This window comes from Vibrio sp. Vb0937, assembly GCF_033338855.1.
Window position 1 is genome coordinate 61,494 of sequence record NZ_JAWOTK010000006.1, and the last position, 113,735, is coordinate 175,228.

Annotated in this window: 123 protein-coding genes, 2 tRNA genes and 1 pseudogene; 58 read left to right on the forward strand and 68 right to left on the reverse strand. The window is 43.0% G+C overall.

Annotated features, from left to right (window positions below):
* Positions 1 to 221 precede the first annotated feature (221 nt).
* The 22 genes and pseudogenes from R7P67_RS11040 to R7P67_RS11145 all read left to right on the forward strand — a co-directional run bounded on the left by R7P67_RS11040 (position 222) and on the right by R7P67_RS11145 (position 17,944).
* Positions 222 to 1,565 carry a glutamine synthetase family protein gene (locus R7P67_RS11040; RefSeq protein WP_005377815.1) on the forward strand — a complete coding sequence of 448 codons (1,344 nt, stop codon included), beginning with the start codon at positions 222 to 224 and terminating at the stop codon, positions 1,563 to 1,565.
* 18 nt (positions 1,566 to 1,583) lie between these two features.
* On the forward strand, positions 1,584 to 3,059 hold the full coding sequence (locus tag R7P67_RS11045; RefSeq protein ID WP_262652479.1) for a Na+/H+ antiporter NhaC family protein: 1,476 nt from the start codon (positions 1,584 to 1,586) through the stop codon (positions 3,057 to 3,059).
* A gap of 249 nt (positions 3,060 to 3,308) precedes the next feature.
* On the forward strand, positions 3,309 to 3,992 hold the full coding sequence (locus R7P67_RS11050) for a DUF4336 domain-containing protein (protein ID WP_262652480.1): 684 nt from the start codon (positions 3,309 to 3,311) through the stop codon (positions 3,990 to 3,992).
* A gap of 418 nt (positions 3,993 to 4,410) precedes the next feature.
* Positions 4,411 to 4,878, forward strand: a complete 468-nt coding sequence (locus R7P67_RS11055) for an Sbal_3080 family lipoprotein (protein ID WP_005385757.1) — start codon at positions 4,411 to 4,413, stop codon at positions 4,876 to 4,878.
* Between the two features lie 64 nt (positions 4,879 to 4,942).
* On the forward strand, positions 4,943 to 5,275 hold the full coding sequence (locus tag R7P67_RS11060) for a YnfA family protein (protein WP_005377819.1): 333 nt from the start codon (positions 4,943 to 4,945) through the stop codon (positions 5,273 to 5,275).
* 141 nt (positions 5,276 to 5,416) lie between these two features.
* A pseudogene (locus R7P67_RS11065) lies at positions 5,417 to 5,820 on the forward strand (DUF1801 domain-containing protein).
* A gap of 153 nt (positions 5,821 to 5,973) precedes the next feature.
* A complete protein-coding gene (locus tag R7P67_RS11070; RefSeq protein ID WP_031780990.1) occupies positions 5,974 to 6,354 on the forward strand; it encodes a hypothetical protein in 381 nt (126 codons plus the stop codon).
* A 150-nt stretch (positions 6,355 to 6,504) separates the two neighbouring features.
* Positions 6,505 to 7,005 carry a GNAT family N-acetyltransferase gene (locus tag R7P67_RS11075; RefSeq protein WP_053306918.1) on the forward strand — a complete coding sequence of 167 codons (501 nt, stop codon included), beginning with the start codon at positions 6,505 to 6,507 and terminating at the stop codon, positions 7,003 to 7,005.
* Positions 7,006 to 7,103: 98 nt separating this feature from the next.
* Positions 7,104 to 7,355 carry a TIGR03643 family protein gene (locus R7P67_RS11080; RefSeq protein WP_005377824.1) on the forward strand — a complete coding sequence of 84 codons (252 nt, stop codon included), beginning with the start codon at positions 7,104 to 7,106 and terminating at the stop codon, positions 7,353 to 7,355.
* A 403-nt stretch (positions 7,356 to 7,758) separates the two neighbouring features.
* The gene (locus R7P67_RS11085; RefSeq protein WP_065274430.1) at positions 7,759 to 8,148 is read left to right on the forward strand and encodes a lysozyme inhibitor LprI family protein; all 390 of its coding nucleotides are present in this window, start codon (positions 7,759 to 7,761) and stop codon (positions 8,146 to 8,148) included.
* A 163-nt stretch (positions 8,149 to 8,311) separates the two neighbouring features.
* Positions 8,312 to 8,761 (forward strand): nuclear transport factor 2 family protein, encoded by a 450-nt coding sequence (locus tag R7P67_RS11090; protein WP_005377826.1) that lies wholly within the window; start codon positions 8,312 to 8,314, stop codon positions 8,759 to 8,761.
* 126 nt (positions 8,762 to 8,887) lie between these two features.
* Entirely contained in the window at positions 8,888 to 9,526 is a 639-nt protein-coding gene (locus R7P67_RS11095) for a hypothetical protein (RefSeq protein ID WP_262656360.1), read from the forward strand.
* A 205-nt stretch (positions 9,527 to 9,731) separates the two neighbouring features.
* Positions 9,732 to 10,130, forward strand: a complete 399-nt coding sequence (locus R7P67_RS11100; RefSeq protein WP_017820909.1) for a VOC family protein — start codon at positions 9,732 to 9,734, stop codon at positions 10,128 to 10,130.
* A gap of 165 nt (positions 10,131 to 10,295) precedes the next feature.
* Positions 10,296 to 10,934, forward strand: coding sequence for a DJ-1/PfpI family protein (locus tag R7P67_RS11105; RefSeq protein WP_054729556.1), 639 nt, complete (start codon positions 10,296 to 10,298; stop codon positions 10,932 to 10,934).
* Positions 10,935 to 11,063: 129 nt separating this feature from the next.
* A complete protein-coding gene (locus R7P67_RS11110; RefSeq protein ID WP_005377829.1) occupies positions 11,064 to 11,294 on the forward strand; it encodes a hypothetical protein in 231 nt (76 codons plus the stop codon).
* Between the two features lie 1,060 nt (positions 11,295 to 12,354).
* Positions 12,355 to 13,638, forward strand: coding sequence for an antiviral reverse transcriptase Drt2 (gene drt2, locus R7P67_RS11115; RefSeq protein ID WP_080524867.1), 1,284 nt, complete (start codon positions 12,355 to 12,357; stop codon positions 13,636 to 13,638).
* Positions 13,639 to 13,798: 160 nt separating this feature from the next.
* Entirely contained in the window at positions 13,799 to 14,980 is a 1,182-nt protein-coding gene (locus R7P67_RS11120; protein WP_080524866.1) for a hypothetical protein, read from the forward strand.
* Positions 14,981 to 15,116: 136 nt separating this feature from the next.
* Positions 15,117 to 15,350 (forward strand): hypothetical protein, encoded by a 234-nt coding sequence (locus tag R7P67_RS11125; RefSeq protein ID WP_080524865.1) that lies wholly within the window; start codon positions 15,117 to 15,119, stop codon positions 15,348 to 15,350.
* Between the two features lie 517 nt (positions 15,351 to 15,867).
* Entirely contained in the window at positions 15,868 to 16,164 is a 297-nt protein-coding gene (locus R7P67_RS11130) for a YkgJ family cysteine cluster protein (RefSeq protein ID WP_080524864.1), read from the forward strand.
* Positions 16,165 to 16,336: 172 nt separating this feature from the next.
* Positions 16,337 to 16,615, forward strand: a complete 279-nt coding sequence (locus R7P67_RS11135) for a hypothetical protein (RefSeq protein ID WP_054702359.1) — start codon at positions 16,337 to 16,339, stop codon at positions 16,613 to 16,615.
* 26 nt (positions 16,616 to 16,641) lie between these two features.
* The gene (locus R7P67_RS11140; protein ID WP_054729525.1) at positions 16,642 to 17,052 is read left to right on the forward strand and encodes a GNAT family N-acetyltransferase; all 411 of its coding nucleotides are present in this window, start codon (positions 16,642 to 16,644) and stop codon (positions 17,050 to 17,052) included.
* A gap of 322 nt (positions 17,053 to 17,374) precedes the next feature.
* Positions 17,375 to 17,944 (forward strand): hypothetical protein, encoded by a 570-nt coding sequence (locus tag R7P67_RS11145; protein ID WP_318085963.1) that lies wholly within the window; start codon positions 17,375 to 17,377, stop codon positions 17,942 to 17,944.
* Positions 17,945 to 17,972: 28 nt separating this feature from the next.
* On the opposite strand, the gene R7P67_RS11150 is transcribed toward R7P67_RS11145, so the two are convergent.
* The 27 genes from R7P67_RS11150 to R7P67_RS11280 form a co-directional block, all read right to left on the reverse strand.
* Positions 17,973 to 19,046 carry a hypothetical protein gene (locus tag R7P67_RS11150; RefSeq protein WP_080524862.1) on the reverse strand — a complete coding sequence of 358 codons (1,074 nt, stop codon included), beginning with the start codon at positions 19,044 to 19,046 and terminating at the stop codon, positions 17,973 to 17,975.
* 3 nt (positions 19,047 to 19,049) lie between these two features.
* Positions 19,050 to 19,412, reverse strand: coding sequence for a hypothetical protein (locus R7P67_RS11155; RefSeq protein ID WP_213869122.1), 363 nt, complete (start codon positions 19,410 to 19,412; stop codon positions 19,050 to 19,052).
* 38 nt (positions 19,413 to 19,450) lie between these two features.
* Positions 19,451 to 20,929 (reverse strand): Ig domain-containing protein, encoded by a 1,479-nt coding sequence (locus R7P67_RS11160; RefSeq protein WP_213869121.1) that lies wholly within the window; start codon positions 20,927 to 20,929, stop codon positions 19,451 to 19,453.
* 11 nt (positions 20,930 to 20,940) lie between these two features.
* A complete protein-coding gene (locus tag R7P67_RS11165; protein ID WP_318085964.1) occupies positions 20,941 to 21,759 on the reverse strand; it encodes a hypothetical protein in 819 nt (272 codons plus the stop codon).
* Positions 21,756 to 22,058 carry a hypothetical protein gene (locus tag R7P67_RS11170; protein WP_021486499.1) on the reverse strand — a complete coding sequence of 101 codons (303 nt, stop codon included), beginning with the start codon at positions 22,056 to 22,058 and terminating at the stop codon, positions 21,756 to 21,758. Before R7P67_RS11170 ends, R7P67_RS11165 begins: the two co-directional genes overlap by 4 nt.
* Before the next feature lie 2 nt (positions 22,059 to 22,060).
* Positions 22,061 to 22,423 carry a hypothetical protein gene (locus R7P67_RS11175; protein ID WP_213869119.1) on the reverse strand — a complete coding sequence of 121 codons (363 nt, stop codon included), beginning with the start codon at positions 22,421 to 22,423 and terminating at the stop codon, positions 22,061 to 22,063.
* A gap of 154 nt (positions 22,424 to 22,577) precedes the next feature.
* Complete coding sequence (locus R7P67_RS11180; protein WP_054729496.1) at positions 22,578 to 23,021, reverse strand: hypothetical protein; 444 nt, start codon at positions 23,019 to 23,021, stop codon at positions 22,578 to 22,580.
* Positions 23,011 to 23,331 (reverse strand): hypothetical protein, encoded by a 321-nt coding sequence (locus R7P67_RS11185; RefSeq protein WP_054729492.1) that lies wholly within the window; start codon positions 23,329 to 23,331, stop codon positions 23,011 to 23,013. Before R7P67_RS11185 ends, R7P67_RS11180 begins: the two co-directional genes overlap by 11 nt.
* Positions 23,328 to 23,909: a hypothetical protein gene (locus R7P67_RS11190; RefSeq protein ID WP_085569527.1), complete on the reverse strand. Its 582-nt coding sequence runs from the start codon at positions 23,907 to 23,909 to the stop codon at positions 23,328 to 23,330. Before R7P67_RS11190 ends, R7P67_RS11185 begins: the two co-directional genes overlap by 4 nt.
* A complete protein-coding gene (locus tag R7P67_RS11195; RefSeq protein WP_213869118.1) occupies positions 23,906 to 25,177 on the reverse strand; it encodes a hypothetical protein in 1,272 nt (423 codons plus the stop codon). Before R7P67_RS11195 ends, R7P67_RS11190 begins: the two co-directional genes overlap by 4 nt.
* Before the next feature lie 159 nt (positions 25,178 to 25,336).
* On the reverse strand, positions 25,337 to 25,699 hold the full coding sequence (locus R7P67_RS11200) for a hypothetical protein (protein WP_085569529.1): 363 nt from the start codon (positions 25,697 to 25,699) through the stop codon (positions 25,337 to 25,339).
* Entirely contained in the window at positions 25,699 to 26,136 is a 438-nt protein-coding gene (locus tag R7P67_RS11205) for a hypothetical protein (RefSeq protein ID WP_005495347.1), read from the reverse strand. Before R7P67_RS11205 ends, R7P67_RS11200 begins: the two co-directional genes overlap by 1 nt.
* Positions 26,136 to 27,167 (reverse strand): hypothetical protein, encoded by a 1,032-nt coding sequence (locus tag R7P67_RS11210; protein ID WP_213869117.1) that lies wholly within the window; start codon positions 27,165 to 27,167, stop codon positions 26,136 to 26,138. The genes R7P67_RS11205 and R7P67_RS11210 overlap by 1 nt, the downstream gene beginning before the upstream one ends.
* Positions 27,160 to 27,570, reverse strand: a complete 411-nt coding sequence (locus R7P67_RS11215; protein WP_085569531.1) for a hypothetical protein — start codon at positions 27,568 to 27,570, stop codon at positions 27,160 to 27,162. Before R7P67_RS11215 ends, R7P67_RS11210 begins: the two co-directional genes overlap by 8 nt.
* Positions 27,563 to 28,099 (reverse strand): hypothetical protein, encoded by a 537-nt coding sequence (locus tag R7P67_RS11220; protein WP_021453462.1) that lies wholly within the window; start codon positions 28,097 to 28,099, stop codon positions 27,563 to 27,565. Before R7P67_RS11220 ends, R7P67_RS11215 begins: the two co-directional genes overlap by 8 nt.
* Positions 28,099 to 28,398 (reverse strand): hypothetical protein, encoded by a 300-nt coding sequence (locus tag R7P67_RS11225; RefSeq protein ID WP_139832014.1) that lies wholly within the window; start codon positions 28,396 to 28,398, stop codon positions 28,099 to 28,101. Before R7P67_RS11225 ends, R7P67_RS11220 begins: the two co-directional genes overlap by 1 nt.
* 48 nt (positions 28,399 to 28,446) lie before the next feature.
* Positions 28,447 to 29,373 carry a hypothetical protein gene (locus R7P67_RS11230; RefSeq protein WP_021454014.1) on the reverse strand — a complete coding sequence of 309 codons (927 nt, stop codon included), beginning with the start codon at positions 29,371 to 29,373 and terminating at the stop codon, positions 28,447 to 28,449.
* Positions 29,374 to 29,484: 111 nt separating this feature from the next.
* Positions 29,485 to 30,147 (reverse strand): hypothetical protein, encoded by a 663-nt coding sequence (locus R7P67_RS11235; protein WP_054702409.1) that lies wholly within the window; start codon positions 30,145 to 30,147, stop codon positions 29,485 to 29,487.
* Positions 30,148 to 30,208: 61 nt separating this feature from the next.
* Positions 30,209 to 31,111, reverse strand: coding sequence for a hypothetical protein (locus tag R7P67_RS11240; RefSeq protein WP_213869116.1), 903 nt, complete (start codon positions 31,109 to 31,111; stop codon positions 30,209 to 30,211).
* Positions 31,108 to 31,602, reverse strand: coding sequence for a hypothetical protein (locus tag R7P67_RS11245; protein WP_139832015.1), 495 nt, complete (start codon positions 31,600 to 31,602; stop codon positions 31,108 to 31,110). The genes R7P67_RS11240 and R7P67_RS11245 overlap by 4 nt, the downstream gene beginning before the upstream one ends.
* A gap of 12 nt (positions 31,603 to 31,614) precedes the next feature.
* On the reverse strand, positions 31,615 to 32,682 hold the full coding sequence (locus R7P67_RS11250; RefSeq protein WP_053321104.1) for a hypothetical protein: 1,068 nt from the start codon (positions 32,680 to 32,682) through the stop codon (positions 31,615 to 31,617).
* Positions 32,682 to 34,121, reverse strand: coding sequence for a phage terminase large subunit (locus R7P67_RS11255; RefSeq protein WP_079878697.1), 1,440 nt, complete (start codon positions 34,119 to 34,121; stop codon positions 32,682 to 32,684). The genes R7P67_RS11250 and R7P67_RS11255 overlap by 1 nt, the downstream gene beginning before the upstream one ends.
* Positions 34,099 to 34,587 (reverse strand): hypothetical protein, encoded by a 489-nt coding sequence (locus R7P67_RS11260; RefSeq protein ID WP_025525850.1) that lies wholly within the window; start codon positions 34,585 to 34,587, stop codon positions 34,099 to 34,101. The genes R7P67_RS11255 and R7P67_RS11260 overlap by 23 nt, the downstream gene beginning before the upstream one ends.
* Before the next feature lie 282 nt (positions 34,588 to 34,869).
* Positions 34,870 to 35,001, reverse strand: a complete 132-nt coding sequence (locus R7P67_RS11265; protein ID WP_318085965.1) for a hypothetical protein — start codon at positions 34,999 to 35,001, stop codon at positions 34,870 to 34,872.
* Positions 34,998 to 35,750 (reverse strand): peptidoglycan-binding protein, encoded by a 753-nt coding sequence (locus R7P67_RS11270; protein ID WP_258495021.1) that lies wholly within the window; start codon positions 35,748 to 35,750, stop codon positions 34,998 to 35,000. The genes R7P67_RS11265 and R7P67_RS11270 overlap by 4 nt, the downstream gene beginning before the upstream one ends.
* Before the next feature lie 583 nt (positions 35,751 to 36,333).
* Positions 36,334 to 36,807 carry a GNAT family N-acetyltransferase gene (locus R7P67_RS11275; RefSeq protein ID WP_054729469.1) on the reverse strand — a complete coding sequence of 158 codons (474 nt, stop codon included), beginning with the start codon at positions 36,805 to 36,807 and terminating at the stop codon, positions 36,334 to 36,336.
* Between the two features lie 31 nt (positions 36,808 to 36,838).
* Entirely contained in the window at positions 36,839 to 38,527 is a 1,689-nt protein-coding gene (locus R7P67_RS11280) for an SgrR family transcriptional regulator (RefSeq protein ID WP_149191845.1), read from the reverse strand.
* A gap of 836 nt (positions 38,528 to 39,363) precedes the next feature.
* On the opposite strand from R7P67_RS11280, the gene R7P67_RS11285 reads away from it, so the two are divergent.
* The gene (locus R7P67_RS11285) at positions 39,364 to 39,606 is read left to right on the forward strand and encodes a hypothetical protein (RefSeq protein WP_139832016.1); all 243 of its coding nucleotides are present in this window, start codon (positions 39,364 to 39,366) and stop codon (positions 39,604 to 39,606) included.
* A 95-nt stretch (positions 39,607 to 39,701) separates the two neighbouring features.
* Here the strand turns inward: R7P67_RS11285 and R7P67_RS11290 are convergent, their stop codons facing one another.
* Positions 39,702 to 40,034: a YegP family protein gene (locus R7P67_RS11290; RefSeq protein ID WP_054702441.1), complete on the reverse strand. Its 333-nt coding sequence runs from the start codon at positions 40,032 to 40,034 to the stop codon at positions 39,702 to 39,704.
* A gap of 294 nt (positions 40,035 to 40,328) precedes the next feature.
* Between R7P67_RS11290 and R7P67_RS11295 the strand changes: the two genes are divergently transcribed.
* The 3 genes from R7P67_RS11295 (at position 40,329) to R7P67_RS11305 (ending at position 41,996) form a co-directional block, all read left to right on the forward strand.
* Positions 40,329 to 41,024 carry an AHH domain-containing protein gene (locus R7P67_RS11295; RefSeq protein ID WP_171343258.1) on the forward strand — a complete coding sequence of 232 codons (696 nt, stop codon included), beginning with the start codon at positions 40,329 to 40,331 and terminating at the stop codon, positions 41,022 to 41,024.
* Entirely contained in the window at positions 41,024 to 41,593 is a 570-nt protein-coding gene (locus R7P67_RS11300) for a hypothetical protein (protein ID WP_213869113.1), read from the forward strand. The genes R7P67_RS11295 and R7P67_RS11300 overlap by 1 nt, the downstream gene beginning before the upstream one ends.
* A 193-nt stretch (positions 41,594 to 41,786) precedes the next feature.
* On the forward strand, positions 41,787 to 41,996 hold the full coding sequence (locus R7P67_RS11305) for a hypothetical protein (RefSeq protein WP_054702452.1): 210 nt from the start codon (positions 41,787 to 41,789) through the stop codon (positions 41,994 to 41,996).
* Positions 41,997 to 42,221: 225 nt separating this feature from the next.
* On the opposite strand, the gene R7P67_RS11310 is transcribed toward R7P67_RS11305, so the two are convergent.
* The 3 genes from R7P67_RS11310 to R7P67_RS11320 form a co-directional block, all read right to left on the reverse strand.
* Positions 42,222 to 42,386, reverse strand: a complete 165-nt coding sequence (locus R7P67_RS11310; protein WP_165439064.1) for a hypothetical protein — start codon at positions 42,384 to 42,386, stop codon at positions 42,222 to 42,224.
* Positions 42,387 to 42,779: 393 nt separating this feature from the next.
* Entirely contained in the window at positions 42,780 to 45,005 is a 2,226-nt protein-coding gene (rnr, locus tag R7P67_RS11315; protein ID WP_213869112.1) for a ribonuclease R, read from the reverse strand.
* Positions 45,006 to 45,299: 294 nt separating this feature from the next.
* Positions 45,300 to 45,512, reverse strand: a complete 213-nt coding sequence (locus tag R7P67_RS11320; protein ID WP_318085966.1) for a cold-shock protein — start codon at positions 45,510 to 45,512, stop codon at positions 45,300 to 45,302.
* Between the two features lie 905 nt (positions 45,513 to 46,417).
* On the opposite strand from R7P67_RS11320, the gene R7P67_RS11325 reads away from it, so the two are divergent.
* Positions 46,418 to 46,621 (forward strand): hypothetical protein, encoded by a 204-nt coding sequence (locus R7P67_RS11325; RefSeq protein ID WP_054729450.1) that lies wholly within the window; start codon positions 46,418 to 46,420, stop codon positions 46,619 to 46,621.
* 219 nt (positions 46,622 to 46,840) lie between these two features.
* Here the strand turns inward: R7P67_RS11325 and R7P67_RS11330 are convergent, their stop codons facing one another.
* The 9 genes from R7P67_RS11330 to R7P67_RS11370 all read right to left on the reverse strand — a co-directional run bounded on the left by R7P67_RS11330 (position 46,841) and on the right by R7P67_RS11370 (position 50,844).
* Positions 46,841 to 47,248, reverse strand: coding sequence for an antiterminator Q family protein (locus tag R7P67_RS11330; protein ID WP_213869111.1), 408 nt, complete (start codon positions 47,246 to 47,248; stop codon positions 46,841 to 46,843).
* Positions 47,249 to 47,284: 36 nt separating this feature from the next.
* The gene (locus R7P67_RS11335) at positions 47,285 to 47,686 is read right to left on the reverse strand and encodes a recombination protein NinG (RefSeq protein ID WP_052499855.1); all 402 of its coding nucleotides are present in this window, start codon (positions 47,684 to 47,686) and stop codon (positions 47,285 to 47,287) included.
* Entirely contained in the window at positions 47,676 to 47,858 is a 183-nt protein-coding gene (locus tag R7P67_RS11340) for a hypothetical protein (protein ID WP_054729445.1), read from the reverse strand. Before R7P67_RS11340 ends, R7P67_RS11335 begins: the two co-directional genes overlap by 11 nt.
* Positions 47,855 to 48,505 (reverse strand): DUF1367 family protein, encoded by a 651-nt coding sequence (locus R7P67_RS11345; RefSeq protein WP_149191848.1) that lies wholly within the window; start codon positions 48,503 to 48,505, stop codon positions 47,855 to 47,857. The genes R7P67_RS11340 and R7P67_RS11345 overlap by 4 nt, the downstream gene beginning before the upstream one ends.
* Positions 48,498 to 48,878, reverse strand: a complete 381-nt coding sequence (locus tag R7P67_RS11350; RefSeq protein ID WP_149191849.1) for a hypothetical protein — start codon at positions 48,876 to 48,878, stop codon at positions 48,498 to 48,500. The genes R7P67_RS11345 and R7P67_RS11350 overlap by 8 nt, the downstream gene beginning before the upstream one ends.
* Entirely contained in the window at positions 48,875 to 49,828 is a 954-nt protein-coding gene (locus R7P67_RS11355; protein WP_085569541.1) for a helix-turn-helix domain-containing protein, read from the reverse strand. The genes R7P67_RS11350 and R7P67_RS11355 overlap by 4 nt, the downstream gene beginning before the upstream one ends.
* A 65-nt stretch (positions 49,829 to 49,893) precedes the next feature.
* Positions 49,894 to 50,112, reverse strand: a complete 219-nt coding sequence (locus R7P67_RS11360) for a hypothetical protein (RefSeq protein ID WP_005495414.1) — start codon at positions 50,110 to 50,112, stop codon at positions 49,894 to 49,896.
* Positions 50,109 to 50,573: a YmfL family putative regulatory protein gene (locus R7P67_RS11365; protein WP_149191850.1), complete on the reverse strand. Its 465-nt coding sequence runs from the start codon at positions 50,571 to 50,573 to the stop codon at positions 50,109 to 50,111. The genes R7P67_RS11360 and R7P67_RS11365 overlap by 4 nt, the downstream gene beginning before the upstream one ends.
* 19 nt (positions 50,574 to 50,592) lie before the next feature.
* Entirely contained in the window at positions 50,593 to 50,844 is a 252-nt protein-coding gene (locus tag R7P67_RS11370) for a hypothetical protein (RefSeq protein WP_021453632.1), read from the reverse strand.
* A 51-nt stretch (positions 50,845 to 50,895) separates the two neighbouring features.
* Between R7P67_RS11370 and R7P67_RS11375 the strand changes: the two genes are divergently transcribed.
* From R7P67_RS11375 to R7P67_RS11400, 6 genes are all read left to right on the forward strand, one after another.
* Entirely contained in the window at positions 50,896 to 51,612 is a 717-nt protein-coding gene (locus tag R7P67_RS11375; RefSeq protein WP_049874960.1) for a S24 family peptidase, read from the forward strand.
* A 790-nt stretch (positions 51,613 to 52,402) separates the two neighbouring features.
* Positions 52,403 to 52,582 (forward strand): hypothetical protein, encoded by a 180-nt coding sequence (locus R7P67_RS11380; protein ID WP_258495019.1) that lies wholly within the window; start codon positions 52,403 to 52,405, stop codon positions 52,580 to 52,582.
* A 12-nt stretch (positions 52,583 to 52,594) separates the two neighbouring features.
* Positions 52,595 to 55,759: a hypothetical protein gene (locus tag R7P67_RS11385; RefSeq protein WP_213869110.1), complete on the forward strand. Its 3,165-nt coding sequence runs from the start codon at positions 52,595 to 52,597 to the stop codon at positions 55,757 to 55,759.
* The gene (locus R7P67_RS11390; RefSeq protein WP_054866068.1) at positions 55,752 to 56,279 is read left to right on the forward strand and encodes a siphovirus Gp157 family protein; all 528 of its coding nucleotides are present in this window, start codon (positions 55,752 to 55,754) and stop codon (positions 56,277 to 56,279) included. The genes R7P67_RS11385 and R7P67_RS11390 overlap by 8 nt, the downstream gene beginning before the upstream one ends.
* A 324-nt stretch (positions 56,280 to 56,603) precedes the next feature.
* Positions 56,604 to 56,792, forward strand: coding sequence for a hypothetical protein (locus R7P67_RS11395; RefSeq protein WP_054729558.1), 189 nt, complete (start codon positions 56,604 to 56,606; stop codon positions 56,790 to 56,792).
* Between the two features lie 238 nt (positions 56,793 to 57,030).
* Complete coding sequence (locus tag R7P67_RS11400; RefSeq protein WP_149191853.1) at positions 57,031 to 58,236, forward strand: tyrosine-type recombinase/integrase; 1,206 nt, start codon at positions 57,031 to 57,033, stop codon at positions 58,234 to 58,236.
* Positions 58,237 to 58,433: 197 nt separating this feature from the next.
* Here R7P67_RS11400 and R7P67_RS11405 read toward each other — a convergent pair.
* From R7P67_RS11405 to hppD, 8 genes are all read right to left on the reverse strand, one after another.
* Positions 58,434 to 58,510: transfer RNA gene (locus tag R7P67_RS11405), tRNA-Val, on the reverse strand.
* Between the two features lie 33 nt (positions 58,511 to 58,543).
* Positions 58,544 to 58,620, reverse strand: a tRNA-Val gene (locus R7P67_RS11410).
* A gap of 179 nt (positions 58,621 to 58,799) precedes the next feature.
* Entirely contained in the window at positions 58,800 to 59,138 is a 339-nt protein-coding gene (locus R7P67_RS11415) for a hypothetical protein (RefSeq protein WP_005377830.1), read from the reverse strand.
* 119 nt (positions 59,139 to 59,257) lie between these two features.
* On the reverse strand, positions 59,258 to 59,917 hold the full coding sequence (locus R7P67_RS11420) for a DUF2726 domain-containing protein (RefSeq protein WP_262652483.1): 660 nt from the start codon (positions 59,915 to 59,917) through the stop codon (positions 59,258 to 59,260).
* 195 nt (positions 59,918 to 60,112) lie between these two features.
* Entirely contained in the window at positions 60,113 to 60,781 is a 669-nt protein-coding gene (gene maiA, locus R7P67_RS11425; RefSeq protein WP_005377832.1) for a maleylacetoacetate isomerase, read from the reverse strand.
* A gap of 21 nt (positions 60,782 to 60,802) precedes the next feature.
* Positions 60,803 to 61,840, reverse strand: coding sequence for a fumarylacetoacetate hydrolase family protein (locus R7P67_RS11430; RefSeq protein WP_005388946.1), 1,038 nt, complete (start codon positions 61,838 to 61,840; stop codon positions 60,803 to 60,805).
* Between the two features lie 9 nt (positions 61,841 to 61,849).
* On the reverse strand, positions 61,850 to 62,980 hold the full coding sequence (locus R7P67_RS11435; RefSeq protein WP_262652484.1) for a homogentisate 1,2-dioxygenase: 1,131 nt from the start codon (positions 62,978 to 62,980) through the stop codon (positions 61,850 to 61,852).
* Positions 62,973 to 64,046 (reverse strand): 4-hydroxyphenylpyruvate dioxygenase, encoded by a 1,074-nt coding sequence (gene hppD, locus R7P67_RS11440; RefSeq protein ID WP_005377835.1) that lies wholly within the window; start codon positions 64,044 to 64,046, stop codon positions 62,973 to 62,975. The genes R7P67_RS11435 and hppD overlap by 8 nt, the downstream gene beginning before the upstream one ends.
* A gap of 538 nt (positions 64,047 to 64,584) precedes the next feature.
* Between hppD and R7P67_RS11445 the strand changes: the two genes are divergently transcribed.
* The 7 genes from R7P67_RS11445 to R7P67_RS11475 all read left to right on the forward strand — a co-directional run bounded on the left by R7P67_RS11445 (position 64,585) and on the right by R7P67_RS11475 (position 73,364).
* The gene (locus R7P67_RS11445) at positions 64,585 to 65,691 is read left to right on the forward strand and encodes a M20/M25/M40 family metallo-hydrolase (RefSeq protein WP_262652485.1); all 1,107 of its coding nucleotides are present in this window, start codon (positions 64,585 to 64,587) and stop codon (positions 65,689 to 65,691) included.
* Between the two features lie 264 nt (positions 65,692 to 65,955).
* Positions 65,956 to 67,566, forward strand: a complete 1,611-nt coding sequence (locus tag R7P67_RS11450) for a peptide ABC transporter substrate-binding protein (RefSeq protein ID WP_213915741.1) — start codon at positions 65,956 to 65,958, stop codon at positions 67,564 to 67,566.
* A 143-nt stretch (positions 67,567 to 67,709) separates the two neighbouring features.
* Positions 67,710 to 68,630 (forward strand): oligopeptide ABC transporter permease OppB, encoded by a 921-nt coding sequence (gene oppB, locus R7P67_RS11455; protein ID WP_262644977.1) that lies wholly within the window; start codon positions 67,710 to 67,712, stop codon positions 68,628 to 68,630.
* Positions 68,631 to 68,639: 9 nt separating this feature from the next.
* Positions 68,640 to 69,572, forward strand: coding sequence for an ABC transporter permease subunit (locus tag R7P67_RS11460; protein ID WP_005377839.1), 933 nt, complete (start codon positions 68,640 to 68,642; stop codon positions 69,570 to 69,572).
* 10 nt (positions 69,573 to 69,582) lie between these two features.
* A complete protein-coding gene (locus R7P67_RS11465) occupies positions 69,583 to 70,566 on the forward strand; it encodes an ABC transporter ATP-binding protein (protein WP_171344735.1) in 984 nt (327 codons plus the stop codon).
* A 9-nt stretch (positions 70,567 to 70,575) separates the two neighbouring features.
* Positions 70,576 to 71,568: an ABC transporter ATP-binding protein gene (locus R7P67_RS11470; RefSeq protein ID WP_262652486.1), complete on the forward strand. Its 993-nt coding sequence runs from the start codon at positions 70,576 to 70,578 to the stop codon at positions 71,566 to 71,568.
* The gene (locus R7P67_RS11475) at positions 71,568 to 73,364 is read left to right on the forward strand and encodes an aminopeptidase P family protein (protein WP_017633962.1); all 1,797 of its coding nucleotides are present in this window, start codon (positions 71,568 to 71,570) and stop codon (positions 73,362 to 73,364) included. The genes R7P67_RS11470 and R7P67_RS11475 overlap by 1 nt, the downstream gene beginning before the upstream one ends.
* Positions 73,365 to 73,524: 160 nt before the next feature.
* On the opposite strand, the gene R7P67_RS11480 is transcribed toward R7P67_RS11475, so the two are convergent.
* The gene (locus R7P67_RS11480) at positions 73,525 to 75,969 is read right to left on the reverse strand and encodes a collagenase (protein ID WP_017820899.1); all 2,445 of its coding nucleotides are present in this window, start codon (positions 75,967 to 75,969) and stop codon (positions 73,525 to 73,527) included.
* Between the two features lie 302 nt (positions 75,970 to 76,271).
* On the opposite strand from R7P67_RS11480, the gene R7P67_RS11485 reads away from it, so the two are divergent.
* The gene (locus tag R7P67_RS11485) at positions 76,272 to 76,706 is read left to right on the forward strand and encodes a hypothetical protein (protein WP_042521922.1); all 435 of its coding nucleotides are present in this window, start codon (positions 76,272 to 76,274) and stop codon (positions 76,704 to 76,706) included.
* Positions 76,707 to 76,826: 120 nt separating this feature from the next.
* On the opposite strand, the gene R7P67_RS11490 is transcribed toward R7P67_RS11485, so the two are convergent.
* From R7P67_RS11490 to R7P67_RS11520, 7 genes are all read right to left on the reverse strand, one after another.
* Positions 76,827 to 77,675: an ABC transporter permease gene (locus R7P67_RS11490; protein WP_006741629.1), complete on the reverse strand. Its 849-nt coding sequence runs from the start codon at positions 77,673 to 77,675 to the stop codon at positions 76,827 to 76,829.
* A 2-nt stretch (positions 77,676 to 77,677) separates the two neighbouring features.
* Positions 77,678 to 78,958 carry an ABC transporter permease gene (locus tag R7P67_RS11495; protein WP_318085967.1) on the reverse strand — a complete coding sequence of 427 codons (1,281 nt, stop codon included), beginning with the start codon at positions 78,956 to 78,958 and terminating at the stop codon, positions 77,678 to 77,680.
* The gene (locus tag R7P67_RS11500; RefSeq protein ID WP_005377849.1) at positions 78,955 to 80,076 is read right to left on the reverse strand and encodes an ABC transporter ATP-binding protein; all 1,122 of its coding nucleotides are present in this window, start codon (positions 80,074 to 80,076) and stop codon (positions 78,955 to 78,957) included. Before R7P67_RS11500 ends, R7P67_RS11495 begins: the two co-directional genes overlap by 4 nt.
* A gap of 73 nt (positions 80,077 to 80,149) precedes the next feature.
* Positions 80,150 to 81,064, reverse strand: coding sequence for a dihydrodipicolinate synthase family protein (locus R7P67_RS11505; RefSeq protein ID WP_005377851.1), 915 nt, complete (start codon positions 81,062 to 81,064; stop codon positions 80,150 to 80,152).
* Between the two features lie 56 nt (positions 81,065 to 81,120).
* Positions 81,121 to 82,095, reverse strand: a complete 975-nt coding sequence (locus R7P67_RS11510; protein WP_005377853.1) for an ornithine cyclodeaminase family protein — start codon at positions 82,093 to 82,095, stop codon at positions 81,121 to 81,123.
* Positions 82,096 to 82,181: 86 nt separating this feature from the next.
* On the reverse strand, positions 82,182 to 83,255 hold the full coding sequence (locus R7P67_RS11515; RefSeq protein WP_017820893.1) for a polyamine ABC transporter substrate-binding protein: 1,074 nt from the start codon (positions 83,253 to 83,255) through the stop codon (positions 82,182 to 82,184).
* Between the two features lie 123 nt (positions 83,256 to 83,378).
* Entirely contained in the window at positions 83,379 to 84,635 is a 1,257-nt protein-coding gene (locus tag R7P67_RS11520) for an NAD(P)/FAD-dependent oxidoreductase (RefSeq protein WP_213911014.1), read from the reverse strand.
* 109 nt (positions 84,636 to 84,744) lie between these two features.
* On the opposite strand from R7P67_RS11520, the gene R7P67_RS11525 reads away from it, so the two are divergent.
* From R7P67_RS11525 to R7P67_RS11550, 6 genes are all read left to right on the forward strand, one after another.
* Positions 84,745 to 85,746, forward strand: coding sequence for a 4-hydroxyproline epimerase (locus R7P67_RS11525; protein WP_017820891.1), 1,002 nt, complete (start codon positions 84,745 to 84,747; stop codon positions 85,744 to 85,746).
* 21 nt (positions 85,747 to 85,767) lie between these two features.
* Complete coding sequence (locus R7P67_RS11530) at positions 85,768 to 87,300, forward strand: aldehyde dehydrogenase (NADP(+)) (RefSeq protein ID WP_262652594.1); 1,533 nt, start codon at positions 85,768 to 85,770, stop codon at positions 87,298 to 87,300.
* A 152-nt stretch (positions 87,301 to 87,452) separates the two neighbouring features.
* The gene (locus R7P67_RS11535) at positions 87,453 to 88,127 is read left to right on the forward strand and encodes a GntR family transcriptional regulator (RefSeq protein ID WP_005377862.1); all 675 of its coding nucleotides are present in this window, start codon (positions 87,453 to 87,455) and stop codon (positions 88,125 to 88,127) included.
* A 30-nt stretch (positions 88,128 to 88,157) separates the two neighbouring features.
* A complete protein-coding gene (locus R7P67_RS11540) occupies positions 88,158 to 88,922 on the forward strand; it encodes a hypothetical protein (protein WP_005377865.1) in 765 nt (254 codons plus the stop codon).
* Between the two features lie 364 nt (positions 88,923 to 89,286).
* Positions 89,287 to 90,882: a S41 family peptidase gene (locus R7P67_RS11545; RefSeq protein ID WP_042521927.1), complete on the forward strand. Its 1,596-nt coding sequence runs from the start codon at positions 89,287 to 89,289 to the stop codon at positions 90,880 to 90,882.
* A gap of 70 nt (positions 90,883 to 90,952) precedes the next feature.
* Positions 90,953 to 91,273, forward strand: a complete 321-nt coding sequence (locus R7P67_RS11550) for a hypothetical protein (protein ID WP_137281910.1) — start codon at positions 90,953 to 90,955, stop codon at positions 91,271 to 91,273.
* Between the two features lie 71 nt (positions 91,274 to 91,344).
* Here the strand turns inward: R7P67_RS11550 and rlmF are convergent, their stop codons facing one another.
* Both rlmF and R7P67_RS11560 read right to left on the reverse strand, forming a co-directional pair.
* Entirely contained in the window at positions 91,345 to 92,472 is a 1,128-nt protein-coding gene (rlmF, locus tag R7P67_RS11555) for a 23S rRNA (adenine(1618)-N(6))-methyltransferase RlmF (protein WP_262652487.1), read from the reverse strand.
* On the reverse strand, positions 92,459 to 92,974 hold the full coding sequence (locus R7P67_RS11560; RefSeq protein ID WP_005377870.1) for a M48 family metallopeptidase: 516 nt from the start codon (positions 92,972 to 92,974) through the stop codon (positions 92,459 to 92,461). The genes rlmF and R7P67_RS11560 overlap by 14 nt, the downstream gene beginning before the upstream one ends.
* Before the next feature lie 138 nt (positions 92,975 to 93,112).
* On the opposite strand from R7P67_RS11560, the gene R7P67_RS11565 reads away from it, so the two are divergent.
* Positions 93,113 to 93,343: a glutaredoxin family protein gene (locus tag R7P67_RS11565; RefSeq protein ID WP_262643194.1), complete on the forward strand. Its 231-nt coding sequence runs from the start codon at positions 93,113 to 93,115 to the stop codon at positions 93,341 to 93,343.
* Between the two features lie 27 nt (positions 93,344 to 93,370).
* Here the strand turns inward: R7P67_RS11565 and R7P67_RS11570 are convergent, their stop codons facing one another.
* Positions 93,371 to 94,240 (reverse strand): LysR family transcriptional regulator, encoded by an 870-nt coding sequence (locus R7P67_RS11570; protein WP_005389786.1) that lies wholly within the window; start codon positions 94,238 to 94,240, stop codon positions 93,371 to 93,373.
* A gap of 106 nt (positions 94,241 to 94,346) precedes the next feature.
* Here R7P67_RS11570 and R7P67_RS11575 point away from each other — a divergent pair, with 106 nt between their 5' ends.
* From R7P67_RS11575 to R7P67_RS11585, 3 genes are all read left to right on the forward strand, one after another.
* Positions 94,347 to 95,570 carry an MFS transporter gene (locus R7P67_RS11575; protein ID WP_006741641.1) on the forward strand — a complete coding sequence of 408 codons (1,224 nt, stop codon included), beginning with the start codon at positions 94,347 to 94,349 and terminating at the stop codon, positions 95,568 to 95,570.
* 88 nt (positions 95,571 to 95,658) lie between these two features.
* On the forward strand, positions 95,659 to 96,231 hold the full coding sequence (locus R7P67_RS11580) for a DUF1415 domain-containing protein (protein WP_130546033.1): 573 nt from the start codon (positions 95,659 to 95,661) through the stop codon (positions 96,229 to 96,231).
* A 109-nt stretch (positions 96,232 to 96,340) separates the two neighbouring features.
* Positions 96,341 to 96,916: a nucleoside triphosphate pyrophosphohydrolase family protein gene (locus R7P67_RS11585; RefSeq protein ID WP_262652488.1), complete on the forward strand. Its 576-nt coding sequence runs from the start codon at positions 96,341 to 96,343 to the stop codon at positions 96,914 to 96,916.
* 68 nt (positions 96,917 to 96,984) lie between these two features.
* On the opposite strand, the gene btuD is transcribed toward R7P67_RS11585, so the two are convergent.
* From btuD to cobT, 8 genes are all read right to left on the reverse strand, one after another.
* Positions 96,985 to 97,752: a vitamin B12 ABC transporter ATP-binding protein BtuD gene (gene btuD, locus R7P67_RS11590; protein WP_262652489.1), complete on the reverse strand. Its 768-nt coding sequence runs from the start codon at positions 97,750 to 97,752 to the stop codon at positions 96,985 to 96,987.
* A complete protein-coding gene (btuC, locus tag R7P67_RS11595; protein ID WP_053306934.1) occupies positions 97,739 to 98,734 on the reverse strand; it encodes a vitamin B12 ABC transporter permease BtuC in 996 nt (331 codons plus the stop codon). The genes btuD and btuC overlap by 14 nt, the downstream gene beginning before the upstream one ends.
* 82 nt (positions 98,735 to 98,816) lie before the next feature.
* Positions 98,817 to 99,845: a succinylglutamate desuccinylase gene (locus tag R7P67_RS11600; RefSeq protein ID WP_017820882.1), complete on the reverse strand. Its 1,029-nt coding sequence runs from the start codon at positions 99,843 to 99,845 to the stop codon at positions 98,817 to 98,819.
* 274 nt (positions 99,846 to 100,119) lie between these two features.
* Entirely contained in the window at positions 100,120 to 101,916 is a 1,797-nt protein-coding gene (locus R7P67_RS11605; protein ID WP_130546029.1) for a M3 family oligoendopeptidase, read from the reverse strand.
* A gap of 128 nt (positions 101,917 to 102,044) precedes the next feature.
* Positions 102,045 to 102,659 carry an alpha-ribazole phosphatase family protein gene (gene cobC, locus R7P67_RS11610; protein ID WP_154204658.1) on the reverse strand — a complete coding sequence of 205 codons (615 nt, stop codon included), beginning with the start codon at positions 102,657 to 102,659 and terminating at the stop codon, positions 102,045 to 102,047.
* A gap of 11 nt (positions 102,660 to 102,670) precedes the next feature.
* A complete protein-coding gene (gene cobU, locus R7P67_RS11615; RefSeq protein WP_042521941.1) occupies positions 102,671 to 103,204 on the reverse strand; it encodes a bifunctional adenosylcobinamide kinase/adenosylcobinamide-phosphate guanylyltransferase in 534 nt (177 codons plus the stop codon).
* Complete coding sequence (locus R7P67_RS11620; RefSeq protein ID WP_054574173.1) at positions 103,201 to 103,977, reverse strand: adenosylcobinamide-GDP ribazoletransferase; 777 nt, start codon at positions 103,975 to 103,977, stop codon at positions 103,201 to 103,203. Before R7P67_RS11620 ends, cobU begins: the two co-directional genes overlap by 4 nt.
* 29 nt (positions 103,978 to 104,006) lie before the next feature.
* A complete protein-coding gene (cobT, locus tag R7P67_RS11625) occupies positions 104,007 to 105,050 on the reverse strand; it encodes a nicotinate-nucleotide--dimethylbenzimidazole phosphoribosyltransferase (protein ID WP_005377883.1) in 1,044 nt (347 codons plus the stop codon).
* Between the two features lie 248 nt (positions 105,051 to 105,298).
* Here cobT and R7P67_RS11630 point away from each other — a divergent pair, with 248 nt between their 5' ends.
* From R7P67_RS11630 to purT, 7 genes are all read left to right on the forward strand, one after another.
* The gene (locus R7P67_RS11630; protein ID WP_053350419.1) at positions 105,299 to 105,988 is read left to right on the forward strand and encodes an NAD(P)H-binding protein; all 690 of its coding nucleotides are present in this window, start codon (positions 105,299 to 105,301) and stop codon (positions 105,986 to 105,988) included.
* A 200-nt stretch (positions 105,989 to 106,188) separates the two neighbouring features.
* Entirely contained in the window at positions 106,189 to 107,562 is a 1,374-nt protein-coding gene (locus R7P67_RS11635; RefSeq protein ID WP_005377885.1) for an L-cystine transporter, read from the forward strand.
* A 157-nt stretch (positions 107,563 to 107,719) separates the two neighbouring features.
* Entirely contained in the window at positions 107,720 to 109,141 is a 1,422-nt protein-coding gene (gene sbcB, locus R7P67_RS11640) for an exodeoxyribonuclease I (protein WP_085569561.1), read from the forward strand.
* 55 nt (positions 109,142 to 109,196) lie between these two features.
* Positions 109,197 to 109,571, forward strand: coding sequence for a CidA/LrgA family protein (locus R7P67_RS11645; protein WP_005397786.1), 375 nt, complete (start codon positions 109,197 to 109,199; stop codon positions 109,569 to 109,571).
* Between the two features lies 1 nt (position 109,572).
* A complete protein-coding gene (locus tag R7P67_RS11650) occupies positions 109,573 to 110,250 on the forward strand; it encodes an LrgB family protein (protein WP_005377888.1) in 678 nt (225 codons plus the stop codon).
* A 431-nt stretch (positions 110,251 to 110,681) separates the two neighbouring features.
* Positions 110,682 to 111,569, forward strand: a complete 888-nt coding sequence (cdd, locus tag R7P67_RS11655; protein WP_206959126.1) for a cytidine deaminase — start codon at positions 110,682 to 110,684, stop codon at positions 111,567 to 111,569.
* 143 nt (positions 111,570 to 111,712) lie between these two features.
* Entirely contained in the window at positions 111,713 to 112,888 is a 1,176-nt protein-coding gene (gene purT / locus R7P67_RS11660) for a formate-dependent phosphoribosylglycinamide formyltransferase (RefSeq protein WP_017633939.1), read from the forward strand.
* Positions 112,889 to 112,960: 72 nt separating this feature from the next.
* Here purT and R7P67_RS11665 read toward each other — a convergent pair whose 3' ends face one another.
* Entirely contained in the window at positions 112,961 to 113,611 is a 651-nt protein-coding gene (locus tag R7P67_RS11665; protein ID WP_262652490.1) for a thiopurine S-methyltransferase, read from the reverse strand.
* Positions 113,612 to 113,735: the final 124 nt, after the last annotated feature.

Below are 113,735 nucleotides of genomic sequence, written 5' to 3' on the forward strand. Positions count from 1 at the left end.
TGAATATTTATGCTCATTATATTGAACAAAACAAAACCAACTGTTACAAAATAGTTAACAGAAAGACATAAAAACCAGCCGTTAAACATCAAAAGCACAGTGTAAGTGCATGTTTAAATTAAAAATAACCTGAAAAACAAACAACTCGTTCAGAGTGCTGTAATTTATTTGTTAATTTGGTTATTTCTAATTTCTACTCGTCAGGCTATTTGGAGAAGAAAATGGAATCGTATCTACAGGAAGTACAAAATTTTAAACAAAAATGGCCCGATATTGAATTTATCGATCTCATCTTTACCGATATAAATGCCACCCCAAGAGGAAAACGCATCCCGATAGATGCTCTAGAAAAACTGAATAAAGGTGTTGCCCTCCCCCTTTCGACCATCACCCTAGATACCAAAGGTAACGTCGTTGAAACGGCCGGGTTGGGAGAAGATCTCGGAGAACCAGATAATCTCTGCTATCCAATCAGCGGCACCTTAATGCCGACGGCAAAAGAACAAGTTGGTCAGCTACTGCTTAGTATGATGGATGAAACCGGGCAGCACCCTAACCCACTGTTCATCCGAAACATTCTCGCTTCTATATTGCAAACACTGCATGCTAAAGACCAATATCCTTGTGTCGCGCTCGAGCTGGAGTTCTATTTAATAGACAAAACCCGCGGCGAAAATGGCGAACCATTAACGGCAATTAACCCCACGAAAAAAACTCGAGAAAAAGATACCGAGGTTTACGACCTTGATGGACTAGATGACTACGCTGATTTCTTGGCCGACCTTAATCGAATTGCATTAGAACAAGGTTTAAACACTTCCGGAGCCCTATCTGAATCGGCACCAGGGCAGTTCGAAATCAACTTCAACCATTCTAAAGATGTACTTCGAGCATGTGATGAAATCATCATCGCAAAACGCTTGATTCGCCAGGTCGCTCATCAGCACGGATTTGACGCCACATTTATGGCGAAACCTTTTAGTGAGCAAGCGGGTAATGGCATGCACATTCATCTCAGCTTGGTTGATACAGATGGTAACAACCACTTTAGCCAATCAGACGGTCAAGCGAGCGCCTTCTTCTATCAAACCATGGCAGCGATGCTGTCACAAACATCCGATGCCATGGCCCTAATCTGCCCTAACGTTAACTCTTACCGTCGCTTTGTTCCTGGCGCTTACGTCCCAACCAAAGCCGATTGGGGAGAAAACCACCGCGGTGTTGCGTTGCGTGTGCCTATCAGCGATAGCAAAAATCGCCGTATAGAGCATCGTATAGCAGGCGCTGACGTTAACCCATACATTCTCGCTGCAGTAGTACTTTCCGCAGTATTAGCGAGTGAAAGCTACACCAAAGATCAATGTCCACCGACTCTCAGTGATGATGCAATTGAGTTACCTCTGCGTATGTCAGAAGCTCTAGAGCGACTGGAGCACAGTGAGCTGGCTCAATACATCTCAAGAGACTTTATCGATTTGTATCTAGCTTGCAAACAGAGTGAACTCGCAGAATTTGAGCGAGCGATTACTCCATTGGAAATCGACTGGATGTTGCACTCGGCATAAACAAAGGAAATGAACTTTATGACTACGCAGACCAAGGCGCTGGATGCGCCTCTTAAAATCAACTCTCAACACATTATTGTTTCTTTAATCTCGGTTGCGACGTTTATCTTTTTTACCACAATCGGTTTGAACCATGAGGAAGGCGAAGCCTACGGATGGATGAGTCTTTTACCAACGGCGTTGGTATTGGTCTTTGCGCTGACAACACACCGAACTGTGGAAGCTCTCTTTAGCGGCGCTATTGCCGGTGTTCTTCTGCTTAACCCAACTGAAGCGGTGGAACAGATTGTTGATATTTCCATGAGTGTAATGATGGATGAAACTATTGCCTGGATCATCCTCGTTTGTGGTTTGATGGGCGGCCTAATTGCTATTTTGGAGAAAGGCGGCAGTATCTTAAGCTTCTCCGACATGCTGGTCACGAAAGTAAAAAGCCGTAAGCAATCGATGCTGATGACCTTTGCTTTAGGTATTCTGATCTTTATCGACGATTATCTGAATGCGATTGCAATTTCTTCCTCAATGAAAAAAGTTACGGACGGCTACCAAATCTCGCGTGAAAAGCTCTCATATCTTGTGGATTCAACCGCCGCGCCTATCTGTATCCTCGTACCGATTTCCACTTGGGCAATTTTCTTCAGTTCGTTGCTAGAAGCAAACGGAGTAGCAGAAGCGGGAGATGGTATCAAAGCATACATTGAAGCTATTCCATACATGGCTTACGGCTGGGTAACGCTGGTGATTGTTTTGCTGGTTGCAATGGAAAAGATCCCAGATCTAGGTGCGATGAAAAAGGCAGAAAAGCGTGCGAAGAATGGTCAAGTTCGTCCAGACGGTGCAACAGATGTCGACTTTGGTCCCGATGTATCTGCACATACCAACCCAACCATGGGCCTTGTCAACTTCTTGTTACCAATGATCGTCCTTGTTGCCGCAAGTTGGTATTTTGGTATCGATCTACTTGCTGGTGTTTTCGTCGCGTTAATCTTTACTATTAGCTTTTACGGCGCACAAAAACTGATCTCGATGAACGACATGTTCGAAGCTGTTTATGATGGCATTAAAGTTATGCTACTGCCGCTTGCGACCGTTATTGGTGGTTTCATGTTGAAATCGGTCAACGACTCATTGGGCGTCACGCAGTATGTCATTGAGACCGTCAGCCCTTACCTGTCAGCGTCTTACTTCCCGGCGATTATCTTTATGATTACGGGCGCGTTGGTATTTGCAACGGCATCGTCTTGGGGAACGTTTGCAGTAGCGATGCCAATTGTTCTACCTTTGGGCGAACAGCTTGGTGTGCCTCTACACTTAACCGTTGCAGCGCTGCTTTCAGCATCAGCGGCAGGGAGCCACTCTTGTTTCTTTAGTGACTCAACCGTGTTATCTGCACAAGGTTCGGGCTGTACAGCAATGCAACACGCAACCACACAGTTTCCTTATGCGTTGATTGGTATTGTTGCAACCGCGATTTTCTTCTTCATCATCGGTTAGCCCCTTTATCTAATTGCAAAACCCTGCTCAAAAATAGCGGGGTTTTGTTCTATCAAGTCAAATGATCCTCTTAAAACTACTTTACGCCCGTTCAGTATAAAAATACTCAAAGATATACAGCTGCACTCAATAAGGGTTTGGTAAACCTAATATTTTTGGTTTACGCTTAGCGAAGCGTTTATTGTGCAACAAGGCAGCTTTTGAGTAACTTAAATGCCGCCTTAATACAGTGTTAACGGTTGGAGAGACATGAAAAAGTTAGCCCATGAGATATGGATATTTGACGGAGATCCCGTCCAATTCTTAGGACTCCCATACACCACTCGTATGACTATTGTTAGGCTTTCTGATGGTGGCCTTTGGGTTCATAGTCCAATTCAGTTATCAAATTCGATTAAAGAGCAAATCAACAATCTAGGCCAAGTGAAATACTTAATCGCTCCTAATCATTTACACCACTTGTTCTTATCTGAATGGGTATTTGCCTATCCTAGCGCAGAAATTTATGGCACAGATGAAGTCATTAAGAAGTGCCGTGATATACACTTTCACGCTTCACTTAACCAAGGCGGTAATGCTTGGAACTCTGAGATTGAACAAGAACTATTTTCTGGCTCTCCATTAATGGAAGAGTGTGTGTTTTATCATCGACTTTCAAAGACCTTAATTGTTACTGACCTCATCGAGAATTTTTCTGGCCAGGACTTTAACTACTGGCAGCGGTTTGTGGCTAAAGGGGCCGGTATTCTTGCTCCGAATGGAAAAATGCCTTTGGATTGGCGCCTAAGTTTTATGTTTAGCAAACAAGAGGCTCGAAAACACTTAAATAAATTGCTGTCTTGGAAACCTAATATATTGGTTATGGCTCACGGTGAAATCGTCCTTGATAATGCAGACGAGTTCTTACAGCGCTCTTTTAAGTGGCTAGTATGAGACAACATTGAAAACTCACACAACAGAATAGACAAGAAGCTATTTTAAAACATTAGGCCCTTTTAGCTTAGTCTTAGGGACGAATTTACAGCACTACACGTTATGTTTAACGATAAGCTCCCCTATTCCTCTTAATTGAGCATTATGCAGCAATTTAAAATTCCGTTAGAATTGCACTTCAACAACTTCAATGCGAAGAATTCTGGACATTGATACGGACATAAGTTCAAGAGTTAACATAACGCAATAGCAATCTCTTACTAATTATTTTGCATCGAGACATTGGCATACTCCCGAAACAAACCCTTCTACTCTAAAGGTTTTGTTAATAACAGTTGCCATGCTTGTTAGTTATTCTCGTTGAACTCAGTATCTTGAAGTTGTTTGAATATATAAATTTAAAAAAAAGAGACATAAGATGCACAAAAAACTCATCATTCTAAGCTTGCCTATTCTATTAGCTGCATGTGCGGCACCAAAGTATACGGTAGAAACAATCTCGAAAGAAAATCAGAGCAAGGAAATCACCATCGTAAAAGACAACGCCACGCGAGATGTTTTCTTAGATTCGATGCAAGACTGGTGTTTGGATACCGCCCATAAATGCACAGTCGTAAGCGACGGCACGCCTCCTGTTAGCTCTGAGCTAACACTTACTTACGTATCACGCTGGAGCTGGGATTTTAGAACATTTATCGCTGATGCTCAGATCAAAGCCTACAAAAACAACGAAAAAGTAGGACAAGTTGAATTTAAAGCACCAAACAGCGCGAATCCAGATAAATGGGGTAAAGACAACAAACGAATCATTTCGATGATGGATTTGTTATTCGGTAAACAAACCGTGAGTGAGGCTCAATCCAAGATTAAGCTGGGCGAAATGTAATGAGCCGAGCAATTGCCCATTTAACAAGCATCATATATTTGTAGATAAAGATAGGAATGTTTAAGTGACTGAAGTCAAAACCATTGGGCTTTTCTTTATAACCGCCATTGCAGAAATATTAGGCTGCTACTTACCTTATCTCTGGTTAAAGGAAGATAAGTCAGTTTGGCTTTTGGTACCGGCAGCGCTATGCCTTGCCATGTTTGCTTGGCTTCTATCTTTACATCCTACCGCTACTGGCAGAGTTTATGCTGCTTACGGTGGTGTCTATATTTTTGTCGCAATTCTATGGTTGTGGTGTATCGACGGCGTTCGACCAACGCTCTGGGACATAGTGGGGGTTTCTGTCGCTATGCTTGGCATGTCAATCATCATGTTTTCACCCAGAGCATCCTAAACGTAACCGAGGGAAACCCTTACGCTTAGTATTGTGGCTATGTGCTAGATTTATTGATTAATAACATTATGACGTAATTGCTACATAGCCAAAGTACGCTTGGGCTTCCTCCCAAAACAGCGCTATTTATAGGAGATACCAATGAACCATGCAGTGAAGGCAAGATTTGATGAGTATCCAAAACATGTGCGTATTCGGATAGAAGAGCTACGAAATACCGTCTTAACTATCGCTTCTGAATTAAAACTGGGGAAGTTGAAGAATCTCTAAAATGGGGAGAGCCAAGCTACAGTGTGAAAACAGGTAGCCCGGTAAGGATGGATTGGAAACAGAAAACGCCTAGTCGTTATTATCTGTTCTTTAATTGCCAAACTAAGCTCGTCGACACATTCCGCGAACTGTATAGTGACTCACTTGAGTTTCAGGGTAATCGAGCAATAATTCTATCTTTATCAGCTCCTTTGCCAGAAGCTTCAATCAAGAGCTGTTTAGAATTAGCATTAACCTATCAAAAGCGAAAGAACTTACCTCTTTTAGGTATGTAAGATCGCTTAATAAAACTATTTACGGCCGATTAACTATATTCAACTACTCTACCTTTGTATCCTTTTTAATGCTTACGCAGTAAAGTTTTAGATTAAGTGGTCGCGTTAATAGCGCCGTAACCAAACTAGTAATATCGAAATAAAGAAGAGTTTATGAAATCAAAAATCTTGTTCTTACTTATGCTTGGAGCTCATTTCAATGCTTTTTCAGCGACGAACTATCAAGTAAATGTGGTAGTAACAGAGCCTCAATCAACATTCATTTTTCCGACTTTTGAAATATCCTCTAAAGGAAAAAGCAAAACCAGTTTTGTCGACGGCTGCACGTACTTAGGAACCCTTTCAGAACCGAGCAAAAATAGCATACAGCTTGAAGCTACCATGTCATGCAACCGAGATGGCGCTACGTCAAGGATGGAAATGCCGGTATTTGTACTCAACTCCGAGGGTCAAAGCGCGAGTTATGATCTTGTAGAAAACGGGGTCGTGATGTGGAAATATTCTGTAGAAGTTAAGCCGTCACTTAAAAAGTGATATATCAGAAATACTAAAGTAACAATCAGCACTATTAACCGCCGTTTAAGTGTAATAGGTATATTCTTTACGACTTAATGACGTTACTTGTTGCCGCAAGTCTCCAACTCATGTACAAAACAGCCCTAATTTTAATAGGAGATAAGTGGCATGAATTTAATTGTACGTCAGGTAACTTTAGGTGATGCTGAAGGCATTACAAACGTCCTCAACCCCATCATTATTGAAGGTTTATACACTGTATTAGATACGCCTTTCACACCTGAAGAAGAAAAAGAGTTCATTACTCATTTCCCAGAACGGGGCGTGTTTACAGTCGCTTTATCCGAAAATAGCTCACAAGTCATAGGTTTCCAAAATATCGAGCCATTTGCACAATATACAAAAGCTTTTGACCATGTTGGCATAATTGGTACGTTTGTTAGTGACGGTGCTCGTGGCCAAGGTGTGTCTAAACAGCTTTTCAAATCGACATTCGAAGTAGCCAAACAAAAGGGTTACGAAAAACTATTTGCGTACGTTCGCGGCGATAATGAGCGAGCGTTATCAGCCTATCTCAAACAAGGCTTCGAAATCGTAGGGACCGCGAAGAAGCATGCAAAAGTTCGTGGGAAATACGTAGACGAAGTCCTCATTGAGAAGTTTTTGTAGGTGTTAAGTCGCTAAACACTAAGCACGCATATAAGAACATTTGAACCAAGACTCAATTTCCGTCGTAGAAATCTCTTTTCTAAAATAGGTTATTTGAAATGAAACTGACCTCGGAAACTGAGTCAAGAATAATAGAAATGGCATGGGAAGACCGCACCCCATTTGAGGCTATCGAATTTCAATTTGGTTTGAATGAATCCGACGTGATTCAGTTTATGCGTAGCCGGCTCAAATCAAGTAGCTTTAAATTGTGGCGTAAAAGGGTTTCGGGGCGCAATACAAAACACAACAAGCTACGAAACTCAGACATCATTAGAGGTTATTGCCCAACTCAATATAAGCCGCGATAGCGAACTGCACTGGCATAAATTTTTATTACGAATCGCAACATTTATCGCCCTACCTTTGAACCAACTTCATGATTGGAGGGGAATAGTCACCACTTAATTCAACCTAGGTGTTTCAGGGCGATAATAAATTCAATGGGAGTCATCTTAACGTCCTCAGTCGCCATCAAACTAATGATTCCACAGAAAAGATTGATACAAAACGCCCACTAAAAGTAACTCAGATTAAGGCGTCATTTAATCCGTGTATCAATCTCTTTTACCTTCTGTTTAGGCACTAGAATCACTAACCTTCTATTTTATCTTTGAAGGCACAGATAAAAAGCTGCATGATTAAAAAGGAAAAATAGCGGATAACGGTTTAACAAGCACTCGGAGCTTGGAGGCAATTTTGAACAAATTACTTATGATGTTTGCGTTGGTTTCTTTACCTTGCTTGGCTTCTGATGATGTTGAAGATCCCTGCAAAGTAAAAGGCGGGGGCGTTATGGCTGGTTATCAGTGTGTAGAAAAGAAGATGGAATCTGCAGATAAAGAGCTTAACGAAAGTTACAAGGAAGCAATCGCTAGAATAGGTGAGGAAGAAAAAGCACTAAGGAAAACATGGTCTCAGACCGAACTGGTAGAGCCATTTCGAAAGGCCCAAAGAGCTTGGCTAAAATACAGAGACGCCGAATGTGAATTTACGGGCCTGTCTTCCACACCCTCACCCTGGCAAGGTGTCCAGATTGAAGAGTGTAAGTTAAGAATGACGTTAGAACGCGTCGAGTACTTCAATGGAGTATACGTAGGCTAAACGGATTACATCTAACAAAGCACTTCAATAAGATTCGCAACTCTTGGCAATTTCAGTTTAAATGTACTCAGTGTTTAAGATGCAAACGTTCAGGTTGAGTGGTCGCTCCGCTTACTACTTAACCCTGCGTTGTGCGTAAAGCTAATATGGGTGTGAAATAATTATGGAAAAAGACGATTTAGTTGGGCTAGTAGTTAAGTATTTCGAGAAAATAGATGCCGGTGATCCTAGCTATCTGGATCTATTCTCAGAGGATGTTGATTTTTTCTTTCCTAAATTTGGGCAAGCGAAAGGAAAGAGTGCCTTAGTGGAGTTTGGCAATAGGATTGGTAGCTCGTTGATTAGTATCTGGCACGACATAGACGGCTTTCAAATAACGACTGCTGGAAACAAGGTCATTGTTGAAGGACAGGAAGGCGGCGTAATGAGTGATGGTACCTCTTGGCCGGACAACAAAGTTTCCACAGGGCGTTTTTGTAGTGTATTTGAGTTTGAAGGAAAAATGATAAGTCGTATGTTTGTGTACGTAGACCCTGACTTCCCGAGTCGAGATTTTGAGAGAATTTCCGTGCTGTCAGGCGAGAGCAACGTGCGACAAACTGTTCAAGCCTGAATACTACCGCTACCGCATAGCATCTTTGTTATGCGGTAGTATTCGTAGTTAAGGTGTGTTAAGGGCTTTGATATCGCTTTACTCACACCTTATCAGTGCGTTAGCTATATTCCCTTACTGATAGAAATGCTACTTTCTTCAATCGTCCTGTATTATGATAATGAAAAAGATTGCACTAATTTTAAAATTAAAATGAACCAAAAATTTTTTCTAAAACTACTCCCTGTCCCTTTTCTTCTAACCGGTTGCCAGTCTACGCAAAGCCAGCTTCAGCCTATACCTGAAAACGTATTATCAAACCTATCGACTCAATGGGCAGTGGTAGAGGCCTGTTTTCACTCCGATGCTTATAGCTTAGAGCAATCCGTAAACTATCGAGAGGCCATTAACTATTCTTTTTCTACTTGGCTAGTCGATCAGTCCGATATCGATCAGTCTGTAAATGAAGCTCGTGTAGCGTTATCAGAATATCAGTCTCAGAATGATGGTTTAGGAACAACATGTAAGGATTGGCACCTACCCTTAGAATCTGGGTTGCGAGAAGTTAACAATCACAAGAATCAAGTGGCGATAAACCAGCAGCGAGCACATGAAATACATAAAGCAAACGCTTCTAAACCTGTGACGTATTCAACACCAGCATCTATTTCGACTAGTAATGTTGTTCACTGTTACAAATTGGAAGACGTTAGCTTGAATAAGAACATTCAAACCTTTAATGGAATGATATGCCCTATAGGCTGGCTTAAATATGATGGCTATTAATGTATTTGATTAATACAGCACTTAAGAATGAACTCTAAGTTTAATTTTTAGTTCAAGATTGGGGTTCTTGTTTACAATGTTATGTTTCCAGTTGGATTACCGTATTCGAATAGATTGACGAAGTTAATCAATATATGTGTATTGATGCTTACTTTTTATCGAGTTATCTTTGTTCGATAGCCATTAAAACGAGTAAGGAAACAAAGTGACTGTGTTAACAAAAGGCATACACCACGTAGGTTTAACCGTATCTAACCTAGAAGCAAGCGCGAAGTTTTTCACTGAACAATTAGGTTGGAGTGAAGTAAAAAGAAATCCAGACTACCCGGCAATATTTGTGAGTGATGGGCATATCATGCTTACACTATGGGCGGCTAAGGCTGATGCCGCCACTCCATTTGACAGAAAAACGAATATTGGTTTGCATCACTTAGCTTTACTCGTAGAGACTGAGAAGCAACTCGATGAGTTGCGTGATCAATTTATGGCGTCGGGAATCGAAATTGAGTTTGGTCCCGAGCTTGTTAAAACAGGACCCGCAAAACATTTAATGTGTTACGACCCAAGTGGTATTAGGGTTGAGTTTTTCTGGGCAGGCTCATAAAACAAACATAACAAAGTTTTATAATAGGGATTTGGTACACATGGCATTGTTAGTTTGCACCGCCTTTGGTATTTAAGGTGCTTAGCAGAAGCTTGTGTATCGAATGCCCCTCCCCTCCTACTACACATTTTGCGACTTACGAGTAAGTCCAAAAGGATAAATGTTATGTATAAAATCGGCGTTGTTTTATTTGATGATTTCACGGATGTCGATTTCTTTCTTATGTATGACTTGCTGGGGCGCACAACCGACAGTTGGACAGTAAGTATACTTGGAACTAAATCTGAACATCATTCCCACCTCGGTATGAAAGTTAAAACAGACGGACACCTTTCTGAGGTGACGAATCAAGATGTCGTTCTTATTACAAGCGGCAAACGGGGTATTCCAGCCGCTTTAAAAGATGCTGAATTTATGTCAGCGTTGAATCTTGATCCAAATAGGCAGCTAATAGGTTCGATTTGTGCGGGATCATTCATCCTCCATGAACTCGGTTTACTAAAAGGCAAGCGATTAACAACAAACCCAGATGCAAAGGATGTTCTACAAAGTATGGGAGGAGATGTTCAGGATCTGCCTCTCGTGATAGACGGTAATGTAGCGACGGCCGGTGGCTGCCTTTCACTGATGTATCTAATTGGTTGGTTAACAGAGCGGCTATTTGACTCAAACAAACGAAAAGCTATACAAAATCAATTGATACCTGCTGGGCAATTAGAGCTGTTTGAAGAGCTTATTGCCACAACTATTCAATCAGCAGAGTTAGCAAGCTCGGATAACAAGGCGTTAAATAATCATTCATAACATGTGGTGTTTTACATTACGTTAGTTTTAGTGTTTAGGGTAAGTCACACATCAGTCTTGTGCGACTTACCCTTGAACATAACGCCACTTGGGGAAATTAACTTACAGGGAGTAAATCAATTGGTAAAAATGTACGGTTCTGAAGAGACAAGAGCGTTTTGCTGTAATTGTAAAGAAGTAACGCTACATCGGTACGAAAGCTTCTCTAAAGCGCAGGAAAAGACCGAGAAAAAAGCTAAAGGTTTCTTCTCTGGTCTATTTGCAGCAATAATTGGCTCATTAATGGAAGGCGAAGCGACTGGTGACTACAAATGTACAATATGCGGCACTAATCTTCACACGCCAGATAATTTAGATTAATAGTCATTGTCTCTAATGCCACGGCTAGTGGCACGCAACATGATTTATAGACGGCTCTAGTGGGTTTGAAGCGTATACACCTTATGCATTGCATTTAGGGTTTTGAGGTTGTGTTGCGGATCAAGTAGTGCGCTTTTATCTCTAACAAGGGGCTAAAGCAGAGCAAAAACAAGGGACAAGAAAAGAAGTAGTTTTACTTGAGTATCAATGAATTACAGACACAAAAAAGCCCACCAAAAGGTGGGCTTTTTTAAAATTTGGTGGGTCCGGGCGAACTCGAATCGCCGACCCCTACCATGTCAAGATAGGATAGAAATTATCTTTTATCATTTTATTTTCATAAGGTTACGCATAATTCTCTACGTATTTTATCACTCAAAAAAGCGCGAACTTGCAAAATGTGCACACTTAAAAATCAACCACTTGCAGAAATGAAACTACTGTATTTTACCACCCCTGCAAGCCCAAGTTTTAAAACTCAATCGATATCAAAAGAACACTCATTAGGAGAGAGCAAATCTACGGTCAAAGTTGACTGTATGATTAACCCTTTCCCCACCTTTATGACGAAATGGCTCAAACTCAACACCGATGTATCAAGGTGCTTTTTACAATCTAATTCGCCACCGCAATCACTAACTTTCTAATTTATCTTTGAAGCCACGGGGAAAAAGCTGCAAGATTAAGAAATAAAAAACGGCTTGCAGCTGTTTAACAAGCGTTATGTTTCTACGTGGCGCATTGCATTCTGTTTCCTATTTAAGTATGCTATACATGCTTTTGATAGAGGCAAATAAGTCGCTGATCAAAAGGAGCTTAACAGGCTGTCAAGTCCAATCGGAATGCAACCAAAGCAAACTGAGCAGATAGACAGCAGGAACTGGAACAAGGTCTTCATAGATACTTCCACGGTTATAGTTATAGTATAATCCATTTCTAACATTACGCGGCTAGAGTCCATGGATTCAACGGTTGTTTAAACAACTTGGTTAAGCCGAGGTAAGGCGTTCCGAATTGCCGCAGTTCTAAGTCTGCCTCGGTTTTGCTAGCAGAGATTCATATGTCAGCAAAGTCTCCCACATGGTACCGAAGTCGAGGGTACCTTCATTTCGACCTACCAATTAGTAGTGTAAAAGCGAAGCGATTAGTTACTAACCCAGAATTGGTTGCTAAACATGCATTCTTTCCACTTATTAACTATTCAGTTGAGTCTAAAAAAATAAGTAAAGATAAAGCTTCTAGTCGTATTGACGTCACTTACAAAGAAAGACCAATAGCATATTCATCTCATGTGGACAGTCATATTTATGCATATTATGCAGAACTCTTAAGTGTTAAATATGAAAGCAAGCTCAAAGAGCTTGAGCTATCTGAATGCGTATTAGCTTTTCGGGGGCTAGGAAAGAGTAACATTGATTTTGCTCATGAAGCCTTTGAGCAAATAAAAAATATGGGAGAGTGCAGTGCTGTCGCACTGGACTTCTCCAAGTTTTTTGACACATTAGACCATGAGTTGTTAAAGAAGAGTTGGGCTGCGATCCTTGATACTAACAAGTTACCTAATGACCACTTTAACGTATTTAAGTCGATAACTAAATTTTCAAAGGTTAATAAAGTAGACCTATATAACGAATTCTCTATTTCAAATAATAACCCTAAAAAGGGTAGAAATAGAGTTTGTTCAAGTAAAGAGTTCAGAGATGTCGTTAGAGCCAAAAAACTAATAAAAACAAATCAAGATAGCTTTGGCATACCTCAAGGGTCTCCTATTAGTGCATTACTTTCTAATATTTATATGCTTGAATTTGATGCGGAAATGAATCGTTATGTAAAAATGTACGGTGGTAAGTATTATCGTTACTGTGACGATATGCTCTTTATTGTGCCTACTGGACAAAAAAAGAAAGTTGCAGGTTATGCTCAGAAGAAAGTTAAGGGATTAAAAGTATCCATTAATCCGAAGAAAACAGAACTTCGTACTTTCACAAAGCAGGGCAACATCTTGGTTGCCGATCAAATGCTTCAGTATTTAGGTTTTATGTTTGATGGAGAAAACGCTTATATACGATCCTCGTCCTTAGCTCGCTATTCGGAAAAGATGAAGAGAGGAATTAGACTAGCCAAGAAAACAATGGTTAAGTACAACGCAATTAGGCAAAGCAAGGGATTGGACGAGCAACCCTTATATAAACGTAAACTGTATAGTCGATATACTCACTTAGGTGGTCGAAACTTTATAACATATGGGCTTAGAGCTGCTGATACTATGGGTAGCAAAACTATAAAACGCCAGTTAAAGCCTCTTTGGCGTAGGTTTAATGAGGAGCTGAAAAAAGAAACATAACAAAGCATTTAAGAGTGATTCCCAACGCTTGGCATTTTTTATTCCATCATTGGGTTTTGTGTTTACGGTGGTATGGTTAAGTTATGTGGTAGCGTTGCTCACACCTTAATGCGGCGTTATATTTTTTCGTGTGATTCGTTGCTTATAAATAGGAAGTAGCATGGCTAGAAGTGAAACAATCATTAGTGTTTTTGTTGCATCTCCAGGAGATGTGAGTGATGAACGCTCTGCTTTAGAGTCAATTATCTCAGAATTAAACCGAACTTGGAGTCGAAGTTTAAATTTGCGATTAGAACTAGTGAAGTGGGAAACTGATATACATCCTGGGTTTGGCAAATACCCTCAAGATGTCATCAATCAGCAGTTGAATGATGAATATGACATTTTTATCGCGTTGTTTTGGAGTAAGGTCGGTTCTCCGACAGATGTTGCTGAATCTGGCACTATCGAAGAATTTGAGCGGGCTTACCAAAAGTATAAAATCGATCCAAGCTCGTTAGACATTATGGTCTATTTCAAAGACCAAGCTATTCCTCCATCTAAAATGGACTTCGTTCAACTACAAAAGCTTCAATCGCTCAAAGAGCAAATGGGTGAAAAAGGCGGTTTGTATTGGACCTTTGATAGCACAGAAGATTTTGAGAATCTCCTAAGGGGGCATTTAAGCCGAATTGCACAATCATGGTCTAAGAAGTTATCAGTCAAAGAGCCACCTGAGCTAATTGACGGTCACCAAACGGTTGAAAGCCTTAACGATGACAGTGAAGACTATGGACTGTTTGATTACATAGATATCTATGAAGATCGAATGGCTGATATGACTTCAGCATTAGAATTAATGTCCGATGCAACGAATAAGATCGGAGTGCAATTTAATCGTCGTACAGCTGAAGTATCGAGATTAACTTCAGCAAATGCAGATGGTTCTTATGACCAAAGAGAAGCTCGAAAAATTATAAAGCTAACAAGTGATGACCTCACTCGATACTCTGAGATTCTTAATTCTCAAGTTGCTATTGCTACATCATCAAGAACAGAAGCATTTGACGCACTTAGTAAAGGTATATCAATTTCAATTGAGGTCTCAGGGAATGAAGAGGGACTTGACGAACTTAAGCAAAACTTGCGAGAAATGCTTGAATCTGCGGGCACAGCCAAAGATGGACTTTCAGGCTTTAGAGAAAGCGTAGCTAGTTTGCCGAAGTTAACTATTCAAATTAACAAAGCTAAACGCAATGTTATGGCTTCTTTGGATAGCGTTTTGGATGAGATAAGAAAAACTATACAGTCTGCTAGCGATGTGCTGGATACGATTCAAAACATCGAGAAAGAAAAAATATAACAAACTGTTCAAGAGTGATTCGCAACGCGTGGCATTTTTACTATGCGTTAGTTTAGTTGGTTAAGGTGGTATGCAGGAGCTTCTGTATAGCGTTGCTCACACCTTAGTTGGGCGTTAGCATTAATGGGGAAAAAGAATGTCTCACAAAAGAGAAGTTTGTTACTGTTCGGATTGCTGTACAGATACTCATCACGTAGTTGTCTTGGTCAGAAAACCCAGTGCTTTTAAAGGTGCCAAAAATCAGAAATTTAAGGAATTTTTAGCAGGCGCTATTAAAGGTTGGGCTCTTGGTGCATTTGTTGCCTCTATGGATGAGTTTGAGCGTCACCTAGTTTGTGTAAAGTGCGGCAAAAAGACAGTAGAAAGTTAGCTACCTAATAACGTAGAAAATTTATAGTGTGACTTGAGGTTAATGATTCTCAACGCTTACCGTTTTTCATTCGATCGTTGGGTTGAATGTTCACGGTAGTATGGTTGAAGTTCGTTGTGCGATAGTTCACGTATTAACTCAGCGGTATACGCCAATCCCAAAAGTGAATAAAAAATGGATAAACCAAAACAAGTTCAGTGGTTAAAAATCCGAAAGAAAGGCTTCTTGATACATTGTCTCACTCATGGCCTAGCATTTAGCTTTCCAGTTATTTTTGTGAGCTCATTTGTCCGAAACGGTTTTTATCTCAACTTATCGCCTATTGTATCATATCGAGTTTACTTAATGACTGTCTTCGGGGCGGTGTTTATGGCAGGTATGGACTGGTGTTTTAAACGTAGACAGTATCAAGAGCGCAAAGAAAAGGCTTCGCCTCATAAATGAGCGATTTCGAAAATAAACATAGTTCATGTTAAATTTACGGTATCATGCACAATTCACCAAATTGTAGTTATTCATGATTATACCAACTAGCACTTCCTCTTCCCTTCTCTCAAATGTATCTTGCTCCAACTGTAAGGCTTGTTGTTGCCGCCTCGAGGTTATGATTATCTCAGATACTGGCGTACCTGAAAAATTCATTGTGCGTGACCAATATGGCGGTGAAACAATGATGCGATTAGGTGATGGCTGGTGCGCAGCTTTAGATAGAGAAACCCTGATGTGCACAATTTATGCGCATCGACCATGGATATGCCGCGAGTTTGAAATGGGCTCTAACGAGTGCCTAGATGAACGTCTTAAGTCGACTTAAAGTAGACCGCCGCATGCATTGTTAACTATAACAATACGCTTAAGAATAACACGAGACATTTTACTATGAGTAATGTTAAGTTTTAGGGTAGCGTAACCTTCGGTACTGTGATACTCACACCTGAACAAATCACTGGGGGAAACTGACATTTCGATATGATTAAGGAACACTTATGAAATATAGATTAGGTTTACGAAAAATCACTGAGGGTGATATGAACAGAGATTGTCTGTTGCTGCCAGAACCAGAAGATTACGAAATGTATGTCACTGCTATGACTGAGGACATCAATCAACTTGAAATTGTAGAGTATGCTTTGATGGATAATAGCAGTATTGTCATAAAACTCGTTGTCGGCTTTAATATCGAGCATCTAAAACAAGCAACTACCTCAATACAACAGAAATATTGGGATGTGCTACGAACGACAAGGTTTGAAAATATCGCCTAACAAAGAATTCGAAGTACTTTTAAAATATGAACATACAAAAAATCACCGCACCTGAAGTTTTACCGATAAGGCATCAAGTGTTATGGCCCGACAAGCCTCTTTCATTCTGTGAAGTTGGGAGTGACGATTCCGCTATTCATTATGGTGCGTTTGTGGACGAAAAGCTGGTTTGTGTGGCCTCTGTTTACATTGATAAACACGAAGCAAGGCTCAGAAAGTTTGCAACTTTACCTAAATACCAAAAACAAGGAATTGGGTCAAAAGTCATTGCACGCATAATTAATGATCTAAAGCTTAAAAACGTCAGTTACCTTTGGTGCGACGCACGAACCTCAGCAGCTTCTTTCTATAAAAAACTGGGCCTAAACATTGAAGGTAAGGAGTTTCAGAAGTCTGGTACTTCATACTTCAAAATGTCTATCTCTCTAAATAATTAACCATGTAGCAGACTCATGTTAATCAATACAGCTACTACATGGTTCTGCTTAAATGTTACTGAGCTCGTATTGCTCCCTCAAGAGCCGAAAAGTATCTTCACGCCTGCATCCTGAGTTGAACAGTAAGAAACTTTTACGGCCACACCTCTCCTTCTTCTAGCAAATTTATTTCCCCCCCCCACTTTGCTTATGCGCTTAAAAATGTGACTGAGAAGCTCAAAAAGATAACTACTGACAGTGCTATAACTCTACATCTCGGTAATGACTTATTACGTTACTCGAACACAAAGTAAACCTTTAATCTATTGATAGCGGAAAAGTTATGAAAAGACTCTTATTCACTTTACTTATACCATTTTTTGCAAGTGCTGGCGTCAGTCAGAATGACAAATCTGTCGACGAATCAAATTTTGTTGTGTCATTGAGATATGCAGATACTACGATGATGGGAAAGAATAACGACCTGTTTGGTTTTATTTTCGCTACTGGGTTAAAAGAGGACGGTTTTGGATACGCGCTTTCTTTTGATAGTCAATCATTTGATATCAACGGAAGAAATACTGACATTGGAGTGGAGAATACTAAATACGACTATAAGAATGTAATGTTTGGTACCACGTATGGAGTGACTGATAACTTTTACTTGATCCCAAAGTTTGGCCTTACGTTCAACCGATATAAAAGCAAATACAAAGGCGTGACTCACATTCCTAATACTGGCATGGCCTACCCTGCAATGAAATACAAATCAGAACACGACTACAGTATGTCTTACGGTCTTGATATGATGTTTTTCAGTAAAAGAGTAGCCTATGGGTTTGGAATTACAGATTCTGATTATTTTGGCAATAGAGAAACGAAAGCAAATATAAGTATTGGGTACGCATTTTAAAAAAGGCCGCATTTAGCGGCCTTTTTTATCAACTCATTATTACCTTAACTGCCATTTCAGCATCAACCCCACCCCAAAGCTTGTCAAAGAGCTTTGTTGCTTCCGGATCGTCAGTTGTATGTCTCGAGAATTTGTATTGATAATTAGCAAATACGAATGTCGGTTCGCCAACGAAATCAAGATCCGCTGTAACTCCATCTAAAGTTATTGATACATGGGTATAAACATCTAAATCAGCAAGTAAAACGAAATTAATATAATCTTCTTTGAATGTTTGCGTTGAACTTGCATCAGCAGCATCAAGCCGAGCTAATGAACATGTGTCTCCATCTTGACCATCAACCGCATTCATTTTAAATGTTAAAGAACCGAAGTCGGAATTGTCATATCCTCTATGGGTTATGTCCCCTGCTAAAGTTCCCACTTCAATGTATTCTTCTGGGGTTAGGATAGATACCCCTTCATTAACTGTTAATGTTGCATTTGATGAAACATCAGTGCCTTTTGAGTTCGTTGCCTCAGCTCTAATTGTATGAATCCCGACACTAGGTAAAACAAAGGTAAAGCTAGTTGAGTTACTGCTTGCTTGAGCAGTATCATCCAAAAACCAAACTATCGTGCCAGTTTCCCCACCCCAATCGACAACAATTGATGCTGTGTAGTTTTCAAATTGAGTAATGGTTCCACTAACAGGATCGGTAGTAATAGTCGGAGCGACAATAGACGATTCAACAACAATCGTAACCGTGCTTGTATCCGTATATCCACCAAAGCCATATACACGACAAAAGAACGTATGGTTGCCAGTTGATGACGGAGTAAATACATAACTTGAGCCTGTAGCGCCGGAAATCGGATCGCTTCCGTTATACCATTGATAGGAAAGGGTTGAGCCTAATCCATCAGCTACTACAGATAGGGTGTACGTTTGAATATCTGTAATCGTTCCACCCACAGGTTGAGTGGTTATAAGAGGCTTTTTGGCGAAAACTGTTCCATCACCTAATGCCATTGATGTAAATTCTGTCACCGTATCTCTTTGAACGAAAAAGCGAAGAATTTCTTTTGTTGAGCCGTCTGGTAATTTTACAAAAAAAGCCATTTTCTACCCCACTATTAGAGTGAAATCACTACCGCTGATTGAATATCTAACTCCCCCCCAACCCGACCCACTGTCTTTCGCTGCACTTGCTGACGGGACTTTTTCTACTGGTATTACTGGCAATCGACCAGTGTTTAACGTACCAGAGGTAATAGATTCAGCATCTATATCTTTTTGTGCTTGAGCCACAATCTGACTCAAATAAACATTCAAACCACCGTCGGCATGTTCGACATAGAGCACTGGATTATCTGCAAGCTGAGTGTCTGAAATGTTAGTAAGGGCGCCAACTGTTGTCGTCCCTGCTGGTTCACTTCTCGTTGCTGAATTTATAAACTGTTCAAGCATAATGACTCGTTTTGTCATAGCTTCAAGTTCCGTTCTCAAATTCTCAATTTCACTCATTATTCACTCTCCAATGGTACGGCAATACCCTCATTATCTGGGGTGATTAACCATAAGTTTGATGGTGTTACCAGTTTTGTTTTTGTGTAGTCAAAATCGGTAATTTTGAAAGTTACGCCATTACTTAAAGTGGCGTTTTCAGATGATGTTGCCGTGAATGTCACTGCGTCAGATTGCGCTAAGGCCGAGTAATATCCGTTAGCATCTATTGACGCTTTCGTACTATCACTTGAGCTCCAATTCACAACCAATGGGTTATCTGTAGAACTGACGACAACCCCGTTGTTGTAAGTCACACTAGCTGTAGTTCTGCCAGTATCGCCAACTGCAAGCTCTGGAACTGACGTTGTAATAGAAACAGCGGTAGGAACAACCGCAGTAATGTTTTTTGTATTGGTTTGGAAAACGCTGTCGTCGTAACTTTCATCATTAGAAACCGCTAATGCAGTAACCGTAACGTCGCCACCAGCAATAGCCGTATAGTTACCGTTTGAGTCGATAGTTAATACTGACGCATCGCTAGATGACCACTGCACTACGCTAGGATTGTCCGAAGTGCTTACGGTATGGTCATCCACGTAAGTTACCGTGGCTGACAAATTTCCTGTATCACCTGTATAAACCGTATCTGGAAACGATGTTACTGATATGGAAGAAGGGACAATTGGCGAAATATCAAATGTAACTTTAGTGCTGATATTGTTCCCATACGCAGGATCGCTTGATGTAGCCAGCGCAGTTACCGTGACTGTTCCTGAGTCAATGGCTGTAAAATTACCCGAACTATCTATTGTGAGGATCGCTTCATTGCTTGACGACCAAGCAACAATGCTTGCGTCTTCCGCTGTGGTCGTAGAATTACCATCACTATAAGTAACGGTAGCTGACAATATGCCAGTATCACCTTTAAACACAGCGCTTGGCACACCAGATATTGAAGCCAATATTGGCAATATAGGTTCAATAAACGTGATTTCTAAGTAGGTACCAGATGGGTTAGCGAGAACTTCTAATATTTTGGTAAGTTGGGCCAACTTAAACTCTGATACCGGTTGCGGTACCAGCAATCCAAAATTAGAAGGCGTAACCAGCCATAGATTCGATGGAGTGATCAGTCTCGATTGGTACGACTCGACATTGTAGATATTGATAACTAAGTGTCTTGGCCTTGGTGATGAATACTGTATCCCTACTCCATTACCTACAACTTGCTCAATGACCAATGTATATGAGTCGTAAGTGCCAGCCGTTTGCATTGCCTGCAAAATGGCCATGTAGTTTTCGGCAAAGAAATCGCGGTTAAGCCCGGTAAGCACCGGAAATGTGTTGTTATCGTAAAGCAAGTAACCAAATGGTTTTGAACCAACCATTTCTGAGTTCATCTGAACTAACTCATCAATGGTCACTCGCTGCTTAGCTGTGAGGGTTATATTGTAGAAAAACTCGCACGCTTTATCGTTTCGAAATAACTGCGTCATTTACCCTCCAGTTAAGCATCGGTAATAATCACATTCTCTACTGACAAGTCCGGAATGAATTTTACGTTATAGGGTGTTTTATAAATGCTTTCCGACCAACTGGTTCCATCATCTAACGAATACTCGGCTTTGATGTTTGACGCATACAAAGCATCACGGTTAATTTCAAAATACTTTTCTGGTTCGATATCCATTCCGATCCAAAAAAACGCATCGAAGTTTGCAAGAAACTTACTCACAATGTCATCTTGGTTATCGACCACTGCATTTGTGTTTCTGGATTTAGTAAGAGTGAGTTTCCATAAAATCGGTTGCTCTTCTTTTGCGGTCCACCGGTAAGTCTCAACGCCCCCTTTAGTTAGAACAATGTCTTGCTCAATATCACCGACCATGTAGGTACTCGCAACCACAGCCGTTTTTTCCATATAGGATGCAATTTGGTAGTTGATGTCAGCCGATGGAATGTAATCAATGGCAACGTGCATTTTCCCTGAGTTCTCTTCCGTCATTTTCATAATGGAAGACTTATACCCAAAGTTGTCTTCGAGCCCGGCAATGAGTGCATTTGGGGTTGTTGTTGGATTGTTTATTTTTAAGTTTGAGTTTTGGATAAACTCGGATATTTTCACGAAAAGAGAGGCGATTATATTCTCGATGGTCATATCGATTTGCGCACTAGAGTAAAACACTTTGTATTCGTCACTAGCGACAAAGGTGTTAAACGCCAAGCCAGAGAATTTATCATCTGACTCTTTAAACGCCTCAAAGTACGCTTCAATTATCGTGTCAAAGTCATCAGGAGTTAGACCCGTAGATGAATCCCATATCATGTGTATGAACCTGTAACATATTGAGTTTCTGCGGTGCCAGCTAACGTGTAACTCATTTTCAACGTAAAGCCTTCTACCTCGACTTTACTGTTAAGAACCATAATCGAACGTTTCACTGATTCGTTAATAATCCATGTGTTAAAAGCTGCTGCGTTAAAGTTAACCTCTGGCATGTACCAGTAATCAAAATCAAAACCAATACTAGGCGCGTAGTACAAACTGCCTTGATTGGTTTGAAAGTTATTCTCGAAGCGAGCAACGTTTCTCCCTTTCCCTAAATACCCACTTAGCGATGCCATAATTACCTCAGTTTTAAATCTTCGAGATCTGATTTGAGTTGTTCAAGTTGGCTCTTGGCACCTTCATCAAGCACTCGTACCTCTCCAACTGCTGGTGAACCAGAGCCGCCTGTAACGGACACCACAACGTTTTGACCTGCAATTGATATAGCCTGTTCAGCAATGCCAATCGCCTTGTCTATGATTGTCTGAGCGTCTACCTGAGTATTTGTGATATAGATTGAGAACTCTTCGCCCATGATGAGAAAGCCTTCACTGTCAGCTTTCCCTGCGGATACGTTGATTACATCGTTTGGCCGGTAGGTTTCACCATTAACTTCTACTTCTAATCGTTCATTTGATATCTTTGCTTTGAGCAAATTCATGTCATGACTCCAAAAGCGACCTATGTAATGTTCTGGTATCAGAATGGATAATCCTGGCTCTCTTGAGATGGCACTTCTGGTATCAGATGTATTCACCTGCAGCGACCGGTACCCACGATTGTGGTATCACTTCCGGTTTTAAGCTCATTTGAGGCTATTGAAACGAAAGCGACCCCTTGAAAGTTTGGGTCGCTAAATCGTAGTCGCCGTCAATGGCAACGATGCGGGTGCCGTTGTATGGATAGTTGAGTTGGGGAATGTGGTTGCAGACAAAACGATAAGAGTCAGTGACAATTGTTCGATTTGCTCTTTCTAAGATGTTTTCCGTTTTCACGAAATCACCAGCGTTAACATCTAGTGTAAAACCAAGCTCTTCGAGGAAATCTGTTGCGCAGCTAATTGCCCTCGACCTTGGTTGGAGCTCTTCTAGAAACTCTGCGCCTTGAATCATCTGTTTGGGCACTTCATCATATTTGGCGAAAGTGTAGCCTAGCGTTGTGGGTACGAGTTCAGGCAAAGAGGAAGCGTAAAAGTGGTTTCTCTCCCAATATTCCATCGAGAGAAGATAATCACTGTTTAGCGTAGCTCTAACTCTCATTTCTGATCCCTAGCAGCGCGTAACCGTCACCGCGTTTTCTGGTGGCGTATTTACCATTAGGTTTGATGTAGAAATCGCCATTTTCATAAACAGGCAAAAACAGTTTTTCGAATATTAAGGCAACTTGCATTTCTTCGTATCCTGTCATCTCGGTTTGGTTTACCGTAACTACCGTTAGTGGCTCACCGTCGACCGACAGCTCGTTAACGATTTGAGGAAGACTTCGAGCAATAAATGACTCTACCTTTCCCACTTCGTACCAAGTGAAATCATCAACTGCAATCCCCATTAGAACCAGATTTGTACTCATGTTAAAACCTCAACTGTTTTGGGAATGTTGGTTACTTGGTTTTGCGATGACGAACTACCAATAATTGATGTGTCACCTTTTTGCATTTCGAAAGTTAAGACTTTTTCTGTCGTATCCGATTTGGTCGCCAACGTCATGTTTAATAGCGTGCCACCAATAATCACCATTTCTGGACTAAAAAAGGAAACTCGCGGTAACGAATCTTGCTTTTGGAAAAGCCAACTAGCTAAACCAATCATGGCGTTTATAAAGTCACTACTACTGCTTCGGAGCGTTATAGTCGAAGTGTTGATGTTCCCCTTTAACACTGGCGTACCACCAGCAACGTCGATACTTTTAACGACGGACTGTTTGTATCCGTCCGGTATCATGCCGATTAAGTCTCCAATTATTGGAATAGGAATTGGCGTAGTATTTCGCAAGTCTTGATATTCTCTGGTCAGAGCCTTAATGCGCGCCTGATCGTCTTTCGTTAGATCAGCCTTGGCGTCTAGTTCAAGTAGTTCCTTTTGCTCTTCGCTCGACAACGTATCATCGAGATAAATAAGGAACAGCGGAGGTGCTTTCTCTGAAATCATTTCAACGGCCCTACGTCTGTTCTGGTTTTGTTGTTGCGTGACTCTTTCTCAGCAATATCAACCATCATTTGGTTAATCTCGCTCCCACGCTTTTCAACGTAATCACCAAACATTTGCATTGGGGTTTTACCTGTTGCGGCCTCAATTGGCGTATAGGTACCAAACTGAATAAGTTTGTCGAAAAACGCCTCCCAAGTTTCCATGCTATTGATTGGCTGCTGTCCAGCTTTGATTAGATCGCTGCCTCGTTTGGCTAACTCGCTAGCGTAAGATATGGTGCTTTTGACAAAAGAGTTTTCTACTTTAACAGCGGCTATTTCTGCTTCATCGGCAATGATCTTGCCTTTTACTTTGAGATCCAAAACATCCAAGTTTGCTTGAATGCGTTTAGCCTCGGAAGCTTCGGAAGAAACCACCGCTTGGGCTTGGCCTTGCGTCACACCGTCTATAATTTTCTTTTCAAAAGCCTTGGCGTCACCGATTGCCAAAATGCTTGATGATTTGTCAGAGCGATTTAGCGCTTTGTCTAGTTCCTCTGTCCTTACTTTTGAGCCAAGCATTGTGTCCATGATGTTCTGAAAGGTAAGGTCTTTATTTTCTGCGAGTAATGCTTTGAAAGGTTTCATGAATCTTGAGGCCAGCAATGCATCTTCATCACCGAAAACATCATTCATGTATTGGGCTGCAACTTCCGGTTTAAGCTTTGCCATTGTTCCTACAAAATCCAGAAACGCATTCTCAATACCGTTTTGGTTTGCTGCCTCTTTGTACGATGCCATTTCTGGACGCTCTAGGGCACCAACAAAACCAGAAAAAATACCTCGAATGTCAGATTGATCTAGACGAGCAGATATACCAACCGCACTAAGTGCAGCGTAGCGCCCTCTGTTAATGCCTAAAGCATCAGCCGTATCGCTAATGTCCGACATTTCATTTAAGCGCTCTCTGGCTATTTGGGCGTATTCCTCTGCGCCTTGAAAAGCTTTAGTGGCTATATCCTTTGCCACACCAGCCGCCGTTGCAATCGCTTCACTGGCAAGATTGGCACCAGTAAGAATCATGAAGCCTTGTAACTTACCAAGTTTAGATTTTACTTTTTGACTGCCCTTTTCAGCTCCCTTCTCGAAGCCTTTACCGAACCAAAACTCAAAGTCATCTGCTGCCTGTTTTGAAGCACGCCGAAGCTGCACTTCCATTTTTTTCGACTCTTCTTTCATTTTGCGTTCATCGAGCCTAGGAGCGAGGATAAATTCTGAACTAGCCGCCATTAGCCATCTCCTCCTGTTGTTTTAACTGTCGATAAGCTTTTCGCAAAATCAGGCCAATAAGATCGCCGCCGTCGATATCGGGACTATTCTCGATAATGTCAGCGGCAAACCCATCACCAGCGACTCGGAACTTAGCAAGTTCCTCAAGTTCGGTAGGGCTTAGAAAAAAAGCCCTGCGTCTTTTAGCGTCGAGCACTTAACCAAAGTTTCCAACACCATTTCTGCAAGTTCTGGCAACTCGTAGTTGTCGATGCTCGAAGCGTCGATTGACATACCATGTTTATTTTCATGGACAGCCACCAGCGCCATCATGTCGTAATAGTCAATTCGCTGAAATTCCATTAAATCCATGATGACCGTTTTCTTGTTTTCCGCATCCAGCGAAGTGAAATACTGTTTTGCTTGGTCGTGATCGACAAGTCCTTGAATGCGCATGGTTCTAGCGCGTGGAAGGTGAAGCATGAACCCTAAATAAGCCATATAAGCATTCCATGCTTTTGAGCCTTTAAATTTAGCTATCATTACGCCACCGCTTTAAATTCATCTTTGAAGTTTTTAGGCGCGACTTGAATCGTCAATTCAACGTCTAACGTAGATTCGGATTCATTAGCAGTGCCATTGCGAGGATCGTTTTTCAAAATACATTGCTTGGAAACAAGAGTTCGTCCGTTTTTCTTGTTGTACGATGTGAACTGAAAACGTTCTTCGCCTAAGAACAATTTTACGTAAAGCTCCAAATGCTGTTGAGATACGTTTCGAAGCTTTACTGATAGCTCGATAGGCTGAGTTAATCCGGTACCGACAATTTCACCGTCACCATAACCATTAGGATCGCAAAACATCTGCACTACCTTTTGGTTGTTTCGTCCAAGCTCAATCACCGAGATATAGCTGTATTCCTCACCGTCATAAACAACGGTAGTTTCCATTTCCCCAATTCGAAAATTGCTGCCAGCCATTATTGAGCCTCCGTTACTTCAATTCTTGCACGCCAAATAGGTTCAGCGTCTTTCACTTCTGCTTTACCACCAACCACATATTGCTCATCAGATTTGACGATGGAAATGTAGTTATTTGCATCAGGATCTAAGTAGAAATATGGGAAGCCTTCGTAAGTCTCGATAACTTCGGACGCGGCCTCTTCAATGTTTACTCGCTGAACGGCTGTATTGTTAGGTTCGTTGGTTTGAATGTAAGAGGTGATCGCCTCTTGCGTTTTTAGCTGCGCTTGACGGTCGATGTAGACTTTAGTAATTGCGGAACCACCATTACCAAAGAAGCCTAAAGTCGGCCCATCAGAGCCATTCAAGAAGAAAGAAATACGCTTGTTAAACAAATCGTCGGCTTTGCCTACAGTAAACACTACTGACGCAGAATTGGATGAATCAAGCACGTAGTATTGGCAATTTCGCCAGTAAGCTTGTGACAGTAATCGACCAAACGCTTCATAGCATCCAGTGTATGAACCCGCATCATCAAGAAAGACGGTATCTTTCATCGCGATTTGTTCAGCCAATGCTTCGTCGCTGGTGGCGTATGCTCTCACGCCGTCAAAATCCATAAAGTCGATAGCTTGCGCCGTGGCAATATCAATCTCTTTAGAAAAGCAAAGCGTAAAGTAATCGGTCGGATCAAAGTCGATTGCATCTGTGCTTTCTGGATCAACTTCATCTGCAAGAATTAGCAAATAGAGTTTCTCTAAGCCACCAGTCATCAAGTATTGAACTTCTGTATTTGCCGTGTAATTGGCAATAAGCGTCGGATCATAAATTGGCACTACTTTGTATAACGCAGGGTCAATAATATCGCGTGTTGCCTTGGCCGGTTTTTTACTGGTTTTTACTGGGGCTTCCTCGCCATCTTCCGCTGGTGGCGTGTAACTACCAGTAACCATAACTAGGCATTTATACAAAAAACTGTAGTCGGCCTCTGTAGCGGATTGAGCTTCGCTGATGCTCACCGCATAATCGAAAACAAGTGTATTACTCATAGTCTATCCACTTAAAATGTTTGATTTTTTCGCGTGTTTTGTCGAACTCGATTTCGCACGCAAAGTGAAATTCTTTAACCACTGAAAGGACGCCAACAGAGAGCCAATCGGATGAGGCTTCCATGTTTACTGAAGCCAGTGAGGTTTTACTGCCACTTCGCTTTTTATAGCGATCAAACTTGCTACCTAGGACGCCAAAAACAGGCTTATCTCGCCCCATATCAGCGAGCGACAATCGAATGATCCCAAAAAAGCGAATGTGTGATTCAGAGAAGTACTGCTCACGCACACTTAGGTATTCGACATAAACAATGTCAGCACCGTCATGTAACGCCCCAGCCCAATCAACCGCCTTCAGACCGAAAATATTGCGGATCTCATCATGTAGAGCTTTTCTAAACATACTGAGCCTTTATCGAGTTAAAGAATGAGCCTGTATCGACCATAGGCCAGTCAAAACCTTTACCTTGAACGTTGTATCCGTTGTAACCGGTCCCGCCCTTAATCGTTGTTCGAGCGTTGCTGCCATAGTCTTTTCGCATTATCGGGTTGCGCACTAAAGCGCGGGCCGCGCTCTCAATACGACGAATCATTTCAGGGCTTACTGAGCCAGCATTGAATAGCCTTATCAGTTCGTTGGTGACTCGGATAACATCTTGGTTTTGAAAATGACTTTCCGCTTTTGAGAAAACCCCGTAACGGGTGTCCATGTATTCGGCAAGTTTGGTCATTTTTAGGTTGGTCTTACCTTGGGTACCAGTCTTAACCCGAGACGCTTGCTTTCCTTGAAACGATTTAAGTGGTTTTTCGTGGTCAGCCATTCTTGCCGTTTTGCTTTTGTCTAAAACGCCAATTCGAATATGGTGGGAATTAAAGTCTTTCACCTCTTTTTCTAAATTGGTGAAATCCAGTTCAATGTCCAACGTGAACATTAAAACCCTCCGCCAATGATTGGAATTCGGGCAGGTTTCACAACAGGCTGTTTATCAGAAAGAGAGCACCCGTTAGCCTCTGCCAGCGCCTTTAAGCGAACCAGAGTGAAACGTTTATTACTATCTTGAGAAACTCGTTCAATTAGCACCTTTTGTGAAAACTGATAGCACTCACATTCACCTTCTGGATTTGCATTGATAGCGTTGGCAAAATCAATCTCATCCTGAAGCATTGCTTCTGATCCGCAGTTTCGAAGTATTGTGTCGATGAGAATTTGTGAATCTTCGGAAATCATCATTATCTCCAAAAGAAAAGGGACTCAACAATGAGCCCCTACTTTGACCGATTATTTATTTGCTTCTTTCGCACGCTCTTTCAAAGCGCGAGACGCTGCAGTTTCAGTGAGCTGGTAAACGTAAGAACCTTTAGCCTCAAGCTCGTTAGCTGCACTTTCATAAGTAAATAAGCTTTTTTGAACCAAACCGTGATCGCCAGATTCTTTTGAGTAAATACCGGGTACTGAACCATGGTGGTTATTTACTGCTGGTCGGTAAGTCAATGAAATATGAGAGCTAGTCCCTAGAATGGATGGAACCTCTAACATTTTCACGTTCTCATAAGCTCGTTGTACCGCAGACTTTCCCGTTACCACGTCACCACCAGACGACGTGATAGGCTTGCGCATAATTGCTGCAATATCTGATGTGTAACTTAAAGTCATGTTTACGTGATCGGCTTCGCCTAGGCCAAGAGCTTTGGCTTGCTCTTCGTAAATGGCGTTAATCACCGTTAGTACGCCAGAAATATCCGATACGGTTACTACTGTTTCATCATACTCAATGGCATTTTTATTTTGCATCATGCCACTGTTACCGTGTTTGCCATGGAAGTGCTCATAGTCGTATTGCATCAATAGGCGGTTTAAAAGACCCGCATTGATGTTTACGTCATTGACGTTCTGCATGCTAGACAAGCGAAATTCAATGTGAGTAGGTTGACGATGGTAAGAGAACTCAACCTCTTTTGCATGCGCTTGAGCCAACTCAGTTGTTGACGGCGTTAACGCCTCAGCAAACTTATCGTCTGGGAACTTACCAGTCACATCATAGTTAATATGAATTACTGTTGCCTGTTGTAATTTACCATCTGAGTAATCTTCATCAGTGCCTGCGAGATTGGCGGTGTAAGGTACGTATGTGCGCTTGTTGCTACCCATGATTTTTGCATTGTAGCGACGCTCGACCTTTGATTTACATACAACGTTAGTTGCCATATCTTGATTTCCTTCTGGTATCAAAAAAGGGCTTGCCGGTCATCCTGGCTAAGCCCTTTTGGTATCAAATTAATGTTGATCTCACTCTGCATAGTGTGAGTTTGGCGTCAGTTATTTTTTCGCTGTAGAGCGAGAGACGGTTTTAGAATCCGCACTTTCTGACGTTGGCGCACCGGCTGGAGCAGAAGCTGCAACCCAGCCCGCGTCTTGACGTTCGTAAGGCGAGCCATCCTCAGGCGCTTCTTCCACACCACCAATATCAGCAGGTACTAATGTTACGTCACCCGTTTTGCCATTTACACTCGTTACGCCAGCTGCGCCATCAGATCCCACAGGAGCAGAGCCACCATAAAGTGTCACTAAAACGCAGCCCTCAACGATTTCGCAATTTTCATCCAAACCGTTAATGTCTAGTTCGTCAATTTTACCCATGATGACAGTCGAGTCAGCGGTGCCAATCGACACCACTTCACCAGTGGTATTATCAACGGCAAAGCCATTACCAGCCGCTAGCGTCATACCATCTTTTACACGAACAGGAATGCCCTTACCTTGCTCAACAACACCCGTTACCTTACGGATGTTACAAAGGTCGTGGACTGCGAACCCAGCAAATGCAGAGCCATTAAACAAAGCTACTTTAGGTTGTTCACCACTAACAGCTACAGAGGAAACCGCAACGCCAGCGACCAAATCACCTTCAAACGCACAAGGGGAAACGACGTCACTATTACCAGAGTAACGAGTGGCACCTAAAGGAATTTCACGAGCCATGATGCTCTCCTTATTTCTAGAATTGATTATTTTGATTTAAATGTACGAATTGAGCTTTCGGTTACGCAGGTTCGGCGTTGTTTGCCTGTTGGCCCATTTCGAAAATAGAGCCGTAGTCCTTCATGGCCTCACTATCTTTTGTGACAGAGACTTCACGACCACCTTCTTCCAGCTTGCCTTTGTTAAACATTGATCGTTCAATCAAAGGCCATGCAAGCTTGCGATCAATTTCGTGAGACTTAATGCCGTCTTTGATGATTTTTTCTTTAACCGTATTGCGGTCACGCTCTTCTAACAAATCGAGCATTTTTTCATTTTTGAAAAAGGCGCGAACCGTGGCAGCCGCAAGACCCTGAGCGCGTTCAGCCGGTGTCTTAGCCCATTTTTCAACATCTTCTTTGACTTCCTTAATATCAAACCAATCAGGAAACATTTCAGAGTTGTCTTCCATGAACTTGTCGAATTCAAGGTTGAACTTAATAGCGTCAGTTAAGTCCGCCTCTGTGTTCTCTTCTTCATTCTGCTTTTCTAGGCGTTGCTGAAGTTTTGCAAGAATGTCATCATCTTCATTTCCAGCCGTTGGCTTGCCACCCAACAGTTCAAGCAGTTTATCGACATCAGGCGTAGCATTAGGCTGCTGCTGTTGACCTCCGGTCAATAATTGCAAAAGCAACTCTGATGCATCATCTTTAGGTTGTTGTGGCTTACCACCAGCCAATAACTGCAATAATTGCGCATTCGAGTCGGTTGGTTGCTGACCACCACTCAAGAGCTGTAACAGTTTCGGATTAATCGCATTTTGCTGCTGACCAGTAGCACCACTTAAAAACGCAATTAATTGCTGCGTTGGATCCTGTTGTTGATTACCACTCAAAAGCGCGATTAGTGGGTTTTGTTGTTCGTTGCTAAATTGGTTTTGATTACCGCCGGCCAATAGTAGTGCAAGTAATTGATGTAAATTCATGCTGCTTTACCTCGATTGATTTTATTAACAATTTGCTGAGCGTGAGATTGCCCAGATGTAATCTTCATTCCGCACTGACAGTTGTACTCAACCCCAAGCCCTAATTGTTCAGCCTGTTTAATGGTCATGCGTTTACCGTAGTGCAGAGCGTGCGTGGCGCGTTCCTCTTCTGCTGAAGATGGTTGCCACTCAATGGTGATTTCGTCGGCGTGTTCTGAGCTTGAGAGGGTTTGAACAATCTCGCTGCTGAGCGTGCCAGTCATTGTGTTTTTGATGTTTGCTGCAAAATCCAAGTTTGATTTGTTTTTGGATTTTTCCAGCCTTTTGATCGTCATGTAGGCATTGGACTTGGCGTCCATGAGAATTGAATATTTATTGATGAGTTTTAGCTGTTCACGCTGCATTCCTCCATGCTCATTGTAAATACGCTCAAAATTGATCCCAAACCAATCGAGTAGGTTTTCAGCCATTGTGTAGGGATACAGATACATGCTGTCCCCTTACTAATTTTTGCTAATTCCTAGCTCGGCAATGGGTAGAACGGTTTCAACCATTTTTCGCTTTTCGTCGTCAGTGAAAAGCGAGCTCATTTCAATTGAATTTAAGAAATTGGATATTTCTGGCAATTGTTCAATGTCGGGCTTAATCATAAAATCGGCACCAAAGACCGATTCAAATACGCCCCTTAGTACCTCGTTAAAATCACGTACTGAAGCCAAGCGGTTTTGCTTGCGGTCACCATCACCCGTTGAATTAAGGGAGCCGACCAACTGACCGTTAATAAATGACATTGGACGGCCTGTTGCGTTACAGATTAGAGAGTAAGCGTACTCAAGCTGCTCCTTGACGGGCTTAACATCGACCTTTGGCATTTCTAAAGCCGATTGAGCATCAATGTACGCCACACTGCTTTTCTTAAGCGCATCGTTGATTTTATTGATTTGCGTTTCGACTGCCGTTAGCACCTCTTTGTCTGAAATGAGTTCGCTCAAATCACTAATCTTCAGAAGTACAGCCCCGCCAACACGTATTAGCTTTGCTGCACCAACGATGGCATCAAACACCATTCCGAAATAGGCCTCTAACAATTCTGTCCGATGGAATTCTTCAAAATCCAACTCAACAAAATCGAGCTTATTTACTTTTTTAGAGAAAACGGTATACGTGCGCTCTTCGAAATAGAAAGCGTGCTCACGACCGTGGATTGGCCGCTTACGAAGCACAACCTTGCTCTCCTCCGACATAGCCTCAATGACGTAATACATCAAACCACGCTGTAGTTTTGGTGAGTGAGAATCGTAAATCGTTTTTGAAAAATCCGAGCTTCCTATCTCATCTGGTATTGCGACAATTTCTAACGTCACATACATAATGCGCGAATAGAGCTCTCGAATAGCTATTTCAATATATCGCTCTCTTGCCAATGAGAACGGGTCAAATTCAGTAATAACCGGGAGCAATCGTGGGTCTTTGGCGCGAAGGAACTGGTAATATTTTTCAAAATCCTGTTTTTTGTCAGGAGGCGACTCAGAACCACCAGCTTTATCTTCTGGCTCGTCAAATATGCCCATTAGTGTCTACCTCTTATTTTGATCTTGTCTGAAACAATACCGCTTCTTACGGCGCAGTTTGTTGTAGCGTCCGGTGCATCATCATGCTCAGCGTCTTTATTAAATTTCTTGTGTTGGGTGAGCCATTCTTGATTTGACCAGTTTTCAACAAGGCGCAAACGCATTAAGTTCAAAAACGCTCCGACACGAAATATCCTGTCGTGCTTATTACCTAGCGTTGTACGTGGTATGGCATCAATGCCACGAACGGAGAAATAATCCTGAGGTGCTGTCCCGACTCCGTTGTCCTCGTAATAAAACTCAACAACCGGAAACGAATTGATTTTTTCGGCAATTTGGTCAATCGCTGAGTTCCAAGAATGAGGAAAGCAATATCCCCACGCGAATACGTATCCGCGAGTCTGGGAAACGAAGGATAGAGCCGTAAAGTCGCCGCCTTTGTAGGAAGGGTCCAAAAAGGCAACACACGGCAACAGCTCTTCATCTTCCTCAGCTGTAACCACCGGCGTTTCTGCGAATGGGTAGCCGGAAATTTTCGGTGAAGGCTCACCAAGCCAAACGTGTGGCCAAGTAACCTCGCCTCTCTCCCTTTCTGCTTGTTCAAGTAATTGGGTGTCTTGGTAGCGTTTAGGTAAATCGAAAATGTTGATGTGCTTAATGACCGCGCGATCACCAAATGATCGCACTTTCGAGATTACCGGGTCTTCTGCAAAGTTAGGGTTCATTGCGAAGAAGAAACGAGCTTCTGTTAAGTCAACCTCTTCCGCACCAAATGCCAATCTCAACAGGCGCTCATATTCAGACGTAAACGAAACATTGCCTGAACGGTTTACTGTAGGGAAAAGCACATCAAGAGAGTCTTGTGAAGCATCCTGCGCTTCGTCCATGAAGACCATGCGCACTTTATGCTTACCCTTAATTTTGTTTACTTGGCTAAATGCTGTTTTGCCGCCTGTGGAGCGCAAGCCAGTAAATGCAAATTCAACATTCGTTAGTTTGTTGATGATTTTGCTATGGGTAATTTTGAAATATTGTTCAAGACCAGCCTGCTTGATTAAGTCACTAACGACTGAGTGAACGGAATCTTCAATTGAAGTCTGGATTTCACGTAAAACCAAAAAAAGCGAATCGCGGTATTTTTCCTCAAACGATTGTTCAAGCATGTAACAGATAATTGCGAAGGTTTTACCAGAACCGCGGCCACCTTTTAAAACGATGTACTTAGCAGCTTCATCACCGAATATCTTTCGGTAAATAGGAGGAATGCTAAATTTCTCTTTAGTCTTTAAAAGCATTTTCTTAGAAAACGCTTTTATCATTCTCCGTAGGTGTAATGCCTCTTTTTTGTTATTTCGTCTTTCTAGTTTTCCTATCAGGCCGTCAACATCGACCTTAGCCAAGATCTCTACAACTTCTTCAGGAGTTATCTGTTGACTCATCGTTAGTCTCTACTTCTAAAAAGGCTTTTAGTGCACTCCCCAGGTCCTGAGTAATGTCCTCAAGTTCTAAATCGTCGAAATCATCTGGCAAATCATCTTCCTTGTAATTCTCACGATAATTTTTCGGGTCCAGTCTTCGAAGGCGAAATTGAAGCAGCGAATCTGAATAACGGCGAATAGGGACTATCTTGCTAATGGTCTTTCCGTCCTGAGTAACCTTTAGTGATTTGTAGTCAACGACACCATTAATGGCTCTTCGGTCAGCTTCCTTTTCAAGCTTCTCAATTAAGTCTGCTTTTGCGTCTTCTAACTGCTGAGCGAACGTAGGGTCGTTTTCAGAATAGTGATAAATAGAGCGACGATTGTAACCAGCGTTTTTAGCAGCCTCGCCTATAGTCGCTCCCTGTTCTAATGCTTCAAAAAATCGCTTGTCTCGTGCCCTCGTTCGTTTCGTCTGTCTGGACACTGAAAATCTCCAAATTTAGAAAATCTTTATTTTCGTTAAATGCGCTTTTGCTCTTTCTAGTGAAAAATGAGAAAAATAAAAATTAAAAAAAGCCGCAGCCGCTCCCATGATGTGGGAGTAGCAAAACGGCTTTTTCTAAAATCGTGATTTCCGAAAAGTGCACTTTTGATGCTTTTCGTTTGGGCTTGATATTCGTTTTGAACTAAAAGCGCATAGAAATAAACAACTAGATACTACTTTCTATAAGCTTTTGGGGAGTTATTGAGTACGCACAAGTACTCCTCAAAAACCGCTATCGTCAATTTTTACCGTGTTCTTGCACTGCGAGCCACTTACTGCCCCGTTCTCGACATAGGCTACCGATGTGCAACCATTGATGAGTAGTACAAACACAACCACTGCTAAAGTTTTCATGCTTCGCCCCAATAAAATACTGCTTCAATTTTCTTCCATGTGTTTTTTCCGACAATTCCATCATTGGAAAGGCCGTATTTTTGCTGAAACTTTTTGACACTCGCTTCGGTCCCATTACCGAATACTCCATCAGAATTTAAGCCGAGGTTTAGCTGTAGCTCTCGCACATCAGTACCACGGGAACCATTTCTTAGAGTACTTCTATCCAGTGACGCTCCAAACCCAAGTTTTAATGCGCGCTCAAAGTCGTGCGCGTATCCAGCGATAGTTTCCGATCTGTCTACTCCATTTATGATGCGGCGAGCATTTGTATAATCGGGAGTTTCTTGGTCTAAATAATCAGAGTATTTTTTGCCAGTAAACAAGCCAGTAGCCATACCAAGTAATGTAGCTTGCGCAGAGTAGATTGGAGTTAGGAGTAAATCGGGGTTATTTACTAGATCAACACCCTGCTCTAACGTGTCAGTGTTAAATAACAATTTGCTGAGACGTTCATAATTATATTTCCATGTCACCTGAACATCGCCACGACCGTAATAGGCTTGCCCAGTTACAGGGTCCAAGACCCCATATTCATGACCCACACCTTTACCGTCTTCCTCGACAGGCTGCATGTTATATGCTGTTTCGTGATAGACCGTTGCTAATGAGTAAGCTAAGTAGCTCAGAGGGATGTGCATACGTTTAGAACGCAGCAAAAAATAGGTAAGTATGTATCGATCACATCCTAATGATTGTGCTTTTGTCATTTCCCCTCGAAAAAAAACGGCGTTTATACGTGTCGATATCCCTTGTTGAGACAAGAAATTGAGCATGGTATTTCCTTTTTCCCGAATCCAAAGAAAAAGGCCACCCATTTATGAGTAGCCTTTACAGTACGTTCCAAAACCGTGATACGTTTGCATCCTTATAGAACACAATTTTTAACTTCTTCTTGCGCCTTTACTCTGCTCAGTCCCTTACCATAAACTTTGTTTGGAGGGTCTCCGGTATAAAGTAAAATAATAAATACCGCAATAAACAGGAGAACTAGAGAGAGTAGAAGATGAGTAAACCCAACCCATCCCTTTGATTCAGCGATACTGCAACAAATACACGCCACTACGACGAGCAGCATTAAAGCCCAAATATTCACCTTCACCTCTAAAAATTAACCACAATAAATTAAAGGTTAACTGTATGGATGTGTGCGCTTGTCAGTTATAAGAAAAAACCTAAACTGTGGTTTAAAAGGAGGTTAGATAGCTTAGAACAGTGAGTTGCGAAGTCTCATGCTGTCACAATAGACCAAAAAATTCGTAACGAATACCTTTTTATGCAACTTAAAACAGCTTATCTATCAGAACTGAAAATCAGCTCTATCTCATCGTCAAGCCTTCTTCCCGTTGGTATAAAACCCAGACGTTGATACAAAGAGAGCGCATTACCTTCCTCTTTATCCATAGTGGTTAGAGATACACCTTGTAACCCTATGAGTGACGCGTATTGTTTACTGAAATTTACTGCTTTCTTTCCTAGTCCATAACCTTGAAAGCGACGGTCAACCATTAAACGCCACACATATAAATGATCTTTTTGAAAGTGCTCATCGAACTCTTCAAGGACTCTAGGGTCGATTAGCGAAATTAAGCCTGCGGCTTTATCATTGATATATATTCCGTAACTAATGCTATCTTCATTAAAGCTTGCTTGTGCAATCCACTCTGCATTACTAGCGATAAGATGACTTTGAGACTCTCCGACTTTGAGATCGATTACTTGGTCGACAATATTACTATTCACTTTCAAGAAACTAATTTTATCCATACTTTTCACCTCAAGAATTTATACCTAGAATTTAACTATTTGAAATCCAAACTCTTGTTAAAGGTATTCCTCCTGCATTATCAGGATAGGTACCTTTGACATTATCACTAATTTGATAACTATTATGTTCGCGCCAAAGTGGCATAGAAATGCAGTTCTGAATAAGCCAATCTTCACAACGGTATAGTTGCGCTAAAAGGTCGTTTCTGTCACAACATTTCAATAGTAATGTATCAATGAATGAAACTAATCTTGTTTTTATATTTTCGGGAACCGAATACTCTATGGTTTCACTACATAACAACCACTTGTAGTAAGAGAAAAAGAGGTCATCCTGAGGAACATAACCAGTAATATCGACATCAAACTCCCCTACATTCCTATCAGCCAAAGACACTTCTTTAATATTTAAACCCTGCTTTTTAAGATATTGAATAAGAGCAATTCTTTTTACTTCTTTTTCTTTTGGTGAGACAAACCGAACAGAGCGCTGTGGTAGCTTACATTCTACAGGTGGAAGATTGAAAACTTTATCTTGATGATAACTAGTTACAGAGTTGGCCACGGGAAAAAGATCTGAAGCAGTTTGTTCGCAAAATACCCTCACATTCTGCATAATCCACGCCCGCTCTTCCAAAGTTAATCCATTTTCAAAACAGTTGAACTCTAATGACTCGCAGCCACTATTTAGAGGGAAAACAACTCCTTTATCGATATCTTTGTTAAACGTACCGTTATGTACGATAAATTTATCTTCAGGTACTTTATGGGCATCTATGCTCCAAAACTCTGCTCGGCTGATAATCGGCCTTTCAGAAAAATAATGTGTATTGCTTGCTAGTGTCCAGTTTGTCGAGCTAAAACTCTCTAACTTGAATGGACCAGTTCCATACGGAGGGGAACTATCATCTCTTCTTTCCAAATAAATAGATGAACTAAGTTCGGCCAAAAGGTGCAGTATTGTTGGGTCTAAATGAGACATATGTAAGATCACCCAATTACTATTCGACGTTACATCTTTAATATGGCGGTATAGCAAGCTTAAGATGTCGTTCGCTTCAATCCTGTTTTTGATGCAAACCTCTATGTGCGTGGGTGTAAGTCGCTCACCATTATGAAAATAGATGTCAGGTCTAATACGCAGCCATAACTCGTTACCACGATATTCGTAATGGTGTGCTAAATGAGGACGAATTTGCCCTGAAGACTGATCATACTTCAATAGCGTATCGAACATAGATTCTATGTACAGCTTTGACCTCGCATACTGTACCTTTAGAGGGTGCAACTCGGGCAAAGTGTATGGAACAAGTGAAAGCAAAGTGTTCTTAGAGCTTTCACTATTATCAATAAGATAATGAGCTAAATTTCCATAGAAAGTATCAAGGTAGTCAAACCTACTGGCTAGATCTGCAGCATCAGATAGCCGACCTTTAGTGCAGAGATGCTTTAAGGTTTCATCTAGTGCCCCCTCAAAACCCGTTAGAATTTTTAGTACAGACTTGTTTCCTCTTCCTTTGCCCGAGACCCAGTGCAACCATCCTTTTTCGGACATTTTTTTCATTATTTTTGGAACATTTCTAATCGAACACTCTAACTGAACAGATAAACTAGAAGTGTCGACTTTATGTTCATAGCAGATCGTGTATATCGAACATAATTTCTCAAATGTTTTCAAGCTAACCGTTGACACAAAAGGTGAACTTTTTTCTTTTTTCATGACAGTTTTTTTTCCCAGAAAACAGAGGATAATGAATATTAAAAATAGTAATAGAGGTTATAACATGTGTCCATTAAGCTATACATATCACACACTAAATGCAAAGGATTTAATAAAAGACAACAACTTATCTCAATCTCCACATCCTACAGTGAAGAATAATAAAAAAGCAAATCGATGGATTGTATTTTTTATTACGTCTATTATTTTAATAATATTATCATGAGCAAATTACTTGTAGTTTTACTTGTCTTGTTCCTAGCTTCACAATTCAATTTAAATCAAGAAAGAAAACATATAATATCATATAAATCCGAAGTGAATAAAAGGATAATTTTAACAAAAAAGTAATAGACCTAATACTATGATAAGATTATATTTTGAACTTAGAGTTTCCTTTGCTGTCTTACACTCACTTTAAAGAAACTTAAAGCCGTTTTATGATTAAAAAAAGCCTATTCTTGTACCTAGTAATCATACCATTCTCTTCGTTCTGTTTGGCTTCTCCATCCAAGAGTTTTGAAGGAGTTGTTTTAAATAACAAGGCCACTCAATTAAAAGATGTTTGGATTAGAATAAATAACAATAAAGTAAATGGTTATCTTGGTTGTAACTATCTAAAAGGTGAGGTTTCATTCACTGACGATAAAGTCTACTTAAAATGGTTTGTAAAAAGTAATGTTTTATGTCCAGTTACTATTCGGTATAAAGAGCAAGATATCATAAAATCAATGAAAATAATGAACCTTAAAAATGAGGATGGAAAAAGCTCTATTAAAGGAAGTTATGGAAACTATGTAATTCTATTCAATTAACCTTTAACTTTGGAATGTAACATGTACAAAATAAGAAGTTCAAACATTTTTATAATAACTTCATTCTCCCTAATGTCTGGATGTGCAGGTCTTGCCTGCGAATTACGTAGTGATTCCTCACTAACAGGAGAAAACAGCCATGAAAACTGTGTAAATAGAGTATCGAAACATATTCAAGAAAACGAAAAAGAAAAAGAGAGGAAAGAAAGAAACTTATTAGACAAGCAGTTATCTGAATCTCTTAAAAAATACAATGTAAGATGACGAACCTTAGATAACATACGTCACTCTTTTCATTAGCATTCATTCTAACCCTATCGGTGGTTGCTATTAACCACCGATAAGGTTGTCTAGCGCTATTATGTTAGATCTTCGATTGGAGCATTAGGCGCGTTGGTTTTTACCGACTCAATGCCTTTATCTCTAGATGCAGAGCTTTCATAAGATTGGCTTGTCCCTATCACTTGGTGATTCATTGCCTTTAGGTTAAACATGTATTTACCAGCAGAGGTCTCTTTCCTTTCATATTGAGAGTCGTAAGGAGAGTTGGTTTTTACTGAATCAATCCCGTTTTCACAGTTTGCTTTTGCTGTATAACCTTCACTAGCCAAAATGTTCTGTCCATTAGCTGCTTTTAAACGAAAACGAAACTCACCCGCGCTATCTTTATAAATTTCAAATTTTCCTGACATAGAACCCTCACAAACTATTGATAGAATTACGATTAAAAAATTAATACTCATATACAGTCATATAAAATGTAATCCCTTTTTCAAACTTTTCAATTAAGTTTGTCAATAAGCAGGCATCTGTCTCATTCATCCTTTATTTGGCTCACTTAACACAGAACTAACTAGCTCTCATCAATAGAGTTATAAACAAACAAAGGTAATTTTGAGAGGTAATTTAAATATCGGTAAATTCGCATTGATGCATAATTTAGTTGTGCATATGGTAAGCGCACTATCGTAAATGGAGATTATGTTGTGCAACCTAGAGGCAAACCACTTTCTGTACCACTACGTCCCAAAAATCCGACGGCACTTGAACTAGCTGTACACCGATATGAGGTTTCAGCTATTAAACTTTATAATCAAAGTTTGGATGAGAGCGACCCTAAATCTTTAAAAGCATCTCAAGAAGATTTGAAACACCTCAAAACTTTGAGACGTAGCTTAAGCGCACAGGTATCATTACAAAAACAACTTACAGAATATCAAGAGCGAAGCGCAGCTACTTCGCCAGACGATTTAATGGATGAACCTCACCACCCAACCCGTGTTTTAGCTAGAAACCTAACCAGTATCGGTGAAATCAAGCCAACCAAACGACATGATCCTCATCATATTATTATGGGGGCTGGGCAGTTTAGAAAAATGGAAATGATGCTGGCAAGACTCAACCTTCATACGTTTGGTCTTGGAATCAACGACCCATCCAATGGTGTTTGGTTGCCTCGAAATGTAAAAGACAAAGGACATTGGAGCTCTCCAAATGCTGAAGCACATAAGAAAATTCATCGTTATAACTATGAGACATGGATAGTGACACATTTGAGTAATGACTCTCTTAAAAAAGATGTATTCCTTAATCGTCTTCGTAATATCAAAATTAAATTGAAAACTTCTACTTACCCCGAAGGTATGATTTCTAACAAAAACCCGAATTGGAATGGTGAATAATGAACGTCTACCAATTGAAAGAGATGCCGCATGATTACAAGGCTTTGCAATTAGGCCCAACGGAACTCTTCGGAGCCATAGGTAAACAACATCTAATGACGATACACCGTCAACGCTCCCAAAACACGTCATTGGTAGATATCTGGAAAAATGTATCCGCTTCATTCGATGACGTTTTAGGAACTAACACTGACATCCCTGATGTGTCGTTATGGTCAATGACTTACCTTGTACTATCCCACCATTCTTACGAAATATTAAAGCCAAGCTTGGAAAATGAAGGTGAGTTTCTATTGGTAACTGTCGGTGAAGAACAAGTTTATATCTTTAACTGCCTCTCTTTTGGCCAAGAAGACGAATCTGTTTGCGTGAAGAAGTATCTTGATGGAATCGCAGATGGTTACGAAACACTTTATTTTGAAGAATCTGACATCGAGACGCGATACCTGTTTAAATCACGACTTGAAGGTTGCCAAAGACTGTATGCTACTGAATCTTTTAAACGCTTATGTGACCACCACGAGTTGCGTGGACTTCGATTTGAAGAAGAACTGCTGAGCGTGTTTTAGATGTAGAACTATCGTTCGTTTTGGAACACAATGGTTCTTCTCCGTTCAACTGTAGTTTTTGTAGCACTTTTATGTCGTGGCTTGCTTCATCAGTTTTAGCGCATAAGGCTAAGCCAGATAGAACGCTAGAGCATGAAAGTGCTATATTGAACACATCACGTCTTCAAGCCTCCCAAAAAAAAGGAATAATACTATGCCGACCTATCAGATCACTTACTTCAATGAAAAATGCGGCGTAATAGATAGTGAGGCTATCTTCATGAAAAGTCTAACGAATGCCAAGCGTTCTGCTGAGCATCATGCGCCAAAAGACATCAAGCAAATTGAAATCAAAGATTTAATGGGCAAAGTGCTGAGTCGATTAACGCTTGATGAGGGCTGGATTGATAACAACGAAGAGTGATATTACTTAGCAATCATGGTTCGTTTGGAGTGTCATCAATAAATACACAGGCTTGATTAGTTTTTCGTATTAACCTTTGACACAGTTTAATTTGTTTGTCTGTCAAAGCCTGTTCACGGTTGAGTTGATCGAGTAAACCTGCAAGCATGTCTCTGTCCAAGTTACTCAGTTTTTCAGAATGTATGAGGAGTGTCGTATTGATAAGTTCAGAGAGGTTTCTTGAGCTCACAATCCCCATTCCTTATCCCACTTCTTTTGTTCCTCAATCTCTTCTATTCGTTTGCGGACATCCTTTCTCTTTAACTCTTCTGGTATCCGCTTAATCCCTTTTCCTTTCGGATTAAGATCAAGTTGTTTCTGCTTTTGTGTCGGTTTAAGTAACTTGCTCACATATAATCCTATTTTTTAATGGTCAACTTAATTTCACACCACATCCATGTTGGCTATGAAATAGACAATGATACTACACAAGTCAGCACAAAATGGACACAAGCGTGTTATACGTTTATCTAAATTAGCTAAACTTAAAATTAATTAAGATAAGATTACCTCAATTAATTGTGGAATTTCACTTTTCATAAAAGTCTGAAAACATCAAACTTTGCTATTTATAAGAAAGCCATGCATACCAAAGTTAGAGTACATCATGTCTTCACTATGTTGACTTAGATACCAATGTTGTAACGTGCCATGTGCCAGTTTTCCTGTGGCAAACTTGGGCTTAACACATAGAGCCCAAAACCGTTAACAGTAGGTACCAAATCATCAAATTCTCAATTACTTTTAAGCAAAGTTGAATATAATTTTTCTTTGCTTAGAGTCGATTTCTTTAACGGTAATGTTTACTTGAGTGCCAAGTGTAAAAGTTGTCGTTTGGCTTGAGATTTTTTGTTTGATCGCATCAAATTCAAAATCGCCATTTTGAAAACTGGATAAAGGTATGAGACCTTCGATTCTGTTTTCCTCCAGCTCTACAAAAACACCAAAGTGCGTAACTCCAGAAACACTTCCCATGAAGTTTCGTCCAATAAATGGTTTCATGTAGTGACATTTCAGTGCTGATTCAACCTCACGACTAACTTCATCAGCTTGGCGAGATTGATGCGAACAGTGCACACTGAGTTGCTCAATCTCTTTTGTATCGTAAGGGTAACTATTCGAAACCCCTGCTAGCTGGCGTATCGGCTTGAGCTTCATTAACAGGCTACGTAATTTACCAGTAGTTTTCTCTCGAAGCTTGGCACGGATGGCACGATGAATGAGTAAATCAGGGTAACGACGAATTGGAGATGTAAAGTGCGCGTAAGCATCGTATGCTAAGCCAAAGTGGCCCAAGTTTTTAGGCGAATATTCAGCTTGGCTTTGAGAGCGCAGCAGCAAGGTACGTATTATGTCATACTCATCCAAATCTCGAACTTGATCTAAAAGTGCGTTGTAGTCGTGAGACGTTGGCTTGTCATCCCCCGCCAATGTTAGTCCTTTTTCCGCAAGTAACATTCTCAGTGAGGTTAGCTTTTTCATCTGAGGGCCAGAGTGGACACGATATAGGCTCGGTATTTTATTTAGCTCTAGAAATTGCGCAGTAGCAACGTTAGCGCACAGCATAAACTCTTCGATCATTCGGTGAGCGTCATTTCGAACAACAGGGACGATAGAGGCAATCTTCTTTTTGTTGTTTAGCTTAAAAGCGAGTTCTTGTGTATCAAAATCAATCGCTCCACGAACTTTGCGTTGGCCAGATAAATTCAAATATAAACGATGAAGATTCACCAAATACTGCGCAATATTATTTTTAGTGTTGTTGCTTTGGTATGTTGTTTTAGCCGAAGATTGCATGATAATGCGGTTAGCGTCGTCGTACGTTAATCTGGCATGAGAGTGAATGATGCCTTCAGAAAACTCTGAATCTAGCATGTTACCCTCATCATCAAAGGTCATCTCGCATACCATTACTAATCTGTCTTCATTGGGGTTTAGTGAACACAAACCATTAGATAGAGACTCTGGTAGCATTGGCACAACGCATCCAGGGAAATAAACGGATGTAGCACGACTCTGCGCTTCAAGATCTAAATGGTCATTTGGTTTAACGTAGTGAGATACGTCAGCAATTGCGACGAATAGCTTCCACTGACCGTCGTCCATTTGATACCCATAAACAGCATCATCAAAGTCTTTTGCGTCATCACCATCAATAGTGACAAAAGGTAAATCTCGATAGTCTACTCGTGATGTCTTGTCCTTTTCTTCTACCTGAGAGCCGAAGGCAGATGCAGCATCAAGTACGTCTTTATCCCATTTGTCATTGATTCCATGACGACGCAAAGATAATTTCACTTCTATACCAGCTTCTCCCGGACGCCCTAAGACTTCACCCACCTCAACGGTAGTTGGTTGTCTATAGTCTGGGTAAGTATTGATTTTACAGTGGACAAGTTTGCCGACATTTTTAGCAACCAGTTCATTTGGAGTGACGTAAATGGTTTGAGTTAACTTCGAGTTTTCTGGCAATAAGTAGAGTTTAGAGCCTTTTCTTTTTAACAAACCCACTATGTGAGTTGTTTTTCGCTCCACTATCTTGATAAACCGATGGTTTGAACGACCTTGATGCTGCGTATGCCCTTTCAACACCAGTATAATATCACCATCAAACACATGACTAAGTTGATGCTTTGGTAAAAATAGGTCTTTCTCATTAGCGTCGTAGGTGAGAAAACCAAAACCGTCTGCATGGATGCTTATCTTGCCAGTCACTAACGATGATAGGTCAACTCTCTTGTAGCCTTTTCTTTTCGTAAAAATAAGCTGACCATCACGCTCCATAGCTCTTAAGCGTTTTTTTAAAGCATCTTTCTCTGGCTCGTCATTCAGGCCAGATGAATGAGAAATCTGTTCATAGCTTAAGTAGCTTTTTACTTTATCGAATAGGCCTAGAATAGCATCTCGGCTAGGAATAACATTGTCATATTTAGTGTAGTTTAGTGATTGAGCGGATATATTTAATTTCATTTAATTCTCTTTTTATTCGCCAATCGCTTTTAATATAAACCTATTTATACGAGAAAAGCACTAGGCGAACTGATTCATTCTTGAATCAAGTTATTTATTATGTAGGTATTTATTGGCATTTTGCCAAAGATATATACTGAAATGACTTATTAGACGAGTCTATTTTCGTAGCAAAGTGAGGTAAATATTAACGTTTAAACTCAAGTGACTTGGGTATATAAATTTGAATGAAAGTTTGTGATGATAAAAAGAAGAGATAATGGGCACCAACGAATGTTGATGCCATAGAGTCTGTTACATTACAGTAACTTCGCCTGCTTGCAGACCTTTTTTACCTTGCTCAACAACGTAAGATACTTTTTGGCCTTCAGAAAGTGTTTTGAAGCCAGTTGAGACAATTGATTGGAAATGGACAAACAAGTCTTCACCACCACTCTCTGGAGAAATAAAGCCGAAACCTTTATTTTCGTTGAACCATTTTACTGAACCAGTTGATTTATTAGACATAGATACCTCTATATAAGATAATTTTAATATTAAATTCTTAGCTAATAAGCGCTATTATATGATTTAGAGATATATATTTTGTCGCAGGAACGTAAACGAGGGAATCGATAAAGAACTGAGAGAAATTTGATCTTAAAATAATTAAATAGCTCTTTTCTTAAGAGCTGATGTGCAGTATACCGATAAAATTACTAAAGGCTAGCTTTTTATTTTTATTTTCACCTTAAACTTTAACAGTAGCTCTCTCCCATCGAACGTGTTATGCAAAAGAAAACTCTAACTAGGCATTACTTTCTGGTACTAGTTACTAAAGAGCTATCACACGTTGTAATCTACAAAACCACAACAAAAATCAAAGGCAACCAGCTGATTAAGTTGAATTTATATTTCTCATCGAGTTTTATAAAGGCAAGCATTTATAAAAATGTTGCATCTACTCAAATGAGGAAAAAACGGGGAAATACCTATCTATTTACTTCAATGAGTGTATAGTGAAGTTAGCTCCAAAACGTGAGCTATTGATGAAACATACAGTTCGAGTATCTTCTTAGTTTTCTTTCGAGTCATATCGTTATACAACTCCCTTAGCAGCTTATTCTTTATCTTCCATTAAATAGCCCCAGTTTGGTTTTTAACTATAAAAATAGCTTCATAGATTGCAGCCCTATTTAAAAAGGTCCAACTTAAAATTTTGAACTAAACATGAAGTAAAAGTTCTTTTAGTTGTGATTTCTGACCATTTAGATACGTTATCCTTTGGAGCTATTCTTTATCATTGTTAATGAGCAATTATAGTCGTATGTTGAAACAGGCTTACTTCAGCCACTTTAGGCTATCTTTCATGTAAAAAATATAGCCTGTATATTCAATGTACTTTTGATGAATATGTTCAAACAGGAACAAGAATGAGAAAAAAACGAGATAAATCTCCAAGAAAATACAAAAAAAGCGGCTACGAGGTTAAGTTTGAGCAGATGGTTAAAGAATACCATGATGCCAAAGAGACGCTAGAATCAATGAAACAAGGTTCTGAGGAGTATAATAAGCAGAAAAATCTCTGCGAATCTCTATTTGCTAGTGCTGAACGCTTCTTTAAAAAAAATCAGTGATACTATAAAGAATTAGGCCTAATTCTTTAGTGATAGTGGTGTGCAGTGTCAACCGCTTCGCATCGCTATCATTCTCCCCATAGGTTCGTTTCGTTTTCCGGTACCTTGCAGTTGTCAAAAATTTAATGCTACCTTCATCCAGAAATAGCTTGGGTATTGATTAGTAAAATTAAGCCCCTCAAACTGAGAGGCACTCTACTTGACAAGAATACAGCAACGCTATTTATCACACTCTAGCCTAAATCCCATTTGTTCACGCTGAATCAGCATTCCACAAATCATTGATTCCATTAAAAGTAACAGTGAACGAACCTTGCCTTCCGTGCATTGTTTTTTGTCTTCTCTTGTTGCCCTTCTCGCAATCTCACTTTTGTTAAGTCCATAGACATAGTGAAGAACAAAAAATGTCATTGGCCTTGGGTTTTCCTTATCCATCATACAAGCAACCAACTTATCAATGACTAGAGCATCATCATCACATAGCTTATATCTTAAGTCTGGAGCCACAGGCAGGACATTCGATAACCCACACATCTGTGTATACCAATGACAACCAGTATTATTGTGTGACCAGTTTCCCCACCCTCTTAACAGTACTCGTGTACGTTCTAAATCTTGATCTTTCATATTGATACCATTACTTCAATTGCATGTTGGTGTGAACTAAGCTGACTCGTAGAAATACTCAAAGTTAGTACTCATCACGTCAGCTTTGGCCTTGTAGACTTTCTCAATGTCGTATAAGTCATACACTGTCCAGTTCTGCGGAGAGTGATAACTTTCTAACGTTTCTAAGCGAGATAGTCCGATACGTTCGATAAGTCCCCGTCGGTACTCTTTCACATTCCCCGATTTGTTCCCGTTGCATTCGTAGCACTGGCCATGGGCATTGTCTTCATTGAATCTAAGTTCAGGGGCTGCGCCTACAGAACGAAAGTGGCCGCAACACAGAGGCAAGTAGCGTCCACAGCTAGCACACGGTTTGCCGCTATCTCGTAACACGATAAAACGGTTAAATTGTTCTTGAGCTTTTTGAACTCGATACCCGTATTTCTTAATTTTCATTTGTCAGCCACAGCCCCATAAATCCAGTAAAAAGAGCCGTTAGGTAGATGAGAAACAAACTATCGAAATGGAAGCCACGCCCAGAGAAGAGAAAGCAGAATTGCAAGAATGCTGACGATACCACTGCTATCGCACTAACCACCGTAAATAAGGCAAATAACAGACGTATCATGCGAACTCCATAAAACGATATACGGCGTTTTGCATCTCCTGCTCGTCGTTAAATACTTGAAAAAGTGATTGGTTCCATATGACGTTAAAACAACCTTTGTACATTTTTTCGAATTGTTCTTGGTCTGCGTTCTCAAAAGCGATAGACCAAGGCCGCTTTACTGTTCCTCCATTAGGGAGCATTTCTAAATCAAAATAACCAGCTTCGATCATCACTTGGTATCGGTAGTTCTCAATACACTTGTAAGCCTCTGGGTCGCAGTGACTTTCTCGCTGTTTTTTTATTTTCGATAAGACGATGTTGGCAATCTCAATACCATGTGTTTCATACATGTCTTCTCGTCCAGCTAACTGACAGAATTGCTTCGCAGTTTCATGTGCTATGTAATACTCTGGTTCACTGATTAGGCTTACGTCGGGAGACCAATACTCGAATCCTAGGTGTATCAACGCAAAAAATTTACGGTGGTGCTCCAAAACACGGGCTTTCGCTTTAGACTTAGGCTTAATAGCCACAACGCGTCCACGCATCGTAGCAGCCTTTTCGCGCATTTCAGGTGTTGCGTACTGAATATAACCACCAGTACCAATTGCACCGATGATCTCTGTCGTTTCTTTTTTCGCCTTCACAGTTGAACAATTACGCACGTTTCAACTCCTTAAAGTGAATTCTTGGTTTCGCCAACTTTTGAGCCTTTTTGGCTTTCTCTATCATCAAGTCGACACGAAATTGAGTGTTCTCAGAGTCATCATCGTTAGCCGCGATCATCTGCTCATAATCTTTGAGAGTAATGCCATAATCATTCGCTATGTCGTTTAACATCTGATTCGCTAACTCACGCGCTTTGCGCCACTCTCCACAATTGTGAAAGTGCTTGTAGATATCCTCATATTGTTCACTAGCAACTTTTTGATTTGCCATATTCAGGCGTAGCAACTTACCCTCGATAAACGGCAGATCAGATGGAATGCCCCACTTTTTAGAACCGGCATACCAAAACTTCGGTAGGTAGTAGATCATCTCTCCCCCTGCAATCGCTCTCGGATTTGTCGTTGTTGCTGGATGAATTTCTTTAACTTTTCAATATCCGCTTGGAAACTGACAATAGCTTTATCGCCACCAGGAATGTTCCATTGTTGATGCTGCATAATGTTCTGCTGCAAACCTGCTACTTTAGATTCAGCTAGACGTATCTCGTTCTCAATTTGGGCTGTACAGTCAAGCTGAACTGGTGACTCTAGGTTTTTATTGCATCGTCCCTTGTTCTGCTCTTTGGCTAACCAAGAATTGATAAATCTAGGGATTCCACTTTTGGTCTTGCGTCTGGTGGGATTAGATTTCAACCAACCAAGCATGTTTCGAAATTCCTGATAAACATCTACAGACGGATACAGCTTTCTGAACTCGAATATGTCCTCCATGTACACGGAATAAATCTCACCACGACGATTCGTTGGAAGTTCAAATTCAGATTCAGGTTTTCTGGTTTCAAGCAATTCATCATTGCTTGGAACAAGATCTTTTAAAGGATCAATGGTTGGTTCTATGACTGGTTCTGTTACCCAATTTTGGGTACCTTTCAAATCCGTTTTTGGGTACCTTTCAAGTCCAATTTTGGGTACCTTCGGAAGGTGTCCATTTTCGGGTACCTTCTCTTCAGGGCTCGTGGTTCTTGATGATTTTGGGACTTGGTGCTTCACATCGTCTTCTATGCCTAACAATTCCCATACAACAACCTGTTTCGTTGACCCCTTTCTTTTCCCAGAATCTCGAATGATCCCAAGCTCTTGCATTACCTTTAGGTTCGAACGAATTGTTTTGATGTTTAAGCGAGTATCGAGCTCTATACGCTCCGCACTCGGATATGCTCTATGATACTCATCAGCTCGATCGGCAAGAGATAGAAGGATTAACTTCATCGTGGCCTTGATATCTTGTCGCCACGCCCAATCTGTAGCTCGTCTACTCATATTCTTGACTTCCAGCGCTACGCTGCGCTTTTCTTATACGCCTAGAGGTAAAACCAACAACCCTCTCACCAATCGTTAAGCGTTTGACTTTTATGGCGGTCAAACTCGCGTTGCTTTTCCAGCAATATATTCGTAAGCCCCTGATAACAATCAACGGTCTTTCCCGCCACGACTAACTCTTTAACCGTAAACTCTCCATCTCTGATGACGACTTGAACTGGAGCAGTGATTGTTACGATTTCAGAAACGGGAATTAATGATTTATCAATTACGCCTTTTTTCATTTGTCTATCCCATAAACTCGAATCGCAGCTAACTTGCTCGCGACAACTCGTGCAGCTGCTTCAATAGCAGCTGACTTAATAGCTTTCGCTTCTTTGTTGTCGATCATTTGGTCATTTGCGAGTGCTCGGCAAATCTCGACATTCGCTTCACCAAGTGCTGCCATCTCTTTGATCTGGATTTCGCTAAGCTCTTCCGCGTCAAGTTCGAATTCCGCCATAGGAACAAACAAGCCACCGCGTTGGCCTGCGCGATATTGAGCCAGACAGTAGGTGTCGGCGTGGATTTCCATTGCTTCTAGATCTTCATCATCGAAAAAACGACAACCGTTTCGCTCATAGAGCTTGTTGTTGAAGGTGGTTTCAGACATACCAATTGCGCCAGCTAAAGCACCTCGACCTCCCTTGGTCTTCTTGATGATTTCTTTGACCACTTCTTTTTTCGAGTCAAATTTCACTAACATAATTAGATTTTCCTTGTAGTTATGCGGCTCTATTGATTGCTGTACTATTGAGCTGCTCTTTAGTAAGAGAGATAAGCAACTCGGTGGAAAATTTTGACTCTGATAGAGCCTCAATCTTTTCCGCGTAATCAGATTCACCAGTAATTACCGTCCTAGGCAAACAGTTCTTAGCTTTCCACTTAGATACTGCTTTTGGCGTTACAGAGCATGCTTTCGCAATATTGCTACCACCAAGTTCGTCAATGATTTTTTCAATTGATAATTGTTTCATTAATTACCCTCTAAATATGTACTTTTGGTACATCATAACTATGAACTGATAGTGCCGTCAAATCAATATAAAATTGTACCTATGGTTCATGATGAAAAATTGCGTGAAGATTTCTCGGTTAGGCTTGCGCAGGCCTGCTCTGACGCTGGGATTGAAGAACATGGTCGAGGGGTAATTCTCGCCAAACGACTTGGTGTTACTCCAAAAGCAGTAAGTAAGTGGCTGAATTCAGAATCAATGCCAAGACAAGGAAAGATGAAAGAGCTGGCCAAGGTGCTAAATGTTAGTGCATCTTGGCTTCAATATGGTGAACCAGATAATGGTGTAGAAAACGTCACCCATCTAGATATACAACCATCGCACAAGGGTGATTTTCCTGTGTTAGGAAAAGTATCAGCCGGTAAATTTAAAGAAGCAGTTCAACACTTTGACCTCGAATACCTCTCAACAACAGTAAAATGTCATCCAGACTCATACTGGTTAATTGTTGATGGCCACTCAATGACAGCACCACAAGGTTCAGGAGTATCCTTCCTAGAAGGCATGCTGATATTGGTTGACCCAGAACGCGAATATTGCAACGGTAACTTTGTAGTGGCTTACTGTGAAAACAAACATATGGCTACATTCAAGAAAATAAGCATCGAGCCTGAAGGCACATTCTTAGTGCCTTTAAACCCAGACCCTACTTACAAGCGCATCAATATTGCAGAAGAATTTTGTGAGATTGCTGGTGTAGTTGTTGATGCTAGGTGGAAGCTGTTTTAGTCACAGAAACCAACTATGCTTGAAGAGTTCAGTGAGAGTTAGACATCGATAAAAGACACACCATGCAGACGCATTAAGTTAACTTGATACTCAACCAAAGAAGATACCGCCTTTATGGCGGTTTTTTTGTACCTAAAATTCATTATTTTTCAATATTTAACAAATACCCTCACATTGAAATGTACTTTTGGTACTTTACAACAAGTGAACTTGTGGTACATTTTATTCATCTACACGAAAAAGTGCTCTTTAACAAATTAAGCCATGAACGACTAACCATGTTTGCGATAGCTGCATGTTAGGTCACTCCGAGCATCCAGTGACGGAGGACAGAAATTCACTGAAATAAAGCTTGTGTACCTCTACGGATACCGGGTGCAGCTTCTTATCGATGATGGAACCGCATTTGCTGGAAAGGCTTAACTGTGTGAACGACACGATAAGTATACAAGTCCCGCTCGTCTCAGCGGATCGGTAGAGACAAATTTGGCTTTCTTATGAGAGCCATTTTGAAATGCTCTTAACGGTCGGTCGATTTTGATAGTGACAACCGACTGAGCCTTGATAAATCGCGTTAGGAGCATTTCAAAATTGCGGTATCGGACCGGTCTTTAAGATCTGTGTATTAATTTTTATCCGGTACCGCAATTTACCCTAGTACACACACGTCCCAACAAGCATAAGACTTTCTTTAGAGGTATTAAAGAGCGCACCCATTGCAACCTCTCTCCCACCTAGCCAGCTCTGGCTTATGCGTGCTCTGTTTAATGTCTCTACTGAGGAATTGACTGTGGACAGACCTTCCCGAGAATCCGTTGAGCAGTTCTGGCTCTCGGTAAAAAAACTACCGCACGATCGAAAAATTATGACCGATTACTGCCGGAAGCATGGTTTCCGTAGTCCTGACTCGGTTGAAGAAAATTTTGAAACTGCATCTTCCCTCAAAATTCAAGGCAGCTTAGCTGTATAAGGACACCTTAAAATGGCTGATAAGTATTTCAAATTAACCTGTAACAAAAAGGTATCGCACAAAGCGGTAAAAGAATCTGGCGATTTAGAACCTGTAATTCACTACATTAAAGCCGCAACCCAAGAACTAGCCAAATCGGAAGCTGTTTGCAAGGTTGAAGCAACTCACCCACTATGCACCGAAAATGAAAATTCCGAATACAGTGATTTCTTCAAAGGCGTTAAGGCCGAAAAAATATCAGAAGAAGATTACAACTCAGCAATTATAGAATTAGAAGCCAAGGGGTTTGACGAAGACGAGTTCATTCACTCAGATGAACAACAAATAAATGTTCCGGATACTCCGTACCCTACCCTAGGCCAAGATGGATACTACGACACAAAAGATCCTCAAGTTGAAGATTCCTCTTTCATTTACAGTAGCGAAACCGACAGTATGAAAGCTGCTAAGGTCTTCATTCTGAGAGTTGGCCATAGCCAATATGCTTACGGGTTCCGATTTAAGTTTGGTGACTTCGATAAGCACGAAAAAATGAACTTAGACCGAACCGAAGAAAAACGTGACGACGCGATTGATAAAGCGGTGGAACGCCTTGAAAAATTCCTAGATTACCAAGATGAGTTTGGCCCAGAAGACCAAAAAACCTTTGTCTCCGCAACGATGAAACATGATTTTTATCATGCATTTCAAGAACCCAGTGAACTGTTTATAACAGCACTATCACAGCACCCAGACGCAAAGAACGCATTAGAAGCCCACAGCGATTATTTAGAAGTTGTTGAAGGTCATTTTGCGGATATCTGGCCTTTAGATAAATCCCCAAATCAAGCAATTGAGCATGTGGACTCAATGGTAACGATTGGTGTTCTATACGATTTAGAAGCTTTCACCGAGAGCTTGAAACCTTACCTTCCTGCCGTACTAACCGAGAAAACGAAAGAGTCGATGAAACATATTGAAGATGTTATCGACAAGCCAGCAGCCAATGAATCCATCATTGAACCTAAATGCTGGAAAGCCGCTCTCCCTGTAACCGATGAATTACACGTCGTTATTGCAATCCGAGATTGTGGTGACGAGGGGTGGCAATATGCTGTCGAAGGCAATCAGAAAGCAGAACGCGCATTCGGTGACGCTAACGACTTTGGCTGTGAGTTTGCTACCACCCGAAAAGAAGCGATCAAGATGGCTGGTCAGGCAATTATTGACGCTCTGTACAAGTACGATAGCTCATTAAGTCTAGCTAAGATTTTTATGAAATCTCCATACATTCAGGAGTTCGAAGAAAATTGCATTGAGGTGATGGATGGCGAAGACTTACCGCCTAACGAATGTTCACCAATAGAAAATGCAGTACGTGGACGCCTAGCTCTTCGCCCTACAGCAAGAATGACAGAGGGCGAAGTAAAACTCGCTATGGATGCACTACAACCTCACATCACAGCTCAAACCGACATCGAAAAACTAGTGGAGACAATTAACGGATTGGAAAGATGTGGGGTTTTATTTAATGAAAGTGAGGCTGAGTATCTAGTGGCCAGATGTACGGTTACTAAAAATAACATTCAACACAAACCAACACATAATTTAGAAAATGAGTATGAATGCTTTATTGCCGAAATATTTTCTCGCATTAGTGATGGTAGTCCATATCTAACAACAGAGCAGTATGAAGAGGCAGGAGAGAAGCTTGCTACTGTAGTAGATGAACTCATTAATTGGCACAACGGAGAACGGGAACATAACGGAAAATACTTAACGTTCGTTAAAGACAAAACACTAGAAAACATACGCAACATTGATTTTGATGATGCAAACGAGGTATCAAAATCATTTCTAAACATCCGAACTCTTCGCGCTGTCTTTCGAGAAAATATCGAGCTTATTGAAAGTATGGAGCCAGCATCCAACACTCTGATATCAGAAGTAGAGTATCCATCTCTCTTGCTCGCCATAGCTGAACGCTTGGCACATGAAAGTCACGCAGTAACACCTGAACGTGCCTATACCCACTTATTAAAAATCATTACCAAAGACACCGACATTAACGCTTTAGCTGATTACATCAAACAGCTTAAAAATCCAGTGATCATTTGGCATTCAACTGAGTCGGTTAACCTAGTAATGAAGTTTACTAGCCAACCCAAAGCCGTTGGTAATAATGAGCTTTCAAGTGGCAATAATGAACAAAAAGAAGCCCAAAAGTTACTAGAACAAGGCAAAAAAGAACCAACCGATGGTAATGGAAAGCCTAAGGTTACCAAAAACGCACCTTTACCCGAATCTGCTAATGATGAGCATCTTGCCGATTCTGATAGCAACATTAGTGGCACTGACGTTCCTCAAAATATTGTAGAGCAAGAGCCAGCTAACGATCCTGAAATTCCAGATGTCGATTTAGACGAAAGTAATTCAAATATGGGTATTTGGAATCAATCATTTAAAACCGATTTGAATTTCACCAAGCAAGACCCATCGACAGGTCGATTATCCATCAATGCTCAATACCGCCAAATGAAAGCAACCGAAATATTTGGTCCTCGTGGTAAAGGCTGGGGTGTCGATGTTAAGCGGGAGTGGACTGAGGACGGTTTGCCAATTTTCGCTAACGGTACGTATACCGGAGTGAATGAGTCTGTCCACAACATGGAAGTCGAGCTTTGGTACATCCACCCCAACAGTGGCGATCGATGCACATTAACAGCTTTTGGTGAGACTGAGCGTTTCTATTGGTCACACAATTACAGTCGCATGATCAAAAACGGAGAGTGCCGTAAAAAATCACTTACCGACGCGACAGGTAAAGCGCTTTCAATGTTAGGCATTTGTGGTGACGTATACATGGGTGAATACGACGATGAAAACATCATCAACCGTTCGCAAATGACGAAGACAACCGACAATGCGCTTAAACAGCTTGAGTTTGATGCGAAAGCAACACAACAGGCGCTAGATAAGGCTAAGTCATACACTGACAAGTTCTCTACTGCTCCTTCTCTGGCAGAAATCAAGCGACTTCAAAAGCTAGCTGAAACAGCTCTGGATGCAATCCCTACCCACGACAAGGCAAGCAAAGCCAAGAAAGACAAAGCGCTATCTCGAATCGCGGAGCAAGCAGAATCGGCAATAAAAGACTTCAACGCTGACATTAAAGATAAGGATCAGGCAAATGGCTGATAAGACAGAAAGCATGAACAATATTAACCAGCAGATCTTTGACCTGTTGGAGCTGGCCAAACAAGAAGAATGGGACGAGCAGACCATTGCGGATAACTTGGCAGGTATCGAGTGTTCTATTGATGACAAGCTCATGGCCTACCGCCGATACATGGATAAGTTAGAAACAGCAGCGAAGCTGGCAGATGCGGAGAAAAAAGTATATGCCGAGCAAGCAAAACCATACGGTGACCGCGCCAAGTCTTTAAAAGACGAACGCAGTCGAATGACCTACCCGCTTCTGAATTTATTCCAAATGTTAAATATCGAAAAAATGAAAGGTGCATACGGTACTTTTTACATCAAAAACAATCCAGCCAAACTTCGATATGAGGAAGCCCACCTTCCTGAGAAATATCTAATACGCGAAGTTCGTTTTGTCCCTGATGAGGACGCAATAAGAAAAGCGCTAGATGATGGTGAAGAGCTAGATTTTGCTTGGTATGAATCTCAGCCTCAGCAAGTCGTACTGAGAAAGTAAAAATGAGCATATTCACCCTACAAATTGAGCCTCACTTAGCTGAGGCATTTTTTCACTACTTAAAACAACGGGGCTATTTAATCTACCCACCAGTGAGCCCTTCTTCACCACAAGTAGCGAGGCGTGGTTCGAGCCGACACACGATATCTACTAAGCCTACGGGTACACTCGTTGTCTCTATAGGGCTGCATCTTGAAGCAATGAAATTTCTCACTACTATAAAATAAGAAACCTATTGCATTTCATGAGCTAAATATAAACAACCAGTCTCATCGAGACGCTATTACCGTCGCTCGTCAATCTGCAAAAAACAGAGGTAATGCTATGAGTAACTCATACAAAGAAGAACTACATGTACGTTTGATAAATGTCGTGAACACTAAATGCAACATTTTAGGGTGTGATAACTGTGACCTAAAATGGGATGGTGGTTGTAGCGCTACAGACTTGGAAGCAAAAATCATCGAAATTGAAATCAAAGAAATGAACTCTGACACAAGTTCAAATGATTAGGTAATCGGAGACTTCTAAAATGCGTGAAATGACCATTCCCCAATACAAACGCAATTATTATCCTGCTCTTTGCAGCCAAACTATTCGAAATTGGATCAGACAAGGAATCCTTCAGGCTCGTAAAACACCTACCGGCCGCTGGCTCATTTGCATACCTGACGCAGCGAATGACTCAGAGTTAACTACTACACCCAAAGCAGCACAGCTTCTAAAGTTGATGAACGGAGGCAGTTAACCTATGAATGCTCGCAAGCGAACGACTGGTCGTGAGCGCCTTCCCCAACACTTGTATGTAGAAAAACGAAAAGGCCAAACAAGGTATCGCTTTACTCTTATCGATGGTACCAAAATGCTAATGCCGGCTGAGTTTTCTTTAGATGATATTATTGCAGCAGCTAACGCATACAATGACGAGCATAGACCAGCACAACACTTCCAAATTTCTCCTAGATCTAGAAAAGACAAATTCAACCGCCCGATGAATGAGTGGCTTGAGCATGTAATGGTTAGAATTAAAAACGAAGAAGAACTGTCAGCAGAAATCCTTAGACAAGTATCGAGTGATATAGCTCGACTTAATGAGTTTTTAGGAGACAAGTTTTCCAAGTCAATTAACTTAGAAACCATGAACGACTTTCTAAATACATATTATGGTGATAAATCCAAAGAGGTTTATAACAAGAAACTTTCTCGATTAAAGAAGATCTTTAGCTATCTAGCAGATGAATCCGCAATTGGTGAAAACTTCATGTTGAACAAAAAACCGAAACGGCTAAATGGTTCGGATAATAAGAAAGAACGCTTGGATTTAGATATAGAGGCATTCAAAGCAATTGAAAAAGAGGCCCCTCTATTTTTAAAAGTAGCGATGGGGTTATCGATTCAATCGACTCACGCAGTAGCTGAACTACATAGAATAAAATACCGTATACCAAAACCAAAACCGGATACATGTGGAATTGTCTGGTTTGATACTCCAAAACCAGAGAACGGAGAAATTGTATTTGGTACCTTGTACATACACCGAGCAAAGGTTAAGAATGCTAAAACGTCTTATGTTGCTATTCCGGTGACAAGCGCTATCAAAGAAGTTGTAGAGCTATCTAAAACAGATAAGCTACATTGCCCTTACGTAGTGCATCGTAGACCTGCAAGAAACAATAATATCGCTAAGCAATGTGACCACCGTTACCAAGTGACCAGTCGCATGATCAGCGAAACATTTTCCAAAGTACGCGACGAACTCGGTTTGTACTCTAACGTAGAAAAAGCTAAGCGCCCTACTTTCCATGAAATCCGAAGGCTATCGGCAAAACTCATCGATGAAATGGGTGTAAACCCTCGCCAACGCATGGCACATGCCAGTGATAGAACCACTCAGATTTACACTGATAGTCACGACGTAGAATGGCATGAAGTACCAGCCATAAGCGTCGCAATATAGCCCATTTCAAGCGCTGTACAAACTACTGTATTTTACCACCTTTTTACCACCCTTTTACCACCCCCTCGAACTTTACTCAGTACTAACGCAGAGTAATAACAAGGGGATAAAAAAGGAAAAAAGAAGGAATTTCACTTGAATATCAATAAGTTATAGACACAAAAAAGCCCACCAAGATGTGGGCTTTTTCTAAAATTTGGTGGGTCCGGGCGAACTCGAATCGCCGACCCCTACCATGTCAAGGTAGTACTCTAACCAACTGAGCTACGGACCCAAATTTTTATGTTCCTAACCATTCAATTCAGAATGGTGCGTCCGAGTGGACTCGAACCACCGACCCCCGCCATGTCAAGGCGATACTCTAACCAGCTGAGCTACGGACGCATTTCTCTGGAACGACGAGGATATTAGCTATAAGCGAACGACGGTGCAAGCACAAATTTACCAACTTTGAACCGTTTGGCGAAAATGTAAACTCAACACGCGTTTTCAGATGATTTTATCGACAAGGACTGAGCCTGCAGGGTTTAAAAGTGTGATCTATATAACTTTTATTATCTCACTTAATTGTCGTAAGGCACTTCACTGAGCATCCAAATCTGTAAGGTTTGCGATACCTTAGGGCAAGTGCCGAACAAAATCTGATATTTAGGTTTAAATGGTTCGCCGATATAGGTTGTACGAATCAACTCTCCTGTTTTGACGTCCACTTGAGTGCTCACCCTGCCTTTGAAGTTTTGAAATATGACAAACTGCTCACTGTGGTAAACCATTTGCTCTCGGTAAAACAAGAAATGATCTTGGGGTGTCTCTGTCAATTCACACTCCAGTGGTTTCAAATTAGGTATCGCACTAACATTAGATGCGATGAACAATGCTGACAAAATCCATCCGTATCGCATATGGCTGCCCTATTCTGCACTCTTTTTCAAAGTATAGGTCTTGCCTTGAGGACAGATACAAAAAAGGCTTTGATCATCTCTAATCAAAGCCCCTTATTTCTGCAGGTTAATTGTCGTGTTTAGTCGTCCGCCTCAAACACAACGTTATAATTTTCGGTGTATGTACAATTCGGCTGACGGCTACAAGTAAAGAAACGTCTCCCTTTGAACTCACCTTGGCTTGCGGTTTTAATGATCATCGGACTGCCGCATTTTTTGCAAAAGCGCACTTCTTTATCGGGCGCAATCAAATCAATGTGTGCCGCAAGCAAACGACGTAATCGCCCAACTTGATAACTGTGCTTTATCGAGGCGCCAATTAAAGGCAGGTTGGCCGTCTTACAAACATGAATCAATAACTTTTGTCTTTCTATCTTACCCTTGTTTAGCTCCTGCCCATTATCCAATTCAACGATAACGCGCGGCTCTAGTGTCCTTGGGTCACAAATAACGTAATCAAAATAGCTTCGAGATATACGATTGTTCGCGACAAAAAACTGCTTCTTATTTTTGATTTCTTTTGGCGTAACCAAACTGGACATGTTTACTTTCGCGAATACTACGGCATGCTCCCCGACCGCCGCTCTTAACGCATTATAGAACGCACCCTCTTGACCTCTGAGCAGAGGGCCTTTCGAGCGATAAGGATAATCACGCGTGTCATCGTGCTTAATCACGTACTTTTGAATAACAAAGAAGAATAAAACCAGAAGAACAACAATGATAAAAATGTTGGTCATAAATAAAGTGCATCCAAAACAACTCGTTGCTCAAAGCGTAAATGGAAATGTTATGCAGAGCAACAAAACCTCGCAATTTTGAGGCGCCACGACGATAGCGAGAAACAGAAAATTTTGCTCACCAATAAAAACGAGCCAATCACACACTTGGATTGGCTCGTTTAAATTTTGTTAATACATTATGTATGCTAAGAATCAACTATTAGCGTCTGGCTGATTCTCTGGCATCGCATCAATAAAAGCTGGCAGTTGATTGCATGACTGCACAACAGCGTTAATGGTTGGATAAAGAGAGGTATCTACACCAAAGCGTTGTGCGTTATAAAATTGTGGTACCAGACAAATATCGACAATAGATGGCGAGCTTGTCAGGCTAAACTTGCAATCACCATTTAGTTTACGATGCTTCTGAAGTTTCTCTTCTAATGCTGTAAAACCTTTGTGGATCCAGTGATGAATCCAAGCGACTTTGCGCTCTGGCTCGCAAGCTAACTCCCCCTCTAAATACTGTAGAACTCTTAAGTTATTCAGGGGATGAATCTCCATTGCAATATCCTGAGCCAAAGCTAGCGCTTGGTATCGAAGCGGCGTTTGCTCGGGGATCACAGTGACATCCGGGTAGTGTTCTTCTAAGTATTGAATGATCGCCAGTGACTGGGTTAACTGAACCTCCCCATCCACCAGCAAAGGAACCAGTTCAGAAGCGTTTAACTCATGGTACTCGTCACTGTGTTGTTCGCCACCATTGCGCACCAAGTGTACCGATTTTGAATCATACGATAACTCTTTAAGATTCAAGCAAATACGCACACGATACGCCGCCGATGATCGCCAGTATCCGTACAAAATCATGCTATCGCTCATATCGTCTCCCAACCAGCACTGTTAGTGCTTGAGATATTGGCTAACTTGTTGGTCAATCGAACCGAATATGTTGTTGCCATCCGCATCGAACATTTCCAATCTAATTGAATCTCCAAACGACATGAAGTTAGTCGACGGCTTACCATCACGAATGGTTTCAATCATGCGAACTTCCGCGATACATGAATAACCAACACCACCCTCCTCAATCGAAGTGCCATGTTCGGTGCCTTGCTTATTAGATACCGTGCCAGAACCTATAATTGCCCCAGCAGATAGCGGGCGCGTTTTAGTCGCATGAACAATTAAGTCTGCAAAATCAAACGTCATATCGATACCCGCATTTGGGCGACCAAACGGCTTGTGGTTGTATGTCGAGACCAGTGGTAAATGCACTTTGTTTTCGTACCACGCTTCGCCGAGTTCGTCAGGTGTTACTGCCACAGGAGAAAACGCAGAAGAAGGTTTAGATTGGAAAAAACCAAACCCTTTAGCTAATTCTGCGGGAATTAGCCCACGCAGTGAGACATCATTCACCAGCATGATCAAACGAATCGACTCCTGAGCCTCTGCAACACTCGCGCCCATTGGTACGTCACCAGTTACCACAGCCACTTCACCTTCGAAATCAATACCCCATTCATCACTCGCAAACTCGATGTTGTCACAAGGACCAATAAAGGCATCAGAGCCTCCTTGGTACATCAACGGATCCGTCCAAAAACTCTCTGGCATTTCAGCGCCGCGAGCTTTTCGAACCAACTCAACGTGGTTTACGTAAGCACTGCCATCAGCCCACTGATAAGCGCGAGGAAGCGGCGACTCGCAGTAGTGCGCTTCAAACTCTTCATACCCTGCAACCGTGCCATTGTTCAGTGCAACGTATAGCTCTTCCAGTTGCGGTGCTAGCGTATCCCAGTTATCAAGTGCCACCTGCATCGTCGGTGCTAAGTTCATGGGGTGGAAAATTTCTGTCGCTGGTACGCAGCGCGTTAAGTCTTTGCTCACGACCATCAACAGACCGTCACGAGTGCCATTTTTCTTGGTTGCTAATTTCATCCTTGCCTCTTACTTCTCTTGCCAGCTATAGACGTATTCTTTGTTTTCTACTTTTTCCAGCTCATCCGAAAACTGAAGTGCGTGACGCGTATCAATCATGACCGCGACTTCGTCGGCAAAAGTCTTCTTATGCTCTCGCCCTGCCTTGAAAGCTTTCGGGTGAGGGCCATGTGTAAAACCTGCTGGATGGAATGTCACCATACCCGCTTCAATGTTGTCACGACTAAAGAAGTCACCTGCATGGTAGAACAAGACTTCGTCATAATCGTCATTGTTGTGGTAGAACGGTACTTTGAGCGCTCCAGGATCACTTTCAATTGGACGAGGAACGAAGGTGCACACCACAAATCCTGCTCCTACAAATGTAGTATGTGCAGAAGGCGGTAAATGGTAACGATGTGACATAAGTGGACGAATATCACGCCAGTTCACTTTTACTACCGCCAAATCACCATGCCACCCAATCGCATCCAGCGGGTTGAATGGGTAAGTGATAACACTGACTTTATCGTGGCGTTTCACCTGAACCTGTGTTTGATTCTCAGAATATTGAGCACGGAACTGATCGTTGATCGACGGCGTTTCTAAAACCGCCGGATCAAACACCGCGTGGTTTCCAACCATGCCTTTTTCGGGCAATGTATAAGCCGCATCGGTGTTTTCAATCATCAGAATGAACATCGGCTCGCTTGGTTCTAAATGCCAGCTCGTTGAGCGCGGGATCATGACATAATCCCCTTCGCTCACTTTCAAATGACCATAATCACAGTAGAGATCTGCCGTACCTTGGTGGATGAATAGCAGTTCGTCGCCATCTGCATTTCTCACCAAGAAGTCCATTTTTTCATCCATACGCCAAACACGAACTTTACAATTCGCGTTGTGTAATAGATGCGGGACTGCCCAAGGGGTAATATGGCTGGCTTTTTCGACTAGATTAAAATCAAACGCTCGTGGACGTAGCTCGCCCTCCCACTCAGACCACCCCGTTGGGGCATGTTGATGATGAAAATGTGTTGCGGGGCCGAAGAAGCCACTTCGACCTGCCTCACGTTCATAAATTGCCTCTTCCGGGAAGTCAGCATGTGCTTGTTTAGAGCACACTCCCTCCCGATGAGGGAATGTGATCCATTTATGCATCGCTCAATACTCCTCGGCGAATTTGGTCTTCTTCTATCGATTCAAACAACGCTTTGAAGTTACCCTCGCCAAAGCCTTCATTGCCTTTACGTTGGATGATTTCGAAGAACACAGGGCCGATAACGGTTTGAGTAAAGATTTGTAGCAAGATGCCATCTTTCGTTGGCGCACCATCAATAAGAATCTGCAAATCACGAAGCTTGCTTACATCTTCGCCGTGGCCTTCAACACGCTGATCGACTTTCTCGTAATAAGTATCTGGCGTTGGCATAAAGTCCATGCCTCGCTCACGCAAGGTTTTGACCGTTTCGTAGATGTCGTCAGTGGTCAATGCGATGTGTTGAATACCTTCGCCATTGTATTCACGGATAAACTCTTCAATCTGTGATTTATCATCTGACGACTCATTGATAGGAATTCGGATTTTGCCGCAAGGTGCGGTCATCGCACGGCTGACAAGACCAGTCAGCTTACCTTCGATATCGAAATAACGAATTTCGCGGAAGTTACCAATGCGCTCATAGAAACCAGACCAGACATCCATGTTGCCTTGCTTAACGTTGTGCGTTAAGTGGTCGATTTCGTAAAGACCAACATTCGCTTTTGATAAACGTTCATCAGCATCATCATAAAAACGAAAATCGACATCATAAATACTCTGCTTTCCATAACGGTCGACAAAATAAAGCAAGCTTTCACCGATGCCATAAATAGCAGGAATGCTAAGCTCCATCGGCCCAATTTCCGTTTTATATTCTTTACCGCCATTCTCTAACGCATGCGCCAGAGCAACGGTGGCGTCTTTCACACGAAATGCCATGCCACAAACCGACGGACCGTGAACTTTGGCGAATCCCTCAGCTTGGCTATGCGGCTGCGCATTCACAATAAAGCTAATGTCACCTTGTCGATATAACCACGCTTCTTTTGAGCGATGCTTTGCAATCTCCGCAAAACCTAACGATATAAACAGATCTTTAAGCTGTTGAATGCCTTTGTTGTCAGCAGCGGTATATTCAACAAACTCAAATCCGTCTGTTCCTAGTGGGTTATATGCATCAACCATGACTTTCTCCTTGTCTCAGTAGCTTTTGTTTGGACTTATTTTTCTAACTTGGCGCAGGTCTTGAGAAATTGGAATACGTGGGGAGAAATCTTTATCTTGGCGATTTTTACGCATAATTGTAAAATATATGTTACACACAGGAGGCGCGTCGAACCCACTTTCGTAAACATCAAACAAACTGCTTATTTTCAATATATTAGATTGATATTTTCGGCTTTACGCCAACACACAAAATGTAAACAAGTTGTTACCTTGGCATTTTATCTTGGCAACGTAGCTCAAAAAGTAAAAGGGGATGGAAAGTCTATTGCACCCTATCTCTATCCGATTTATTCATTTGATCCTGCAAAACATCAAAAGTAATGTTTCGTGACGCTTCATACAGTTCGAAAGACTCATCGGTCAGAATCGTGTCATGGATACCCCTTTATTGATTCACCTCAGTTTTATTCAAAAGTAACTGTGCCATAAGTGGTGCTCTGTTCCCTATCGAGCCGAGCCACAAGGCTTCACGCTCGATCAGAAAAAGAGACATCTAATGACACACATTAATCAAGAACGCCTAGTTAAACACTTTTGCCAACTAGTACGTATCGACAGCGAATCAAAAAACGAAAAACAAATTGCAGAAACACTGGCAGAACAGCTAGGCGAGCTAGGCTTTACCGTACGCAAACTTCCAGTGCCTGAGCACATTTCTAACGGTTTTAACGTGTACGCCCGTTTAGACGGCAAAAAAGACGGCTCTATTCTAATGAGCTGTCATATGGATACGGTCACTCCAGGTATTGGCATTGAGCCAATCATCGAAGACGGCATTATCCGTTCAAAAGGCAATACGATTCTCGGTGGCGATGATAAATCTGGTATTGCTGCTATCATGGAAGCCGTTCGTTGTATTCAAGCGGAAAACCGTGAGCACAAAACGTTAGAACTTGCTTTCACCGTGTATGAAGAAGGCGGCTTATTCGGTTCACAATACTTCGATATGTCACATGTCAATTCAACGGAAGCAATCGTGTTAGACACAGGTGGCCCTATTGGCACCATTGTGACCGCAGCCCCAGGCCAGCAAAAAATCATGGCAAAAATCAAAGGTCGACCAGCACACGCAGGGCTTGCGCCAGAAGAAGGCATCAGTGCGATCATGGTGGCGGCAGATGCCATCAACCAAATGAAGCTGCTTCGCATCGACGAAGAAACGACAGCCAACATCGGTATGGTTAACGGCGGTCAGGCCACAAACATTGTTATGCCTGAATTAAAAATCGTGGCAGAAGCACGCTCCCTGAATGGCGATAAACTAGATGCTCAGGTCAATCATATGATCTCAACATTAGAGTCTGTCTGTAAAAAACACGGTGCAGAAGTCGAAATTGAATCTAGCCGAGCCTATGACGCTTTTGTTATTGAAGAAAACCACCCACACGTAAACGCTATAAAAGCAGCGTTTTCAGAGTTGGAAATTGACGCCTTCACAAAAGGCACTGGCGGCGGTAGCGATGCCAACAACTTTAACAAGAAAGGTCTCACAACGGTCAACCTTTCAACTGGCATGGCAAAAGTACACACGACAGAAGAGTTTATCGCGGTAAGTGATATGGTCAAAATCACTGAGTTCGTAAAGCACTTCCTAGTCAGTTAATGTCGTGCCTTTTGAAGAGCAGACTGACTATCTTCCCCTTCTAGCCTGTGCTTGAAGGGGATTTTAATTTGTATCGAAGCAAAATTACTTCCCGTCATGCCAACTTGATATCAGATCTTCAAAGAAATTCCCCTAGCTCACTTTTTGAGACCAGACAGCTCAATACCCGACATCCTGTTACAGTAATGTTAAAACTCGATTGTGTGGACAATTTATACAATATACATTTCTAGCATCTTTCAGGATGAAAAGAGTGAGACAAGGATGAAATTACCTAAGTTGCTTTTATTAGCGTCGATGATGAGTCCAATACTGGCAACATCAAGCTATGCCGCACCGTATCCCGCAGGTGTGACCCTCGATGAGATACAAGAAATTACGCTAAACAATGGAGCTGAAGTTACTTCTATTGACCCAGCCAAGCAAGCCGCAGAGCCCGCTTTTAATCTCGGTCGAGACCTGTTTGAAGGTCTGGTCATTCAAGATAAGCAAGGTAAAACCATTCCTGGTGTTGCTGAGTCTTGGTCAGTCAATGACAACAATACGGTTTATACCTTCCACTTACGTGATGCAAAATGGTCAAATGGCGAAACGGTCACTGCACAAGATTTTGTCTACAGCTGGCAACGCTTACTGAATCCAAGCACTGCTTCACCCTACGCTTGGTTTGCGGCCATTCCAAATATCGAAAACTCGCAAGCGATTATGAAGGGCGACGCCGCACCCGAGTCTTTGGGCGTGAAGGCACTGGATGAAAAAACGTTCCAGGTAACACTAGAAGAGCCTATTCCCTTCTTTACGAAACTATTAAGTCATCCAGTGCTTGCCCCCGTTCATAAAGCGACCATTGAAAAACATGGCAACCGTTGGACCCAGCCAGAACATATAGTTACAAATGGTGCGTTTACTGTCTCTGAATGGAAAGTTAACGAAAAACTGGTGATGGTTAAAAATCCACATTATTGGGACGCAAGCAATGTAGTGCTGGAAAAAGTCACCTGGCTACCAATTGGTGATGCAAACGTAGTGCTAAACCGCTACCTAGCTGGTGAGATAGACCAAGCGGTTTCCATTCCTGCCGCTCAGAAGAAAAAGTTAATTCAACAACGCCCACAAGAAGTGGCAAGCACCAGTGCGTCTCTTGGCTCCACATTCTATTACCTCAACACTCAACAAGGGCCAACAAAAGACGTGCGGGTTCGTAAAGCCCTCTCATATGCCATTGACCGTCAACTGTTAACAAGTGCTATTTTGAGAAACGGTGGGGTTCCAATGTATACCCTTGTGCCACCTCAAACAGATGGTTTTAAATCTCACACTCCTGAGTTCGCAACTTGGAACCGCCATAAACGTATCGAAAAAGCGCAGCAATTACTGTCAGAAGCTGGATACGATAAAAGCAATCCGCTTAAGTTAACGTTTACCGTACCAACTTTCTCGATGGACGTAAAAATGGCAACCACCATGGCAGGCATGTGGAAAAGCCGATTGGGTGCGCAAGTCACGATAAAACAGCTAGAACCGAAAGTGTTCTACGCACTTAAAGAGCCGACCGACATTACTCGCGGCGGCTGGACGGCCGACTACAATGAAGCCTCTACATGGTTGGATATCTTCGTTTCTAGTGGCGAGTACAACGATTCTCGTTATAACAACCCGCAATACGACGAGTTAATGGCTCGCTCAAAGACCATGAGCAACCCATCAGAACTGTATTTACAAGCAGAAAGCATGCTGATTGAAGACATGGCCATTATTCCTATTTATCGTCCGGGTAACGATCAATACCTCATCAAGCCTTATGTGGGCGGCTACGAACTGACAAACCCTGAGTCGTCGTACTACCGCAAGAATGTCTATGTAAAAGCCCACTAAAAGCATGTTTTCGGTCTGAGTCGGCAAGTTCAATGTTTACTTGCCGTTCCTCATATCTCTCGGTGGAGAAGGCAACCTGAGCTCAGACCATTTTTATTCATAACCGTTCGAAGTGATTTCGGATGACCAAAGGATGATGGATCATGATTTGGTACATTGTTAAGCGATTAGCTATCGCTATCCCCACGCTTCTATTCATCGCACTCGTATCATTTTGGCTGATGCACATTGCACCAGGGGGGCCATTTGATATGGAACGGCCTATGCCAGAGGTGGTACGTGCGAATATCGAAGCAAAATTCCATTTGGACCAGCCCTTCCTTACTCAGTTTTGGATTTACATTGGTAATTTCATACAAGGAGATCTAGGTCCGAGCTTCGTTTATCAAGACTTCAGTGTTACACAGCTCGTCGCACAATCATGGCCAGTTTCAGCAGTATTAGGCGTACTCTCCTTTTGTATTTCCGTTCCACTTGGCATGTCGCTTGGCACCATTGCGGCATTGAACCGAAATAGCCGCCTAGATTACGGCCTGATGACACTTTCGATGACTGGAGTTGTAGTTCCGGCTTTCGTGCTTGCTCCAGTTTTAGTCATGATCTTCGCTATTCAGCTCGACTGGTTCCCTGCTGGTGGTTGGGAAGGGGGAAAACTGGCTTTCCTTGTTCTTCCCGTGCTCAGCCTGGCGATTGGCTCCATTGCGAGTATTGCACGCGTCATGCGTGGCGCAATGATTGAAACACTCAACCAACCATACATTCGAACGGCAAAGGCCAAAGGTTTGTCCACAAACTACATTTTATTCCATCACGCTTTGCGACCATCCCTGATTCCCGTCGTTGCGATGCTCGGCCCTGCGTTTGTGTCTGTCGTGACAGGCTCGGTAATTATCGACATTTTCTTTGGTACAGGTGGCATGGGACAACACTTTGTGTCTGGGGCTCTCAACCGCGACTACGGCCTAGTAATGGGCATTACTCTGATTGTCGCTTCACTCACTATCTTCTTTAACTTTGTGGTCGACTTGCTATATACGATTATCGACCCTCGTATACGCGTTTAGGAGTCCGGCATGTTAACGATCAAAAAACTGGATACACAAGCTCTTCAAGATCAAGTCGTCGACAATATTGAAGCCGTCGAAGGTCGCAGTCTTTGGCAGGATGCATGGACTCGATTTCGTAAAAACAGAGCCGCGATGACATCAGTGTATGTTTTGGCGTTCATTACCTTATGCATCACCTTCGGCCCCTCTCTTGCCGCTTTTGGCCATGATGAAATTGACTGGGAAGTGCTCATCGATCCATACGAGCTAGGGAAACCTTCACTGAGCAGTGGCCATTACTTTGGTACCGATGATCTCGGGCAAGATGTCTTCGCTCGCACGATGCAAGGTGGCAGGCTCTCTATTTTGGTAGGTTTTGTTGGCGCCTTAGTCGCCGTTGTTATTGGTACGATTTGGGGAAGTATTTCCGGCTATCTTGGCGGCGTTGTCGATAGCGTAATGATGCGCATTATTGAGGTGCTCGATTCGGTGCCATTTATGTTTATGGTTATCCTGTTTGTTACCCTTTTTGGCAACAACATCTACCTGATTTTTATCGTGATCGGAATGGTATCTTGGCTGGGCATTGCCCGTGTTGTACGTGGTGTCACCTTCGGTCTAAAAAAGCGAGAGTTCATCGAAGCCGCACACTCTATTGGGGTTTCTAAATTGACAATTGTCCGACGCCATGTTCTGCCTAATGTGCTTGGGATCGTGATGGTTTATTCCTCCTTAATGGTACCAGGATTCATTATGTTCGAATCGTTTTTGAGCTTCTTAGGGCTTGGTGTTCAACCACCAGACACGAGCTGGGGAATCCTAATTTCCGAAGGCGCAAAAACGATTGACGTTGCATTGTGGATGCTGCTTTTTCCCTCTCTGTTTTTAGTTGCCACCCTCTTTTGTTTTAACTTCATCGGCGATGGCTTGCGTGATGCTCTTGACCCGAAAGACCGATAAGGACAAACCCATGCTATCTATTGAAAACATGAACGTGCGCTTCGATACGCCAGATGGGCAAGTGCAAGCGGTCAGTAATCTCTCCTACTCGATTAAAGCGGGCGAAACTCTTGGGATTGTTGGGGAATCAGGTTCGGGAAAAAGCCAGTCTGTTTTCGCATTAATGGGGTTAACCGCGGATAACGGCGCCGTGTCTGGAAGCGCAATGTTCCACGGTGATGATTTACTCGCGATGTCTAAAAAGCAGCTCAACCGCATCCGTGCAGAGAAAATCGGAATGATCTTTCAAGATCCGATGACGTCACTCAACCCATTTATGAAAATTGGCAAACAGCTTTGTGAAGTTCTCATGATTCATAAAGGAATGACCCGAAAACAAGCAAAAATTGAATCGATTCACATGTTGGATGCGGTGCGTATTCCCTCTCCCGAAACTAGGATGAATCAATACCCTCACGAATTATCTGGCGGAATGCGTCAGCGAATCATGATAGCGATGGCCTTGTTGTGTAAGCCCGAGTTGTTAATTGCAGACGAACCAACCACCGCGTTAGATGTAACCGTTCAAGCTCAAATTTTGACGCTATTACGAGACTTACAACAAGAGTTCAACACCGCAATTTTACTGATCACTCACGATATGGGCGTCGTCGCCGAGATGTGTGATCGCGTATTGGTCATGTATGGTGGTCAAAAAATGGAGCAATCAGATACCGAGACATTGTTCGCTCAACCTGCGCACCCCTATACTCAAGGCCTGCTAAAGGCGATTCCTTCCATCACTGAAGATATGCCGCGTTTACCAACCATCCCAGGTAACCCACCAAGTGCGTTGATTAACCATCAAGGGTGTCCGTTTAGAGAGCGGTGCGAGCATCGAGAGACGCGTTGCCAATACGAAACCCCACGGTTTTCTCCATTAAACACGAGCCAGTCCATTGCCTGTCACGTTAACGCACCCAGTGTTATCACTCCTATTCAAATAAAAGCTTAAGGAGGCATTATGAATAAAAGAGAAGTCCTCATGTCTGCTCGTGATTTAAACGTCCACTTTCCTGTTTCGCGTCACCTTATTCCAAGTCAACGTAAAATCGTGAAAGCGGTCAATGGTATCGACTTAGATGTTTATCGAGGTGAAACACTTGGCATTGTGGGGGAATCAGGCTGCGGAAAATCAACGCTTGCACGCGCCTTACTTCGCTTAATTGAACCTACACATGGCGAGTTGACTTGGAAAGATCAAGACATGCGCGGGTTTAGTAAGAAAGAGCTTTCCTCTCGACGTAGAGAATTTCAGATGGTGTTTCAAGACCCATCCGCTTGTTTGAATCCGAGATTAACCATCTCAGAATGCATCGCCGAACCACTGCTCACCCACGAGCCACAACTTAAACGGGCAGAGGTAGAAAAGCGTGTCATCGCTATGATGGATAAAGTGGGTCTCTTGGCGAGCCAGCGAAACCGCTATCCACATGAATTTTCCGGAGGTCAATGCCAACGTGTGGGCATTGCCAGAGCATTAATTCTCAATCCAGATTTGGTCGTGTGTGATGAACCCGTTAGTGCACTAGATGTCTCCATACAAGCTCAGGTCATCAATCTTCTAGATGATCTTAAACAAGAAATGGGGTTAACACTGGTGATGATTGCGCATGACTTAAGCGTGGTGCGCCATATCAGCGACCGCGTTATGGTGATGTATCTTGGTAAACCTATGGAAGTAGGACGTTACGATCAAGTATTTGATGATGCTCAACACCCCTACACCAAAGCACTGTTATCTGCTGTCCCGATAGCTAATCCGCAATTAGCACGTGACCGTGAAATACAACTATTGCCCGGCGATCTTCCTTCTCCACTTAACCCACCGAGCGGTTGCGTTTTTCGTACTCGATGCCCAGAAGCAACAGAAGTATGCGGGCAACAGAACCCAATAAAAACAGGCTCGGAGCAGCATCATATCTATTGCTCAAATATGACTTTAGGAACCATTTAATGAACAATACTAACTCAGTAAACCAACGCCTTACGTTATTGCGTGAGGCAATGTCCTTTCACAACGTGTCTGCATATATCGTGACCAACAATGACCCACATAACAGTGAATACTCAGCGGATCATTGGTTAGCGCGAAGCTGGATTTCAGGTTTTACCGGCTCAGCAGGCGATGTCGTCATTACCCAACAAGGTGGTGGCCTGTGGACTGATGGTCGTTACTATATTCAAGCTGAAGAACAGTTACACGGCACAGGACTTGAACTGTTTAAAGCCAAACAACCAGAAACGCCGACAGTTGCCAAATGGCTGGCTACCACGCTACCAGAAAACAGTATTATCGCGGTTGACGGGCGCGCCATCAGTTACGCTTTTTATCAAGGCCTCAAACAAACCTTTGAAGCGAAAAACATTAAGATCATTCTCGACCTGGATTTACTCACACCGATTTGGCTTGAAAGACCACCTCGCCCAAGTGCACCCGTATTCGAGCACCCCACCGCTTTTGCTGGCGTTGACACTGAAAATAAGTTAGCGAGAATCCGTTCTTGGTTAACCGAGAACCAAGTAGATAGCTTATTAGTGTCAACGCTAGATGATGTCATGTGGACAATGAATATTCGAGGTGGTGATACGAATTACTGCCCAGTTTCTGAAGCCTATCTAGTCGTAGAGCAATCACTTGCGACACTGTTTATTGATAAAGCCAAACTGCCTCAAGACGTTGAAAGAGCGCTGACCGATCAGAGTGTACACATTCGCCATTACAACTACGTAAGTCAGTATTTGAATCAGCAATGTGAGGGATTATCGCTCGCTTTTAACCCGACCCACACAGACAGCTTATTGGTGAGTTCGATTGAAGGGAATGTGAATCTAAAGCCAATGGCTTGCCCTGTAACGGCAATGAAGGCCATAAAAAATGCGACCGAGCTAACTAGCCTAGAACAGGCATTAACAGATGATGGTGTGGCAATCGTAAGGTTTATGAACTGGCTCGAAGAGCAAGTTCCAAGCGGACTCGTTACAGAATTGTCTGCTGAGGCACAACTGAATCACTATCGCCGTCAAACCCGACATTATGTGAGTGACAGTTTCCGCACTATCGCAGGCTTCGCAGCTCACGGGGCAAAAATGCATTATGCCGCCGATGAAGAAAGCAATGCGGCAGTCAATGAAAGCAACTTCTTTCTCGTCGATTCTGGTGGCCAATACCTTGGCGGGACAACAGACATCACCCGTACTTTCCACTTCGGGTCACCGACCATTAAGCAGCGCAAAGATTATACCTTGGTGCTCAAAGCGGTCATCCGACTGACTCAGACTCGATTCATGAAAGGCTCTACGGGTGCCAATCTTGATATCATGGCGCGTGGCGTCTTATGGCAACATGGTATTGATTACAAGTGCGGCACTGGACACGGCGTGGGCATTTGCTTGAATGTTCACGAAGGCCCACAAAATTTCTCGCAAAGCCACCACGAGGTTGAACTAAAACCGGGTATGGTCATTACTAATGAGCCAGGCGTTTATCGCGAAGGTGAGTACGGGGTAAGAATAGAGAACATTCTTAAAGTTGTAGAAGTAGAACAAAATGAGTTCGGCACGTTTTACGGTTTTGAGACCATCACTCTTGCTCCAATTGCGACCAACGCCCTTGATTTATCAATGCTAGATCAAGCAGAGCTAGACTGGCTCAATCATTACCATTCACGAGTCTATCAAGCACTTAGCCCTTTTCTTGATACGCAAGATAAAAACTGGCTTCAACGCACAACCCAACTTATTGAGAAATAGGATATCAGCAAGCTTTATAACGTTTTCATTTTCATCTCAAACTCCTTGTTTGCCAGCCTTCGGGCTGGTTTTTTTATAGAGATAACGGCGTGAAAAACAAAAACGCCCCGCAATGTTAGCGAGGCGATCAATTAAATTAAAATGATGCAGTTAAAATGCCCTACTGACGACACTTCTGAGCATCAAAATCAACGACGATGGCGGCATTCTCAAAGTCACCAGAGACTTTAACGTAGCCCCAGTAGTTACTCTGATTTGACAACGTAATACACTCTCCATTACCAATATTATCTGACCACCCGTGAAGATTAGCACCATCCGGCCAACCAGAGTTACTGTATTCAAGCTTTAGGTTGCCCATACCGTTCCCCGTCGTTATCGCCAGATTTGAGCTCTCATTCACCGCTGGCACGCTCAGCCAAATGGTTTGTTGATTTGCCAAGCAAACAGGCTCTCCTGCTGTTAGGCGCCCACCGCTTACTTTACTTTGCACCGCGCAGTCTTGTGGCAATGTGTCATTACCGCCCAACGTTGAGATAACAACACTATGAGTGGCGGTTGCCGTCAAGCCTTCACTGTCTGTCACACTTAGACTGACCGAATACTCCCCTTCACTCCCATATTGGTGCGTCGGCTTGGTTTGTGTACTTGTCGAGCCATCACCGAAGTCCCATAAGACGCTGACGATCTTCCCGTTTGGGTCTGTACTGTTTTCACTGCTAAATGTAATGCTTTCACCGACTTTCCCCTTGTTGTTTGCGGTTATGACTGCATTAGGTGCACCATTTGAGACAAGGGCTTGCTGCCACTGCTCAAACTCACTTTGATATAAATTCGCCCATTGGGTGATCGTTGCTTTGTAATTGCTCCAATTCCCTTGGCGTGTTTCCACCAGCATTTGGTTTACGTCATCTTTATGATTTTCAAACATAAAACGTACAGCTAAGTACCCCCAACGATAAATTCGATCGACATCAAACCCATCATAAGTAGTCTCGAAAATCTCACTTAAGGTATATGTCGAGCCGTCTAAAATCGTCTCAAGTGCTGCTTGGTTGTCATTTTCTTGAGCGACATACTCTGCAATGCCTTCACTCCACCACACTATTTTTTCAGTTGGATGACTAAACCCTCCATAGAGATCAAATCGACCATCTAAGTAATGCACGTATTCGTGCTCTAAGTTCCAGACAAAGTGATCCGCGTTCGCATAAGAGGCTTCATAAGCAATAAAGTTGGGAATATTCCCCGGCTGGGAAGGATCGCCTTCCAAGTACATACCGCCATTGTCAGTACTAATATCGAAAATTGGCCCTGCGTACTTACCATAATCGGTGCTTGAATCGAAGATATTGACTTGGAGCTGAGTATTGTGGTCATCTTTTACTGGCTGTTCACCAGTTTCTAATGACTGATGAAAGTAACCCTCTTCGTAACCCATTTTAGAACATGCGGCCGCGTGTTGCTCTTGCGTCATATTCTGGGACAATATTCGAATTGTTGGACTACAAGTATAAGTTTGCGATAGCACTAAGCCTTTTAGCTCAGTTTCGAAATTACAAATTCCGAACTCACTACAATCTGCGTAATATGAGGCAGTGTCCGCCGCCGCAAGCCAAACCGCGTCACCCCGACCATACATTTCATACTGTTCAAAGATTCGACTCAGCTGACTCTTCACAACAGAACTCGCGTTACCCGTATACTTGGTTAAACGCCCGAGCTCTCGCCCCGCATTCGCGGCCATGAACTCATCTTCAGCACCGATTGATGATGCCCTCAGAGCAAAATCGCCTAAAGCTTTGGCAAGGTCCGTTTGGTTGCCAATTATTTGCACAAATTGCTCGTTCCACTGCCCACCAAACAAAATAGTGAAAACACCGTTAACTGCATTGCGCATATACCAGTGCTGGGCGTATTGATCATTCCAACGTGTAAGCCACTGGGTCACTTGCGGTAAGTACGCGTGCTGCAAGCCCGCACTATCCATAGTGATGATGACTTCACTAAGCACTTTGCCGTGACGGTCGCTGTTCTCATAGAAGTTTGCGTTATTAACAAACGCATCCACGGATTCTTTCACCGCTGGGGTAACCCATTCAATAAATGAGATGTTGTCATTGTAAAACTCGGCGTAATAACCCGCGCGCAAGTATAAGAAAAACGTTTCGAGTTCATCGCTCCCGCCACCTGTATACCCCTTCGCCAATGTCGTAGTGCGCTTCGCAATGTTGTACATATGATCGGAGCTAAATACCGACTCCTGAATCCGACTTTCAGCAGAGAATAACTGGTTCACGCACGTCGCGCCCTGACTTAAAATTTCGCTGATCAATTGGTTACTGCTTTCGGTAACCAATGCTTCCAAATCACAAGCAGTGCTCGACTCATCAAGGCTTTCAAGTGACTGTACTCGAGTTGCCTTGGAGGGCTGAATAGGGAGAGTTGCGGTTGGTTGGTATTCAACTCGATTGGATTCAACACCGTGTGTATGAGCCGAATGTGCATGTTGCTCTGTAACTTGAGAAACTGGCTCGCTTAACGCAAATACGCCAGTGCTGGTTAATGTTGTCGCAATCGCGACACTCAAAGTCTTCAGTTCCATCTAATTTCTTCTATATTGAGTTTTCCTTAAATGCATTACGTCTTTTGCATCGCCACTGCCCTTATTACTGCAAGAGCATCTCCATATAATCTACTCGCAAGACAAGATGAAACATTTTGTTAACAACTGAACGTGACGGTGTCAGTTTTTGGTACTCGAGTTGCCGTTGCACGAGCTTGCCAGAAATCGATTTGCTTTAGTAATATTGATCAACTAGTTGTTTATCTTTCCATTCAAATATCTTTTATTGCTCCTCACAAAAGCGATAAAATGGTTTCTTTTCTTTTTGCTAAACAACTCCTATGACCGACGCTGATATTGAGCTACAACATCTTTGGTTAGAAGTCCAAGCCGAACGCTGGCAAAACCTGCCACGCTTTTTATTCAGTTACTACTGCTACAAGCACAACCTTGTCAGTAAAACCAACAAAGTTTGTTGGGAGACGGCACGTGCAAGACTGCCCGCTTCAACATCAATAAAAGAGCGAAAAAAGGCGGTGGTTGAACCGTTAGTCTCTGAGGAAACCGTCGTTGGGTTATTGAAATCCATCAGCAAAGATGGGGAAATGACGTTTAACGTGATGGTAACCACACTTAATGCGTTTTTGCACTATGTTGTGATTAGCAAGGAAGAGAAAGCCCGACTTAAACCAAACATGCCAGCTAGTTGGTATCAGCGATCAAACAAGTCGCCTTTGGCACGTTTCGAGCAGGCTGGCATTAATCTACAGGAGTGACATGTCAGTCATCGCTGATGATAAACACAAAAGACAAGCGCCTACAATGAGGCGCATTTGGTCAAAAATTGAGGAGCACCTAAACAAAAGTGCGTAGCGAGCAACAAAGAAAAAGTTTGGTTATTCTTGAATGCCTCGAATGCGTACATTACGCCTACGTAGAACTTCTAAAGTCACGAGCAAACACACCGACATAAAAATCAGCAACGTAGCGACCGCCAATATAGTCGGACTGATTTGCTCTCGAATTCCTGACCACATCTGCCTAGGAACGGTTTTTTGTTCTGCCCCAGTCAGGAATAACGCCACCACAACCTCGTCGAACGAAGTGCCAAAAGCAAACAAGCCGCCAGAAATCATCCCCGGACGAATCAGAGGAAAGGTAATGTGTCTGAAAGTATAAACAGGGTTTGCTCCTAAGCTAGCCGCCGCTTTTACCAAGCTATGGTCAAAGCCGCTTAACGTCGCAGTAACGGTAATGACGACAAAAGGCGTACCTAACGCAGCGTGTGCCAAAATGACGCCTAAATAAGTTTGTGATAAGCCAAGGCGTGTGTAGAAAAAGTACATCGCAGCAGCAGAGATAATGACTGGTACGATCATGGGCGAGATCAACAGCGCCATAATCGTATTGCGAAAAGGCAAGTTACTACTTGCTAAACCCAACGCCGCCAGAGTTCCCAGCCCTGTTGCAACGAGTGTCGCCATAAAAGCAATGAACGTGCTATTTTTCAGCGCCAACAGCCACTGATCACTAGTAAACATTTCTTGATACCAGCGAGTAGAATACGCTGCAGAGTCAAGGTTTAACATCCCCTCGGTAAAAGTAAAGTAAGGCGTTGCATTAAACGATAACGGGATGATGGTCAGAATTGGAGCGATTAAAAAGAACAGCACCACCCCACAAAAAGCTAAGTAACCTGCGTAAGCAACTCGCTCTACTTTTGATGCATAGTTTGGTAATGCCATGGTTATCCCCCTACCTTAAGGTTGTTAATGCCAACCACACGGTTGAACATATAAAACAGAACCAGTACAACGAACAAAAGCAGTCCACCCAATGCGCCAGCCATCCCCCAGTTCAGTGATGTCTGCATATGATAGGCAATCATATTGGAGATCATCTGTCCGCTTCTTCCACCAACCAAAGCGGGCGTAATGTAGAAACCAATAGAAAGAATGAAAGTGAGCAAGGCCCCCGCACCTATCCCAGGTAACGTAAGCGGCATATAAATTTTCATGAACGCAATGAAAGGCGTCGCGCCTAGAGAACGAGCGGCACGGAAATAAGTTGGGCTAATTCCTTTCATTACACTATACAGAGGCAGGATCATAAACGGCAACAGAATGTGAACCATAGACACCACCGTTCCGAAGGTATTGTGAATCATCTGAATTCGCTCAGAAGTAAAACCCGACCAAATAAGGAGATCATTAATGACCCCTTGGTTTTGCAGCAGAACAATCCAAGACGTGGTTCTGACTAATAATGATGTCCAAAATGGCAGCAGCACAATAATTAAAAGTAAGTTCGCGCGCTTATCAGGTAAATTGGCAAGCAGGTAAGCAACGGGGTACGCCATCACCAAACAAATTAAGGTGATTGAGATAGACATCCAAAAAGTTTTAAAGAAAAGGTCGACGTATATTTGGCGTTTTTCTGGTTGGGGCTCAATGTCTCCAAACTCATTCACTTGCAAGTCTAGCGCTGCAAGATAATGACTGAATGTTAATGCGCCACTAAGATTCTTAAACGCCGCCCAATATTTAGGATTAGCCCAACGCTTATCCAGCTTAGCTAGCTGTGTCACCGAGATCGGCAGCGACGTCAACCGAGACAACTTTCTGCCGGTTTTCATGAGTAAACTGCGCATACCAGACTCTTCAATATTCATCCGGTTGGCTATTTTCGGTAGCTCTTTGCTTTGATAAAGCGCAAGTACCTCAACAGAGAATGCCTCAATGACTTCTTGATGAGGCTGACCTTGATAATCCCAACTTTCTAAAGCTTGAATAGTTTGTGGGAGTGACTGGGATATTTCTCGGTTATCCACGCTTCGAAAAAGCATGTCGAGGATAGGAAAAGCAAACGTAAGCAGAATAAAACACACCAATGGCGTTGTGAGCATAATGGAGCGAAGCTTTTTTCGGCGCTCTGCCTTTTGCAGCTGCGCTTTCAGATTGGTTTCTTGCTCATGAACTTGGCGTTCGATTTCCAATACAGAACCTAATGCGGTTAGCTCTCGACTCATGCTGCTACCTCGCTACTTTGAGTTTGTGTCCCATCAAGAGCATGGCAATCGTCACTTTGCCAACCAATACGACAAATTGAGCCAGGCGTTAACTGCAAGTGTTTACGATTATCGTTAGGTACTTTAACGATGAAGTGACCAACGCTCTCTACTTCGACGACCAGACGATAATGATCACCGTGATAAATCAATTCTCGTAGGACGCCCGAGACTTGGTTCTCACAAGACGCTTTCTCTGGTTGAATAACAATCTTTTCTGGTCGAATGGAAAGTGTTGTTCTCTGCCCTTGCTCAGAGACTCTGACAGGTTTCGCAGTAAATAACTCTTTCCCAACGAGCACTTGGCAATACTTTCCGTTCCACTCTTTGACTAAACCTGAGAGTTGGTTGTTTTCTCCGATAAACTGCGCAACAAACGTATTACTCGGAGATTCATAAAGCTCGGTTGGTGTCGCGAGTTGTTGCACTTCGCCGTGATTAAAAACCGCAATACGGTCGGACATAGTGAGAGCTTCGTCTTGATCGTGCGTCACATACAAAATGGTAATGCCAAGCTTTTCATGCAAATGTTTAATTTCCATCTGCATTTGCTCACGCAGCTGCTTATCTAACGCGCCTAGTGGTTCATCCATCAACACGAGTTTAGGCTCAAACACTAATGCTCGCGCTAACGCAACACGCTGTTGTTGACCACCTGATAACTGCTTCGGGTATCGAGTCGCAACATGCTCAAGCTCGACCATTTCTAATACACTCTGAACTTTGCTTTGAATCGTGTCACTGTCGAGTTTTCGCACCTTTAAAGGAAACGCAAGATTCTCAGCAATGGTCATATGTGGAAACAACGCATAGTTTTGAAACACCATACCAATATCGCGCTTGTGCGGCGCGAGATGATTGACAGGAACGCCATCGATATAAATGTCTCCACCGGTCGCAGTTTCAAAGCCTGCTAGCATCATCAAGCAAGTGGTCTTGCCCGATCCTGACGGCCCCAACATAGTAACGAACTCTCCAGGAGTAATATCTAAGTTGAAGTCTTTCACCACCAAATTCGTGCCATCGTAGGTTTTCTTAACGTGTTGAAAGCTGACATAGTCCTTGTTTTCCGTGCTCATGACTTCCCTCTTCTCATTTTTTGAATATTACGAATGAGTAGAGCGTCAGTTAACGCTCTACTAAACAGCACAATTACAGATTGTATTTGGATAGGTCTAAGCGGGTTTCTAACGCATGTTCAACCATTTGAATGACTTGTTGACGCTCTTCACCTTGTAAGAGTTGGCGTGGCGCACGAACTTGTTCAGAGCCACGTCCGCAGACTTGCTCGGCCAATTTTATGCACTGAACCAGCGTAGGAATGGTGTCTAAACGCAGTAGGGGTAAGAACCAACGGTAGATCTCTAACGCTTCAGCATAACGACCTTGGCTTGCCAGTTTATAAATCGCAACGGACTCTTCTGGGAATGCGTTGGTTAAACCAGAAATCCAGCCGGTCGCACCTAGCATCAATGATTCAAGAGCGATGTCATCAACACCACTGAACACGGTAAAGCGGTCATCAAATTTATTGTAAAGCTCGGTGATACGACGAGTATCAGTGGTCGACTCTTTGATAGCTACAATACTTTCAAACTCAGCCAGTTTCGCCATGATATCGAGGTTTACATCGACACCATAAGCAACCGGGTTGTTGTAAATCATGATTGGCATTTCTGGCGTTGCTTCTGCTAGCGTGCGGTAATATTCGAACGTTTCGCTCTCAGACGTGCGGTAAACCATGGCAGGCATCACCATACAACCATCGATACCAATTTTGTACGCATCCTGCATGTAATCAACAGCTGCTGTGGTAATAGACTCTGCTGTACCAGCAATCAAAGGCACACGGCCATTTACGACTTCTTTTGCCGCTTGCAAAACCTGGCGTTTCTCCTCCGGGTACAACGCGCAGTTCTCACCGACAGTACCCAAGCAGATAATGCCATTCACACCATCTTTAATCTGGTTGTCTATAACGGTTTGCGTTGCGTCTAAGTCAATTGACTGATCTTGACGAAATTGCGTACTGACCGCCGGATAAACACCTTTCCAATCAATTTTCATGAACTACTTTCCTTATATGTATATTGTATGCAATTTAAATGAACGAGCGAAAATGCTCAGACATGGCTATCTATGCCATTTTCTAACAACACCGCCTTTACAGCGGCCAAATCAGCCAAAGCACTGCCAACTGATTTGTATAAAGTAATGACCTCATCGTTTTGACGTCCTGAGATTTGTTGGGCGCAAAGCTGCGGTAATTCCCCTTTGATATCGTCTGACGTGAATACGCCCTCTTGAATTGGAATGAGAAGATCGCCCGCTTCGGCTAATACATTAATACGGCTATCAACATACACCTGTGCTCGTTGCACTGCTTCGGAGTCACATTCACGCTTGTCCAAGTCATGATTACCGACCAAATCAATATGGGTGCCCGGCTGCACGTCTGCGCCATTAAACAAAGGCTCTGCTGATGCAGTAATACAGCTGATGATGTCAACGTGTTTGATAACGTGGTCCACTTTTTCTACGACTGAAACGCGAAACCGACGCTCATCAGGAAGCGACTGATACTCTGAAGATGACACAATGGCATCTACCGTCGCCTCGGCTTTATCTGAGTTACGCCCCCAAATATAAACCTGCTTAAGTGGGCGAACCGCAGCGTATGCCCACGCAAAATAAGGCGCAAGATTGCCCGTTCCGCAGATCAACAGACGATCAGCATCGGGACGCGCCAAATAGTCCGCTGCCAACGCAGAAGCTGCGGCGGTGCGCCAAAACGTTAAAACTTTACCGTCCACGAGTGCGAGCGGCTCACCATCGTTTCGTCTAAAAACAAGCAGCTTAGATGCAAGCGTATCTTTGCCTTGCTCAGGGTTATGCGGGAAATACGTAAAGGCTTTCACCGCAATCAACTCCTGGTTCCAAGCTGGAAGTAGCGCAAACGCCTCGTATTCTCCCTCTTCTAAGGGCATGACTCGGCGTTGAGGTATTGTTGCTGGCCGCGAGTACATTTCACGCATCGTTTCAATAAGAGACTTCATTGTTAAACATTGCGCGACTTGCTGTGCTTCGATGACTTTCATCATTTCTCCGAAAACATAAATACAGTTGAGGAAAGTACGGAACCTCGCTTATGGATGAAAACTCGACCCCATACACAAATTAACGCCTAGTTAAGCAGCCAGGTATTGAACTCTTCATTGAGTTCATCCGCGTAGTCTGACCACCATTCATCGTTAATCAGGAAGGCGGTTTGGAAGTTTTGAGGTGCGGTAGGAAGGTTCGCTAAAATGTCTGGGTTCACCTCCGCCGAAGACGACTTACGCGTAGGCCCATAGGCAACGTACTTAGCTTGATCAGCTAATGGTTTTGTTCCTGAAGAAAAAGCAATGAAGTCCAATGCAAGCTTTGTGTTCTCACTCCCTTTAGGTATCGCCCATCCATTCATGTAACCCATTTGACGGTCCCATATAATCCGAAATGGTTGACCTTCATCCTTACGGGCATTGTGGATTCGGCCGTTAAACGCCGAGGCGATCACCACTTCTTTGTCTGCAAGCATTTGAGGTGGCTGGGCACCTGTTGTCCACCACAGTACTTCTGATTTGATCGTATCCAACTTAGCAAAAGCACGCTCACGCCCCGCTTCGGTTTCGAGCAGGCTGTAGACCTCTTCTGGCTTTACACCATCAGCCAATAGTGCCCACTCAAGATTGCCCTGAGGTTGTTTTTGCAATGCACGTCGACCTGGAAAAGTTTTTAGGTCAAAAAGATCGGTCAACTTGCTTGGCAAAGCCTTACCTTTAAACGCGTCTTCGTTCACCGCTAATACAGTGGACACTACGATGGTATTGATTGCGCACTCGTGAATCGCACCATCAATAAAATCCTCTTGTGCTGGTGTTCCATCTGCGCCCGGAGGCAAAATACTTGGGTTCACTGGTTCTAGTAACCCTTCGGCGCAACCACGAACAATGTCTGGCTTGTCGAGAGAAACCAAATCCCAGCGCACGTTGTTCGCTTCCACCTGTGCTTTAATTTCAGCTAATCCGCCGCTGAAATCCTCGGATACGATCTCAACACCTGTTTTTTTAATGAAAGGCTTATGATATGCCTCCACTTGGCTCTTGGTGAATGCACCACCCCAAGATACGACCGTCAATTTGTCTTCAGCATAAGCAGAGGCCCCCAACAGCATTCCTGAAATCAACAGCGCCAATGGTGCTTTGGTCATTCGTGACATGTTTTACTCCTTTTGGTTGTTTTTCTGGAGGCATCCGAGTACGGCTGTTGGACACCATTTTTGTTAAAATTAAGTTAACATTAGCATTTAATATATTTTATACAATATTTAATATTAAATTTTTCAGGCGAATCGTTGTAATGAAAAAGGTGATAGATCAATCGATGTCGGCTTTCCTTCGATAAGCTCTAAAAGGAGATCTGCCGTAATCGCCGCTTGAGTTAATCCAAGGTGTTGGTGGCCAAATGCCAGTAATACATTTCCATCCCAAATGCTATCAATAACCGGTAACGAGTCGACTGTTGAAGGCCGATTACCCATCCACTTTTCTCCTTGCTTGAGTGGATTTAACTCCGATTCAAACATCTCATCACCTAACTGAAAAAGCATTTCTGAACGTTTCATATTGGGTGGTGATTCTACATCGGCATACTCAACAGTGCCTGCCAAGCGTAGCCCGCCAGACATCGGAGTCATGATGAATTTTCTATCTGCAGAGCTAATAGGAAATGGCAGTACATCACGCTTGTCATCCACCATTAGGTGATAACCACGCTCGGCTTGAATAGGCACTTTGACTCCGGTTAGCTGCCGTATCAAAGGCTTAGAATGTACACCAGCAGCAACAATGATTCGGTCAAATGAATACGTTTGAGACTCAACCAGCACCTCGCCATTTTTCGCCAACGCAGATACATCTTTTTGTAAAACCTTACCGCCAATAACTTCAAAAGCTTCACTTAGCTCAACACAGAGCTGATAGGGGTCTAGCGTATGACCTGTATCGGGAAAAAAGACGCCGACACGAACCTTATGGCTGAGATCAGGTATCCGCTCTCGAATCTCCTCTTGTGTCCAAACTTGATACGCCACACCGTTTTTAGCCAGTGAGTTAAGCGTGCTTTGATAATTCTGAAACAGTTTCTCGTTTTCAAAAGTGAGCAATGAACCATTCATTTTTATTAGATGCGCTTTTCCGATTGAATCAAGCACGCCACGCCAACTTGCCACTGACCGCTCGTTAAGACTCTTAATCGCGTTTTTTGCCCGCTCCGCGGCTGATGGCTTGGTTTGTAATAGAAAACGAATCATCCACCCGATTGTGTTTGGAATATCTTGCCAACGGATCGAAACCGGACTTTTGGGATCTAGCAGCATTTTAGGTAATTGTGGAAGCAGCGCTGGCGTTGCAAGAGGGAAGATTTGCTCAGTCGCGATATGGCCTGCATTTCCCTTAGAGCATCCATTCCCCACGCCATTGGGATCAAAAATCGTGACTTGATAACCTTGCTGCTGCAATTTCAAGCCAATTGATAAGCCAATAATCCCCGCACCTATCACAGCGATCCTTTCCTTTTTAGTTTCATCCTTGACCAACATAAATATGCTCCGAGTCACACTTGAAAACGTAGATTGTATACAATATATTTTACATTACGTTAACATCACTATTGTTTAATTCAACCATTTTTTCAGCAAGGAGCGAAAAATGAGACAAGGAACTTTTTTCTGTATTGATGCCCACACCTGCGGCAACCCAGTTAGGCTGGTAGCAGGCGGTGTGCCTCCACTCGAAGGCAATACCATGAGCGAAAAGCGCCAATACTTTCTTGAGCATTATGATTGGATTCGTCAGGCACTCATGTTTGAGCCTCGCGGACACTCAATGATGTCGGGGTCAGTTGTCTTGCCTCCTTGCAGCGATAACGCAGACGCTTCAATTCTGTTTATTGAAACCAGTGGCTGCTTACCAATGTGTGGCCACGGCACCATTGGAACCGTCACTACCGCTATCGAGAATCGCCTTATCACTCCCAAAAAAGAAGGCCGTTTGATACTTGATGTCCCAGCAGGACAAATCGAAGTGCACTACCAAACAAAAGGTGACAAGGTCACGTCAGTGAGGATATTTAACGTACCAGCTTACCTTGCCCACCAAGACGTAACCGTGGACATAGAGGGCTTAGGTGAGCTCACTGTCGATGTTGCTTATGGCGGAAACTATTACGTAATCGTCGATCCTCAAGAAAACTATGCCGGACTTGAACACTACTCTCCAGATGAAATTTTGATGCTTTCACCAAAAGTTCGCGAAGCGGTATCTCGAGCGGTTGAGTGCGTACATCCAGAAGATCCAACAGTATGCGGTGTTTCTCACGTGCTATGGACCGGAGAGCCCACTCAAGAAAACGCCACCGCTCGAAATGCTGTGTTTTACGGCGACAAAGCGTTGGATCGCTCGCCATGTGGTACGGGTACTAGTGCACGCATGGCGCAATGGCATGCAAGAGGCAAACTCAATCAAGGAGAAGACTTTATTCACGAAAGTATCATCGGCAGCCTATTTCAAGGACGTATAGAAGGCATTACCGAAGTGAATGGCAAAGCCGCTATTTTGCCAAGTATTGAAGGATGGGCACAAGTATACGGTCACAACACAATATGGGTAGACGATGAAGACCCATATGCGTACGGATTTGAAGTGAAGTAATAAGGATAGTAAGGAAGAATGATGAACCCACAAGAACCAACCACTTTTTACGCAGTCAACGCCTTTACTGGTGAGCCTCTACCTATTGCGTTTCCGGTACATGGAGAGCAAGAAGTTAATCAAGCCGCCTCAGCCGCCCAAAACGTTGCGCGTGAGTTTCGCCAACTAAGCAATGCAAAGCGAGCGAGCTTACTTTGCTCTATCGCCTCTGAATTGGAAGTGAAGAGTGAAGAAATCGTTGCTCGTGCTCATTTAGAAACTGCCCTTCCCGAAGCACGTTTAAGCGGTGAAATAGGACGTACCGCGAACCAATTAAGACTATTTGCCGAGGTTGTGAGATCGGGTAATCACCATCAAGCAATTTTCGATACGCCAAACCCAGACCGTCAACCACTGCCGAAACCAGATATTCGTCGTCAGCAAATCGCAATTGGCCCTGTCGCCGTGTTTGGTGCGTCTAATTTTCCGCTCGCATTTTCTACGGCAGGTGGTGATACGGCTTCGGCACTGGCAGCTGGCTGTCCTGTGATTGTAAAAGGCCATACCGCCCACCCTGGCACCAGTCAACTTGTTGCAGAGTGTATTGAGGCTGCACTTGAGAAAGAGTGCTTACCGCAAGCCATCTTCACGCTATTGCAAGGCAACAAACGCGCACTTGGCCAAGCACTCGTTACCCATCCAAAAATTAAAGGGGTTGGGTTTACAGGTTCCGTCGGTGGTGGCCGTGCGCTGTTCAATCTAGCTCAGCAAAGACCAGAGCCAATCCCCTTCTATGGTGAACTAGGGGCGATTAATCCAACATTTATTCTCCCTTCAGCCATACGAGCAAACGCCTCATTGGCTGAAGAGTTTGTGGCTTCTATGACTTTGGGCTGTGGACAATTTTGTACAAAACCAGGCGTTGTATTTGTCTTGAATAGCCCAGAAACGCAAGCCTTTATCGAAATCGCTCAAGGGTTAATTCGACAACAATCAACGGCCACTTTGCTAACGCAAGGAATCCGAGAAACGTATGAATCCGAAGTGGATAAGCGAGCTTCCGAAACAGGCATTAACGTAACTCGTTCTGAACAAGCAGAAGTGACCAATGTCGCACCAGCACTGTTCGTGACGGACAGTAAAAACTGGCGTAAAAACCCGCAATGGGAAGAAGAAATATTCGGTCCTCAATCGTTGATCGTAATCTGTGAAGATTTCGATGACATGTTGAAACTGAGTGATTCACTGACTGGCTCGCTCACCGCAACCCTTCACGCTACCGCTGAAGACGAAGAACAAGCCAAGCAACTGCTTCCAAGTTTGGAAGAAATCGCCGGACGCCTTGTATTCAACGGTTGGCCAACTGGCGTCGAGGTTGGTTACGCTATGGTTCATGGTGGACCCTATCCGGCTTCAACCAATTCTGCCTCAACATCTGTCGGGGCAGAGGCTATTCATCGTTGGTTGCGTCCCGTCGCTTATCAAGCTTTACCAGAATCTTTATTGCCGGATTCATTAAAAGCGTCGAACCCACTGGGTATTCAACGCGCCATAGATGGCAGTGTGTCCCAATAAAATCACCAAATGGCTCAAAAAGGCATCAACTGATGCCTTTTATTTCACTCTACTTCTCAAAACCTTCTTTCCTAGTTGGTTTGTGCCAGAAAAACAATAAACTACTAAAGTAAAATGGATTGGATACAATATTAATTTCACGGGAGACTTCAATGTCACAGAAACCTGTTTTTAAAACGCGTACTCAGCTCGTTGAGGAAGCAATTCGAACTCAGATCTTGAAGGGCGAGTTAAAAACTGGTCAACCTTTACGTCAAGATGCGTTAGCAAAAGAGTTTAATGTTAGCCGAATTCCTGTGCGTGAAGCGTTAGTTCAATTGGAAGCACAAGGACTCGTTAGCTTTGAACCTCACAAAGGTGCGACGGTCACTGAGCTATCTCCAGAGAAAATCAATGAGCTATTTGAACTGCGCGCTGTCGTGGAATGCCACATTTTAGAGCGCGCGATTCAAAATATGACAGACGCTGACCTTGAACGCGCGCGCGAAGTTCGCGAACGTTTCGAGTCAGTAGTGAACAGTGGCGACGAAGTAGAAGAATGGAGCAACTACAACTACGAGTTCCACAAAGCCCTATATGCGCCAGCCAACATGCCTGAAACTATGGACGTCATTTACAACCTGAACACAAAGTGTGACCGATACATACGCATGCAGCTATTGTTTACTACAGGCATTAAAAAGGCAGAAGAAGAGCACTTAAGCTTGTTTGAAATGTGCCAAAATCGCGATATCGAAGGCGCCAAGTACCTACTGAAAAAGCACATTCTAGAAGCAGGCACAGCGATTCGAAACCTGCTGCTTGAAAGGCAAAATATCAGCCAGTAAACGGAATAACGAATAAGGTGATATTCAAGGATGAATGTTGGACCAAAGTTTTTACTTGCAGCGCTACGACAAAAGATTAAAGAAGAAGGGCTTTGCTACAATTCCTTGTCAGAGAAAAGTGGCATCCCTTTATCTAGTATTAAACGCCACCTACATAATCCAGCTTTAGGTTTGGATAAAGTACTTATTTATCTGAACTACCTGAATACCGATCTCATCGAACTCGCAACCTTAGCCAACGAGCTTCAGCACCAAAACGAGCAAATGCTAACAGATGAAGAGAGCGCCCTTTTCGTTGAGCATCCTTATTTACTTGATTTTATTTATATGCTGACTTCTCGTGATATTAAACCGCAAGAGATAGCCCAAACTTACGGACTTTCTGATACAAGCTTACGATTCTATTTGCGTATCGCGGAAATTCTAGGATATGTCGAAAACTTCGGAGACGGCTTGTTTTACCGTTCTGGTCGTCGATTTATTATGGAAGAAGGTACGGCATTAGACACCTTATTCAAAGAGCGATTTCAACAAGATTCGCTTTCTCATGATATCAACCCAGGCGTATGTATAGGTCGCATTAGGCTCACCGAAGAGCAGAAAGTGCAAATAGAGGACGAGCTTTGTAATAAATTAGCGAAACTTAACGCAGTTAACACTTCCAACAATGAAGGTGAACTAACAAATATATTAATGCGCTGCACTCCCGGTGCTCAGATATTTTTCGCTGATGATTTACCTAACATTGACGGAAGCTTATTAAAGCACGTCGCTCAACTCACTAAATTAAGTTAAAGCATCAGATAAATAAATCAAACACCCCCGAGATAACATCATATATCCCTACCAAACTATTGATTCAAAGCGTTTCCTGAATCTAATTCTGATTTTTTATTTAGCAAGCGTCGCTTAGTCAACTAAGAACTTGTCTTAATTTCACACTTATTAATTGTCTTGTTAGCTCTTTTGAAATAGACAGAAAACTTAAGTAATGACTAATTTAGCTTAAGTATAAAAGACAACTTTTTACGTTATTTACCTCACACTATTTAACTATAAATTTGCAGACGAACAAATTAAATTAATACATTCACCTAGCTAATAAAAACAAAAGCAAAACACATAATTATAATTCTATTATTTATAAGGACATAGAAAAGTGAAATTTAAGTATTCTTTAGCAACGGCAGTCACTCTCGCATTATTACAAGGCTGTGGCGGTGGTGGCGGTGATAGCTCATCACCTACTCCGTCCACTAGCAGTGCAAACGGTCCAACGTGGAAAGTTCATGATTTTAGCCAACCGTCGAAAACGTTTATCAACCAATGTGAAACGCCCCGCGTCGGACTGGACCCATATGACAACTATGCCGCCTATCCAGATAAATTGGGCTCTGCATTACACGAAAAACTCTTTTTAAGAGCTTTTACTAACGAAACGTATCTATGGTATGACGAGGTTCCTGATAATAATCCAGCAAACTACAAAACTGTTACTGATTACTTCAATACGCTGGTCACCTCTGCTACTACCGCGACGGGTAAACCAAAAGATCGCTTCCATTTTACCGTCCCTTATGAGGATGATATGAAATCATCGCAATCCGGTTTAGTTGCTGGATTTGGTTTTAACTGGGCATTCCTACGTGGCGTACAACCTCGAGACGTTCGTATTTCCTACACTGAAGAAGCCTCGCCAGCTGATAGAAGCGGCATTGCTCGTGGTGATAAGCTTCTGAAAATCAATAATATTGATGTGGTTAACACCGGTAGTCAGTCCGACATTGATTTTATTAATAAAACGCTCTTTAACCCTGACATCAATCAAGATTACACCTTCACATTTGAGAGTGTTGGCGGTCTAGAGAAAACCGTGACGCTTACCGCCTCTGATGTCATGACCTCTCCAGTTAAAAATGCCAAAGTGATTACACAAAATGGTATGCGGATCGGCTATCTGCAATACAACTCCTTTGAACCAAGCGCTCAAGCCCCGCTTATTGAGGCGTTCAGTACGCTCTCAGCAGAGAATGTTGACGAGATCGTCGTTGATTTACGTTACAACGGCGGTGGCTTAGTCCTTCAGTCCTCGCAAGTAGGCTACATGCTAAGCGGTGCTGGTCAGAACCGAGTCTTCAGTGAGTTGATTCATAATGACAAAGTGATGCGTACCATTAAAGATGGGGATAACATCTATCGCTTTACGAATCTAGCAATAGACTGGGCAGCACAGAAATATTCGGATCAAGTGCTTCCGACACTGAACAAAAAGCGCGTATATGTGCTGACTTCAGGAGGCACGGCTTCCTCAAGTGAACTGCTAATCAACGCTTTGCGCGGCATTGATGTGGAGGTTATCCAAATAGGTTCAACAACCACAGGTAAACCGTACGGGTTCTCACCAGAACAAAACTGCGGCACTATGTACTACACTATTCAGTTCAAGTCGGCGAACGAGAAAAAATTTGGCGACTTCGCTGATGGTTTTATTCCTACTCCAAAGAGCCAAATCAATACCGAGCTAGGCTTAGACAATAGAGTGGAAGGTTGCTGGGTCAATGACGACCTAACAAAACCATTGGGCGATCCGTCTGAAGGTATGCTTTCTGCGGCACTAAACTACATGGAAACTGGAACCTGTCCGCCAGTATCCCCTTCAAGTTTCAACGCCATGCCGCGTAACATTTCATCTCCGGAGTTAAGCGATCTTCGCTCTCCGCTACGAACAGAGGCAATTCATGTTGAGATCAACTAACTTTTTACGAATGCTGATTCGGGTTGCGCTTTTCTTAGGCACTTCGATTTCTTTGATAGGATGCCAAGCTATGTCACAAGAACCCGTTGAAGCATTGAGTAAAAAGAACTCTCCGGAAACAGTCATAGAGATTCAAAACGCGATCGCAGAAATCCAAGGGACACCAGCACCTAGAGTCGCAAATAACGTATTTGAATCCTCACCGCATTTGTTGATTGAAAAAGGACGAGTAAAAGGGAACAACAATCAACTGTTGGATGGCAGCTATACGGATCTTCCAGACCAATATACGTTGCAGATCAGAGGTGAAACCTGTGGCTTGTACTATGCCAAAACAGATACTTTTGTCTCTCTCAGTTCACTAGATTGTGAGCCCATCATTAAGTTTTAGATCTCCCAAAATAGAAGCCCGCTGATATCAGCGGGCTTTCTACTTTATTGCTCAGTGTGAAACGGTCAACGTCACTTTAGTTCAATCCATGCTTTGCGCTGTTGTTTATCCATGTATGACCAAGCTACAAAGCGGCTCACTTTCTGCCCTTGACTCATTTCAACCACACGAACGGCTTTCACACCCAATTTTTCAAGCTGCTTACGCATCGGGCGAACGTTGTCTTTTTTGGATATGAGTGTTGTAAACCACAAGACCTGCGCGGCAAAAGCTTGGCTTTCATTCGCCATTTTTCGGATAAACGCCGCTTCTCCACCTTCACACCACAATTCAGCGTTTTGACCGCCAAAATTCAACGCCGGCTTACTTGTCTTTACTTGTGTGGTTTGAGGTTTTAGTCCTTTCTTACGCTGGTTTGCTTTTAGATTATCGATTTTACGCTGGCTGCCCATAGCGGCATCTTCCGCCGAACGGTGGAATGGCGGATTACATGTCGTCACATCATAACGATCATTCGGTTGAATGATACCTAGATAAATATTGGCATCATTGTGTTGCTGTACCAGTGCAATTTTTCCCGTCAAAGCACGATTGTGCTCTACGATCGTTTGAGCCGATTGGATGGATTTTGGATCGACATCGCTGCCCGTATAGTGCCAACCGTATTTTGTTACACCAACAATCGGATAAATACAGTTTGCTCCCACGCCAATGTCCAACGCTTTCACTTTTTGGTGCGCGTACTGACCTTTTACTTCACCATCAAGTAGTTCTGCCACTCGGTGAATGTAATCAGCGCGGCCCGGAATCGGTGGGCAAAGGTAGGTGTCGGGAATGTCCCAGAACTCGATACCATAATACGCAGCAAGCAATGCTTTATTGAGCATTTTAACAGCATTAGGATCAGAGAAGTTTATGGAGTCTTCCCCTTTCGGATTTTTGATAACGAATGGCTTTAACTGTGGTTCACTTTCCACGAGTTTTTTAAAATCGTAACGACCTCGATGAACATTACGCTCATGCAAACCATTCTTCGCTATTTTTATGAACTCGACTTCGCTCTTTCCTGCAGGCTGCGAGGATTTGCGCGCAACTTTGTCTTTAACACGCTTCGGCTTGGCTTTATTCGCGTCTTTATTCTGACCCGCCATTGAAGTCTTTGGCTTTGCTTGCTTCGCGTTGTGATTATTGTTCTTCATTCAAATTCGCTTTTAAATCGAGGTAAATCATAAACAAACGAGCATCAAATTCGAGTTGGTGATACTCAGGCTCCATATAGCAACATAGCTGATAGAACGCCTTGTCGTGGTTTTTCTCACGAGTATGCGCCAACTCATGTACCACCAGCATTCTTAATAGTGGCTCGGGCGCATCCTTAAATACATTGGCAATGCGAATCTCGTTTTTCGACTTCAGCTTACCGCCATGGTTTCTACTGATTACACTGTGCAAACCAAGCGCGTTGTTTACCGCGTGAATTTTCTTATCGTAGACGACTTTACTGATTGGCGCGGCTTTCTTCATGTAGCGGTTTTTGATTGCCATGGCGTACTCATAGAGCGCCCTTTCGCTTTTGATTTGGTGCCTATCGGGATAACGTTTTTCGAACCAAGGAACAAACTTGCCACTCGCTATCAATGAGCTCACCTGCTCTACGATGTTTTGTGGGTAGCCTTGAATGTATCGAAGTGACGGATGCATAGAGTTAACGTCTGTTATGACAAAATAAAGGCGCTCAATATACCTGAGATAAAGGACAGTTTCACCTTAGCTTTCGCCTTTCATTTATGACGAAAGGCCGTTAAACTTCGCCTCCCAATGATAATGGAGAGAAATTCAATGAAACGTGTCGTTCTTTACGTCAAAGACAAATGCCCTCACTGCAAAGATGCTCAAAGTTATCTGGATTCGAAAAATATTAACTATCGTTTGTGCAATGCTAAGATGCAACGCGGTCGCAAAGAACTTGATGCGCTTGGTGCTCGTTCAGTGCCTGTTTTAAAAATTGGTGATCGGGTAATGATTGGCTGGAACCCAAAGAACTTCGAGAAGATGTACAAAGGCGACTAGTGCTCGGACGATGAATCTGCGCTGCATTTAAACGTAGCGCTTGATAAAGTCGATAAACGTTCGATCTGCTATTGATAAGTACCCCTGCTTGCGCCAAGCAAGTGCCAGATCCAGCGTAACGGGTGGTTCAAACGGTAGGCCAACAACGCCCGACTCATGTTGAGTCACCAATTCCAGTAACGCGGTAATCGCAAACTCTTGTTTCACAATACTCAAAATCAAAGGCAGTAAGTTGGTCTCGAATGATGACTTCATGGTAAACCCATGCTCCTCACTCACCTGATCCAAAAATTCGCGGTGAAAATAGCCATGCTGAAACATAACCAAATCGTGTTCAAAGAACTCATCAAAAGTAAGAGCGTGTCGCTGGGCTAACTCATGCTCAGGTGAAACAACTGCGACCATTTGGCTAGTAAACAAATGGTCAGTTTCTAGGTCATCAGGCACGTTATCACAACTGATCACACCGATATCGAGTTGACCATTGAGCAGCATACGACGAATCGATTGAGTCCCAGCTTCGACCAAGGTCAATTTTAACTCAGGGAATTGGCTTTTAAACGCCATCACAATTCGTGGAAAGAAATAACTGCCCATCATTGATGGCGTCCCTAGTCTTACTTCGCCTTTCGCTAAACCTTTCAACTCATCAATCGCGAGCTGCGCGTCGTGCAACTGTTGAATCACCCGCTTAGCATGCACAAATAACGTTTCGCCCTCTTTCGTTAAGCTGATTTTTTTATCATCACGGCGAAATAGGGTAACGCCCAAAGACTGCTCAAACTTTTTGATAGAAATGCTTAATGCGGGCTGGGCAATATGCAGGGCTTTCGCCGCATGGGTAATGTTTCCGTGTTCAGCGACCGCCAGAAAATGTTTAAGTTGTTTCGATTCCATTAGATCAAAAATATATGGTGTCCATATTTTTAATATATTTTTTTAATTTATAACGAACTGATAGATTGATCACAGTCTCTCCATTTGCTCACATTAGGCAGGATTCATGGTCAGTTTTGGCACACCGGAATACAAACGCATTACGCTCTCGCTAGCGCTTGGTTCCTTCTTGGTTTTTTCAAATTTATACCTACTACAGCCAATGCTGCCCACTTTTGCCCAAATTTTCACGATCTCAGAAACGCAAGTGAACTGGTTATTTGCGGCCTCAACACTCGCTCTCTCTTTTAGCCTCGTTCCAATGGCTGTGTTGTCAGAATCAGTGGGACGAAAGCCAGTCATGATGGCTGGTCTGTTTTCGATTCCTACCCTTTCCGCTTTGATGCTGTTTGGTGACTCATTTCTGTTTTTGGTGGTATGTCGAGCACTGATCGGTGTCGCGCTCGCAGCTTTTGCTGCGGTCGCCGTGGCTTACATGGCAGAAGAACTCGACAAGCACGCCTTCTCGATGGCAATTGGAACGTACATTGCGGCTAACTCATTAGGCGGCATTGCAGGGCGTATTAGCGGCGGCTTATTGGCGGACAATTTCAGTGTTGATGTCGCCATTGAAGTTATGATGGTGTTCACTCTTCTTGGTGTCATTGGCGTTCACTATTTATTGCCAACACAGCGCAACTTCACCCCGTCATCAAGCAGCTTGCGCCATCAAAATCGTGCGCTTATTGGTCATTTTAAAAACCAACGCGTGTGGTTCGCGATGCTGATAGGAGGACTCAACTTTGCTTTGTTCGTCAACCTTTACTCCGTAATGGGGTTCCGTCTGGTGAGTGAACCTCACAATGTGCCCGTCGGGTTGGCCTCACTGATCTTTATTTGTTACTTGGGAGGAACTTTCTCCTCTCGTTGCGCAGGCCACTGGAGTAAACGTTATTCATCAATCCTCGGCATGTTCTTGGGCGCGATAGTGAGCATGACGGGGATGTGGATTGCGGCGGTTGAAAGCTTGACTGCAATGCTATTTGGGTTGTTGCTGATTAGTTTTGGTGCCTTCTTTACTCATACCCTCGCCTACGGTTGGGTCGGTCAGAATGCCACTCGCGCCAAAGCCACCGCGACTGCGCTCTACTTAGTACACTACTATGTAGGCGGTAGTTTGGGAGGATTCTTACTTCTTTATTGTTGGCAACATGGTGGTTGGTCGAGTGTTCTTATGGGGGGAAGCGCAGTCTACCTAGCAATGTTTGCTGCAATTGCGTATTTGAAACACATTGCCGAAAGAAAGCACACTGACCAAACACCTGACGCGGCGAGTTTAAAGAGTAGCTAAGGTACGCTCATTTACGTAATACCTCTCTGGTTACTTGGATAACCAACTCTGTTATGCTTGCGCTACTTTAATAAAACCAGAAAGTCGTATGTCAACGCGTTCAACACAAAACACAGATATCGAAGCGATCACTCAACAGGTCAACCAATGGCTCAACGATGTGGTAATCGGGCTCAACCTTTGTCCGTTTGCTGCCAAGCCGCAACGTAATAAACAAATCAAAATCTTTGTTAGTGAAGCGACTCAAGAAGAAACGCTTCTTGAAGATATTTTATTGCAACTGATTGAGCTGAGTAACACAGAGCCCGAACAACTTGAGACCACGTTGGTTGTGGTTCCCAACATGCTACAAGATTTCTGGGACTACAACTTTTGCATAGATTGGGTTGAAGGATTAATTAAGCAGCAAAACTGGGAAGGTATTTTCCAAGTAGCGACTTTCCATCCTGATTACTGTTTTGGCGGCGCAAGGCCTGAAGACGACGAAAACCTGACCAATCGTTCTCCTTACCCGATCTTCCATTTGATTCGCGAAGAGAGTATGGAAAAGGTACTAAAACACTATCCTGATCCTGAATCCATTCCCGATACAAACATCGCTCGTGTTTCCTCCCTTTCAGAGGAAGAACGTAAAAAGCTGTTCCCTTACCTATTTCGTTAAGCACCACCATTCCCAAAGGCAGATTTATCACCAGTTAGATGCAATGCCCTTGGGGTTCAAAGTGCGGTTTGGTATCATTGCCGCTTCAATCGATTCAATGGAAATTAGAATGCAACTGTCAAAGCTAACCCAAGAGATTTTTGATCACTTATACCGTGATATCACCGAGTTCCGTAGTACGTTCGACTTACCAGTCGCAGACGCTGCAAGCCTTGATACGCAAGCAGACACACTACACACCTCTTTGGCGATCGAAGAGCTAACAGAGCTAGCAGAAGCAGATTGTAAAACTGAGCAAGCAGATGCCATCGTAGACAGCGTGTATGTATTAATGGGCCGTCTCGTTCATCTTGGCCACAGCAAAGTAGAAGACAACCTGACGATCAGCTACTTAATCGATCTTCTATTAAACGTTGCAGTAAACCGTGGTATTGAATTTATTCCTTGCTGGGATGAAGTGCACTCAAGCAACATGAGCAAAGTATGCCGTAACGAGCAAGAGTACTCAGAAACAGAGGCATTCTACGCGGAACAAGGCATCAAGTTGATGGCGGTGCAGAAAGGTGAATACATCATCGCGAAATGCGCCGAAGATTTCGTATCGGAAGGTAAAACCATTCGCAAAGGCAAAGTACTCAAATCTGTTTACTACCGCCCAGCAGATCTAAAACCGTTAACTCAATAAGCGTTGAGTTTGGCTATCTCGATTAAAAAAACGACCTCAAGTAGGTCGTTTTTTATTGTCCCTAAATACTAATCAAAGATTAAATAAGGTTGCTCATCTACAATGACCTTTTTGACTTGAGTATTGAACACTTCCCCGAGAGCTTCTTCCGTTAGCACAGTATCGGCACTTCCTGATGAGTGCAGCACACCGTTGTTAAGCAGCAATACTTTATCTGCGTGCTTTAATGTGCGATTGAGATCGTGATTAGCAACCAATACTCCAATTCCCTGCGCCGCCATAGCGCTAATCAATTGATAGAGCAGACCCTCTTGCGCAATATCTAACGGTGCTGCTGGCTCATCCAAAATTAAAAACTGCGAAAAAGGATTAATGGTACGCCACACCTGCAAACATACACCTGCTAATCGGACACGCTGCCACTCACCACCGGATAATGTTTGAATACTGCGATGAAGCTTATCTTGCAGTTGTACTAGCTCCACCACCATATTGACGGCATCACGCACTTTGATATCCGCAATCTCAGCGCCACTCGGCAGAGATAGTGCTAGATACTGAAAAACATCGACATTAAATGCAGGGCGTGATTGCTGACACAAATAACCTCGCACATGAGCTTGCTCTGACAACGGTAAAGTAAGCAAGTTTTTGTCGCCAACGTACACTGCACCACTCATACCCTCTCGGTGACTTAACGTACCAGAAATCGCAGCCAATAAAGTACTCTTACCGGAACCATTAGGCCCAACGATATGTACGATTTCGCCAGCTTTGCATTCAAAAGAAAGAGGCAATAATCGACTACCAACCGACATATGTTTAACGTGCATCATGACTCTTCACCAGCATCCAGATGAAAATAGGTGCGCCAATCGATGTTGTCATGACACCTAAAGGTAACTCTGCGGAGTCCAATAACAGTCTTGCGCCGATGTCAGCAAATACAAGCAACGCAGCACCAGATATTGCAGAAAGTGGCAATAAATAACGGTTTTCCGTACCAAAAGCCAAACGCAACAAGTGCGGCACCACCAAACCAACAAAACTGATGATGCCACCCAAAGCGACTGAACTACCCACCAAAACAGAAATGGCGAGGATCAATTTCCAACGCATTTGATGCACATCGACACCCAATTGGGTCGCATGAATCTCACCCAGCATCAATTTATCAAGCGACTTGCCTTTACAACATAACCAGGTAAGCACCGGTAACATCACCAAAGTAACGGTATGTTGATACCAACTTGCACCGCCAATACTGCCCATTAACCAATACATCAGTTGGCGTAAACTGAGATCATCACTAAAGTAAAATGCCCAGGTCACAATCGCGCTCGATAAAATACCCAATGCGACCCCAACCAAAAGCAATCGAGCCGTCGTCAGGTGCATTGCCCTTGCTATCGCCACCAAAACAAACGTGAATACCATCGAGCCTGCAATCGCTGCCAACATAAAAACAATCGGGGTAGGAAGAACAGGTGACGCGAACATGATTAAGACCATTGCTAAGCTTGCGCCACCAGAGATACCAAGCACGCCAGGTTCAGCCAACACGTTCCCAAGCAACACTTGTAACGTCGCGCCAGATACCGCTAACGCAGCACCAATAATTGCCGCAGACACTAACCTCGGTAAACGCAAGTCCACCAATAACTTCTGTTCAAATGCAGATAAGGATTGAAAAGGAGAAAGGAAAATTTCTCCGACCATCAAGTGAATGGCAGAGAGTACAGCGAGCACGATCGACATAACCATCAGGTTACGTTGCCAGCGTCGTTCCTTGTTCAAGATAAGTTGTTGAAAATCCATAGCGGCCGATAAAAACAAACGAGGCTTAACCTTACAGTTAAGCCTCGGTAAATTGCAATTAACTTCTCAAAGCAATGTTGGATTAATCGTAAACCAACTCACCCTCTTCAAAACGGGTTTTCACTTCACAAACCATCAGAGCTGCACGTTGACCTATTGCGACGTGGCGGTTCGGGAAGACAATCGCTTCGTTTTCATTCTTCGCCATTAATGGTTTGTCGCCATCATGACCAAACACTTCGCCGTGAACAAATGAGGTGAAGTTTTCAACATTGTCGTCGAACATAAAGTCAAAGTCTTCGTTCAAACGAACGATTGTGCGACTTACGCGATACTTAATGCATGGTTTTGGTAGGTGTTCTGGCTTCGTTTCCGCAATCAAATTACGTAAAGACAAATCAAACGCGGTCAGTTTATCGAGGTCATTTTCACCGATACGAGCCACACGGCCAAGCTCCATTGTGAGAGCCTGCGCACCAAAATTCTCGGCACTGTACCAGCTAAACGTGCTCGATGGTGAGTTTGACAGGAGCACTGCTTCAATGTGTGCACTGTCCAAGAAATCGATCAATGCCTTGCTGCGCACAGGATGACGAGTCTTAGGACTTACTGCAAACGTATAGTGCTTCGAGCCTCTAATCGCGCAGTGTAAATCAAGGTGCCAGCGTGTTGTCGGGTCGGTATCCTGATAAAAATCTCGAACAAGCAGCTTAAGCGTATCGGCGATAACAAGCTCTTTTGTCTGTTTGTGTTCTTTTTCGTCAAACAGACGGTTGAGATTTTCTTCGAGGAATCGCGTGTGCGCCAGAGTGGATTCTGGGTGAGCGATAATGAACAGACAACGGGTATCGACCGTCTGGAACCCAGATTCTATGTCTTGAATAATGGAATCCACCAGCTCCATCGGTGCGGTTTCATCTCCGTGAACCCCACAAGAGATGATGATGTTCTTCGTATCCTGAGTATAATTCGCAGGGATTACTTCTAATACACCACGCTGATAGAGTTTAAGTTTTACACCGCTAGAAAGCACCTGCTCCGCTGGTGCAACATCAATATGAACATCTAACGTGTCAGTTAAAAACGATTGGCGAAAGAGAGACTTCGTCATGCGTTACTCCTTAATAGCACGGCGGATATGTTAATAAATTGTACAAAGGATTTTTGTTGCTGCGATCTCACTTATGAGTAGAAATCACTATTTCCCTCGAAAATCCGATGCCTTTTCGCGCCAGGCACTCAAATCAAGCATTGAGGCGTTTAATTTTCAAACAATTACAAAGTGTTAGGGCTGTGAACTTTACCACAGCCCTGATTAAGATCATTATGATTTGATCAAATTTTTGTAGCTATAAAGCAGATTATGCATCAACACTGCGAAAAACTTAGCCGCGCTGTGCGAGCAAACGCTCAAACTCATCGACTTTTTCACGCACTAGCTCAACACTCTGCTGCCAAAACGTTGGCTGGGTTAAATCCATCGACAGATGCTTTTCGACGACATCTTCCGCCATCATGCAGCCTGTATCGCGCAGCAAATTGATGTAATCGGTGTAAAACGCTTCGCCTTTGGTTTCTCGCTGTGCATAGATACCCTTGCTAAACAAGAAACCAAATAGGTATGGGTAGTTATAAAAGCTCACGCTATCAATAGAAAAGTGCAGCTTGCTTGCCCAGAAGTACGGATCCGGTTCGCTCATTACGTCGCCATACCATTCTTTCCAAGTTTCTGACATCAACTCACAGAATTCATCTGCGGTTAACTCTCCATCCTGGCGGCGTTCATAGAACGATTTTTCAAACTCGTAGCGAACCGGAATGTTGATCATTAAAGCTAGCGCAGATGACAACTCTTCCCACAACATCTCGAGCTTTTCATCAACGCTCTCAGCTTTCGAAATCAAATGATCACGAACGATGTTTTCTGCAAAGATAGAGGCGGTTTCTGCTAACGTCATTGGGTAGTAAGTTTGGCAAAGTGGCAAATCACGAATAACCCAGTTATGGAACGCATGGCCAAGTTCATGTGCCAGAGTCATAAGGTCTGAACGGCTGCCACTCCAAGTCATAAACACAAGTGGTGTTCGCGTTGCTGGCAGTTTGGTGCAGTATGCACCAAGACGCTTGTTAGCATTTGGCGCGGCATCAATCCAACCATTTTGTACCATCAAACGGACAAATTCCGACATCTCAGGGTTTACTGTTTCAAATGCTTCACAAATAACATCAATCGCTTCATCAAAGTCGTAAACCTTCGCTTCACCGCTCAAAGCAGGCATAGCCGCCAGATGATTCCAAGGTTTCATCTCATCCAGACCATGTACTTGCGCCATCAATAAACCTGCTTTCTGACCAATAGCTCGACTGTCTTTGGCTACTGTCATCATCGCATTTAAAGTTTCAGCTTGGATTCGGCTACCATGCAAACTCGGCTCTAGGAAGTGAACTTCACGCTTCGTAGAACGCTTTTTGTTTTCAGTTAAGCGCCATCCTGCTAACGCATTCAAAATCGCAGCGAATGATTCTTGGTGCGTTTGCATTGCATCTTGTACGCCTCGCCACGCGGCTTCTTGACGCTCGAATTCAGAACCATAAAGAATGCTTGCCGCTTGAGAAAACCCAAGCTCTTCACTATTACCATCTGTGTACTCAAGCTTCACTTTCAATGAGCCAGTCAGGTTATCGTATAGGTTACCCCAAGCCGATTTGCCATCCACACTCATCGCAGCCAGTAACTGTTCTTCTGCGTTGCTAAGACGAGTATCCGCCAACTTTCTAGAATTCAAGATAGAAAAAGCTTGCCCACTGATATCAGGATTCTCATGGTCTAACACGCGCAAGATAAACTCTTCGTCGGCATGCGTTAGTGTCAAATCAAAGGGACTGAACGCTTGGGAAAGCTCCGAAAAGATGCGGGTCATTTTACCAAGTAACGATTTCGCTTCGGCGTTTGTTGCATCAACAGAAGCATAACAACTCGCAAAATTTGCAACTGTGCCCGCTAAACGACTCGCGGCTTCATTGGTTAAAATCGCATTTTGCATGATCTCTACGTTGCCACAATCTGCTGATTGTTTATTCAAAAGATCAATACATTGTTCCACAAGAGCAATATCGTCTTGAATTCGTGGGTCAGAAAGGTCGTTATAAACGATGGACAAATCCCAACTCGGCGTTGTCATTTCTATATTTCCTTTTTATGTAACTGAGTCAATTTTCGCTTCCTGCACCTAGCAGATGGGCTTCCACTGACATCTTCCGTGACTATGCCCGTAAGCAATATCGTTCTGGGCATTTTAATATTTATAAATTAACGAGTTAAAAGAGGTACGCCAATCGAACGCACCGAGGCGTAAATTTGCTCATCTATGGTAATTGTTACATGCGTGACAGAAGCGTTTCCTATCGACAACGTCGAATACCACTTTGGGTTACGCCAATCTAACTCCAATACATGAGCAAGAATCATACGAATGACGCCACCATGCGTGACGATAAGTAGATTGTCATTGATATCGTTGATGATTTGAGACCAAACGCGACATATGCGCTCAGAAAATGTGCTTAAGCTCTCAGCATTCGGCAACGTATGTTGTGCTGGCGATTGCCAAAAAGCATCTAGCTTTTTCCACTGCTCAGTGAGCATATCAAAAGGCATACCATCAAAATCACCAAATGCCATCTCTTGTAAAGATTCATCCGTCATTACTGGTAATAATTGCTGTTCAGCAATGATGTTTGCCAGTTCTTGACAGCGTGAAAGTGGAGAAGAAATTATTCCACCCACACCTCGTCCACTCTCAGCCCAAGCCCGAGCAATACTCTCTTGATCAGCAGGCGTAACTTTTACATCTGTTTGGCCATGGAGTCCTGGTAGAGCGTCTACTTTTCCATGACGCACAAGATAGATATTGAGTGTTTTCATTTTGTTCCATCCTACTCTTTAAGAACCAACGGCAAACCAGCAGCAACAAAGGTAACACGATGGCAAACACTGGCTAGTTTTTGATTCATCCGTCCAGCATTATCCACAAAATAACGACTAACCGCCCCCAAAGGTACAATGCCCATTCCAACCTCGTTAGAGACGAATATTAACGTCGCATCTGAGCCACGTACCACCTGTATAAGCTTTTCAATTTCTGCTTCTAGCTTCTCATTGGAACATTCATCACCTAACTCAAATATCCAATTGTTGAGCCACAAGGTTAAACAGTCGATCAATACAACATCGGTGATAGCGAAATTTGTCAGTAACTCAGATAAATGAAGGGGGCATTCATGCTCTTGCCACTCGCCCCCGCGTTGCTTTTGATGATGCGCTATTCGCTCTCGCATTTCTTGGTCAAATGGCAGCGCGGTTGCAACATAGTGTAATGCTCGCTGAGAAGCGACCGATAATTGCTTAGCTGTTTTTTCTGCCAAATGCGACTTCCCAGAGCGCGCGCCACCGAGTATCAATTGCTTCATGAGGAGTGATACAACCCAATCATAGTGAGATAAATAAGCAGTTCCGACAACTGTTGCGCTGCGCCAAGGCAATCCCCCGTAAAGCCGCCAATTCTCTTGGTTAACCAACGTTTGAACATCAAACGAAATACCACGAGAACAAGCGATATCAAGATCGCATCCGCGATACCAAGTACAAGCAATGTTACGCCACCAGTAAACAACAAAATGGAGACTTCTAGAGAAGACTGGCGACTTGCTAGCGGTTTACTTTTCGACGTATCACTGTCACTGACATAAGGCATGTCATAAATAAGCGTCGCTGCTAGTGCTCGGCTTGCGGTGTAAGCGACGACAATGACCAACCAAAAGTGCGGCAAGTTAGCTAGTTCACTCCAAAAAACATACTTAGCCAATAACGCCATAATGAGAGTGGCGGCACCATAAGTGCCAATACGACTGTCTTTCATAATAGAGAGGCGTCGCTCTACGGTCATGCCACCGCCAATGCCATCCGCCATATCGGTCAAGCCGTCTTCGTGAAAAGCCCCAGTTAACAATAAGCTAAACACCATCGTTAATACTATGGCAACCGACTCTGGGAAAAAAATTGAGGTGAGCGAGAATACTAAAGCGCAAAGTGCTCCAAGCACGAGACCAACTAACGCAAAGTAACGGCCTGCCTGATTCATGCGTTCTTCACTGTAAGGCAACGCTTGGGGCACGGGTAAGCGGCTAAAAAAACTGGTAGCTAATAGAAATAACTCCCACTGGTATCTTAACGATGACGGCATGACTTTCTCAGAATTATCAGGGACTGACACTAAACTGTAACTCCTGCACTCTCGAAGCTCGCCATTTTGTTGTAAAACTGGGCAGCAGCTTTTAACAAGGGTAAGGCAAGAGCGGCTCCTGTTCCCTCCCCTAGCCGTAAACCAAGGTCGAGCAGAGGTTCTGCTTTTAGATGTTCCAATACAAATTTATGTCCATTTTCTTCAGAGCGATGGGCAAACAACATGTATTCACGCGTTTCTTCATCTAGCAACGTCGCAATATAAGCCGCTACCGATACGATAAACCCATCCACTAAAACTGGAGTTTTAAGCCGCTTGGCTTCTAAAAAAGCGCCCACCATTTGTACGATTTCAAAGCCCCCAACCTGTGCGAGAATCGCTTTGGTATCAAGACCTCGACATCGGTTTACCCCCTGTGCTACCAGTTTATATTTGCGGCTCAACTGCTGTTGATTGATTCCGGTGCCAACGCCAACACAATAATCAATATCTAATGAGCTCAGCGCCGATAACAGTGCTGAGGCCGAACTGGTATTACCGATGCCCATCTCGCCGAACATTAAGAGGTTTGAACCATGCAAAATGGTATGCTCAGCAATCTTCGCACCATATTCTAAACCTAACGCCACTTGTTCTGGGGACATCGCGGATTGTTTAGAAAAATTAGCCGTACCGTTACCCAACCGTTGTTCAACCAAGTTGGGATGGGATTTAAATTCTGGAACCAGCACATCAATAGGAGCCAACATGCCGCAATCTATTACTTTGAGTTGAATGCCATTAATGTCGCAAAAACAGTTGATGGCTGCGCCGCCAGCGAGAAAGTTAGCCACCATTTGCTGAGTGACTTCGCTTGGCGCAATGCTCACACCCTCCTCTGCAACGCCGTGATCTCCAGCAAATACCAGCATGCTTGGTTTGCAGATAGCGATGGAATCAACTGGCTGAGGTTTATTCTGACTTTGAATAAGAGCTAACTGCAGTGCCACCTTTTCCAATAAGCCTAAAGAACCGACGGGTTTGGTTTTGTTATCTATGCGTGCTTGTATCTCCGCAGCAAAAGAGTCATCCATTTTTTACGTTCCTTTGATGTTGTCTGGGTGAGAGGTGTTCTGTTGTTCAAGAGGTCTTGTTCAGCGACAGTTTTTGCGCGCCCACTATTGTATACACTTGCATCCAATTGGGGCAGCGCTAATCAAGTTTATCTCAGGATAGTCTGCCGAGTTCGCAGAGCGTCTCACCTTTCTTGCACGAGATTATAAGTAACTCGTTGAAATCCGCTACAATAGCTTAGACTATGTTCCCATATAGGAGAAAAGATATGGATAACAACACCTGCGCAATCATCGCCGGTGCAACTGGCTTAGTAGGCTCAAAAGTCATTGCAAACCTCATAAATCAATCAGGTGTTGGTACCTTATATTATCTTTCTCGCCGCCCACTCGATGGCGTCCTAGATGTGGACAACAAGCTTATTCCTCTCATTGATGCAGACCTTTCTATCCACCAATGGGATGAGAACCAACCAACACCAACCATCGGCTTTATCTGTTTAGGCACGACCCTTAAGCAAGCAGGCAGTAAGGATAATTTGCGTAGAGTAGATGTTGATCTGGTGTGCAAAGTCGCCCAACAAATGAAAACAATCGGAGTCAAACGCCTTGCGGTTGTTTCTAGCCTCGGTGCAAATAGTAAATCGCCATCCCATTACTTAGCTTGTAAAGGACAAATGGAACAACGAATCGAAGCTATGGATTTTGAGGAAATCGTATTTGTTCGCCCAGGCCCGCTTGTTGGTCAACGTCAAAACCCAAGAATGGACGAGAAGTTAGTACAAACTCTGTTTAAGGTAATTCGCCCACTTATGCTAGGCAAACTGTCCAACTTTTTACCTATTCGAGCAGAAGATGTCGCCAAAGCGATGATTTATCAACTTTTCAGTTATCAAGAAGACTCGGTGGTTTACTTACAAAGGAAAGAAATGCGTGACTTACTGCATCACTACGAATAACCATTTTGTACAATTAACGTGCTAATTCACACTCTCACGCGACTTAGATCTCGTTTTTATATTCATTTTAGATCTAGCTAATACCCGTTTGTCATTTTTAAAGTTATATCACGAGCGTTATCTTACGCTCCATAAATAAATCCGTATAAAACCCCGTATAAAAAACAACCGCCACTTCGGCTGGTTGATAAGGTCAAATTATGAATTTTGCAGTGATAGCCTCTCTAGCCGTCTTTGTTGGAATATTGTTCTTTCTATTTAATCAGCAACAAAAGAAACACACTCTTTCACGTCTCGTTTTGATCGGTCTTGTTACCGGTTCTCTTTTTGGTCTTGCTTTGCAACTCATTCACGGTGAAGGCAACAGCGCAATTGCTCAAACACTTGAATGGGTAGGCATTGTAGGCAGTGGCTACGTTGGTCTACTGAAAATGGTCATCATGCCACTAGTATTGGTATCGATGATCTCTGCAGTTGTTAAGTTGGAGAAAGGTGGATCTTTAGGTAAAATTTCTGGCCTGACCATCTCTGTTCTTCTAGTAACGACTGCAATTGCTGCACTTATCGGTATTTTGGTGACAACGACATTTGGCCTGTCAGCAGAAGGGTTAACTGAAGGTGCGCGTGAAACCGCTCGTATCGCCGTTTTAGAAAGCCGTGCCGGTACAGTAAGTGACTTAACTATTCCTCAAATGCTAGTTAGCTTCATTCCAACCAACCCATTTGCTGATCTAACAGGTGCTCGCTCGACATCAATTATCGCTGTTGTGATTTTCGGCGTGTTAACTGGTATCGCCGCTCGTAAAGTGATGATGGAAAAAGCAGAGTTGGAATCACCGATTCGTACTTTCGTAGAAGCTGCTCAATCTATCGTTATGCGATTAGTGAAGATGATCATGGCCCTAACGCCATACGGCATCGCAGCACTGATGGCAAAAGTGGTAGCGACATCAAGCGCAGGCGACATCCTAAACCTACTTGGCTTTATTGTGGCGTCTTATGTTGCTATCGCACTGATGTTTGTTGTTCATGGCGTATTAGTCTCTTTTGTCGGCGTTAGCCCTGCGGAATACTTTAAGAAAATCTGGCCTGTACTGACCTTCGCGTTTACATCTCGTAGCTCAGCAGCAACAATTCCACTAAACGTAGAAGCGCAAATCACGAAGCTTAACGTACCACCAGCGATTGCAAACCTATCAGCATCGTTTGGTGCCACTATCGGCCAAAACGGCTGTGCGGGTATCTATCCTGCAATGCTTGCAGTGATGGTAGCTCCGACAATGGGCATCAACCCACTTGATCTACACTTTATCCTGTCATTGATTGCGATTATCACCATCAGCTCATTTGGTATTGCAGGTGTCGGCGGCGGTGCGACGTTTGCAGCCTTGATTGTTCTTCCTGCAATGGGCTTACCTGTGACCATCGCGGCACTGCTTATCTCTATTGAACCACTGATTGACATGGCACGTACCGCACTAAACGTTTCAGGCTCAATGACTGCGGGTACAATTGCTAGCCGAGTGCTGAAGTCACCAGAAAGTGAAGCAACATTGGAAGAAACACGAGCATAGAACTCAAATTCCTTCCAAAGCGATAAAACGTAAAATATCAAGCCGATGGTTCGCCATCGGCTTTTTTCATTTTCAAAAATTCAACTTGCATCTTTCGTTGCTAGTCAAGGCGTTGAATGGTCTAATACTGTCATCGGTTTTGTAAACGGTAAGCAGAATGCACCAAGATAATCAGCCCACTTTTTTCTTCTTTGATTATGAGACATGGGGAACCAACCCCGCGAAAGATCGCCCAAGCCAGTTCGCTGGTGTTCGTACAGATGAAAACTTTAATATCATCGGCGAGCCTTTAGTCATGTACTGCCAGCCACCTGCTGATTATCTTCCGTCTCCTGAAGCTGCACTTATTACTGGTATTACTCCGCAAAAAACGGTTCAAGAAGGCCTTTCTGAGCCAGAGTTTATCGCTAAGATTCACGCTGAACTCGCGAAACCCAATACTACCAGTTTAGGCTACAACAGCATTCGCTTTGATGACGAAGTGACCCGTTATACTTGTTATCGCAACTTTATCGATCCATACGCATGGAGTTGGCAAAACGGTAACTCACGTTGGGATTTACTCGATGTACTACGCGCGTGCCATGCCCTTCGCCCAGAAGGCGTAGAATGGCCAGAAAACGAAGATGGCTTCACTAGCTTTAAATTAGAACACTTGTCTGTGGCTAACGGCATAGAACATAGTAACGCGCACGATGCCATGGCAGATGTGGTTGCGACTATCGAAATGGCAAAGAAAGTAAAAGCAGCGCAACCAAAATTGTTTGATTACTTTTTTTCTATGCGCCAAAAGCGCAAGCTCAATGATTTAGTCGACATCGTCAACATGACACCGTTGATGCACGTTTCAGGCATGCTAGGGCGCGAATGCCAGTACACTAGCTGGATTGTGCCTGTTGCTTGGCATCCAACCAATAATAACGCCGTTATCACCATCGATTTAGCGAAAGACCCTCAACCTATTCTTGAGCTATCCGCAGAAGAGCTGCACGAAAGACTCTACACGAAGCGCGAAGATCTTGGTGAATTGCTACCAGTGCCAGTTAAACTAGTTCATTTGAACAAATGCCCTATTCTCGCCCCTGCAAAAACGTTAACGGCTGAAAATGCAGAGTCTATTGGCATTGATCGCCAACAATGTCTCGCCAATCTCGCTTTGTTGCGCCAACATCCTGAAATTAGAGAAAAGCTGATTAGCCTCTTTTCAGTCGAGCGCAAATTCGATAAAAGTGATGACGTCGATACACAACTTTACGACGGGTTCTTTTCTCCAGCCGATCGCGCAGCTATGGATATCATTCGCGAAACCGATCCGAATAATCTTGCTGCATTAGACATTGAATTTGATGACAAGCGCATTAAACCTCTATTGTTCCGCTATCGTGCGCGTAACTTCCCAGGCACATTAGACGAGCAAGAACAAAGACGCTGGGCATTACACTGTCGAGAAGTGTTTGAAAGCCAAATTGAAGAGTACATGCTGAATTTAGAAAACTTAGTTCACGAACATGAAAGTGACGAAAAGAAGATTGCGATATTAAAATCCGTGTACCGTTATGTAGAGAGCTTAGCTTCTTAACTCCTCCTAATACAAGCGCACCTTATGGTGTGCTTGTTGTTTATATACTGTCAAAATGATTAAAGAACGATTCTTACAACTGATCCAACTGCTCATTTCAATCTTCCTCATCATGGGGGCACTTGGCATCGGAATTACCATTCAAAAGTTCACTGGCGTTTCCGTCCCAGGAAGTGTCATCGGTATGCTCGTACTGTTTTTCTCTATGACTCTTGGGCTTGTAAAGGTCGATTGGGTCAAACCGGGCGCCACGCTATTTATCCGCTACATGATTTTGTTGTTCGTTCCTATTAGCGTGGGATTAATGCAACATTTCGATATGCTACTCGCTAATGCCCTCCCTATCATTGCTAGCGCAGTTGGAGGCTCACTCATTGTACTAGTCAGCCTCGCTTGGCTGCTGGACTACTTGCTAAAGGAGAAGCACTGATATGTGGTTAGTTGTTACCATTGCGGTTTTTCTTGTCGCGCGCCAAATCGCAATCAAAGTGAATAATCCTCTAGCAAATCCTTTGCTGATCAGTATTGCAGTGCTCATTCCTTTGCTTACTTACTTAAATGTACCGTTTGAAACGTATTATGCGGATAACGAAGGGATCAGTTTTTTACTTCAACCAGCCGTAGTTGCTCTGGCTTACCCGCTATATGAACAACTACCACAGATTAAAGCAAACTGGCGAATCATCACTTTTGCTTGCACAGTAGGCAGTGTGATGTCGATGATGACAACCACCTTGATCGCAGTCGCTTTCAAAGCAGATATCAGTTTAATCGCAAGTCTAGTGGGTAAATCCGTCACTACGCCAATAGCAATGGAAATTTCGAGTCACCTCGGTGGTGAAGCTGCCGTTGCGGCGATCTTGGTTCTGATTGTTGGTTTATTGGGCGCGATTTTGGCATACCCAATTTACAACTTAATTGGAATTAAACACCCGATTGCACGTGGTCTGACAATGGGTACAGTCTCTCATGCCTTAGGCACCGCTACTTGTGCAGAGAAACAGCCCATAGATGCCGCGTTCTCATCACTCGCATTGGTTTTATGTGGGATCATAACTTCTATTTTGGCTCCAAGTTTTTTTGCTTTGGCGGTCTGGCTATATCAATAGTTAAGCGCTCTCGGTCTGCCCTCCTTCCGGCAGGCCGTAGCCTTTCCGTTTCTTACTTATCCCTTTTCAAAACCCTATCTTATCTATCAAACTCACCCAGTAATATCGTGAAGGGACTTGACTGAGATATACATTCATAGCATGAGCATTCTAGGTGCTACCACTCGCTCTAGATTACGTAGGTATAAAGTAGCGTAGCGGTAAAAGTCGCGTTAGTAACATACTCCTGCTCCTTGGTCATATGAATATATACTGATATGGTTAATTGTGAGACGGAGATAACGCTTCACACCTGTGCAATCGAATACATGTGTGAGCTCACTCTAATTATGTAACAGAATTATCAATTGCATTATTTATCGTGATCTAACGCACGGAACATTTCTATCTTTCACATAGAATAACTGTCCATGCAATAACAAGGATTCAACATGAAAAGTCGCATTGAACAGGCGCTAGCAGGCGCTCCAGAAGCACTTTCCAAACAACTTGCTCCTATCATCCAAGCTGATGATTTTGATGCTACGCTTTCAGTTCAACAATTTGAGCAGTTGCTTTCAGCTACCGGTCTATCAGACAAAGAGCTTCGTGTTGCGCTACTTCCTTTTGCCGCAGCGTACTCCTATGCTCCCCTTTCTGACTTTTATGTCGGCGCTATCGTTCGTGGTCTTTCAGGTCGCCTTTACTTCGGTGCCAACATGGAATTCTTTGGTGTACAGTTGGGTCAAACGGTTCACGCAGAGCAGTCTGCGATTAGCCATGCTTGGATGAAAGGCGAACGTGGTGTTAAGGATATCACTATCAACTTCAGCCCATGTGGTCACTGCCGCCAGTTCATGAATGAGTTATCTACCGCAAACGAGCTTAAAATCCAGCTCCCAGAACGCGAAGAAAAGTCACTTCATGAATACCTGCCTGAAGCCTTTGGACCAAATGATCTCGGTATCGAGTCCGGCTTAATGGCAGAAGTTAAACACCAATTCTCATGTGATGATGAAGACGCACTCATCCAAACTGCAGTTGAAGCGATGAACATGAGCCACTCTCCATACACCAACAACTTGAGTGGTTTAGCATTAGAGATGACTAGCGGTCGTGTATTCCAAGGCGCTTATGCAGAAAATGCAGCGTTTAATCCTAGCTTGCCACCGCTACAAGTTGCGCTAATCCAAGTTTTACTTGCGGGTGAAACCTTTGACAGCATCAAAGCCGCTGCATTGGTAGAGAACTCAGAAGGTAAGATCAGTCATTTAGCCGATACGCAATCAACGTTGGAAGCGTTGAATCCAGATATTCCGCTTAGTTTTGTCAACGTATAAACGACAAATTCAACAAAAAGCTCTACAACATGTAGAGCTTTTTTATTACCTAAAAACCAAAAGCAAACGTTTGCTTTGTCATAAAACTTCAGTATGATCTCCTGCAATTTCTGTCTCATCACTCTATTTTGTAAGGGAACACTATGTTTGGCACTGCAACTAGCGCAAATGCTACCCGTGTATTACTTTTAGGCTCTGGCGAACTCGGTAAAGAAGTCGCCATTGAATGCCAGAGACTTGGTTTAGAAGTGATTGCTTGTGATCGCTATGCCAATGCTCCAGCGATGCAAGTCGCTCACCGTAGTTATGTTATCGACATGTTAGATGGGAACGCCTTAGAAGAAGTTATTACGAAGGAACAACCTACTTACGTCGTACCAGAAATTGAAGCCATCGCAACCGGCAAACTGGTAGAGCTTGAAGAGAAAGGACTGAATGTTGTTCCAACCGCTAAGGCAACCAGGCTAACAATGAATCGTGAAGGTATCCGACGTTTGGCAGCAGAAGAACTGGAATTGACGACTTCACCTTATCGTTTTGCAGATAACTTTGAAGACTTCAAAGCCGCGGTTGAGCATGTGGGTATTCCGTGCGTGGTGAAGCCTGTGATGAGCTCTTCAGGTAAAGGGCAAAGTGTTATCAAGACCGAAGACGACGTTACAAAAGCATGGGATTACGCTCAGGAAGGCGGGCGTACGGGTGCAGGTCGCGTTATCGTGGAAGGTTTTATCGACTTCGATTACGAAATCACTTTATTGACCATCAGAGCCGTTGACGGTGTGCATTTCTGTGCTCCAATTGGTCATCGTCAGGAAGATGGCGACTACCGCGAATCATGGCAACCGCAAACTATGTCAGAAAACGCAGTAAAAGCAGCTGAATACACGGCTGAGAAAGTGGTAAACGCGCTCGGTGGCTACGGCATCTTTGGTGTAGAGCTATTTGTTAAAGGCGATAAAGTCATTTTCAATGAGGTCTCTCCTCGCCCTCACGATACGGGCATGGTTACAATGATTTCACAGGAAATGTCTGAGTTTGCTCTCCACGTGCGCGCGTTTACCGGAATGCCAATTAATAATATTGTGCAATATGGCCCATCTGCGTCTGCTGTTATTCTTGGACAAGGAACTTCCACAAACATTCGCTTTGAAAACCTAAGCAAAGCTTTAGCTCAACCTCAAACACAAGTTCGTCTATTCGGTAAGCCAGAAATCGATGGCCGCCGCCGTTTAGGTGTTGTCCTTACGCGACGAAAAACCACCGAAGAAGCCGTTCAAGATGCTGTTGAAAGTGCTTCAAAAGTGAATATCATTTATTAAATACGAACCACTCATACAAAAATAGCGCAGCTCAAATTGCTGCGCTATTTCGTGTTCCAAACCGAAGAGAGCCTATTCACTCTCGATTAAGTACACTTCTTCAGAGAAGCGACTTAAGCCTTTTTTCGCAATTTTAGGATGATTCTCGTCAGCTTCATCTACGTTCAAACAAGTAACTTTGTAACCTGAAAATAACTGCTCTATCTCTTCGTCCGGCACGCTAAATGGAGGCCCCGCCATCTCTTCTTGAGGATAGTTGAGTGTAACAAGCAAAATACGACCGCCTGGGTTCAGCAGTTGCTTGAGACGCCCTACATACTCCTCTCGCATATCTTGCGGTAAAGCAACCAACGCGGCGCGATCATAAATGATATCGGCTTGAGATACTGGTGCAGTGAAAAAGTCCCCAGTATAAATAGAGAGCTCATCAAATTGATAAAGCTCGTGCATGCCATTAAGAGGCGTTACCGTTGGCGTGTAAAAATGTTCAGCAAAAAAGGCACGCACAGCAATATGGCTTAGCTCAACACCTTCAACCGAATCATGCTTCATCGCTAGCCAAATCAAGTCTTCTGACTTTCCACATAAAGGAACTAACACTTTATCTTCACGCTTTGGATTAGTGTGTTTCCAATATACTGGTAATAGCGGGTTTACATCTTCCAAGTGAAATCCGATCTGATTGCTGGCCCATTTGTTATGCCAAAATTCTTGGTCTCTCATTTTACTTTCTACTTGTCGGCTGTTTTCATTTTGAGAGGTAAGACTAACGTTTTTTTTCAATTTGTCTATGCCGTTCATCTTTGGTTAATACTGCGGTGATAGGATGTAATCGGTCTCATAGGAG

What these genes read in the sequence shown, in the direction of transcription:
- R7P67_RS11040 (WP_005377815.1), top strand. Translation starts at nt 222, where the DNA reads ATGGAATCGTATCTACAGGAAGTACAAAATTTTAAACAAAAATGGCCC.
- R7P67_RS11045 (WP_262652479.1), top strand. Translation starts at nt 1,584, where the DNA reads ATGACTACGCAGACCAAGGCGCTGGATGCGCCTCTTAAAATCAACTCT.
- R7P67_RS11050 (WP_262652480.1), top strand. Translation starts at nt 3,309, where the DNA reads ATGAAAAAGTTAGCCCATGAGATATGGATATTTGACGGAGATCCCGTC.
- R7P67_RS11055 (WP_005385757.1), top strand. Translation starts at nt 4,411, where the DNA reads ATGCACAAAAAACTCATCATTCTAAGCTTGCCTATTCTATTAGCTGCA.
- R7P67_RS11070 (WP_031780990.1), top strand. Translation starts at nt 5,974, where the DNA reads ATGAAATCAAAAATCTTGTTCTTACTTATGCTTGGAGCTCATTTCAAT.
- R7P67_RS11075 (WP_053306918.1), top strand. Translation starts at nt 6,505, where the DNA reads ATGAATTTAATTGTACGTCAGGTAACTTTAGGTGATGCTGAAGGCATT.
- R7P67_RS11080 (WP_005377824.1), top strand. Translation starts at nt 7,104, where the DNA reads ATGAAACTGACCTCGGAAACTGAGTCAAGAATAATAGAAATGGCATGG.
- R7P67_RS11085 (WP_065274430.1), top strand. Translation starts at nt 7,759, where the DNA reads ATGATGTTTGCGTTGGTTTCTTTACCTTGCTTGGCTTCTGATGATGTT.
- R7P67_RS11090 (WP_005377826.1), top strand. Translation starts at nt 8,312, where the DNA reads ATGGAAAAAGACGATTTAGTTGGGCTAGTAGTTAAGTATTTCGAGAAA.
- R7P67_RS11095 (WP_262656360.1), top strand. Translation starts at nt 8,888, where the DNA reads ATGCTACTTTCTTCAATCGTCCTGTATTATGATAATGAAAAAGATTGC.
- R7P67_RS11105 (WP_054729556.1), top strand. Translation starts at nt 10,296, where the DNA reads ATGTATAAAATCGGCGTTGTTTTATTTGATGATTTCACGGATGTCGAT.
- R7P67_RS11110 (WP_005377829.1), top strand. Translation starts at nt 11,064, where the DNA reads ATGTACGGTTCTGAAGAGACAAGAGCGTTTTGCTGTAATTGTAAAGAA.
- drt2 (WP_080524867.1), top strand. Translation starts at nt 12,355, where the DNA reads ATGTCAGCAAAGTCTCCCACATGGTACCGAAGTCGAGGGTACCTTCAT.
- R7P67_RS11120 (WP_080524866.1), top strand. Translation starts at nt 13,799, where the DNA reads ATGGCTAGAAGTGAAACAATCATTAGTGTTTTTGTTGCATCTCCAGGA.
- R7P67_RS11125 (WP_080524865.1), top strand. Translation starts at nt 15,117, where the DNA reads ATGTCTCACAAAAGAGAAGTTTGTTACTGTTCGGATTGCTGTACAGAT.
- R7P67_RS11130 (WP_080524864.1), top strand. Translation starts at nt 15,868, where the DNA reads ATGATTATACCAACTAGCACTTCCTCTTCCCTTCTCTCAAATGTATCT.
- R7P67_RS11135 (WP_054702359.1), top strand. Translation starts at nt 16,337, where the DNA reads ATGAAATATAGATTAGGTTTACGAAAAATCACTGAGGGTGATATGAAC.
- R7P67_RS11140 (WP_054729525.1), top strand. Translation starts at nt 16,642, where the DNA reads ATGAACATACAAAAAATCACCGCACCTGAAGTTTTACCGATAAGGCAT.
- R7P67_RS11145 (WP_318085963.1), top strand. Translation starts at nt 17,375, where the DNA reads ATGAAAAGACTCTTATTCACTTTACTTATACCATTTTTTGCAAGTGCT.
- R7P67_RS11150 (WP_080524862.1), bottom strand. Translation starts at nt 19,046, where the DNA reads ATGGCTTTTTTTGTAAAATTACCAGACGGCTCAACAAAAGAAATTCTT.
- R7P67_RS11155 (WP_213869122.1), bottom strand. Translation starts at nt 19,412, where the DNA reads ATGACAAAACGAGTCATTATGCTTGAACAGTTTATAAATTCAGCAACG.
- R7P67_RS11160 (WP_213869121.1), bottom strand. Translation starts at nt 20,929, where the DNA reads ATGACGCAGTTATTTCGAAACGATAAAGCGTGCGAGTTTTTCTACAAT.
- R7P67_RS11165 (WP_318085964.1), bottom strand. Translation starts at nt 21,759, where the DNA reads ATGATATGGGATTCATCTACGGGTCTAACTCCTGATGACTTTGACACG.
- R7P67_RS11170 (WP_021486499.1), bottom strand. Translation starts at nt 22,058, where the DNA reads ATGGCATCGCTAAGTGGGTATTTAGGGAAAGGGAGAAACGTTGCTCGC.
- R7P67_RS11175 (WP_213869119.1), bottom strand. Translation starts at nt 22,423, where the DNA reads ATGAATTTGCTCAAAGCAAAGATATCAAATGAACGATTAGAAGTAGAA.
- R7P67_RS11180 (WP_054729496.1), bottom strand. Translation starts at nt 23,021, where the DNA reads ATGAGAGTTAGAGCTACGCTAAACAGTGATTATCTTCTCTCGATGGAA.
- R7P67_RS11185 (WP_054729492.1), bottom strand. Translation starts at nt 23,331, where the DNA reads ATGAGTACAAATCTGGTTCTAATGGGGATTGCAGTTGATGATTTCACT.
- R7P67_RS11190 (WP_085569527.1), bottom strand. Translation starts at nt 23,909, where the DNA reads ATGATTTCAGAGAAAGCACCTCCGCTGTTCCTTATTTATCTCGATGAT.
- R7P67_RS11195 (WP_213869118.1), bottom strand. Translation starts at nt 25,177, where the DNA reads ATGGCGGCTAGTTCAGAATTTATCCTCGCTCCTAGGCTCGATGAACGC.
- R7P67_RS11200 (WP_085569529.1), bottom strand. Translation starts at nt 25,699, where the DNA reads ATGATAGCTAAATTTAAAGGCTCAAAAGCATGGAATGCTTATATGGCT.
- R7P67_RS11205 (WP_005495347.1), bottom strand. Translation starts at nt 26,136, where the DNA reads ATGGCTGGCAGCAATTTTCGAATTGGGGAAATGGAAACTACCGTTGTT.
- R7P67_RS11210 (WP_213869117.1), bottom strand. Translation starts at nt 27,167, where the DNA reads ATGAGTAATACACTTGTTTTCGATTATGCGGTGAGCATCAGCGAAGCT.
- R7P67_RS11215 (WP_085569531.1), bottom strand. Translation starts at nt 27,570, where the DNA reads ATGTTTAGAAAAGCTCTACATGATGAGATCCGCAATATTTTCGGTCTG.
- R7P67_RS11220 (WP_021453462.1), bottom strand. Translation starts at nt 28,099, where the DNA reads ATGTTCACGTTGGACATTGAACTGGATTTCACCAATTTAGAAAAAGAG.
- R7P67_RS11225 (WP_139832014.1), bottom strand. Translation starts at nt 28,398, where the DNA reads ATGATGATTTCCGAAGATTCACAAATTCTCATCGACACAATACTTCGA.
- R7P67_RS11230 (WP_021454014.1), bottom strand. Translation starts at nt 29,373, where the DNA reads ATGGCAACTAACGTTGTATGTAAATCAAAGGTCGAGCGTCGCTACAAT.
- R7P67_RS11235 (WP_054702409.1), bottom strand. Translation starts at nt 30,147, where the DNA reads ATGGCTCGTGAAATTCCTTTAGGTGCCACTCGTTACTCTGGTAATAGT.
- R7P67_RS11240 (WP_213869116.1), bottom strand. Translation starts at nt 31,111, where the DNA reads ATGAATTTACATCAATTACTTGCACTACTATTGGCCGGCGGTAATCAA.
- R7P67_RS11245 (WP_139832015.1), bottom strand. Translation starts at nt 31,602, where the DNA reads ATGTATCTGTATCCCTACACAATGGCTGAAAACCTACTCGATTGGTTT.
- R7P67_RS11250 (WP_053321104.1), bottom strand. Translation starts at nt 32,682, where the DNA reads ATGGGCATATTTGACGAGCCAGAAGATAAAGCTGGTGGTTCTGAGTCG.
- R7P67_RS11255 (WP_079878697.1), bottom strand. Translation starts at nt 34,121, where the DNA reads ATGAGTCAACAGATAACTCCTGAAGAAGTTGTAGAGATCTTGGCTAAG.
- R7P67_RS11265 (WP_318085965.1), bottom strand. Translation starts at nt 35,001, where the DNA reads ATGAAAACTTTAGCAGTGGTTGTGTTTGTACTACTCATCAATGGTTGC.
- R7P67_RS11270 (WP_258495021.1), bottom strand. Translation starts at nt 35,750, where the DNA reads ATGACAAAAGCACAATCATTAGGATGTGATCGATACATACTTACCTAT.
- R7P67_RS11275 (WP_054729469.1), bottom strand. Translation starts at nt 36,807, where the DNA reads ATGGATAAAATTAGTTTCTTGAAAGTGAATAGTAATATTGTCGACCAA.
- R7P67_RS11280 (WP_149191845.1), bottom strand. Translation starts at nt 38,527, where the DNA reads ATGAAAAAAGAAAAAAGTTCACCTTTTGTGTCAACGGTTAGCTTGAAA.
- R7P67_RS11285 (WP_139832016.1), top strand. Translation starts at nt 39,364, where the DNA reads ATGTACAAAATAAGAAGTTCAAACATTTTTATAATAACTTCATTCTCC.
- R7P67_RS11290 (WP_054702441.1), bottom strand. Translation starts at nt 40,034, where the DNA reads ATGTCAGGAAAATTTGAAATTTATAAAGATAGCGCGGGTGAGTTTCGT.
- R7P67_RS11300 (WP_213869113.1), top strand. Translation starts at nt 41,024, where the DNA reads ATGAACGTCTACCAATTGAAAGAGATGCCGCATGATTACAAGGCTTTG.
- R7P67_RS11305 (WP_054702452.1), top strand. Translation starts at nt 41,787, where the DNA reads ATGCCGACCTATCAGATCACTTACTTCAATGAAAAATGCGGCGTAATA.
- rnr (WP_213869112.1), bottom strand. Translation starts at nt 45,005, where the DNA reads ATGAAATTAAATATATCCGCTCAATCACTAAACTACACTAAATATGAC.
- R7P67_RS11320 (WP_318085966.1), bottom strand. Translation starts at nt 45,512, where the DNA reads ATGTCTAATAAATCAACTGGTTCAGTAAAATGGTTCAACGAAAATAAA.
- R7P67_RS11325 (WP_054729450.1), top strand. Translation starts at nt 46,418, where the DNA reads ATGAGAAAAAAACGAGATAAATCTCCAAGAAAATACAAAAAAAGCGGC.
- R7P67_RS11330 (WP_213869111.1), bottom strand. Translation starts at nt 47,248, where the DNA reads ATGAAAGATCAAGATTTAGAACGTACACGAGTACTGTTAAGAGGGTGG.
- R7P67_RS11335 (WP_052499855.1), bottom strand. Translation starts at nt 47,686, where the DNA reads ATGAAAATTAAGAAATACGGGTATCGAGTTCAAAAAGCTCAAGAACAA.
- R7P67_RS11340 (WP_054729445.1), bottom strand. Translation starts at nt 47,858, where the DNA reads ATGATACGTCTGTTATTTGCCTTATTTACGGTGGTTAGTGCGATAGCA.
- R7P67_RS11350 (WP_149191849.1), bottom strand. Translation starts at nt 48,878, where the DNA reads ATGATCTACTACCTACCGAAGTTTTGGTATGCCGGTTCTAAAAAGTGG.
- R7P67_RS11355 (WP_085569541.1), bottom strand. Translation starts at nt 49,828, where the DNA reads ATGAGTAGACGAGCTACAGATTGGGCGTGGCGACAAGATATCAAGGCC.
- R7P67_RS11360 (WP_005495414.1), bottom strand. Translation starts at nt 50,112, where the DNA reads ATGAAAAAAGGCGTAATTGATAAATCATTAATTCCCGTTTCTGAAATC.
- R7P67_RS11365 (WP_149191850.1), bottom strand. Translation starts at nt 50,573, where the DNA reads ATGTTAGTGAAATTTGACTCGAAAAAAGAAGTGGTCAAAGAAATCATC.
- R7P67_RS11370 (WP_021453632.1), bottom strand. Translation starts at nt 50,844, where the DNA reads ATGAAACAATTATCAATTGAAAAAATCATTGACGAACTTGGTGGTAGC.
- R7P67_RS11385 (WP_213869110.1), top strand. Translation starts at nt 52,595, where the DNA reads ATGGCTGATAAGTATTTCAAATTAACCTGTAACAAAAAGGTATCGCAC.
- R7P67_RS11390 (WP_054866068.1), top strand. Translation starts at nt 55,752, where the DNA reads ATGGCTGATAAGACAGAAAGCATGAACAATATTAACCAGCAGATCTTT.
- R7P67_RS11395 (WP_054729558.1), top strand. Translation starts at nt 56,604, where the DNA reads ATGAGTAACTCATACAAAGAAGAACTACATGTACGTTTGATAAATGTC.
- R7P67_RS11400 (WP_149191853.1), top strand. Translation starts at nt 57,031, where the DNA reads ATGAATGCTCGCAAGCGAACGACTGGTCGTGAGCGCCTTCCCCAACAC.
- R7P67_RS11415 (WP_005377830.1), bottom strand. Translation starts at nt 59,138, where the DNA reads ATGCGATACGGATGGATTTTGTCAGCATTGTTCATCGCATCTAATGTT.
- R7P67_RS11420 (WP_262652483.1), bottom strand. Translation starts at nt 59,917, where the DNA reads ATGACCAACATTTTTATCATTGTTGTTCTTCTGGTTTTATTCTTCTTT.
- maiA (WP_005377832.1), bottom strand. Translation starts at nt 60,781, where the DNA reads ATGAGCGATAGCATGATTTTGTACGGATACTGGCGATCATCGGCGGCG.
- R7P67_RS11430 (WP_005388946.1), bottom strand. Translation starts at nt 61,840, where the DNA reads ATGAAATTAGCAACCAAGAAAAATGGCACTCGTGACGGTCTGTTGATG.
- R7P67_RS11435 (WP_262652484.1), bottom strand. Translation starts at nt 62,980, where the DNA reads ATGCATAAATGGATCACATTCCCTCATCGGGAGGGAGTGTGCTCTAAA.
- hppD (WP_005377835.1), bottom strand. Translation starts at nt 64,046, where the DNA reads ATGGTTGATGCATATAACCCACTAGGAACAGACGGATTTGAGTTTGTT.
- R7P67_RS11445 (WP_262652485.1), top strand. Translation starts at nt 64,585, where the DNA reads ATGACACACATTAATCAAGAACGCCTAGTTAAACACTTTTGCCAACTA.
- R7P67_RS11450 (WP_213915741.1), top strand. Translation starts at nt 65,956, where the DNA reads ATGAAATTACCTAAGTTGCTTTTATTAGCGTCGATGATGAGTCCAATA.
- oppB (WP_262644977.1), top strand. Translation starts at nt 67,710, where the DNA reads ATGATTTGGTACATTGTTAAGCGATTAGCTATCGCTATCCCCACGCTT.
- R7P67_RS11460 (WP_005377839.1), top strand. Translation starts at nt 68,640, where the DNA reads ATGTTAACGATCAAAAAACTGGATACACAAGCTCTTCAAGATCAAGTC.
- R7P67_RS11465 (WP_171344735.1), top strand. Translation starts at nt 69,583, where the DNA reads ATGCTATCTATTGAAAACATGAACGTGCGCTTCGATACGCCAGATGGG.
- R7P67_RS11470 (WP_262652486.1), top strand. Translation starts at nt 70,576, where the DNA reads ATGAATAAAAGAGAAGTCCTCATGTCTGCTCGTGATTTAAACGTCCAC.
- R7P67_RS11475 (WP_017633962.1), top strand. Translation starts at nt 71,568, where the DNA reads ATGAACAATACTAACTCAGTAAACCAACGCCTTACGTTATTGCGTGAG.
- R7P67_RS11480 (WP_017820899.1), bottom strand. Translation starts at nt 75,969, where the DNA reads ATGGAACTGAAGACTTTGAGTGTCGCGATTGCGACAACATTAACCAGC.
- R7P67_RS11485 (WP_042521922.1), top strand. Translation starts at nt 76,272, where the DNA reads ATGACCGACGCTGATATTGAGCTACAACATCTTTGGTTAGAAGTCCAA.
- R7P67_RS11490 (WP_006741629.1), bottom strand. Translation starts at nt 77,675, where the DNA reads ATGGCATTACCAAACTATGCATCAAAAGTAGAGCGAGTTGCTTACGCA.
- R7P67_RS11495 (WP_318085967.1), bottom strand. Translation starts at nt 78,958, where the DNA reads ATGAGTCGAGAGCTAACCGCATTAGGTTCTGTATTGGAAATCGAACGC.
- R7P67_RS11500 (WP_005377849.1), bottom strand. Translation starts at nt 80,076, where the DNA reads ATGAGCACGGAAAACAAGGACTATGTCAGCTTTCAACACGTTAAGAAA.
- R7P67_RS11505 (WP_005377851.1), bottom strand. Translation starts at nt 81,064, where the DNA reads ATGAAAATTGATTGGAAAGGTGTTTATCCGGCGGTCAGTACGCAATTT.
- R7P67_RS11510 (WP_005377853.1), bottom strand. Translation starts at nt 82,095, where the DNA reads ATGAAAGTCATCGAAGCACAGCAAGTCGCGCAATGTTTAACAATGAAG.
- R7P67_RS11515 (WP_017820893.1), bottom strand. Translation starts at nt 83,255, where the DNA reads ATGTCACGAATGACCAAAGCACCATTGGCGCTGTTGATTTCAGGAATG.
- R7P67_RS11520 (WP_213911014.1), bottom strand. Translation starts at nt 84,635, where the DNA reads ATGTTGGTCAAGGATGAAACTAAAAAGGAAAGGATCGCTGTGATAGGT.
- R7P67_RS11525 (WP_017820891.1), top strand. Translation starts at nt 84,745, where the DNA reads ATGAGACAAGGAACTTTTTTCTGTATTGATGCCCACACCTGCGGCAAC.
- R7P67_RS11530 (WP_262652594.1), top strand. Translation starts at nt 85,768, where the DNA reads ATGAACCCACAAGAACCAACCACTTTTTACGCAGTCAACGCCTTTACT.
- R7P67_RS11535 (WP_005377862.1), top strand. Translation starts at nt 87,453, where the DNA reads ATGTCACAGAAACCTGTTTTTAAAACGCGTACTCAGCTCGTTGAGGAA.
- R7P67_RS11540 (WP_005377865.1), top strand. Translation starts at nt 88,158, where the DNA reads ATGAATGTTGGACCAAAGTTTTTACTTGCAGCGCTACGACAAAAGATT.
- R7P67_RS11550 (WP_137281910.1), top strand. Translation starts at nt 90,953, where the DNA reads ATGTCACAAGAACCCGTTGAAGCATTGAGTAAAAAGAACTCTCCGGAA.
- rlmF (WP_262652487.1), bottom strand. Translation starts at nt 92,472, where the DNA reads ATGAAGAACAATAATCACAACGCGAAGCAAGCAAAGCCAAAGACTTCA.
- R7P67_RS11560 (WP_005377870.1), bottom strand. Translation starts at nt 92,974, where the DNA reads ATGCATCCGTCACTTCGATACATTCAAGGCTACCCACAAAACATCGTA.
- R7P67_RS11565 (WP_262643194.1), top strand. Translation starts at nt 93,113, where the DNA reads ATGAAACGTGTCGTTCTTTACGTCAAAGACAAATGCCCTCACTGCAAA.
- R7P67_RS11570 (WP_005389786.1), bottom strand. Translation starts at nt 94,240, where the DNA reads ATGGAATCGAAACAACTTAAACATTTTCTGGCGGTCGCTGAACACGGA.
- R7P67_RS11575 (WP_006741641.1), top strand. Translation starts at nt 94,347, where the DNA reads ATGGTCAGTTTTGGCACACCGGAATACAAACGCATTACGCTCTCGCTA.
- R7P67_RS11580 (WP_130546033.1), top strand. Translation starts at nt 95,659, where the DNA reads ATGTCAACGCGTTCAACACAAAACACAGATATCGAAGCGATCACTCAA.
- R7P67_RS11585 (WP_262652488.1), top strand. Translation starts at nt 96,341, where the DNA reads ATGCAACTGTCAAAGCTAACCCAAGAGATTTTTGATCACTTATACCGT.
- btuD (WP_262652489.1), bottom strand. Translation starts at nt 97,752, where the DNA reads ATGATGCACGTTAAACATATGTCGGTTGGTAGTCGATTATTGCCTCTT.
- btuC (WP_053306934.1), bottom strand. Translation starts at nt 98,734, where the DNA reads ATGGATTTTCAACAACTTATCTTGAACAAGGAACGACGCTGGCAACGT.
- R7P67_RS11600 (WP_017820882.1), bottom strand. Translation starts at nt 99,845, where the DNA reads ATGACGAAGTCTCTCTTTCGCCAATCGTTTTTAACTGACACGTTAGAT.
- R7P67_RS11605 (WP_130546029.1), bottom strand. Translation starts at nt 101,916, where the DNA reads ATGACAACGCCGAGTTGGGATTTGTCCATCGTTTATAACGACCTTTCT.
- cobC (WP_154204658.1), bottom strand. Translation starts at nt 102,659, where the DNA reads ATGAAAACACTCAATATCTATCTTGTGCGTCATGGAAAAGTAGACGCT.
- cobU (WP_042521941.1), bottom strand. Translation starts at nt 103,204, where the DNA reads ATGAAGCAATTGATACTCGGTGGCGCGCGCTCTGGGAAGTCGCATTTG.
- R7P67_RS11620 (WP_054574173.1), bottom strand. Translation starts at nt 103,977, where the DNA reads ATGCCGTCATCGTTAAGATACCAGTGGGAGTTATTTCTATTAGCTACC.
- cobT (WP_005377883.1), bottom strand. Translation starts at nt 105,050, where the DNA reads ATGGATGACTCTTTTGCTGCGGAGATACAAGCACGCATAGATAACAAA.
- R7P67_RS11630 (WP_053350419.1), top strand. Translation starts at nt 105,299, where the DNA reads ATGGATAACAACACCTGCGCAATCATCGCCGGTGCAACTGGCTTAGTA.
- R7P67_RS11635 (WP_005377885.1), top strand. Translation starts at nt 106,189, where the DNA reads ATGAATTTTGCAGTGATAGCCTCTCTAGCCGTCTTTGTTGGAATATTG.
- sbcB (WP_085569561.1), top strand. Translation starts at nt 107,720, where the DNA reads ATGCACCAAGATAATCAGCCCACTTTTTTCTTCTTTGATTATGAGACA.
- R7P67_RS11645 (WP_005397786.1), top strand. Translation starts at nt 109,197, where the DNA reads ATGATTAAAGAACGATTCTTACAACTGATCCAACTGCTCATTTCAATC.
- R7P67_RS11650 (WP_005377888.1), top strand. Translation starts at nt 109,573, where the DNA reads ATGTGGTTAGTTGTTACCATTGCGGTTTTTCTTGTCGCGCGCCAAATC.
- cdd (WP_206959126.1), top strand. Translation starts at nt 110,682, where the DNA reads ATGAAAAGTCGCATTGAACAGGCGCTAGCAGGCGCTCCAGAAGCACTT.
- purT (WP_017633939.1), top strand. Translation starts at nt 111,713, where the DNA reads ATGTTTGGCACTGCAACTAGCGCAAATGCTACCCGTGTATTACTTTTA.
- R7P67_RS11665 (WP_262652490.1), bottom strand. Translation starts at nt 113,611, where the DNA reads ATGAGAGACCAAGAATTTTGGCATAACAAATGGGCCAGCAATCAGATC.